This is a genomic window from Micromonospora sp. WMMA2032 (assembly GCF_002688545.1).
Taxonomy (GTDB): Bacteria; Actinomycetota; Actinomycetes; order Mycobacteriales; family Micromonosporaceae; genus Micromonospora; species Micromonospora sediminicola.
The window spans coordinates 4,106,740-4,219,660 of the sequence record NZ_CP024052.1; the positions used below are offsets into that span (position 1 = coordinate 4,106,740).

110 protein-coding genes, 2 tRNA genes, 2 pseudogenes and 1 riboswitch (2 of these 115 running past the window's edge) are annotated in these 112,921 nt (G+C 73.2%); of the genes and pseudogenes, 48 read left to right on the forward strand and 66 right to left on the reverse strand.

The features are described 5' to 3' along the window. A protein-coding gene (locus CO540_RS18945; protein WP_091565793.1) for an adenylosuccinate synthase crosses the window boundary here: on the reverse strand, positions 1–128 show its beginning. 1,162 nt of this gene lie to the left of the window's left edge; the window shows 128 of its 1,290 coding nt (coding positions 1–128); the start codon lies at positions 126–128; its stop codon lies beyond the left edge, outside the window. A 121-nt stretch (positions 129–249) separates the two neighbouring features. On the opposite strand from CO540_RS18945, the gene CO540_RS18950 reads away from it, so the two are divergent. Further along, a complete protein-coding gene (locus CO540_RS18950; protein ID WP_099163080.1) occupies positions 250–1,248 on the forward strand; it encodes a hypothetical protein in 999 nt (332 codons plus the stop codon). A 75-nt stretch (positions 1,249–1,323) separates the two neighbouring features. After that, positions 1,324–3,552 carry a chromosome partitioning protein gene (locus tag CO540_RS18955; protein WP_099163081.1) on the forward strand — a complete coding sequence of 743 codons (2,229 nt, stop codon included), beginning with the start codon at positions 1,324–1,326 and terminating at the stop codon, positions 3,550–3,552. Between the two features lie 51 nt (positions 3,553–3,603). Here CO540_RS18955 and CO540_RS18960 read toward each other — a convergent pair whose 3' ends face one another. Further along, on the reverse strand, positions 3,604–4,032 hold the full coding sequence (locus tag CO540_RS18960; RefSeq protein ID WP_091565804.1) for a DUF3151 domain-containing protein: 429 nt from the start codon (positions 4,030–4,032) through the stop codon (positions 3,604–3,606). 261 nt (positions 4,033–4,293) lie between these two features. On the opposite strand from CO540_RS18960, the gene CO540_RS18965 reads away from it, so the two are divergent. Next, entirely contained in the window at positions 4,294–5,505 is a 1,212-nt protein-coding gene (locus tag CO540_RS18965; RefSeq protein WP_099163082.1) for an LOG family protein, read from the forward strand. A gap of 99 nt (positions 5,506–5,604) precedes the next feature. Here CO540_RS18965 and fbaA read toward each other — a convergent pair whose 3' ends face one another. Both fbaA and CO540_RS18975 read right to left on the reverse strand, forming a co-directional pair. Beyond that, on the reverse strand, positions 5,605–6,627 hold the full coding sequence (gene fbaA / locus CO540_RS18970) for a class II fructose-bisphosphate aldolase (protein WP_091565811.1): 1,023 nt from the start codon (positions 6,625–6,627) through the stop codon (positions 5,605–5,607). A 162-nt stretch (positions 6,628–6,789) separates the two neighbouring features. Continuing rightward, positions 6,790–7,173 carry a phage holin family protein gene (locus tag CO540_RS18975; RefSeq protein ID WP_091565815.1) on the reverse strand — a complete coding sequence of 128 codons (384 nt, stop codon included), beginning with the start codon at positions 7,171–7,173 and terminating at the stop codon, positions 6,790–6,792. A 138-nt stretch (positions 7,174–7,311) separates the two neighbouring features. Between CO540_RS18975 and CO540_RS18980 the strand changes: the two genes are divergently transcribed. Beyond that, complete coding sequence (locus tag CO540_RS18980) at positions 7,312–7,524, forward strand: hypothetical protein (RefSeq protein ID WP_091565819.1); 213 nt, start codon at positions 7,312–7,314, stop codon at positions 7,522–7,524. On the opposite strand, the gene CO540_RS18985 is transcribed toward CO540_RS18980, so the two are convergent. Both CO540_RS18985 and CO540_RS18990 read right to left on the reverse strand, forming a co-directional pair. Beyond that, a complete protein-coding gene (locus tag CO540_RS18985; protein ID WP_099163083.1) occupies positions 7,515–8,567 on the reverse strand; it encodes an LCP family protein in 1,053 nt (350 codons plus the stop codon). The genes CO540_RS18980 and CO540_RS18985 overlap by 10 nt on opposite strands. Further along, positions 8,564–9,049, reverse strand: coding sequence for a SigE family RNA polymerase sigma factor (locus CO540_RS18990; protein WP_099163084.1), 486 nt, complete (start codon positions 9,047–9,049; stop codon positions 8,564–8,566). Before CO540_RS18990 ends, CO540_RS18985 begins: the two co-directional genes overlap by 4 nt. Positions 9,050–9,217: 168 nt before the next feature. On the opposite strand from CO540_RS18990, the gene CO540_RS18995 reads away from it, so the two are divergent. The 4 genes from CO540_RS18995 (at position 9,218) to CO540_RS19010 (ending at position 15,842) form a co-directional block, all read left to right on the forward strand. Then, the gene (locus CO540_RS18995) at positions 9,218–10,786 is read left to right on the forward strand and encodes an LPXTG cell wall anchor domain-containing protein (protein ID WP_099163085.1); all 1,569 of its coding nucleotides are present in this window, start codon (positions 9,218–9,220) and stop codon (positions 10,784–10,786) included. 226 nt (positions 10,787–11,012) lie between these two features. Further along, positions 11,013–12,464 (forward strand): 3' terminal RNA ribose 2'-O-methyltransferase Hen1, encoded by a 1,452-nt coding sequence (locus tag CO540_RS19000; RefSeq protein ID WP_099163086.1) that lies wholly within the window; start codon positions 11,013–11,015, stop codon positions 12,462–12,464. Then, the gene (locus CO540_RS19005; RefSeq protein ID WP_099163087.1) at positions 12,461–14,977 is read left to right on the forward strand and encodes a polynucleotide kinase-phosphatase; all 2,517 of its coding nucleotides are present in this window, start codon (positions 12,461–12,463) and stop codon (positions 14,975–14,977) included. The genes CO540_RS19000 and CO540_RS19005 overlap by 4 nt, the downstream gene beginning before the upstream one ends. Before the next feature lie 82 nt (positions 14,978–15,059). Next, positions 15,060–15,842, forward strand: a complete 783-nt coding sequence (locus CO540_RS19010) for a DedA family protein (protein WP_091565846.1) — start codon at positions 15,060–15,062, stop codon at positions 15,840–15,842. Positions 15,843–16,070: 228 nt separating this feature from the next. On the opposite strand, the gene CO540_RS19015 is transcribed toward CO540_RS19010, so the two are convergent. The 16 genes and pseudogenes from CO540_RS19015 to CO540_RS19090 all read right to left on the reverse strand — a co-directional run bounded on the left by CO540_RS19015 (position 16,071) and on the right by CO540_RS19090 (position 30,610). Continuing rightward, entirely contained in the window at positions 16,071–16,448 is a 378-nt protein-coding gene (locus CO540_RS19015; protein WP_007073957.1) for a helix-turn-helix transcriptional regulator, read from the reverse strand. A 57-nt stretch (positions 16,449–16,505) separates the two neighbouring features. Continuing rightward, entirely contained in the window at positions 16,506–17,045 is a 540-nt protein-coding gene (pyrE, locus tag CO540_RS19020; protein ID WP_091576739.1) for an orotate phosphoribosyltransferase, read from the reverse strand. A 155-nt stretch (positions 17,046–17,200) separates the two neighbouring features. Beyond that, positions 17,201–18,010, reverse strand: a complete 810-nt coding sequence (locus CO540_RS19025) for an SDR family oxidoreductase (protein WP_099163088.1) — start codon at positions 18,008–18,010, stop codon at positions 17,201–17,203. A 287-nt stretch (positions 18,011–18,297) separates the two neighbouring features. Beyond that, positions 18,298–18,882: pseudogene (locus tag CO540_RS19030) on the reverse strand (hypothetical protein); the annotation flags it as partial. 72 nt (positions 18,883–18,954) lie between these two features. Next, complete coding sequence (locus CO540_RS19035; RefSeq protein ID WP_099163089.1) at positions 18,955–19,722, reverse strand: hypothetical protein; 768 nt, start codon at positions 19,720–19,722, stop codon at positions 18,955–18,957. A 67-nt stretch (positions 19,723–19,789) separates the two neighbouring features. Further along, complete coding sequence (locus CO540_RS19040; RefSeq protein WP_172968042.1) at positions 19,790–20,788, reverse strand: hypothetical protein; 999 nt, start codon at positions 20,786–20,788, stop codon at positions 19,790–19,792. Between the two features lie 64 nt (positions 20,789–20,852). Next, a complete protein-coding gene (locus CO540_RS19045) occupies positions 20,853–22,421 on the reverse strand; it encodes a polyamine aminopropyltransferase (protein ID WP_099163091.1) in 1,569 nt (522 codons plus the stop codon). Continuing rightward, entirely contained in the window at positions 22,418–23,185 is a 768-nt protein-coding gene (locus tag CO540_RS19050; RefSeq protein ID WP_099163092.1) for a hypothetical protein, read from the reverse strand. The genes CO540_RS19045 and CO540_RS19050 overlap by 4 nt, the downstream gene beginning before the upstream one ends. After that, a complete protein-coding gene (locus tag CO540_RS19055) occupies positions 23,185–23,607 on the reverse strand; it encodes a DUF350 domain-containing protein (RefSeq protein ID WP_091565872.1) in 423 nt (140 codons plus the stop codon). Before CO540_RS19055 ends, CO540_RS19050 begins: the two co-directional genes overlap by 1 nt. 30 nt (positions 23,608–23,637) lie before the next feature. Next, positions 23,638–24,063, reverse strand: a complete 426-nt coding sequence (locus CO540_RS19060) for a DUF4247 domain-containing protein (protein ID WP_091565875.1) — start codon at positions 24,061–24,063, stop codon at positions 23,638–23,640. Beyond that, positions 24,060–24,554 (reverse strand): DUF2617 family protein, encoded by a 495-nt coding sequence (locus CO540_RS19065; protein ID WP_099163093.1) that lies wholly within the window; start codon positions 24,552–24,554, stop codon positions 24,060–24,062. The genes CO540_RS19060 and CO540_RS19065 overlap by 4 nt, the downstream gene beginning before the upstream one ends. Before the next feature lie 2 nt (positions 24,555–24,556). Beyond that, complete coding sequence (locus CO540_RS19070) at positions 24,557–25,192, reverse strand: DUF4178 domain-containing protein (protein WP_099163094.1); 636 nt, start codon at positions 25,190–25,192, stop codon at positions 24,557–24,559. 87 nt (positions 25,193–25,279) lie between these two features. Further along, a complete protein-coding gene (locus CO540_RS19075) occupies positions 25,280–25,636 on the reverse strand; it encodes a hypothetical protein (protein WP_099163095.1) in 357 nt (118 codons plus the stop codon). Positions 25,637–25,801: 165 nt separating this feature from the next. Then, entirely contained in the window at positions 25,802–27,019 is a 1,218-nt protein-coding gene (locus CO540_RS19080) for an MFS transporter (protein ID WP_099163096.1), read from the reverse strand. Between the two features lie 272 nt (positions 27,020–27,291). Next, positions 27,292–29,883, reverse strand: coding sequence for an ATP-dependent chaperone ClpB (gene clpB, locus CO540_RS19085; RefSeq protein ID WP_099163097.1), 2,592 nt, complete (start codon positions 29,881–29,883; stop codon positions 27,292–27,294). An 88-nt stretch (positions 29,884–29,971) separates the two neighbouring features. Next, positions 29,972–30,610 (reverse strand): TetR/AcrR family transcriptional regulator, encoded by a 639-nt coding sequence (locus tag CO540_RS19090; RefSeq protein ID WP_099163098.1) that lies wholly within the window; start codon positions 30,608–30,610, stop codon positions 29,972–29,974. 82 nt (positions 30,611–30,692) lie between these two features. Between CO540_RS19090 and CO540_RS19095 the strand changes: the two genes are divergently transcribed. Next, positions 30,693–31,829 carry an epoxide hydrolase family protein gene (locus CO540_RS19095; RefSeq protein ID WP_099163099.1) on the forward strand — a complete coding sequence of 379 codons (1,137 nt, stop codon included), beginning with the start codon at positions 30,693–30,695 and terminating at the stop codon, positions 31,827–31,829. A gap of 30 nt (positions 31,830–31,859) precedes the next feature. On the opposite strand, the gene CO540_RS19100 is transcribed toward CO540_RS19095, so the two are convergent. Together CO540_RS19100 and CO540_RS19105 are read right to left on the reverse strand one after the other, a co-directional pair. After that, on the reverse strand, positions 31,860–32,123 hold the full coding sequence (locus tag CO540_RS19100; protein WP_099163100.1) for a hypothetical protein: 264 nt from the start codon (positions 32,121–32,123) through the stop codon (positions 31,860–31,862). After that, a complete protein-coding gene (locus CO540_RS19105) occupies positions 32,120–32,437 on the reverse strand; it encodes a DivIVA domain-containing protein (RefSeq protein WP_099163101.1) in 318 nt (105 codons plus the stop codon). Before CO540_RS19105 ends, CO540_RS19100 begins: the two co-directional genes overlap by 4 nt. Before the next feature lie 206 nt (positions 32,438–32,643). Between CO540_RS19105 and CO540_RS19110 the strand changes: the two genes are divergently transcribed. The 4 genes from CO540_RS19110 to CO540_RS19125 all read left to right on the forward strand — a co-directional run bounded on the left by CO540_RS19110 (position 32,644) and on the right by CO540_RS19125 (position 35,240). Beyond that, the gene (locus tag CO540_RS19110; protein WP_099163102.1) at positions 32,644–32,862 is read left to right on the forward strand and encodes a winged helix-turn-helix domain-containing protein; all 219 of its coding nucleotides are present in this window, start codon (positions 32,644–32,646) and stop codon (positions 32,860–32,862) included. Between the two features lie 61 nt (positions 32,863–32,923). Further along, entirely contained in the window at positions 32,924–33,424 is a 501-nt protein-coding gene (locus tag CO540_RS19115; protein ID WP_091565906.1) for a cation:proton antiporter regulatory subunit, read from the forward strand. A gap of 5 nt (positions 33,425–33,429) precedes the next feature. Further along, entirely contained in the window at positions 33,430–34,641 is a 1,212-nt protein-coding gene (locus CO540_RS19120; RefSeq protein WP_099163103.1) for a cation:proton antiporter, read from the forward strand. A gap of 170 nt (positions 34,642–34,811) precedes the next feature. Beyond that, entirely contained in the window at positions 34,812–35,240 is a 429-nt protein-coding gene (locus CO540_RS19125; protein ID WP_091565913.1) for a hypothetical protein, read from the forward strand. A gap of 53 nt (positions 35,241–35,293) precedes the next feature. Here the strand turns inward: CO540_RS19125 and CO540_RS19130 are convergent, their stop codons facing one another. The 5 genes from CO540_RS19130 to dnaK all read right to left on the reverse strand — a co-directional run bounded on the left by CO540_RS19130 (position 35,294) and on the right by dnaK (position 40,060). Beyond that, positions 35,294–35,500: a hypothetical protein gene (locus tag CO540_RS19130; protein ID WP_091565916.1), complete on the reverse strand. Its 207-nt coding sequence runs from the start codon at positions 35,498–35,500 to the stop codon at positions 35,294–35,296. A gap of 170 nt (positions 35,501–35,670) precedes the next feature. Then, positions 35,671–36,111: a heat shock protein transcriptional repressor HspR gene (locus CO540_RS19135; protein WP_091565919.1), complete on the reverse strand. Its 441-nt coding sequence runs from the start codon at positions 36,109–36,111 to the stop codon at positions 35,671–35,673. Positions 36,112–36,135: 24 nt separating this feature from the next. Then, a complete protein-coding gene (gene dnaJ / locus CO540_RS19140; RefSeq protein WP_099163104.1) occupies positions 36,136–37,320 on the reverse strand; it encodes a molecular chaperone DnaJ in 1,185 nt (394 codons plus the stop codon). Positions 37,321–37,399: 79 nt separating this feature from the next. Beyond that, entirely contained in the window at positions 37,400–38,149 is a 750-nt protein-coding gene (grpE, locus tag CO540_RS19145) for a nucleotide exchange factor GrpE (protein ID WP_091565928.1), read from the reverse strand. A 48-nt stretch (positions 38,150–38,197) separates the two neighbouring features. Then, positions 38,198–40,060 carry a molecular chaperone DnaK gene (gene dnaK / locus CO540_RS19150; RefSeq protein WP_099163105.1) on the reverse strand — a complete coding sequence of 621 codons (1,863 nt, stop codon included), beginning with the start codon at positions 40,058–40,060 and terminating at the stop codon, positions 38,198–38,200. A gap of 210 nt (positions 40,061–40,270) precedes the next feature. Between dnaK and CO540_RS19155 the strand changes: the two genes are divergently transcribed. From CO540_RS19155 to CO540_RS19190, 9 genes are all read left to right on the forward strand, one after another. Beyond that, complete coding sequence (locus CO540_RS19155; protein WP_099163106.1) at positions 40,271–42,109, forward strand: GTPase domain-containing protein; 1,839 nt, start codon at positions 40,271–40,273, stop codon at positions 42,107–42,109. Positions 42,110–42,244: 135 nt separating this feature from the next. Beyond that, positions 42,245–43,903 carry a GTPase gene (locus tag CO540_RS19160; RefSeq protein WP_099163107.1) on the forward strand — a complete coding sequence of 553 codons (1,659 nt, stop codon included), beginning with the start codon at positions 42,245–42,247 and terminating at the stop codon, positions 43,901–43,903. A gap of 52 nt (positions 43,904–43,955) precedes the next feature. Next, positions 43,956–45,182, forward strand: a complete 1,227-nt coding sequence (locus CO540_RS19165; protein ID WP_099163108.1) for a hypothetical protein — start codon at positions 43,956–43,958, stop codon at positions 45,180–45,182. Positions 45,183–45,341: 159 nt separating this feature from the next. Then, positions 45,342–46,217 carry a hypothetical protein gene (locus CO540_RS19170; RefSeq protein ID WP_253866053.1) on the forward strand — a complete coding sequence of 292 codons (876 nt, stop codon included), beginning with the start codon at positions 45,342–45,344 and terminating at the stop codon, positions 46,215–46,217. Between the two features lie 613 nt (positions 46,218–46,830). Beyond that, a complete protein-coding gene (pdhA, locus tag CO540_RS19175) occupies positions 46,831–48,009 on the forward strand; it encodes a pyruvate dehydrogenase (acetyl-transferring) E1 component subunit alpha (RefSeq protein ID WP_099163109.1) in 1,179 nt (392 codons plus the stop codon). Beyond that, positions 48,009–48,998, forward strand: a complete 990-nt coding sequence (locus CO540_RS19180; RefSeq protein WP_091565947.1) for an alpha-ketoacid dehydrogenase subunit beta — start codon at positions 48,009–48,011, stop codon at positions 48,996–48,998. The genes pdhA and CO540_RS19180 overlap by 1 nt, the downstream gene beginning before the upstream one ends. A gap of 5 nt (positions 48,999–49,003) precedes the next feature. Beyond that, positions 49,004–50,452: a dihydrolipoamide acetyltransferase family protein gene (locus tag CO540_RS19185; protein WP_099164841.1), complete on the forward strand. Its 1,449-nt coding sequence runs from the start codon at positions 49,004–49,006 to the stop codon at positions 50,450–50,452. A 222-nt stretch (positions 50,453–50,674) separates the two neighbouring features. Beyond that, the gene (locus CO540_RS30415) at positions 50,675–50,812 is read left to right on the forward strand and encodes a hypothetical protein (protein WP_172967877.1); all 138 of its coding nucleotides are present in this window, start codon (positions 50,675–50,677) and stop codon (positions 50,810–50,812) included. Between the two features lie 347 nt (positions 50,813–51,159). Continuing rightward, positions 51,160–54,123, forward strand: a complete 2,964-nt coding sequence (locus CO540_RS19190; protein ID WP_099163110.1) for a hypothetical protein — start codon at positions 51,160–51,162, stop codon at positions 54,121–54,123. Positions 54,124–54,269: 146 nt separating this feature from the next. On the opposite strand, the gene CO540_RS19195 is transcribed toward CO540_RS19190, so the two are convergent. Then, on the reverse strand, positions 54,270–54,524 hold the full coding sequence (locus tag CO540_RS19195; protein ID WP_099163111.1) for a hypothetical protein: 255 nt from the start codon (positions 54,522–54,524) through the stop codon (positions 54,270–54,272). Positions 54,525–54,753: 229 nt separating this feature from the next. On the opposite strand from CO540_RS19195, the gene CO540_RS19200 reads away from it, so the two are divergent. Then, the gene (locus CO540_RS19200; protein ID WP_099163112.1) at positions 54,754–56,595 is read left to right on the forward strand and encodes an NHL domain-containing thioredoxin family protein; all 1,842 of its coding nucleotides are present in this window, start codon (positions 54,754–54,756) and stop codon (positions 56,593–56,595) included. A 62-nt stretch (positions 56,596–56,657) separates the two neighbouring features. Here CO540_RS19200 and CO540_RS19205 read toward each other — a convergent pair whose 3' ends face one another. Genes CO540_RS19205 through CO540_RS19215 form a run of 3 tightly spaced genes read right to left on the reverse strand, consistent with a single transcriptional unit; the run spans position 56,658 to position 58,982 of the window. Continuing rightward, entirely contained in the window at positions 56,658–57,407 is a 750-nt protein-coding gene (locus CO540_RS19205; RefSeq protein WP_098744178.1) for a LamB/YcsF family protein, read from the reverse strand. Continuing rightward, positions 57,391–58,371, reverse strand: coding sequence for a biotin-dependent carboxyltransferase family protein (locus tag CO540_RS19210; protein WP_253866055.1), 981 nt, complete (start codon positions 58,369–58,371; stop codon positions 57,391–57,393). Before CO540_RS19210 ends, CO540_RS19205 begins: the two co-directional genes overlap by 17 nt. Then, the gene (locus CO540_RS19215; RefSeq protein WP_099163113.1) at positions 58,368–58,982 is read right to left on the reverse strand and encodes an allophanate hydrolase subunit 1; all 615 of its coding nucleotides are present in this window, start codon (positions 58,980–58,982) and stop codon (positions 58,368–58,370) included. The genes CO540_RS19210 and CO540_RS19215 overlap by 4 nt, the downstream gene beginning before the upstream one ends. Positions 58,983–59,057: 75 nt before the next feature. Between CO540_RS19215 and CO540_RS19220 the strand changes: the two genes are divergently transcribed. Continuing rightward, a complete protein-coding gene (locus CO540_RS19220) occupies positions 59,058–59,735 on the forward strand; it encodes a hemolysin III family protein (RefSeq protein ID WP_099163114.1) in 678 nt (225 codons plus the stop codon). A 73-nt stretch (positions 59,736–59,808) separates the two neighbouring features. On the opposite strand, the gene CO540_RS19225 is transcribed toward CO540_RS19220, so the two are convergent. After that, a complete protein-coding gene (locus CO540_RS19225) occupies positions 59,809–60,099 on the reverse strand; it encodes a DUF6458 family protein (RefSeq protein ID WP_091565981.1) in 291 nt (96 codons plus the stop codon). Between the two features lie 116 nt (positions 60,100–60,215). Between CO540_RS19225 and CO540_RS19230 the strand changes: the two genes are divergently transcribed. Next, complete coding sequence (locus tag CO540_RS19230) at positions 60,216–60,746, forward strand: histidine phosphatase family protein (protein WP_099163115.1); 531 nt, start codon at positions 60,216–60,218, stop codon at positions 60,744–60,746. Between the two features lie 649 nt (positions 60,747–61,395). On the opposite strand, the gene CO540_RS19240 is transcribed toward CO540_RS19230, so the two are convergent. From CO540_RS19240 to CO540_RS19255, 4 genes are all read right to left on the reverse strand, one after another. Further along, positions 61,396–61,665: a DUF6458 family protein gene (locus tag CO540_RS19240; RefSeq protein ID WP_013283345.1), complete on the reverse strand. Its 270-nt coding sequence runs from the start codon at positions 61,663–61,665 to the stop codon at positions 61,396–61,398. 183 nt (positions 61,666–61,848) lie between these two features. After that, complete coding sequence (locus tag CO540_RS19245; RefSeq protein WP_099163116.1) at positions 61,849–63,705, reverse strand: acyl-CoA dehydrogenase; 1,857 nt, start codon at positions 63,703–63,705, stop codon at positions 61,849–61,851. 116 nt (positions 63,706–63,821) lie between these two features. Beyond that, positions 63,822–64,949 carry a PP2C family protein-serine/threonine phosphatase gene (locus CO540_RS19250; RefSeq protein WP_091565993.1) on the reverse strand — a complete coding sequence of 376 codons (1,128 nt, stop codon included), beginning with the start codon at positions 64,947–64,949 and terminating at the stop codon, positions 63,822–63,824. 68 nt (positions 64,950–65,017) lie between these two features. Beyond that, on the reverse strand, positions 65,018–65,647 hold the full coding sequence (locus CO540_RS19255; protein WP_172967878.1) for a septal ring lytic transglycosylase RlpA family protein: 630 nt from the start codon (positions 65,645–65,647) through the stop codon (positions 65,018–65,020). Between the two features lie 167 nt (positions 65,648–65,814). Here CO540_RS19255 and CO540_RS19260 point away from each other — a divergent pair, with 167 nt between their 5' ends. The 3 genes from CO540_RS19260 to CO540_RS19270 are packed head-to-tail and all read left to right on the forward strand — an operon-like array spanning position 65,815 to position 67,884. After that, positions 65,815–66,378 (forward strand): phosphoribosyltransferase family protein, encoded by a 564-nt coding sequence (locus tag CO540_RS19260; protein WP_172967879.1) that lies wholly within the window; start codon positions 65,815–65,817, stop codon positions 66,376–66,378. 33 nt (positions 66,379–66,411) lie between these two features. Next, positions 66,412–67,434, forward strand: coding sequence for a questin oxidase family protein (locus CO540_RS19265; protein WP_099163118.1), 1,023 nt, complete (start codon positions 66,412–66,414; stop codon positions 67,432–67,434). Positions 67,435–67,470: 36 nt separating this feature from the next. Continuing rightward, the gene (locus CO540_RS19270; RefSeq protein WP_099163119.1) at positions 67,471–67,884 is read left to right on the forward strand and encodes an ASCH domain-containing protein; all 414 of its coding nucleotides are present in this window, start codon (positions 67,471–67,473) and stop codon (positions 67,882–67,884) included. Between the two features lie 5 nt (positions 67,885–67,889). Here the strand turns inward: CO540_RS19270 and CO540_RS19275 are convergent, their stop codons facing one another. The 4 genes and pseudogenes from CO540_RS19275 to CO540_RS19290 all read right to left on the reverse strand — a co-directional run bounded on the left by CO540_RS19275 (position 67,890) and on the right by CO540_RS19290 (position 71,436). Next, positions 67,890–68,768: an LLM class flavin-dependent oxidoreductase gene (locus CO540_RS19275; RefSeq protein ID WP_099164844.1), complete on the reverse strand. Its 879-nt coding sequence runs from the start codon at positions 68,766–68,768 to the stop codon at positions 67,890–67,892. Positions 68,769–68,818: 50 nt separating this feature from the next. Further along, positions 68,819–69,874 (reverse strand): MerR family transcriptional regulator, encoded by a 1,056-nt coding sequence (locus CO540_RS19280; RefSeq protein ID WP_099164845.1) that lies wholly within the window; start codon positions 69,872–69,874, stop codon positions 68,819–68,821. Positions 69,875–70,057: 183 nt separating this feature from the next. After that, positions 70,058–70,510 (reverse strand): annotated as a pseudogene (locus CO540_RS19285) (NUDIX domain-containing protein); the annotation flags it as partial. 32 nt (positions 70,511–70,542) lie between these two features. Next, positions 70,543–71,436, reverse strand: coding sequence for a LysR family transcriptional regulator (locus CO540_RS19290; RefSeq protein ID WP_099163120.1), 894 nt, complete (start codon positions 71,434–71,436; stop codon positions 70,543–70,545). A gap of 115 nt (positions 71,437–71,551) precedes the next feature. On the opposite strand from CO540_RS19290, the gene CO540_RS19295 reads away from it, so the two are divergent. Together CO540_RS19295 and CO540_RS19300 are read left to right on the forward strand one after the other, a co-directional pair. After that, positions 71,552–71,944, forward strand: a complete 393-nt coding sequence (locus CO540_RS19295) for a VOC family protein (protein WP_253866062.1) — start codon at positions 71,552–71,554, stop codon at positions 71,942–71,944. A gap of 9 nt (positions 71,945–71,953) precedes the next feature. Beyond that, complete coding sequence (locus tag CO540_RS19300; RefSeq protein ID WP_099163121.1) at positions 71,954–72,451, forward strand: GNAT family N-acetyltransferase; 498 nt, start codon at positions 71,954–71,956, stop codon at positions 72,449–72,451. 25 nt (positions 72,452–72,476) lie between these two features. Here the strand turns inward: CO540_RS19300 and CO540_RS19305 are convergent, their stop codons facing one another. Both CO540_RS19305 and map read right to left on the reverse strand, forming a co-directional pair. Beyond that, positions 72,477–72,917, reverse strand: a complete 441-nt coding sequence (locus CO540_RS19305; RefSeq protein WP_099163122.1) for a DUF6228 family protein — start codon at positions 72,915–72,917, stop codon at positions 72,477–72,479. A 103-nt stretch (positions 72,918–73,020) separates the two neighbouring features. Further along, positions 73,021–73,791 carry a type I methionyl aminopeptidase gene (map, locus tag CO540_RS19310; RefSeq protein WP_099163123.1) on the reverse strand — a complete coding sequence of 257 codons (771 nt, stop codon included), beginning with the start codon at positions 73,789–73,791 and terminating at the stop codon, positions 73,021–73,023. A 77-nt stretch (positions 73,792–73,868) separates the two neighbouring features. On the opposite strand from map, the gene CO540_RS19315 reads away from it, so the two are divergent. From CO540_RS19315 to CO540_RS19325, 3 genes are all read left to right on the forward strand, one after another. Beyond that, the gene (locus CO540_RS19315; RefSeq protein WP_099163124.1) at positions 73,869–74,135 is read left to right on the forward strand and encodes a helix-turn-helix domain-containing protein; all 267 of its coding nucleotides are present in this window, start codon (positions 73,869–73,871) and stop codon (positions 74,133–74,135) included. A gap of 106 nt (positions 74,136–74,241) precedes the next feature. Then, a complete protein-coding gene (locus CO540_RS19320) occupies positions 74,242–75,207 on the forward strand; it encodes a phosphotransferase enzyme family protein (RefSeq protein ID WP_099164847.1) in 966 nt (321 codons plus the stop codon). A gap of 178 nt (positions 75,208–75,385) precedes the next feature. After that, positions 75,386–76,126: an alpha/beta hydrolase gene (locus CO540_RS19325; protein WP_099163125.1), complete on the forward strand. Its 741-nt coding sequence runs from the start codon at positions 75,386–75,388 to the stop codon at positions 76,124–76,126. A gap of 52 nt (positions 76,127–76,178) precedes the next feature. Here the strand turns inward: CO540_RS19325 and CO540_RS19330 are convergent, their stop codons facing one another. Beyond that, positions 76,179–76,688 carry a PH domain-containing protein gene (locus tag CO540_RS19330; protein ID WP_172967880.1) on the reverse strand — a complete coding sequence of 170 codons (510 nt, stop codon included), beginning with the start codon at positions 76,686–76,688 and terminating at the stop codon, positions 76,179–76,181. Positions 76,689–76,828: 140 nt separating this feature from the next. Continuing rightward, on the reverse strand, positions 76,829–77,101 hold the full coding sequence (locus tag CO540_RS19335) for an e9imm peptide (protein WP_099163127.1): 273 nt from the start codon (positions 77,099–77,101) through the stop codon (positions 76,829–76,831). A gap of 605 nt (positions 77,102–77,706) precedes the next feature. On the opposite strand from CO540_RS19335, the gene CO540_RS19340 reads away from it, so the two are divergent. After that, positions 77,707–78,246, forward strand: a complete 540-nt coding sequence (locus tag CO540_RS19340) for a hypothetical protein (protein WP_099163128.1) — start codon at positions 77,707–77,709, stop codon at positions 78,244–78,246. Between the two features lie 339 nt (positions 78,247–78,585). Here the strand turns inward: CO540_RS19340 and CO540_RS19345 are convergent. Further along, positions 78,586–78,659, reverse strand: a tRNA-Gly gene (locus CO540_RS19345). 201 nt (positions 78,660–78,860) lie between these two features. Between CO540_RS19345 and CO540_RS19350 the strand changes: the two genes are divergently transcribed. Next, positions 78,861–79,844 carry a zinc metalloprotease gene (locus CO540_RS19350; RefSeq protein WP_099163129.1) on the forward strand — a complete coding sequence of 328 codons (984 nt, stop codon included), beginning with the start codon at positions 78,861–78,863 and terminating at the stop codon, positions 79,842–79,844. Between the two features lie 74 nt (positions 79,845–79,918). On the opposite strand, the gene CO540_RS19355 is transcribed toward CO540_RS19350, so the two are convergent. After that, positions 79,919–80,464: a pyridoxamine 5'-phosphate oxidase family protein gene (locus CO540_RS19355; RefSeq protein WP_091566032.1), complete on the reverse strand. Its 546-nt coding sequence runs from the start codon at positions 80,462–80,464 to the stop codon at positions 79,919–79,921. Positions 80,465–80,542: 78 nt separating this feature from the next. On the opposite strand from CO540_RS19355, the gene dcd reads away from it, so the two are divergent. Next, on the forward strand, positions 80,543–81,121 hold the full coding sequence (dcd, locus tag CO540_RS19360) for a dCTP deaminase (RefSeq protein ID WP_091566035.1): 579 nt from the start codon (positions 80,543–80,545) through the stop codon (positions 81,119–81,121). A gap of 72 nt (positions 81,122–81,193) precedes the next feature. On the opposite strand, the gene CO540_RS19365 is transcribed toward dcd, so the two are convergent. Continuing rightward, complete coding sequence (locus tag CO540_RS19365) at positions 81,194–82,228, reverse strand: NlpC/P60 family protein (protein WP_099163130.1); 1,035 nt, start codon at positions 82,226–82,228, stop codon at positions 81,194–81,196. 13 nt (positions 82,229–82,241) lie between these two features. Continuing rightward, a riboswitch (cyclic di-AMP (ydaO/yuaA leader) is annotated at positions 82,242–82,379 on the reverse strand. A gap of 220 nt (positions 82,380–82,599) precedes the next feature. Between CO540_RS19365 and CO540_RS19370 the strand changes: the two genes are divergently transcribed. After that, complete coding sequence (locus CO540_RS19370; RefSeq protein ID WP_099163131.1) at positions 82,600–84,633, forward strand: N-acetylmuramoyl-L-alanine amidase; 2,034 nt, start codon at positions 82,600–82,602, stop codon at positions 84,631–84,633. A 66-nt stretch (positions 84,634–84,699) separates the two neighbouring features. On the opposite strand, the gene CO540_RS19375 is transcribed toward CO540_RS19370, so the two are convergent. The 3 genes from CO540_RS19375 to CO540_RS19385 all read right to left on the reverse strand — a co-directional run bounded on the left by CO540_RS19375 (position 84,700) and on the right by CO540_RS19385 (position 88,188). Beyond that, complete coding sequence (locus CO540_RS19375) at positions 84,700–85,710, reverse strand: C40 family peptidase (protein WP_099164848.1); 1,011 nt, start codon at positions 85,708–85,710, stop codon at positions 84,700–84,702. Positions 85,711–85,880: 170 nt separating this feature from the next. Then, on the reverse strand, positions 85,881–86,885 hold the full coding sequence (locus tag CO540_RS19380; RefSeq protein ID WP_099163132.1) for a hemolysin family protein: 1,005 nt from the start codon (positions 86,883–86,885) through the stop codon (positions 85,881–85,883). After that, entirely contained in the window at positions 86,878–88,188 is a 1,311-nt protein-coding gene (locus CO540_RS19385; protein ID WP_099163133.1) for a hemolysin family protein, read from the reverse strand. Before CO540_RS19385 ends, CO540_RS19380 begins: the two co-directional genes overlap by 8 nt. An 82-nt stretch (positions 88,189–88,270) precedes the next feature. Between CO540_RS19385 and CO540_RS19390 the strand changes: the two genes are divergently transcribed. After that, positions 88,271–88,942, forward strand: coding sequence for a GPP34 family phosphoprotein (locus tag CO540_RS19390; RefSeq protein ID WP_253866066.1), 672 nt, complete (start codon positions 88,271–88,273; stop codon positions 88,940–88,942). 67 nt (positions 88,943–89,009) lie between these two features. Here the strand turns inward: CO540_RS19390 and CO540_RS19395 are convergent, their stop codons facing one another. Continuing rightward, positions 89,010–91,208 (reverse strand): (Fe-S)-binding protein, encoded by a 2,199-nt coding sequence (locus CO540_RS19395; protein WP_099163135.1) that lies wholly within the window; start codon positions 91,206–91,208, stop codon positions 89,010–89,012. Positions 91,209–91,375: 167 nt separating this feature from the next. Next, positions 91,376–91,639, reverse strand: a complete 264-nt coding sequence (locus CO540_RS19400) for a cell division protein CrgA (protein ID WP_091566056.1) — start codon at positions 91,637–91,639, stop codon at positions 91,376–91,378. Between the two features lie 231 nt (positions 91,640–91,870). Between CO540_RS19400 and CO540_RS19405 the strand changes: the two genes are divergently transcribed. The 4 genes from CO540_RS19405 (at position 91,871) to CO540_RS19420 (ending at position 95,888) form a co-directional block, all read left to right on the forward strand. After that, a complete protein-coding gene (locus CO540_RS19405; protein ID WP_091566060.1) occupies positions 91,871–92,677 on the forward strand; it encodes a DUF881 domain-containing protein in 807 nt (268 codons plus the stop codon). Positions 92,678–93,960: 1,283 nt separating this feature from the next. Then, entirely contained in the window at positions 93,961–94,944 is a 984-nt protein-coding gene (locus tag CO540_RS19410; RefSeq protein WP_253866068.1) for a class E sortase, read from the forward strand. Positions 94,945–94,947: 3 nt separating this feature from the next. After that, complete coding sequence (locus tag CO540_RS19415) at positions 94,948–95,232, forward strand: hypothetical protein (RefSeq protein WP_091566062.1); 285 nt, start codon at positions 94,948–94,950, stop codon at positions 95,230–95,232. A 5-nt stretch (positions 95,233–95,237) separates the two neighbouring features. After that, positions 95,238–95,888: an aminodeoxychorismate/anthranilate synthase component II gene (locus CO540_RS19420; protein WP_099164850.1), complete on the forward strand. Its 651-nt coding sequence runs from the start codon at positions 95,238–95,240 to the stop codon at positions 95,886–95,888. Positions 95,889–96,299: 411 nt separating this feature from the next. Here the strand turns inward: CO540_RS19420 and pknB are convergent, their stop codons facing one another. The 7 genes from pknB to CO540_RS19460 are packed head-to-tail and all read right to left on the reverse strand — an operon-like array spanning position 96,300 to position 105,214. Further along, positions 96,300–98,120 carry a Stk1 family PASTA domain-containing Ser/Thr kinase gene (gene pknB, locus CO540_RS19430; RefSeq protein WP_099163136.1) on the reverse strand — a complete coding sequence of 607 codons (1,821 nt, stop codon included), beginning with the start codon at positions 98,118–98,120 and terminating at the stop codon, positions 96,300–96,302. Beyond that, a complete protein-coding gene (locus CO540_RS19435; RefSeq protein WP_099163137.1) occupies positions 98,117–99,478 on the reverse strand; it encodes a serine/threonine-protein kinase in 1,362 nt (453 codons plus the stop codon). The genes pknB and CO540_RS19435 overlap by 4 nt, the downstream gene beginning before the upstream one ends. A gap of 1 nt (position 99,479) precedes the next feature. Continuing rightward, positions 99,480–100,985 carry a penicillin-binding protein 2 gene (locus CO540_RS19440; protein WP_099163138.1) on the reverse strand — a complete coding sequence of 502 codons (1,506 nt, stop codon included), beginning with the start codon at positions 100,983–100,985 and terminating at the stop codon, positions 99,480–99,482. Continuing rightward, positions 100,982–102,472: an FtsW/RodA/SpoVE family cell cycle protein gene (locus tag CO540_RS19445; RefSeq protein ID WP_091566083.1), complete on the reverse strand. Its 1,491-nt coding sequence runs from the start codon at positions 102,470–102,472 to the stop codon at positions 100,982–100,984. Before CO540_RS19445 ends, CO540_RS19440 begins: the two co-directional genes overlap by 4 nt. Positions 102,473–102,500: 28 nt before the next feature. Continuing rightward, the gene (locus CO540_RS19450; RefSeq protein ID WP_099163139.1) at positions 102,501–103,934 is read right to left on the reverse strand and encodes a PP2C family serine/threonine-protein phosphatase; all 1,434 of its coding nucleotides are present in this window, start codon (positions 103,932–103,934) and stop codon (positions 102,501–102,503) included. Continuing rightward, positions 103,931–104,419 (reverse strand): FHA domain-containing protein, encoded by a 489-nt coding sequence (locus CO540_RS19455; RefSeq protein ID WP_099163140.1) that lies wholly within the window; start codon positions 104,417–104,419, stop codon positions 103,931–103,933. Before CO540_RS19455 ends, CO540_RS19450 begins: the two co-directional genes overlap by 4 nt. A 6-nt stretch (positions 104,420–104,425) precedes the next feature. Continuing rightward, the gene (locus CO540_RS19460; protein WP_026267912.1) at positions 104,426–105,214 is read right to left on the reverse strand and encodes a DUF3662 and FHA domain-containing protein; all 789 of its coding nucleotides are present in this window, start codon (positions 105,212–105,214) and stop codon (positions 104,426–104,428) included. Positions 105,215–105,422: 208 nt separating this feature from the next. On the opposite strand from CO540_RS19460, the gene CO540_RS19465 reads away from it, so the two are divergent. From CO540_RS19465 to CO540_RS19480, 4 genes are all read left to right on the forward strand, one after another. Next, positions 105,423–105,508 (forward strand) — tRNA-Leu (locus tag CO540_RS19465). Between the two features lie 71 nt (positions 105,509–105,579). After that, positions 105,580–106,689, forward strand: a complete 1,110-nt coding sequence (locus tag CO540_RS19470; RefSeq protein WP_172967882.1) for an NAD-dependent epimerase/dehydratase family protein — start codon at positions 105,580–105,582, stop codon at positions 106,687–106,689. After that, positions 106,686–107,492 carry a WecB/TagA/CpsF family glycosyltransferase gene (locus CO540_RS19475; protein WP_091566098.1) on the forward strand — a complete coding sequence of 269 codons (807 nt, stop codon included), beginning with the start codon at positions 106,686–106,688 and terminating at the stop codon, positions 107,490–107,492. Before CO540_RS19470 ends, CO540_RS19475 begins: the two co-directional genes overlap by 4 nt. A 254-nt stretch (positions 107,493–107,746) precedes the next feature. Continuing rightward, entirely contained in the window at positions 107,747–108,355 is a 609-nt protein-coding gene (locus CO540_RS19480) for a hypothetical protein (RefSeq protein ID WP_099163141.1), read from the forward strand. On the opposite strand, the gene CO540_RS19485 is transcribed toward CO540_RS19480, so the two are convergent. From CO540_RS19485 to CO540_RS19495, 3 genes are all read right to left on the reverse strand, one after another. Next, the gene (locus CO540_RS19485) at positions 108,323–108,715 is read right to left on the reverse strand and encodes a hypothetical protein (RefSeq protein ID WP_091566106.1); all 393 of its coding nucleotides are present in this window, start codon (positions 108,713–108,715) and stop codon (positions 108,323–108,325) included. The genes CO540_RS19480 and CO540_RS19485 overlap by 33 nt on opposite strands. Before the next feature lie 148 nt (positions 108,716–108,863). Next, complete coding sequence (locus tag CO540_RS19490; RefSeq protein ID WP_099163142.1) at positions 108,864–109,085, reverse strand: DUF397 domain-containing protein; 222 nt, start codon at positions 109,083–109,085, stop codon at positions 108,864–108,866. Beyond that, positions 109,055–109,936, reverse strand: a complete 882-nt coding sequence (locus tag CO540_RS19495; RefSeq protein WP_091576762.1) for a helix-turn-helix transcriptional regulator — start codon at positions 109,934–109,936, stop codon at positions 109,055–109,057. The genes CO540_RS19490 and CO540_RS19495 overlap by 31 nt, the downstream gene beginning before the upstream one ends. Positions 109,937–110,556: 620 nt before the next feature. On the opposite strand from CO540_RS19495, the gene CO540_RS19500 reads away from it, so the two are divergent. Both CO540_RS19500 and CO540_RS19505 read left to right on the forward strand, forming a co-directional pair. Beyond that, entirely contained in the window at positions 110,557–110,844 is a 288-nt protein-coding gene (locus CO540_RS19500) for a hypothetical protein (protein WP_091566115.1), read from the forward strand. Between the two features lie 99 nt (positions 110,845–110,943). Continuing rightward, positions 110,944–111,405, forward strand: coding sequence for a hypothetical protein (locus CO540_RS19505; RefSeq protein WP_099163143.1), 462 nt, complete (start codon positions 110,944–110,946; stop codon positions 111,403–111,405). A gap of 3 nt (positions 111,406–111,408) precedes the next feature. Here CO540_RS19505 and CO540_RS19510 read toward each other — a convergent pair whose 3' ends face one another. Both CO540_RS19510 and CO540_RS19515 read right to left on the reverse strand, forming a co-directional pair. Next, positions 111,409–112,257 (reverse strand): PASTA domain-containing protein, encoded by an 849-nt coding sequence (locus CO540_RS19510; RefSeq protein ID WP_099163144.1) that lies wholly within the window; start codon positions 112,255–112,257, stop codon positions 111,409–111,411. A gap of 112 nt (positions 112,258–112,369) precedes the next feature. Continuing rightward, a protein-coding gene (locus CO540_RS19515; RefSeq protein ID WP_253866070.1) for a PASTA domain-containing protein crosses the window boundary here: on the reverse strand, positions 112,370–112,921 show its 3' portion. The gene runs 123 nt beyond the window's last position; the window shows 552 of its 675 coding nt (coding positions 124–675); the start codon falls outside the window, past its right edge; it ends in the stop codon at positions 112,370–112,372.

The following is a 112,921-nucleotide window of genomic DNA, read 5'->3' on the forward strand; positions in this document are numbered from 1 at the left end:
ACCGTGTGGCCGGCGTTGTTGCCGCCGGAGTAGCGCACGACGTAGTCGACCCGCTCACCCAGCAGGTCGGTAACCTTGCCCTTGCCCTCGTCGCCCCACTGGGCGCCGAGGAGCACGATCGCTGGCATCTTCTCGCCTCCAGAAGGCTCGGGTGCCAGGCGGCGACCGGTCAGCGAGCCCGGGGTGTCAGGCTAACAAGTAGTGACGACGGGACCGGCAGGGGTTCGTCGAGAAGCAGGAGGCTCCTTCGTGTACGACGTGGTGCTGCTCACCCTCGGCTCGGAGCGGGACGCTCCCGGCGGAGGCTGTGGCAGTGGCGGGGCCTGCTGCGGTGGCACGGACGACGGTGTCGCCACGACCGACCCGGAACGCTGCGAGACGCCCCGCGTGCCGGTGCTGGCCTGCGCGGACGCGCTGACCGCCCGCGGTGCCCGGGTGACCACGGCGACCGCCCGCTCGGACGCCGAGATCGACGAGGTGCTGGCCCGCCTGGACGGCCCGGCCCGCCCCGACGGCCTCACCTGGCCCGACCAGGACGGCAAGACCCGGCTGGTGGTGGCCACGGCCAGTGACGCTCAGTTGCGCGCCGTGCTGCGCCGCATGGTGCGCCGGTACGCCCCGCCGCCCAGCCGCCGCCCGGCGGACCTGGCCGGGAACCGGACGCTGCCCGACCTGCCCCCGGTGGGCGTACTCCCGCTGGACCCTGCCCGGTCCGGCGCGGCGCGGGACCTGGCCGCGCAGCTCGGGCTGCCGCGCGACCCGGCGGCCGTGGCGGCGGCGGTGCTCGACGGCACGGCGCGCCGGCTGGACCTGCTGCGCAACGACGGCGGTTCGGTGACGCTGGACGGCGCGCTGCTCGGCGCCGCCGACGACGCCGGCCGACCGCTGCACTGGCGGGCCCGCGTCGAGGTCGACGGCACGGTGCTCAGCGACGGCAGCGAGCCGATCACGGCCTGCGCGATCGGGAACGCCGGCGGCTACGCGCGCCTCGGCGAGGTGGACCTGCTGGCCGACCCGGACCCGACCGACGGCCGGGTGGCGGTGGCCGTGGCCGTGCCCGTGGTGACCCGGTCCGCGTTGGGCCGGAAGAAGGTCCGGCTGGAGGTACGCCGGGCCCGGGGACGGGCGGTGGCGGTCGTGCCCCGCGACGAGAAGGTGCCCTTCCTCGACGACGGTGTCGAGGGCGAGTTGAGCCGGAAGCGGTCCTGGTGGACCGAGCCCGGCGCCTGGGCGGTCTGGGCGGGCTGACCCCGGTCGATCCTCGCCCGGGTGGCCCGGCTGACCGGACCGCCTATCCTCGGCGGGGGGGAATGGGGAGGAACCGTGGTGCACGAGAACGACGACCCGGCACACGTGCCGGGCCGACCGCAGGTGCCGGAGCGGGACGTCGAACCGCTCTGGCCGCCCGAGGAGACCGACGGCGTGGTCACCGCGCCGCCCTGGGCGGCACCGGTCCAGCCGAACATGCCCTGGCCGCTCCCGTTCGGCGAGGCTCCCCCGCCGCCGCCGCCGGTCGTCCCGGCGCCCGAGGTGACCCGCCCGGTAGAGCCGGTTCCGCCGCCGGTCGTCCCGGCACCCGAGGTGACCCGCCCGGCGGAGCCGGTGCCGCCGCCGGGCGTCCCGGTGCCCGACGCGACCCGCCCGCTGCCGGTCGACCTGGACCTCCCGTTCACGCTCGACCAGCCGGCCCCGGGCACCCCGCCGGCGCCGCGCGTCGACGCCCCGACGGCGGCGGCCACCCACGGGCCGCCGACCGTGCCCGGTTCCGGCGCGCCCACGTCCGGGGCCGACGACGCGCCGCCCGCCGCGCCCGGGACCGACGCGCCCACCTCCGGGACCGACGCGCTGCCCGGCGCGCCCGTGTCCGGGATCGACAGCGACGCGGCCGTGAACGGGCGGGCCGAGTCCCCGTGGGCGCAGCCGCCCCAGCGCGCCGCGTCCGAGACCGCCGGCCCGACGAACCCCGCCGACACCGCAACCGCCGCCGGCGGACCGGCAGCCCCGAACCCCGGGCCGGCGACCGCGGGTCCCGGACCGACAGCCATGGTCCCCGCGCATCCCGGCCCCGCGAGCCCTGACCCCGCGAACCCCGGACCCCCGGGCCCCGGACCCGCACCCGGCCCCGGCCCCGGACCCGGCCCCGGACCCGCGGGCACGGAACCGTCGACCGCCGGGCCGGTGCCCCCCGGGCCCGTCAGCGCCTGGCCGGCCACCGGTTCGGCTCCGGTCCCGTCGCCGTCGACGGACGGGCCGGGCGGGTCCGCGGAGGAGGGCGCGCCCCGACTCGGCCCGTTCCCGCCGTCGCCGGGCGTACCGATGCAGCAGCCGCCCTACGGCAACGGCGCCGCCTACCCGCCGCCGGGGTACCCGCCGCAACCCGGCCAGCCCGGCTGGTACCCGCCCGGCTGGCCGCACCAGAACCCCACGCCGCACCAGAGCCCCGGGCCACACCAGGCCGGAGCGCCGCACCAGGCCGGAGCGCCACACCAGGCCGGAGCGCCACACCAGGCCGGAGCGCCGCACCAGGCCGGACCCGTCCAGCCGCACACGCCGCCGGCTCCCGGCCCGGGCGGCGCGCCCCCGCAGCCGCCGTACCCGGAGCAGGGCTGGACGCCGCAGCAGGCGGCGCCGCCGACCGCCGAGGACTTCGCCCGCCGCCGCCAGGCCCGACCGGTCGACCCGGTGGCCACCATGGGGGTACGCGCGGTGGTGAACCGGATGGGGCTGGTCCGGCTCGCGCCCGGCCGCCACGAGCAGGAGGTGAAGCGGGACATCGAGATGGTCCGCCGCAACTTCGGCGGACTGCGCCAGGTCACCGTGGTCAACCCCAAGGGCGGCGCCGGCAAGACGGTGGCCATCCTGCTGCTCGCCATGACGTTCGGCCAGAAGCGCGGCGGGTACGTGCTGGCCTGGGACAACAACGAGACCCAGGGCACCCTCGGCATGCGGGCGCAGCAGGACTTCCACGCCCGGACGGTCCGGGACATGCTGCGTGACCTCGCCCAGTTCCAGGGTCCGCACGGTCGCGTCGGCGACCTGTCGCAGTACGTCCGCTCGCAGGGCGAGGGCATGTTCGACGTGCTCGCCTCGGACGAGTCCGCGACCGGCGGCGAGATGCTGACCGCCGCCGCGTTCGCCGAGATCCGCGAGGTGGTCAGCCGCTTCTACAAGCTGATCTTCGTGGACACCGGCAACAACGTCCGGGCGCAGAACTGGCAGGCCGCCATGGACGCCACCGACCAGCTCGTGGTCACCATGTCGGCGCGGAACGACTCGGCCGAGACCGCCGCCCGGATGCTCGACCACCTGGAGCAGAGCGGCCGGCAACGGTTGGTCCGGCAGGCGGTCACGGTGGTCTCGATGCCGCCGTCCCGCAAGGAGATCGACCTGCCGGCCATCCAGGCGCACTTCGCCGCACGTACCCGGGCGGTGCTGCTGGCGCCGTACGAGCGGCTCATCGACACCGGCGAGCCGCTGCGGTACGGCCAGCTCTCCTCCGCGACGCGGGACGCCTGGTTGAAGATCGCCGCGTCGGTGGCGGAAGGGCTGTAGGACGGGCGCGACGGCCGGTGCCCGGGTCGGGACCGGCCGTCGCGGTAGTGGTCAGGCGCTGGCCAGCGCGTCCCCGGCGGCCGGGTCGCAGTCGCGGAGGAACTGGGCGCAACGGGCGGCCTCATCCGCCTCGCCGATCTCGCCGGCGGCCCGGGAGAGCACGTAGAGGCAGCGCAGGAAGCCCTGGTTCGGAGCGTGCGACCAGGGCACCGGGCCGTGCCCCTTCCAGCCGCTGCGACGCAGCTGGTCGAGGCCCCGGTGGTAGCCGGTGCGGGCGTACGCGTACGCCGGGACGACCTGGCCCGCGGCGAGCGCGCGACCGGCCAGCGCCCCCCAGGCCGCGCTGTAGGTCGGGAAGCGGGCCGCGACCTCGGCGTACGCCTCGTCGGTGCCCTGCTCGACCGCCGTCGCCAGCGTGGCGTCGGCCTCCTCGTCGGCCGGGAGCAGGGTGGCCGGGGGCTCAGGCAACAGGTTCTGCATCGCCCCATTCAACCCGCTTCGCCCTGGGGCGCGCGAGGGGGTCGGGCGGGTCGGGTGGCTGAACGGCTGAGGGTTTCGTCACGCCTGCGGCGGGAGCGGACGTACCCGCGGCCCATGCCGCCGGCGTGGTTCTTGCACTACAACTACAGATCCGGAGCCTCCCCAGGACCCGGTTACGCAGGAGCCCGGCGGCGTGCCCGCCGGGCTCCTGTCCGTACCGCCCGGGTTTGCGACGTTGCCCGCCCGGGGCAGGATGATCGGGTGCCGACCCCACCACCCGCGGACGTCATCGAGCCGCACGCGCCTCACGTCGACGAGGTCCAGACCCGCACCGAGTTCGACCGGCGGCTGGCCGGGGGAACCCTCGCCGGCCTGACCGTGCAGGGCCTCCGCCTCGACCTGGACCCGGTCCCCGACCTGCGCGCCGTCGACGTCGCCGGCACGCTCTTCGTGGGCTGCCGGTTCGCCGACCGGGAGGTGGGCGCCGACCTGGTCCGGCGCGGCGCCAACGTGGTCCCGCCGTTCTCCGGCCTGCCCTACCCGACCCAGCCGTCCCACCTCTACACGGCCGACGAACTGGCCGCCGGCTTCGCCGAGGGCGGGTTCACCCAGATGTACGACACCCGGGTGTACGCGCACTTCCGGGCGCACGGCGGGGCCCTGCCGGACGTCCGGGAGGCGCTCGGCCAACGGCTGCACGACCACGGCGTGGACAACGCGCTCGCCGACGCCACCCGCGCCTGGCTGGCCGTGCACGGCCCGCAGTCGGTGGTGGGCGTGATGGGCGGACACGCGGTCCCGCGCGGCAGCGTCGCGTACCGGATGGCGGCGGTGCTGGGCTGGGAGCTGGCGCGGGCCGACCGGCTGGTGGTGACCGGCGGCGGTCCGGGCGTGATGGAGGCGGCGAACCTGGGCGCGTTCCTCGCCGCCTGGCCGGCGGACGAGCTGTCCGCCGCGATCGACCTGCTCGCCGTCGCGCCGGACTTCACCGACCACGACCGCTACACGGCGGCGGCGCTGGCGGTGCGCAAGCGGTACGCGGACGGCCCGTCGCTGCCCTCACCCCGACCGGCGGCGCCCGACACGGAGTGGGCCCGGTCCGGCGGGCTGGCCATCCCCACCTGGCTGTACGGCCACGAGCCGGCGAACCTGTTCGCGGGCCGGATCGCCAAGTACTTCTCCAACGCCATCCGGGAGGACACCATCCTGCGCCTGGCCCGGGGCGGGATCGTGTTCGCGCCCGGCCGGGCCGGCACGGTGCAGGAGGTGTTCCAGGCGGCCACCAAGACGTTCTACGGCACCGACGGGGCGAGCGGGGCGTACGTCTTCCTCGACCGCGCGTTCTGGACCGCCGAGCTGCCGGTCGAGTCGCTGCTGCGGCCGCTCTTCGCCGCCTCCCCGTTCGGCGACCTGTCGCACACGATCCACCTCACCGACGACGTCCGCGAAGCCGTCGCGCTGCTCGTGCGCTGACCGTGCAAGGAAGGGCCCCTTGTTAACGCCTGCGGTAGAGGAAGGGCCCCTTGTTAACAGCGAGCTGTTAAGAAGGGGCCCTTCCTTACATCAGGGGTGTCACTTCATGGTGGTGCCGGTGGAGCGCAGGTGCTCGCAGGCCTCCACCACGCGGGCGGCCATGCCGGCCTCGGCGGCCTTGCCCCAGACGCGCGGGTCGTACATCTTCTTGTTGCCGACCTCGCCGTCGACCTTCAGCACGCCGTCGTAGTTGCGGAACATGTGGTCCGCGACCGGGCGGGAGAACGTGTACTGGGTGTCGGTGTCGATGTTCATCTTCACCACGCCGTAGTCCAGCGCCTCCCGGATCTCCGACAGCAGCGAGCCGGAACCGCCGTGGAAGACCAGGCTGAGCGGCTTCTCCTTGCCGTACTTGGCACCGACCGCGTCCTGGATCTGCTTGAGCACCTCGGGGCGGAGCTTCACGTTGCCCGGCTTGTAGACGCCGTGCACGTTGCCGAAGGTCAGCGCCGCCATGTAGCGGCCCTTCTCGCCCAGGCCCAGCGCCTCGACCATGGCCAGGCCGTCCTCGACGGTGGTGTAGAGCTTGTCGTTGATGGCGTTCTCGACGCCGTCCTCCTCGCCACCGACGACGCCGACCTCGATCTCCAGGACGATCTTGCCCTTGGCGGCCTCGGCGAGGAGCTGCTCGGCGATCTCCAGGTTCTCCGCCACCGGCACGGCCGAGCCGTCCCACATGTGCGACTGGAACAGCGGCTCCTGGCCGTTCTTGACGCGCTCCTGGGAGATCGCCATCAGCGGCCGGACGAACTTGTCCAGCTTGTCCTTCGGGCAGTGGTCGGTGTGCAGCGCGATGTTCACCGGGTACTTCTTGGCCACCTCGTGCGCGTACGCGGCGAACGCGCTCGCGCCGGTCACCATGTCCTTGATCGACGGGCCGGACAGGTATTCCGCGCCGCCGGTGGAGACCTGGATGATGCCGTCGCTCTCCGCGTCGGCGAAGCCCTTGAGCGCCGCGTTCAGCGTCTGCGAGGAGGTCACGTTGATCGCGGGGTACGCGTACCGGCCGGCCTTGGCCCGGTCCAGCATCTCCGCGTAAGCCTCGGGGGAAGCGATGGGCATGTCGAACGCTCCTTACTTACCGCTCTCGGCCGTGCAGGCCGCTGTCTTCCATGGAGGCGGCCGTTCCGGCCGCTGACTTCCACGGGTACGCCGGACCGCGCTGTCCACCGCGGGCAGTATCCCGTAGGAGCGCCGGCAGGGCACAACCGACCCGGCGCCGGCTCACCGCTCCTCCAGGCGGTCCGGCACGACGACGCTGATCAGCCAGCTCACCACGGCGACCACGATGGCCCCCCAGAAGGCGGCCCAGAAGCCGTCCACGTGGAAGGGCAGCTTCAACAGGCCGGCGATCCAGTCGGTGAGCAGGAACAGCAGGGCGTTCACCACGAGCGCGAACAGACCGAGCGTGAGCAGGTAGAACACGCAGCCGAACACCTTGATGAGCGGCTTGAGCACGGCGTTGACCACGCCGAAGACGAGCGCCACCACGATCAGGGTGAACACGGTGGTGCCACCGTTGCGGCCGGTCACCTCCACCCCGGGCACGATCAGCGTGGTGACCCACAACGCGATCGCGGTGATCGCCAGTCGGATCAGGAAGCCCACGGGACCATCCTGGCAGGGGCCACGCGCCGGGGAGGGGACAATCGCCGACTCCACCGTTCCGCCCGGCGCCGAGCGGAGGCCCGGACCAGCCCGTACGGTGGTGGTGGCAGACGCCCGCACGAGACGCAGGGAGGGACGATGGGTCAGCCCGACGAGGACTTCGCCCCGAGTGACCACCTCGCTCCGGAGGAGCGGGATCTCGAGGCGGAGCCGGCCGACGCGGTCGAGCAGGCCGCCTCGGCCACCCCGGACGACACCGACGGCGAGCCGCACCGGGGCCTGGAGGTCGCCGACTGGGACGCGATGGAGCAGGCCCGGGTGGTCACCGCCGACGAGGACGACTACCGCTGACGCAGGGGCGTGACGTGGTCCGGGTGGGCGGCGGTCCAGCCGGCCACCCGGTCCGTGCGTAGCGCGTCCAGGAAGCCCGGGGCGAGCGTCGGGTCCGGCTGTTCGAAGCCGCGGTCCGTCCAGTCCTCGTAGCGGATCGGCAGGCCGAGCGCGACCGGCTCGGCGGCGGCGGCCCGCGCGACCACCGACAGCAGCAGCGGCAGGGACGTCCCACCGGTGTCGACGGTCAGCCCCGGGCCGATCTCACCGACCAACCGGCCGAGCCGCGCCGGGTCGGTCAGTGTGCCCCGCTCCCGCACCTGCCGCAGCAGGCCGGCCGCGTACCGGGTGGCGTTGCGGTCCCGGTCCAGCCCGCCCTCGCGCAGGCCGTACCGCTGGCGGAGCAGGTCCACCGCCCGGGTGCCGTCGAGCCGCTGGCAGCCGGCCGGGAACCGGCGGTCGGTGTGCACCGAGCGCACCGGCGCCGGCAGGCAGACCGGCACGCCGCCGACCTCGTCGGTCAGCTCGCGGGTCGCGGCGTAGGTCAGCACCGCGCCGGCGTCGACGCGTACCCCGGTCAGCCGGGTGACCGCCTGGCGGGTGGCCCGGTAGCCGGCGGCCAGGTCCCCCGACGCGGCGGCCCGGGAGAAGGTCGCGTTGATCTTGCCGGTGGTCCCGTCCGGCATGGGCACCAGCAGGTCGCGCGGGATGGAGACGAGGTAGATCCGGCTCCGGTCGGCCGGCACGTGCACCAGCAGGATCGAGTCGGCCCGCCGGTCCGGGCCCGCCTGGTCGACGCCGAGCAGCAGCACGTTCATCGCCCCCGTGGGGATGGACGTCGGCGCGGCGGCCGGCGGGGCGGGTGCCGGCGGCCGGGGCGCGACCACGGTGAACCCGACCAGCGCCGTCGCGGTGACCGCCAGCGCGGTGCCGGCGAGGCGCACCCGGCGACGACGGCGACGGCGACGCACCACCGCCTGGTCGATGGCGGCGCGGACCGGGCCGGTCGGCGGGGCCAGCTCCTCGTGGCGGGCGAACGCCGCCCGCAGCTCGTCCTCGGTCATGAGCAGACCTCCACGTGTTCGGCTCGGAGGGTGGCCAGGGCGCGCGAGATGCTGGACCGGACGGTGCCGACCGCGCAGCCGAGCACCTCGGCGATCTCCGCGTCGGGCAGGTCCTCGTAGTAGCGCAGCACCAGCGCCGCGCGCTGCCGGCGCGGCAGCCCGGACAGCCAGGTCCAGACCTGGTCCCGGTCCACCGCGGACTGCGCGTGGTCCGCCGGTGCCGGCACCGTCTCGTCCGGCTCGCCGCGCAGCAGCACCCGACGGGCCCACGAGCCGCGCCGCCAGTCGACGAACTGGTTGGTCAGCATCCGGCGCACGTACCGTTCCGGCACGTCGCTGCGCGCCACCCGGCGCCAGTTCAGCTGGACCCGGACCATGGTCTCCTGCACCAGGTCCTGGGCCTGGTGCGGGTCACCGGTCAGCATGACCGCATACCGCAGCAGGGCGCCCAGCCGCGCGTCGGCGAACTCCTCGTACGTCACTGCACCTCCCGGTGTCCCGATTGGTGGACGGGTACGGGCGGCCGGAACGTTGCGGCAACCGTGATCAACCGTTCGGTCAATGTTCGCCGACCGGGGCAGCGGGTCGACTTAAGGAATCTTTAAGCTCCACGGGCTCCACCTGATCACCCCCACGGGAGGACCCCCCTCATGCTCAGCAACTCCACCCGGCGCTGGCTCGCCGGGTTGGGCGTCGCAGGCGCGTTCGTCGCCGCCTCCGCCACCTCCGCCGCGGCCGCGGATCCGGCCGTTCAGCTTGCGCTCTACTTCCCGAACACCACCGTCGCCCTTGACAGTGAGGGCAAGGTCGAGACGCCCTACATCTACGCCAGTGAGCCGGTCGTGGTGAACAACCTGACCGTTCGCTACGACTACTCCGGGCTCGCCGGCAAGGCGAAGATCACCCCGGAGATCGCGGGCGACTGCACCACCCCGGAGAAGAACGTCCTGCTCTGCCAGGAGCACTTCGAGGTCGGTATCGACGAGTGGGGCATGGCCGGCCTGCTCAACATCAACATCGCGCCGGTCGACGGCGCGAAGGACGGCGACTCCGGCGACCTCAAGGTCACGGTCAGCGCCGACGGCGTGACCTCGGCCAGCCACACCGCCAAGGTGAAGGTCGGCGAGAGCGTCGACCTCGCCGGCGGCCCCGAGGTGACCCGCACCGCCGCCCCGGGTGGCTCCTTCACCGCGCCGCTCGCCCTGCGCAACGCCGGTGAGACGACCGCCAAGGGCGCCGTGGTGGTCTTCGACCAGGACTACGGCATCCGGACCAGCAAGCACTACAGCAACTGCACCTACGCCGAGGACTGGCTGCGCACCTGCACCTTCCCCGACCTCTCCGTGGCGGCCGGCGAGACCTTCGCGGCGACCGTGCCCTACACGGTGGCCAAGGACGCGTACGCCCCCGGCGCCGACTACGCGTACCACAACTGGATGACGGTCGCGGAGTTCGACGACTTCGTCGACTACCTGGACAGCCGGGACATCTCCGTCGGCGAGCCGGGCACCGACGGGCCGCTGGTGCTCACCAAGCAGTCCTCCGTGCAGGCGCGGTCCTTCCAGGCCGACCCGAACCCGGAGAACAACTGGTCCGGCATGGAGGTCAAGATCACCGGGAAGAACGGCGTCGACCTCGCCGCCATCGGTGACTCGGTGACCGGCAAGGCCGGCGACGTGGTCAAGGCGACCGTGGGCGTCCGCAACAACGGTCCCGCCACGCTCGACTTCGGCCGGAGCGGATCGTCCGTCACCAAGATCGACTTCACCGTTCCGACCGGGACCACCGCGGTCGAGGTGGCCGACAACTGTGTGCCGCTCAAGGACAACGAGGGTGACTGGGAGGAGCCGGGCACCCCGGGCGCCAAGGCCTACCGCTGCTACACGGGCATCTTCCTGAAGGCCGGCGAGGAGCAGACCGTCGAGTTGGGCCTCCGCATCGACAAGGTGATCCCGAACGCGACCGGCGCCGTGGTCATCAACGCCAAGTGCGAGTGCGACGGCTTCCAGGACGACACCAACAAGGCCAACGACGCCGCGAAGCTCGTGGTGAACGCCGCTCCGGGTGGCGACGGCGGCCAGGGTGGCGGTGACGGCGGCACGCTGCCGATCACCGGTTCCTCCACCGGCCTGATCGCCGGCATCGGCGCGCTGCTGCTCGCCGCCGGCTTCGGCGGCTACGTGGTGGCCCGCCGCCGCAAGACCCGCTTCGTCGCCTGACCAAGCACACCGAGGTGCCCCGCCGACCACCCGGTCGGCGGGGCACCGCCGTATCCAGAGCACCACGACAGAAGAACCACGAAGCAGCACGGGCGGCAAGAGCGTGACCACGTCAGGTTTCCGGGGAGCCCGACCCGCGCAGGGATCAAGCCTGACCGCCCGGAGCGGGTCGGGCTCCCCGGAAACCCCCACGACAGAGCAAAGAGATCAAGGGAGCATCAACCACGTGCTGCTGACCCTCACCACGACCCACCGTCCCGCGACCGACCTCGGCCACCTCCTCGTGAAGCACCCGGACCGCGTGCAGAGCTTCGACCTGCCCGCCGGCGTCGCGCACGTGTTCTACCCCGAGGCGGACGAGGCGCGGTGCACGGCGGCGCTGCTGGTCGAGGTCGACCCGCTGAAGCTGGGCGCCGGTCGGGGCCGCCGGCAGGCGACCGCGCCGGAGGGCTTCACCCTCGGGCAGTACGTCAACGACCGCCCGTACGCGGCGTCCAGCCTGCTCTCCTCCGCGCTGGCGAAGGTCTTCCGCTCGGCGCTGCGCGGCGAGTCGCGGGACCGCGCGGAGCTGGCCGCCACCGCGATCCCGCTGACCGTACGGGTGCCGGTGCTGCGCTGCCGGGGCGGCGCGGAGCTGGCGGTACGGGTGTTCGCCCCGCTCGGCTGGACCGTGACGGCCACGCCGATCCCGCTCGACGAGACGTACCCGGAATGGGGTGACAGCCGGTACGTCGACCTGACGCTGACCGGCACGCTGCGCCTCGCCGACGCCCTCAACCACCTGTACGTGCTGCTGCCCGTGCTGGACGACGCCAAGCACTACTGGGTCGCGCCGGACGAGGTGGACAAGCTGCTGCGGGCCGGCTCCGGCTGGCTGGCCGACCACCCGGAGCGGGGCCTGATCACCCGGCGCTACCTGGCGCACCGGCGGGCTCTGGCCGGTACGGCACTGGCCCGCCTGGCCGAGCTGCGCCTGGCCGACGAGCCCGACGCCGACGACAGCATCGACCCGACCGCCGACGACGCCGGCGCGGCCGGGGACCCGCGACGGGTCCCACTGGCCGCACAGCGGCGGGAGGCGGTGCTCGCCGCGCTGCGGGACAGCGGCGCGAGTCGGGTCGTGGACCTGGGTTGCGGTGGTGGCGCGCTGCTCACCGCGCTGGTCGCCGACCGGCGGTTCACCGAGGTGGTCGGCGTCGACGTCTCCGACCGGGCGCTCGGCCTGGCCGCCCGCCGGTTGCGGCTGGACCGGCTGCCCGAGCGGCAGCGGGACCGGATCCACCTGCGACAGTCCGCGCTGACCTACCGGGACGACCGGTTGCGCGGCTACGACGCGGCGGTGCTGATGGAGGTGGTGGAGCACCTCGACCCGCCGCGACTGCCGGCGCTGGAGGACGCGGTGTTCGGTCACGCCCGACCGGGCACCGTGGTGGTGACCACCCCGAACGTCGAGTACAACGTCCGCTACGAGGGGTTGGCGCCGGGTCGGTTCCGGCACGCCGACCACCGGTTCGAGTGGACCCGGGCGGAGTTCGCCGCCTGGGTCGAGCGGGTGGCGGCGGCGCACGGCTACACGGCCACCATCACCGGGGTGGGCGACGCCGACCCGGAGGTGGGCACCCCGACCCAGCTGGCGGTGCTGACCCGCAACGACCGGAAGGAGGAGACGACCCGATGACCGTCCTGGACATTCCCGAACTCGCCCTGGTGGCGCTGGTCGGCGTCTCCGGCTCCGGCAAGTCCACGTTCGCCCGCCGGCACTTCGCGGCCAGCCAGGTGCTCTCCTCGGACACCTTCCGTGGCCTGGTGGCGGACGACGAGAACGACCAGTCCGCGTCCGGCGACGCGTTCGACGCGCTGCACCACGTGGCCGGGATCCGGCTGCGGCGGGGCCGGCTGACCGTGGTCGACGCGACCAACCTCCAGCCGCACGCCCGGGCCGGGCTGATCCGGGTGGCCCGGGAGCACGACGTGCTGCCGGTGGCGATCGTGCTGGACGTGCCGGAGGCGGTGGCCTGGGAGCGCACCGAGGCCCGCGCCGACCGGACGCACGGCCGGCAGGTGCTCACCCGGATGCGCCGCGACCTGCGGCAGTCGTACGGGCGGCTGGCCCGCGAGGGCTTCCGCAAGGTGCACGTGCTGCGCGGGGTGGAGGAGATCGATACCGCGGAGATCCGCTTCGAGCGGCTGTTCAACGACCGGCGGGAGCTGACCGGCCCGTTCGACGTGGTCGGGGACGTGCACGGCTGCCGCGCCGAGCTGGAGACGCTGCTGTCCCGGCTCGGCTACGTGCTGCGGCACGACGACGCGGGCCGCCCGGTGGACGCGGCGCACCCGTCGGGGCGTACCGCGGTGTTCGTGGGTGACCTGGTCGACCGCGGCCCGGACTCGCCCGGCGTGCTCCGCCTGGTCATGGGCATGGTGGCGGCCGGCCACGCGATCTGCGTGCCGGGCAACCACGAGCAGAAGCTGCTGCGCAAGCTGCGCGGCCGGGACGTCCGGCTCACCCACGGCCTGGCCGAGACGATGGAGCAGCTCGCCGCCGAGACGCCGGAGTTCGTCGCCGAGGCGGAGACGTTCATCGACGGTCTGGTCAGCCACTACGTGCTGGACGGCGGGCGGCTCGTGGTGGCGCACGCCGGCCTGAAGGAGGCCTACCACGGCCGGGCGTCCGGCCGGGTGCGGTCGTTCGCGCTCTACGGCGAGACCACCGGCGAGACCGACGAGTACGGCCTGCCGGTGCGCTACCCGTGGGCCCGCGACTACCGGGGCTCGGCCATGGTCGTGTACGGGCACACCCCGACGCCCGAGCCGGAGTGGATCAACAACACCATCTGCCTGGACACCGGCTGCGTGTTCGGCGGCAAGCTGACCGCGCTGCGCTACCCGGAGAAGGAGCTGGTCGCGGTCCCGGCGGTGCAGGAGTGGTACGCCCCGGCCCGCCCGCTGGTGCCGCCCCCGCCGGCCCGCCCGGACACCGTGCTCGACCTGGCCGACGTGACCGGGCGGCGGCACCTCACCCACGCGTACGGGTCGCTGACCGTGCCGGCGGAGAACGCGGCCGCCGCGCTGGAGGTGATGAGCCGGTACGCGGTGGACCCGGGTCGGCTGGTCTGGTTGCCGCCGACCATGGCGCCCTGCTCGACGTCCACCGTCGAGGGGTTCCTGGAGCACCCGGCCGAGGCGTTCGCCGACTACCGTGCGGCCGGCGTCGACCGGGTGGTCTGCGAGGAGAAGCACATGGGCTCGCGGGCCGTGGTGCTGGTGGAACGGGAGCCGGGCCGGTTCGGCGGCGGCGCCGTGCACACCCGTACCGGTCGGCCGTTCTTCGGTCCGCCGCTCGACGACGAGCTGCTGGCCCGGGTGCGCGCGGCGGTCACCACCGCCGGCCTCTGGGCCGAGCTGGACACCGACTGGCTGCTGCTCGACGCGGAGTTGCTGCCGTGGTCGGCGAAGGCGGGCGGGCTGATCCGTGAGCAGTACGCCGGGGTGGGCGCGGCCGGCCGGGCGGCGCTGCCGGCGGTGCTCGCCACGCTGCACGCCGCCGCGGGGCGCGGCCTGCCGGTGACGGAGCTGCACGCCCGGACCGCCGAGCGGGCGGCCGAGGTGACCGCCTACTCGGCGGCGTACCGGGCGTACGTGGGTCGCACCGACGGGCTGCGCGGGGTGACGCTCGCGCCGTTCGCCGTGCTGGCCGGCGCGGGCACGAGCTACGCGGACCGGGACCACGGGTGGCACCTGGCGTTGGCCGACCGGCTCTGCGCGGCCGACCCGGAGTTCTTCACCCCGACGCGTCGGCGGGTGGTGGAGCTGGCCGACGAGGCGGCGGTGGCGGCCGCGACGGACTGGTGGCTGGCGCTGACCGGGTCCGGCGGCGAGGGCATGGTGGTCAAGCCGTACGCCGGCCCGGCCGCCCGCTCGCCGAAGGGCTCGCTGCTCCAGCCGGGGATCAAGTGCCGCGGTCGGGAGTACCTGCGGATCATCTACGGCCCCGGCTACACCGGGGCGGGTCAGCTCGCCGCGTTGCGGCGGCGCTCGCTGGGCCGCAAGCGCGGGCTGGCGCTGCGTGAGCACGGCCTGGGCCTGGCCGCCCTGGACGCGCTGGCCGAGGACGCCCCGCTCTGGCGCCGCCACGAGCTGGTCTTCGCGATCCTCGCCTGCGAGTCCGAACCCGTGGACCCGCGCCTGTAGACGACGGTGGGCCCGGTCCGGCGCGACGCCGGACCGGGCCCGGGTAACCTGTGTGGCCGTGGACACAGCTGAGAAGACCCGGATGATCTCCGAGAACGTGGCGCTGAACCCGCTCGATCCGAAGGACCTCATCCACACCTTCGGGATGATCGGCGTCTGGGCGATCCTGTTCGCCGAGACCGGCCTGCTGGTCGGGTTCTTCTTCCCGGGCGACTCGCTGCTCTTCCTGGCCGGGGTGGCCGCCTCCCCGGTGGCCGACGCGATCTTCGGCGACGGCACCCGGCTCTCGCTGGCCGGGCTGATGATCGGCGGCCCGCTCTGCGCGATCGCCGGCGCCCAGCTCGGGCACTGGCTCGGCGCACGCTACGGCCGGCGCATGTTCGACAAGCCCAACTCCCGCCTCTTCAAGCGGGAGTACGTGGAGAAGGCGGAGTACTACTTCCAGAAGTTCGGCCCGGCCAAGGCCGTGGTGCTGGCCCGCTTCATCCCGATCGTCCGGACGTTCCTCAACCCGGTGGCCGGCGTGCTCGGCATGCCGGCCCGGCAGTTCTTCGTCTGGAACGTGGTCGGCGCGATCCTCTGGGTGGACGGCATCCTGCTGATCGGCTACCTGCTGGCCCGCCAGATCTACGACGCCATCGGCGACAAGATCGACCGGTACATCCTGCCGGTGGTCGCGCTGATCATCGTGATCTCGGTGCTGCCGATCTTCTTCGAGTTCCTCCGCGACCGGAAGGCGCGCAAGCGCGGCGAGGCGGTGGCGGTGATCGCGGCGGCGACCGCGGCCGGCGCGGTGGAGGCCGCCCGGGACGCCGTCGACGGCGACGACCACCCGCACGGGCACGGCGGGCAGCACCGCCGCTGACCGCGCGGACACCGAAGGCCGGCCCCCGGACGGGAGCCGGCCTTCGCACATGCGTGACCTGTCGAACCACTGGCACGGACGGCTTCAGCCGTCGCCGTGCGACTGGTGACGCCACCCCTGGCACGCCACCGGTCACCCGCACCCGGGCGGGACGGCCTGCCGGGTTCGGCGCGCGTGCCATCGCGCCGGGGCCTCGGCCGGCCGGCCCGTCCTCGGACGGGCCGTGGTTCAGCGAGCCTTCTTGGTGGCCCGCTTCCGCGGCGGGGTGAGCAGATCCGCGATCGTGGCGATCGCGGTCGGCACCAGCCGGTAGTACGCCCAGACCCCACGCTTCTCCCGCTCCAGCAAGCCGGCCTCGGTGAGGATGCGCAGGTGGTGGCTGACCGTCGGCTGCGAGAGGCCGAGCGGCGCGGTGAGGTCACACACGCACGCCTCCCCCTCGGGAGCCGACTGGATCAGGCTGAGCAGCCGGAGCCGGGCGGGGTCGGCGAGGGCCTTGAGGACCCCCGCCAGCCGCTCGGCGTCGGCGCGTTCGATCGGCTCGCCGGCAAGCGGCGAGATCTGAGGCATGGTCATTTCAGCCAACGCAGTTCCCACGTATTCCATCCTTCCACCAGCAGCATCGATCCGCCTGCATATCAGCAGATCCGAATCGGCAAACTTTTACGCCACAAGGCCGAGGTCAGCCAACGTATAGGCCGCCCGATACGGCAATCCGGCGGCTCGCACCGCGTCGCCGGCGCCTCGATCAACAATAACCGCCACGCCCACCACGTCGGCCCCGGCCTCACGCAACGCCTCGACCGCCGTCAACACGCTGCCACCCGTGGTCGAGGTGTCCTCCACCGCCAGGACCCGGCGACCCGCGACGTCCGGCCCCTCGATCCGGCGCTGGAGACCGTGCGCCTTACCCGCCTTACGGACCACGAACGCGTCCAACGGGCGGTCGGTGCCGGCCGAGGCGTGCAGCATCGCGCCCGCCACCGGATCGGCGCCCAGGGTCAGTCCACCGACCGCGTCGTACGACCAGTCGGCGGTGAGGTCGCACATCACCCGGCCGATCAGCGGGGCGGCCCGGTGATGGAGCGTGACGCGACGCAGATCGACGTACCAGTCCGCCTCACGGCCCGATGAGAGCACCACCCGACCGTGGACCACGGCCAGGTCAGTGATGAATTTACGCAGGTCGTCGTGGTCCCCCATGGCGATAGAGCGTACTTCGCAAGTCTGGACGCCGTCCGTGGGGTCCGCCCGGATCACCCGGCGGGCAACCGATGCTTGGCAATGTCCGGCTACTCTGCGCGACCGTCCATCCAGGGCCGGCGGCGCGGCCGGGCCGGTGGCGGGACCGCCGACCGTCAGCCGCGGGCCCGGTCGACCTTTCCCCGGGTGTCCCGGACGGCGCCGCGCAGCAACCGTTTCGGCGCGTGCCGCAGCCCGGCCACAGCCAGCTTGTACTTCCAGCTCGGCACGCTGACCAACTTGCCTTTGCCCAGGTCACGCAGCCCTTCGTCGACCACGTCGTCGGCCCGCAGCCACATCCACGCGGGCGTGCGCGACATGTCGATGCCGGCGCGTTCGTGGTAGCCGGTGCGGGTGTAGCCGGGGCAGAGCGCCATCACGCGTACGCCGAGCGGGGCCACCGACTGGCCGATCGACTCGCTGAAGTTCGTCACCCACGCCTTGCTGGCCGAGTACGTCGATCCCGGCATGGGCACGCCGAAACCCGCGACCGAAGAGACATTTATCACTGCCCCCTCACCCCGCTCGATCATCGGACCGAGGGCGGCGTGGGTCAGCCGGAGCACCGCCAGCACGTTGAGCCGGACCAGCCGGGCCTCGTCCGCGACGGTCGACCGGACGAACGGCGTGTTCAGACTGATCCCCGCGTTGTTCACCAGCAGCTCCACCGGCGGGCCGGCGGTCAACCGGCGTTCGACCACCGCACAACCGTCGTCGGTGGACAGATCGGCCGGGATCGTCTTCACCTCGCCGCCGTGCCGGCCGGCCAGCTCGGTCGCCAGGGCGTCGAGCCGGGCGAAGTCGCGGGCCACGAGCACGAGGTTCCAACCGTCCGCGGCGAGCCGGCGGGCGAACGACTCGCCGATGCCCAGACTGGCGCCGGTGACGAGGGCCCAGCGCCGGGAGGGGTGGGGGTCAACGGTCACGGGCGGTCCTCCGGGGGCGGCGTCGGCCCGGACGGCGGCGTCACCGGCGGGGCGGTCGGGGGTGGCGTCGGCCCGGTGGGGGCGGACGAGGGCGGCATCGGCCCGGGCGGAGCCGACGACGGCGGCATCGGCCCGGGCGGAGCCGACGATGGCGGCATCGGCCCGGGCGGGGCGTACGGCGGCACCGACCCGGGCGGGGCCGACGACGGCGGCAGACCGGCCGGCGGGCCCCACGGCGTCGGCCCGGAGACCGGAGCGCCGGACACGGTCGCGCCGTAGCCGGTCGCCGGTCCGGAACGCGGCGCGGCCGGGCGGTGCAGGAAGGCGCTCGCCGAGGGGAGCGTGAGCAGCGCGGCGACCACCAGGTAGCCGAGGATCTGCGCCACCGACAGCGCCGCGTTCAGCGGGATCCACCACGCGGGATAGGCGTCACCGACCAGCCCCAGCAGGTCGGCGGTGACCCGGTCGTCGGCGCCGAGCCGCAGCGGCGCGGCGCGCTGCCCGACCAGCACCGCCAGACCGCAGCACCCGCAGAGCAGGCCCAGCCCGGCCACCACCCAGGTGGCCACCCGCGCCCCTGGGCGGCCGGCGAGCAGGCCCAGCGCGAGCCCGAGCAGCAGCAGCGCGGCCAGCACGCCGAGCACGGCGGCCAGCACGGTCGAGCCGCGCAGCAGGCCGGCCACCCGGTCGATGTCGCCGCCGCCCGCGCCGGTGTCCGCCGCCGCGGCCCGGAACCGGTCCACCGTGCCGCCCGCGACGGCCAGGTTCGTCACCGCGTACGCCACGGCGCCGACCGCCATCAGCAGCAGCACCGCCGCCGCGGCGACGACCGTGCCCGGTCGGCGGGGAGCTACCCGATCGGGGTTGGACACGACAGATCCCTCCGGTAGGCGTCGGCTTGCAACCTACTCGGAGGGATCGTCGGCGTCGCTGAAATCCTGCCGTCAACTTCCGGGTGGCGGCTCCGGGTCGCGGCGCTCGCCCGGCTGACCGGTCGGCCCGGCCGGCGGCTGGCCACCGGGGGCCGTCGGGGGCGTGCCGCCGGTCGGCTGCTGGCCGGGGGTCGACGGGTAGGCCGGGTCGGTCGACTGGCCCGGGGTCGACGGGTACGCCGGGTAGGCGCCACCCGGCACCGGGGGCTCCCAGGCCGCCTTCGGCTTGCGGAAGAACTCGTTCGCCTTCGGCAGCGCCAGCAGGATCAGCGCGGCCAGCAGGGCGAGCAGCGCGACGATGCCGAGCAGCAGGCTGACCGGGCCGTACCAGGACGGCAGCGCGTCCTCCAGCCGACGCTGGATCTCCTGCCCGCTGGGCAGGTCGCCGCTGGAGTTGCCGCCACCGCCCATCGTGCCGCCGGAGACGCCGTTGAGCAGGCCACCGCCGGTGCAGCAGAGCAGGATGCCGCCGAGCACCCAGGTGGTGATCCGGGAGGCGTTCTTCCCCCGGTTGTTCAGCAGCGCGAGCACGACCAGGCCGGCCGCGAGCAGCAGCGTCAGGATCGACGAGCCGATGGTGAAGGCGTACGCGATGTCGCCAGCCGACTCGGCCGAGGTGCCCGCGTACGCGTCCTTGAGGACGTCGCGGATCGTGCCGATCACGGACAGCGTCACGATCAGGTTCAGCACCTGGATGACGGCGACGAGAATGAGCAGCCAGCTGGAAAGCGTCACCACACTGGGACGCGCGCGGGGCGTGGTGCCCGGAGCATCGACCATGATTCTCCCTCCCTCGATGAGATGACCACCGTAGCGATCTCACACCAGGTGGGCACGTCGGAAAGGCTCACCGGTCCGCGGCGCGCCGCAGCCGGCGGTGCTCGGCGGTGACCACGCCGAGCAGGGCCAGGTCGAGCGCGACCGTGAAGACGGCGCCGAACTGGTTGACGGTGAAGTTGAAGACCTGCCCGAACAGCAGGTCCACCAGGAGCGCCAGCTTGAACAACCGGAACGCCTCGGTGCGATTCCGCCGCAGCAGCCAGGCCGCCCACAGGCTCAGCACGGCGGTGACCAGAGCGGTGGCGCTCACGCCGAGCACCGCGCCCCACTCGCGTTCCTGGTCCAGTTCCCCGGTGACGCCGTCGACCAGCACCGCCACGACCGTCACCAGCGGCTCCACCACCAGGTAGACCACCACCGGCCAGACCAGCCAGCGCCGGCCGGCGGCCCAGGCGCCGAGCCGGCGGGCCCGCTCCGCCCCGCGCTGCCAGAAGCGCACCGGCGGCGGTTCCCGCCGGGGCACCACGTCCAGCAGCTGCGCCAGCGCCGCCTCGGTGGCCGGCCCGGTGCCCTGCACGAGGCGCAGCACGGCCGCCCGTCGCCGGTCGGTCAGCCCGCCGGGCAGCGCGCTGAGCACCACGTCCAGCGCGTTGGCGGTGCGTTCGGCCGGGGTCAGCCGGGACCGGCCGGTGCGCCCGCGTACCGCCTGGACGAGCAGGACGAGCAGGGCGAAGGCCACGTAGATGATGGCGGCGGCCGGGGCGTAGAAGTAGTCCGTGCGGGCGGTGACGAACTTGCCCACCTCGTCGATGAAGAGCCCGAACCCGATCCCGCCGACCACCGCCCCGGCGGTGCGGGATCCGTCGCCCAGGAAGACCAGCGGGATTCCCAGCCCCACGGCGAGCAGCAGACCACCCCAGAGGACGTGCGCGATGTGCAGCCCGCCGCCGCCGAGCTGCGGGTAGTCGGCGGCCTGGAGGTAGGCGCGGACGGCCAGCACGGTGACCACGCCGGAGAGCACGAACGCCTGGAGGTGGGAGGCGGCGCCGATCGCCCGGGGCGGCAGCCGGCGGACCAGCCAGCCGAGCCCCGGCGGGTGGTGGGACGGTCCGGGTGGCATGCCCCGAAACCTAGTAGCCGCGCCACTCCTCGCGGGCGTACTCCAGCACCCTGGGCTGCAACAACGTCGAGGCCGGCACGTCCACCCGGGCCCGGTCGGCGGGGAAGGTGGCCGCCGCGGCGAGCACCGGCGGGGTGAGGAAGCGCAGCGGCGGCGCGTCGGCCGGCAGCGCCAGCTCCGGCGCGGCGTCGCCCGGCGCGGCGAGCACGAAGCCCCAGTCGCCGAAGCTCGGCACGTCGACGTGGTACGGCGTGGTGGCGAAGCCCGCCTCCCGCACCGACCGCTCGATCGACCAGTACGACCGGGGCGCGAAGTAGGGCGAGCCGGACTGGACGACGAGCCGGCCGCCCGGAGCCAGCACCGGCCGGACGAGCGCGTAGAACTCGACCGTGTAGAGCTTCGCGGTGGCCGTCTCGTCCGGATCGGGCAGGTCGGCGATCACCACGTCGAAGCGTTCCGTGGCGGTACGCAGCCAGCCGAACGCGTCCAGGTTCAACACCCGGACCCGGGGATCGGTGAGCGACCGACGGTTCAGCTCGCGCAGCTGCGGCTCGCTGCGGGCCAGCGCGACGACGGCCGGGTCGAGGTCGACGAGCGTCACCGAACGCACGTCCGGATACTTCAGGATCTCCCGCGCGGCCAGCCCGTCGCCGGCGCCGAGCACCAGCACGTCCCCGTGCGGCCCGCGCATCGCCGGGTGCACCAGCGCCTCGTGGTAGCGGTACTCGTCCACGGAGCTGAACTGGAGGTCGCCGTTGAGGAACAGCCGCAGGTCGGTGTCGGTGTGGCCGACCTCCCGCACCGAGCGGGTCAGCACGATCTCCTGGTAGCGGCTGCGCTCGGCGTGCACCACCGGATCCCGGTAGAGCTGCTGGCGGGCGGTCACCTCGAAGTCGTGGGCGGTCACCCAGGCGTACCCGAGCAGGAGGCCGACCACGACGGCGCCGGCGCCGAGCACGACCCGCGCCCGGCGGCCGAGTTCGGCGCGGAACACCGTGAAGACCAGCGCGAGGCCGGCGACGGCGTTCACCGCGCCGACCACCAGCGCGCCCTTGAGCTGGCCGAAGACCGGCATCAGCAGGAACGGGAAGGCCAGCCCGCCGAGCAGCGCGCCGACGTAGTCGGCGGCGAACAGGTCGGCCACCGCGCTGCCCGCGGACTGCTCCCGGATGCGTTGCAGCATGACCATGAGCAGCGGGATCTCCGCGCCGATCAGCAGGCCGAGCACGAACGCGGTGCCGACCAGCGCCGGCCCGTAGAGGTCGAGCCAGGCGAACGCGGCGTAGAGGCCGAGCACGGAGAGGCCGCCGAGCAGCGCCAGGGTCAGCTCGATCGCCGCGAACGCGGCCGCCGCCCGGGACTGCAACGGCTTCGCCACCAGCGCGCCGACGCCCATCGCGAAGACCATCACGCCGAGCACGATCGACGCCTGGCCGACCGCGTCGCCGATCAGGTAACTGCCCAGCGCGACCAGGGCCAGCTCGTAGACCAGGCCGCAGGCCGCGCAGACGAAGACCGCGAGCAGGACCGCCGCGCGGGCCGGGCGCCACCGCGGCCGTGCGGGCGCGTCGACGGTCACGCCTTCTCCCGGGTACGCCCGGCGACGCCCGCCCCGGCGCGCTGCGCGGGCACCGGTCCCCGGAGCTGCCGTCGTCGCTGTCGCACGCCCACGGTGACGAAGAGCGCGGCGAGCAGGAACAGCCCAGCGGTGGCGAGCAGCCAGCCCCAGCGGTCCCGCCAGAAGTCGCTGCCGGCGTCCGGCAGCGGGGCGGCCGGGGTGGCCGGTTCGGCGGTGGGGGTGGCGGCCGGGTCGGCCAGCCCCCGCTCGGTGGCGAGCAGCGGCAGCATGGTCGCGGCCCGGGTGACGGCCCAGCCCGGGTCGTCGACGAACGCGTCCTCGTCCAGCCCGAAGCGGCCCAGCCCGGATTCGATCGCGGCCAGGTCGCTGAACTCGATGTCGTCCGACCCCTTCACCCGGATGCTGGCGGAGTCGTTCGACTCGCTGCTGGACGACGTGTAGATGACGTTGGCGTAGACCTCGATCCACCGGGCGCAGCCGGGCGCGTCCGCGACCGCCGTGCCGTCGCCGAGGTTCGAGCCGACGCTCACCGGGTCGTACGTGTCGACCAGCTGCCAGCCGTAGCAGATGCCCTGGCTGTCGGCGGCGGCCTGGAGAATGGGCACGGTGCCGGAGCGCTCGTCGGCGGCCGGGGCGGGCACGTCGGTGTCCGAGTCGCCGGTGATCGCGCCGATGACGCAGGCGCCGACCGTGATGCCGATGATCACCGTCCAGATCAGCGCCTGTCGGCGCTTGTTCTGCGTCGCGGTGGCCTTTCCGGCCATCAGCTGATCGCGGCGGCGATGATCGCGCCGGTGGCGACGTGCACGGTGGCGGAGATCCAGACCGCCGGGTGCGGCTCCGGGTCGACCAGCAGCTCGCCGAGCTTGCCGGGGGTGGCCACGTCGAGCAGCACGAAGGCCGCCGCCATGATGACCAGCCCGAGGATCCCGTACGCGGCGGAACCGGCCAGCCCGAGCGCGAAGTCGTCGTCGCTGGCCACGATCGCGGCGACCACCACGGTGCCGACACCGAGCAGGTTGGAGGCGAGCAGCACCGTGGCGTTGCGGTTGCGCTCGGTCCAGATCAGCTCGTGGAGCTTGCCGGGGGTGGCCAGGTCGACCAGCGCGTAGCCGATCGCCATGAGGACGACGCCGACCACGCCGTAGGCGAGGGTGACCAGCAGATCGGTGACGAGATGCTGCACAGGGACTCCAGGGTGAGGGGGTCGGACGGGCTACTTGCCGGCGCCGGGGCCGCCGCCCCGGACGGTGCTGCCCCGGCCCCAGCCCCAGCTGTTGCCGACGACGCGGTGGTACCGGGGGTAGGCGGTGGACATCTTCTCCAGCAGGATCACCGAGCCGACGGCGAGCGGGAGGATCACCACCGAGTCGTCGTCGTAGCGCAGGTAGACGCCGCTGCCGTCGACGTACTGGTCGGCCGGCTGCCAGGCGTCGGTGATCTCCTTCGACACCTGGCTGGGCGACTGCTTCGACGTGTAGGCGACCGCCTGGGCGCCGATGTCCCGGCCCGACGCGCGGGAGAAGTGGTCCTCCACGTAGCCGCGGGGCGAGAAGTTGCCGTAGAAGATCGTGAAGGCGGCGATGAGGGCGCCGACGACGGCGACCGCCACCCCGACCACGAACCACCGTCGGTACGTCACAGCTCTTCCACCACCGTCTCGGTCAGGACCAGCTCGTTGGTCTGGGGGTAGGCGTGCCACGTGCGCCAGGCCAGCGTGCCGCCGGGCGGGTCAGGGCGGACGGCGAGCGCGGTGACCGCGTCCTCGTCGCCGGGGAAGACGCCGACCAGCGCGTACGGGTCGTCGGCCAGCTCGGCGCGGAGCGCCGCGACCCGGGTGCGGAGGCCGTCGCCGACCGGGCGGAGCACCGTGGCGGTGAACCGGTAGCCGACGGTCTCGTCGTGCAGCGTGTCCGGCAGGTGCGGCGGGCGGCCGGGCAGGCAGGCGACCGTCTCGGTCAGCCCGCCCAGCACCACCTGGTGGGAGGCGCCGAGCAGACGCAGCCGCAGCCGCGCGCCGCCCGGCAGGTCGAGGTCGCGCACGGCCAGCGCCGGCAGCTCCGGGCCGCCGAGCGTCAGGCTGAGGTCGGCGGCGCGGCTGTCGACGTACGGGGTGTGCAGGGCGACGAGCACGCCTACTTCACCTGGTCCGGGCCGCCCTGCGGGTAGATCATCACCTCGGCCCGGCGCAGTTCCTCGCCGAGGTTCACCTCCCAGCCGGCCTCGCCGTACGCCTCGAACGACAGCCGGGCCCCGCCGGGCGCCTGGTAGTCGTGGTAGCGCATCGTGCCGTGCGGGTCGAGGCCGGTGCCCTCGGTCGCGGTGTAGCGCGCCTGGCCCGACTCGTCCCAGTTGTAGCGGCGGCCGGCGATCTCCAGCGTCGGGGCGCCCGGCGTCACCGTGGCGCCCGGCTCGCTGGTCCAGAGCACCATCTCCAGGTCCGGCTCCGCCTCGACGGAGAGCCAGCGCTTCACCCCGCCCGCGTCGTCGAGCAGGTGCTCCGCCCAGCTCCAGCCGCCCTCGACCAGGTGCACCGAGCCGCGCACGGTGTAGGGGACCTGCCGGATCTCGATGATGTCGCCGGGCTTGAGCGCGCGGGGGTCACCTCGCAGCGCGTCCGTGTCCCGGTCCCGGAACGGGTCCCCGGGCGTCGCCGTCTGCGGGCGGGCCGCCGAGCGGGACCGGCGCAGCGCGATCACGGCGATCACCACGCCGGCCACCCCGACCAGGCACCCCAGCGTCGTCACCAGGTACGCCACCGAACCGTTCACGAGCGCCTCCCCCCAACATGCATCGGCGGAGACGGTAACAACCCCGTGCACCCCCGGCGAAGTGCCGTTCGTTGAGTGTGCGGTCAGCTACTCTCGGCCGCCGGTCAGCCGCTCGGCGGCGTACTCACGCAGCGTCGCGCGGCCCATCACGCATCCGCTGAACGTGGTGAACTCCCCGTCGTCGTCGCGCAGCCGTTCCCAGGCCGCCCGCCCGGCCGGCGGGTCGACCGCCTCCAGCAACGTCGCCGCGTAGGCCCTTCCGGCGGGCGAGCCCTTCCGGAGCAGCCGGTCGATCTTCTTCCGGGCCGCCTCCGGGTGTTCGCGCAGCGCCTGCTCCGCCTGCCGGTACGCCTCGGTCGCGGGCAGGACCTGCCCCGCGAACCCGACCCCGCCGAAGGCCAGGGTGTCCGCGCCCTCGAGTTCCCGCTCCCACTTCCCGCTCATGCCCCACTATGTGCCCACCCCGCCCACCCCTCACCCCTCGCAGGTAAGGAAGGGACCCCTGTTAACGCCTCCGGTAGAGGAAGGGACCCTTGTTAACGCCCACGAGCCGCAGCACCAGCGGCACGCAGGCCGCCCCATCGATCAAGGAGTGGTGGAACGGCTCGGTCAGGTCAGCCGGGTCGCCTCGCCCAGCGGGCGCCAGGCGAGTACGGCGATCGCCGCCATCGCCCCCGCGGCGACCCAGAACGGTGTGGTGATCTGCCAGGTCCCGGCCAGCAGACCGCCGAGGAGCGCACCGAGCGCGGCCCCGCCCAGATCGAGCAGCGCGTACACGCTGCCGACCCGCCCGCGAAGGTGGGCCGGCACGATTCGCTGCCGGACCGACGCGGCGGTGATGCCCCAGACCATGGCGTGGACGCTGAAGATGATCAGGACCGCGGCGGCGATCCAGGACGTCGTCGTGACCGCCAGGGTCACGTGGGTGACGACCTCGACGACCAGGCCGCCACGCAGCACCGCCCCGGCACCGAAGGTCCGGGTGAGTCTGGTCGCCACCGTCGTGCCGAACAGGCCACCGACGGCGAACGAGGTCAGCAGGAAGCCGTATCCGACGTCGGACAGGCCCAGTCGCTGGCGGCAGTAGAGCACGAACACGGCGAACGCCGCGCCGAACGCGACGTTGCCCAGGCCCATGCTCACCGCGAGCGTCCGTACCAGGCGGCGCCGCCACAGCCAGCGCACGCCCTGGCCGATCTCGCCGCGCAGCGAGCCGCGCGGACGAGGCTCCTCCGGCACGGGTACGGGGGCCGGTCGGATACCGGCGACCAGAGCCGCCGCCACCACGAAGGTCAACGCGTCGACCCCGAACGGTACGGCGGCGGAGACGACGAACAGCCACGCGCCCAGCGGCTTGGCGACGAACTGATTGCCGACGGTGAACGTCGCGTACAGCCGGGCGTTGGCGGCGGGCAGTCTCTCCGGTGCTACCACCGCCGGAAGCAGGGCGCCCATCGCGGTGTCCGCGACGGTCTCACCTGCGCCGAGCAGGAACAGCACCGCGTAGACGACGGCCACGGTCACCGTGTCGGTGGCGACGCTGAGCGTCAGACCGGCCAGTGCCGCGGCGCGCAGCAGGTTGACGACCACGACCAGCCGCCGACGGTCGAGCCGGTCGACGTAGGCGCCGCTGACCAGGGCGAACAGCAGCCAGGGCAGTTGTTGGGCGAAGACGGCACCGGCGATCAGGGCCGGGTCGTCGCTGACCGAGGCCACCAGCAGTGGGCCGGCGGCTATGGTGACACCGTCACCGATGGTGGAGACCGCGGAGGCGGTCCACAGTCTGGTGAAGTCCGCGCCGAGACGCGCGGAAACAAGGGCACGCAAGAAGAGCTCCTCGAGCCAGGAAGGGAAACGGTCATGAGGGACCGCTTCGCGGCGAGGAGCACCACGCCGCCGGGACCCGGCGGCGAAGCGTCAGCGAGCGGTGTGCTCTCGCGGCGAAGCGGGGACCGTCAGCAGGCCGAGGCGCATCTGCGGCTCCTAACTGTCGATTGACGTTCCGGGCAGGATATTCGGCCGACGCCCGCGGCGCTGTCCGTCCCACCGGATGGCGAAGGCCCGGCCTGGACGGCCGGGCCTTCGCGGGGTGCTACGGGTCAGGCGGCGGTGACCGCCAGGGACTCCTTGGTGTCGGACAGGTCGACGCGGACCGTGTCGCCGTCGCGGATCTCGCCGGCCAGCAGCGCCTTGGCGAGCTGGTCGCCGATCGCCGACTGCACCAGCCGGCGCAGCGGGCGGGCGCCGTAGATCGGGTCGTACCCGTGCTCGGCCAGCCAGGTGCGGGCCGCGTCGGTGATCTCCAGGCCCAGCCGGCGGTCGGCCAGTCGGCGGCGCATCCGGTCGAGCTGGATGTCCACGATCGCCCGCAGGTCCCCGCCCTGGAGCGCGGCGAACACCACGATGTCGTCGAGGCGGTTGAGGAACTCCGGCTTGAAGTGCGACCGGACCACCGCGAGCACGCCCTCCCGACGCTCCTCCTCGCTCAGCGTCAGGTCGCTGATGACCGAGGAACCCAGGTTCGAGGTGAGGATGAGGATGGCGTTGCGGAAGTCCACGGTGCGGCCCTGACCGTCGGTGAGCCGACCGTCGTCGAGCACCTGGAGCAGCACGTCGAAGACGTCCGGGTGGGCCTTCTCCACCTCGTCCAGCAGGATCACCGAGTACGGCCGGCGGCGCACCGCCTCGGTGAGCTGGCCGCCCTCCTCGTAGCCGACGTAGCCGGGCGGGGCGCCGACCAGGCGGGCCACGGAGTGCTTCTCGCCGTACTCGCTCATGTCGATGCGGACCATGGCCCGCTCGTCGTCGAAGAGGAACTCGGCGAGCGCCTTGGCCAGCTCGGTCTTGCCGACGCCGGTCGGGCCGAGGAAGAGGAAGCTGCCGGTCGGACGGTCCGGGTCGGCGACGCCGGCCCGGGCGCGGCGGACCGCGTCGGAGACCGCGCCCACCGCCTCGGCCTGGCCCACCACGCGGCCCCGCAGCGACTCCTCCATCCGCAGCAGCTTGGCCGTCTCGCCCTCGAGCAGCCGGCCGGCGGGGATGCCGGTCCAGGAGGCGACCACGGCGGCGATGTCGTCCGCGCCGACCTCCTCCTTGAGCATCGCGCCGTCGGCCTGGAGCCGGGCCAGTTCCTCCTCGGCCTGCTTCAGCTCGGCACGCAGCGCGGGGATCCGGCCGTACCGCAGCTCGGCGGCGCGTTCCAGCTCGCCGTCGCGCTCGGCCCGCTCGGCCTCGCCGCCGAGGCGCTCCAACTCCTCCTTGGCGGTGGAGAGCTTGGTGATGTGGCTCTTCTCGGTCTGCCACCGCTCGGAGAGGGCGGTGAGCTGCTCGCGCTTGTCGGCCAGCTCCTTGCGCAGCCGCTCCAGCCGCTCCGCGGAGGCGGCGTCCGGCTCCTTGGCCAGCGCCATCTCCTCGATCTCCAGCCGGCGTACCGCGCGCTCGATCTCGTCCACCTCGACCGGGCGCGAGTCGATCTCCATGCGCAGCCGGGACGCGGACTCGTCGACCAGGTCGATCGCCTTGTCCGGCAGGAACCGGTCGGTGATGTAGCGGTCGGACAGGGACGCGGCGGCGACCAGCGCGGCGTCGGTGATGCGTACGCCGTGGTGCACCTCGTAGCGCTCCTTGAGCCCGCGCAGGATGCCGATGGTGTCCTCGATGGTCGGCTCACCGACCAGCACCGGCTGGAAGCGGCGCTCCAGCGCCGGGTCCTTCTCGATGTGCTCGCGGTATTCGTCCAGCGTGGTCGCGCCGACCATCCGCAGCTCGCCCCGGGCCAGCATCGGCTTGAGCATGTTGCCGGCGTCCATCGAGCCCTCGCCCTTGCCGGCGCCGACCACGGTGTGCAGCTCGTCGAGGAACGTGATGACCTGGCCGTCGGAGTTCTTGATCTCCTCCAGCACGGACTTCAGCCGCTCCTCGAACTGCCCGCGGTAGGACGCGCCGGCCACCATCGCGCCGAGGTCGAGCGAGACCAGCTTCTTGTCCCGCAGCGACTCCGGCACGTCGCCGGCCACGATCCGCTGGGCCAGGCCCTCCACGATCGCGGTCTTGCCGACACCCGGCTCACCGATCAGCACCGGGTTGTTCTTGGTGCGGCGGGACAGCACCTGGATCACCCGGCGGATCTCCGAGTCCCGGCCGATCACCGGGTCGATCTTGCCGTCGCGGGCGCTGGCGGTGAGGTCGACGCCGTACTTCGCCAGGGCCTGGTAGGTCTGCTCCGGGTCGGCGGTGGTGACCCGGCGGTCCCCGCCCCGGACGGTGGGGAACGCGGCGACCAGGTTCTCCTCGGTGGCGCCGGCGTTCTTCAGGGCCACCGAGACCGCGCCGCCGACCCGGGCCAGCCCGGCCAGCAGGTGCTCGGTGGAGGTGTATTCGTCGCCCAGCGGCCGCGCGATCTGCTCGGCGGCGCCGATGGCGTTGACGAACTCGCGGGCCAGCGTGGGCTCGGCGATGCTGGACCCGCGTGCGGCCGGCAGCGCGTCGACCGAACGCTGGGCGACCCGGCGCAGCTCGGCGGGGTCGGCCCCGACGGCGCGCAGCAGGCCCGCCGCGGTCGAACCGTCGGTGTCCAGCAGTGACAGCAGCAGGTGCCAGGGCTCCACGGTGGCGTGGCCGCGCTGGTTCGCCAGCGCGACGGCACCGGTGATGCTCTCGCGGCTCTTGGTGGTGAGGCGTTCCGTGTTCATGGGCTCCCCCGGATCGGCGTGTCCACTGGGAACGACACAACCAGACTTGAGTCTATTCCGCTCAACTCCAGCGGTGTGACCCGAGTCACTACTTCGATCGCCACCGCCAGTCGAACTCCCCCGCCGCCGGCGGCGGCCCGGGCAGCGGCGGCCCGGGCACGGCCAGGCCGGCCAGCAGCACCGCGAGGTGCCGGCGGCGTAGCTGCCGGGTCCGGTCGAGATCGGGTACGCGAATCGCGGCGCACCCCTCCAGCAGCAGCCCGACGTCCTGCGTCACCACGTCCGGTCGGAGCCGCCCGGCGTCCCGCGCCCGCCCGACCAGCCCGTCGACCAGCTCGTTCGCGCGCACCGCGGCCCGGCCCATCTCCTCGGTCGGCGTGAAGGTGCCGGCGAGGTGCACGGTGAGGGAGTGCACGTCGGCGTCGACGACGCGCTCCAGGAAGCCGGCGAACGCGGCCCAGTCGTCCGGCTCGGCGGCGGCCTCCTCGGCCGCCGCGACGAACCGGAGCAAACCGTCGTGGCAGAGCGTGCGCAGCAGGTCCTCCTTGCCGGCGTACCGGCGGTAGAGGGCACTGATGCCGACGCCGGCCCGCTCGGCGACGGCGGCGATCGGCGCCTTCGGGTCGTCCAGGAAGACGCTGCGTGCCGCCGCCAGGATCGCGGCGTCGTTGCGGGCCGCCTGCGCGCGCCGACCGGCCAGCGGGAGGTCGTCGGTCGGGTTCGACATGGGTCGACGATAACAGTGGAACGGATCGTTCCGCTCTGCTACCTTAGAGCGGAACGAAACATTCCGTTCCGAGGGAGAAGTCATGTCGGCCACCGCTCTCCGTCCCTACCGCGTCGAGATCCCGCAGACCGCCCTGGACGACCTCACCGACCGGCTGCGGCGCACCATCTGGCCGGGCGAGCTGCCCGACGCCGGCACGGCGTACGGCATGCCGACCGCGCGGGTCCGCGAGCTGGCGACCTACTGGCTGGAGACGTTCGACTGGCGGGCGGTCGAGGCCCGACTGAACGCGCACCCGCAGTTCGTCACCGAGATCGACGGCGAGGAGATCCACTTCCTGCACGTCCGGTCGTCCCGGCCGGACGCCACCCCGCTGGTGCTCACCCACGGCTGGCCCGGTTCCGTGGTCGAGTACCTGGACGTGATCGCCCCACTGACCGAGCCGGCCGACCCGGCCGCGCCCGCGTTCCACCTGGTGATCCCGTCGCTGCCCGGATTCGGCTTCTCCGGCCCGACCCGCAGCTCCGGCTGGAACCGCTACCGCACCGCCCGGGCCTGGGCCGAGCTGATGGCCCGCCTCGGCTACGACAGGTACGGCGCGGTCGGCAACGACGCCGGCTCGATGATCTCGCCCGAACTCGGCCGCCTCGACCCGGACCACGTGCTCGGCGTGCACGTCACCCAGCTCTTCTCGTTCCCGTCCGGCGACCCGGCCGAGTTCGACGGGCTCTCCGACGCCGACCAGGCGGCGCTGCGCCACCTCCAGTGGTTCTACGAGAACAAGTTCTCCTTCAACCAGGTGCACAGCCAGCAGCCGCAGACGCTGGCGTTCGCGCTGGCCGACTCGCCGGTCGGCCTGCTCGCCTGGAACGGGCAGCTCCTCGACGAGAACCTCGACCCGGACTTCGTCCTGGCCAACGTCGCGGTCTACTGGTTCACCGGCACCGCCGCCTCGTCGATGCGCTTCTACTGGGAGGACGCGCACGCCGGCGAGCAGCCGACCGGGCCGACGACGGCGCCGACCGCGGTGGCGATGTTCCCCGGGGACTTCCAGTCGATCCGCCGGTTCGCCGACCGGGACCACGCCGGCATCGTCAGCTGGCACGCCTTCAACGCGGGACCCGAGCGGGGCGGGGACGTCGGCGGGCACTACGCCGCACACCAGGCCACCGACGTGCTGGTCGGCGACATTCGGCAGTTCTTCGCCGGGCTCCGCTGAGCGGACCCGATGTGCGGATGCACCCGGTCGTCAGGGACTGCGGCGGCCGGGCAGACGCGCGGTGCAGGGCGTCACATGGTCGGCGCGCAACACACAGCGCCGGCCGCCGTCGAGCTTGCGGTCGCAGAACACCCAGTGGCGTACGCACTGGTCGTCCTCGGCCGAGACGGTGATCCCGCCCAACTCGACCACCGCGAGGAACCCCAGCGCCCGGCCGGCGGTGCGCCCGAGGATCTTCGCCCGCGCCAGGTCCGCCGCCCGCACCGGCAAATGGATCACGTACCGCCCCGTCACGGCCGACCGGCCAGGTCGCGCATCGTGGGCGCCTGCCGGGACTGCCACTCCCGCAACGCGCCCTTGATCCGGGCCGTCTCGTCCCGACTGCGGGCCACCTCGGCGTACGCGGCGGCGAGATCCCCGGCGACGCGGTCGAGGAACGCGGCGACCTCGGCCGGGTCCAGCCCTCGGCGGCGCGTCCGGAAGCTGCGGCCCCGCACCTGCCAGGGTCGCAGCGGGAGGTACGACGTGGAGCGGTAGGCGCCGGGCGGCGCGACGTTGGACGGGCCGACGTCCCGCCGCCGGGGCCGGATTCGCAAGAGGTTGCGCACGACGCTTGTCCCTTCTCGCTGGGCGGGGGTCGGGACGAGCCTCGGGGACGCCCGTCCCGACCCGGGGGAAGCGCTCCAAGTGCCACCCGGGAGCGTTCACGAGCAACCTACAATTGGTACCAGTTGTAGGTCAACGATCGACCCACGATTGCTTGAGGTCGGAGGCGGAGACGTGATCGAATGGGCGTGCCACCCGGGGAGTGTGTATGCCCAAGCAGCAGTACCAGATGCTCGCAGACGAACTGAAGAGCAAGATCGATTCGGGAGAGTGGCCGCCCGGCCACAAGCTGCCGAGTCGCGCTCAACTGTGCAAGGAGTACGGCGTCTCCGACACGGTGGTCGGTAAGGCGATGATGATCCTTCGAGCGACCGGCCTCACCGAGACGCTCGAAGGCGTCGGCGTGTTCGTCGCCGAGTCCAAGTAGGCGAGCCGGCCGACGCGGCCAGCCAACCAGCACATGCCCCGGCAGGGGTAGCCTCGCCTGCGTGCGAGTACGTGTCGAACAGACCGCCTTACCCGGAATCGGCGTACGTCATGACCTCATGACGGAATCCGGCCGCCGGCTCGGCGTGGTCTCCCACCGCAATGGCCGCCGCGACCTGGTCCTCTACGACCCGGACGATCCCGACTCCTGCCAGCACGACATACCGCTGACCGACGACGAGGCCGAGGCGTTGGCCGACATCCTCGGCGCGTCGCTGATGCTGGGCCAGCTCTCCGGGCTGCGCGAGCAGGCCGCCGGGCTGCTGACCGAGCAGATCGTGATGCCGGCCGGCTCGAAGTACGTCAACCGGCGGCTGGGCGACACCAAGGCACGCACCCGGACCAGCGCCTCCATCGTGGCGGTGCTGCGTCAGGGCGAGGTGAACGTCTCGCCCGACCCCACCTTCCGGTTCGAAGCCGGCGACGTGATCGTCGTGGTCGGAACCCGTCAGGGTCTCGACGGCGTCACCGCGATCCTCGCCGAGACCGACCCGGACGGCTGACGCGTATGCACGAAACCCAAATCCTGCTCGTCGAGGTCGGCGCGCTGCTGCTCCTGCTCGGCCTGCTCGGCCGGCTCAGCCGTCGCGTCGGCGTCTCACCCATCCCGCTCTACCTGCTCGCCGGCCTCGCCTTCGGGCACGGCGGGCTGCTGCCGCTCAACGCCAGCGAGGAGTTCTTCGCCGTCGGCGCCGAGATCGGCGTGATCCTGCTGCTGGTCATGCTCGGCCTGGAATACAGCGCGAACGAGCTGGTGGGCAACCTCCGCTCGGCCGCGCCGGCCGGGCTCATCGACGCGGTGTTCAACGCGCTGCCCGGTTTCGCCTTCGCGCTGCTGCTGGGCTGGGGTTGGGTCGCCGCCGTGGTGCTCGCCGGCGTCACCTGGGTGTCGTCCTCCGGGGTCATCGCCAAGGTGCTCGGCGACCTGGGCCGGGTCGGTAACCGGGAGACTCCGGTGATCCTCTCCGTCCTGGTGATCGAGGACCTGGCCATGGCCCTCTACCTGCCGCTGGTCACCGCGCTGCTCGCCGGGGTCGGCCTGGTGAAGGGCGGCATCGCGCTCGCCGTCGCGGTGTTCACCGTGGTCGTCGTGCTGGCCGTGGCGATCCGGTACGGGCACCTGATCTCCGCCGCGCTCTCCGCCAAGGATCCGGAGGCCCTGCTGCTCGGGGTGCTCGGCCTGACCCTGCTGGTCGCCGGCATCGCGGCCAAGCTCCAGGTCTCCGCCGCGGTCGGCGCGTTCCTGGTCGGCATCGCGTTGTCCGGCCCGGTGGCCCACCACGCCACCGAGCTGCTCTCGCCGCTGCGGGACCTCTTCGCCGCGGTCTTCTTCGTGTTCTTCGGGCTGGTCACCAACCCGCTGGACATGCCGCCGGTGCTGCTGCCCGCGCTGCTGCTGGCCGTGGTCACCATGGCGACGAAGGTGGCCACCGGCTACCTGGCCGCCCGGCGGGCCGGGATCGCCGAGCCCGGTCGCTGGCGGGCCGGGCTGGCGCTCACCCCGCGCGGCGAGTTCTCCATCGTCATCGCCGGGCTGGCCGTCGCCGCCGTCTACCCGGTGGAGCCCAAGCTGGCCGCGCTCGCCACGGCGTACGTGCTGATCACGGTGGTGACCGGGCCGCTGCTCGCCCGACTGCCGGACATGCCCTGGTTCAAGCAGTGGCTGCGCCGCCGCGCCGCCGCCGGCCGGCCGCCCGCTCCGGTAAGGGTGGGCGACTGACCTCGGCCGGGTCGGATCGGCCGCACGGCGGATCCGGCCCGGCCAACGGTTGTCAAATTGATTCCGGGAAGGTCTACCACTGCTCCGCCCAACCGCGTTAACGTGTCGCCCCAGCAGCCAGGGTCCGCGGGTGGCCGGTGCCCCCGCCAGCGCAAGCGGAAGGTCGGCCGGTGAGCGTGCAGGAAGAGACGTTTCACGGCTTCGCCAACCCGGTCGACCCCTCGCCCGCCGAGCTGCGGGCCTGGGCCTACCAGCCCGACTCGGTGCCGCTGAGTTCGATGCCGCCGGACTGGGACCTCCTGGTCGCCGGTGACCACCTGGTGCAGACCCTGTTCGACCTGGCCATGGACCGCTCCTGCCCGGCCCGCCGGTTCGCGCTGCACTGCCTCTACATCTACGCCGCCGACGGCATCCGGACGAACTTCCGGGCCCACCCGAAGCGCCGCTTCCGGAAGCTGGTGGAGCAGGCCGAGCGGGCCGGCGACGACCTGATGCGCAACTGGGCGCACAACAGCCGGGTCCTGCTCGCCCGCCCGGATCTCTTCGTCTACCGCGACTGGTGCGAGGGCGGCCTGGTCCGGGAGAACCGCCGCCTCTGACGGCGAACGGGCCGGGACCCCCCGTGGGTCCCGGCCCGCACGTCGACGGATCGTCAGGTCGACCCGCCCTGCTTCCTGCGCCGCTCGTCGTCCCTCGCCCGGTCCACGCCGTGGTCCGTCTGGTCGGCGAAGCGCCCTTCCTTGACCTTGTCGCTGAAACGACCCTCGGTGACCCGGTCGAATCGCTCCCGGACGTTCTCGGCCACCTTCTCCAGCCGTTCCTCCGCCCGCTCCGCCACCTTCTTCGCCGGTTCCGCCATGGCTCCCCCCGCCAGCCCGGAGTGCGATTTAGGGGCTTTTGCCCTGCTGAGAAGCGTAGTGGACCGCGCCCCTGTCGCACCGCGCTTTCCCCAACCCCGCCGGAGGTCGGCGCGGGAACGGCGAAGGCCGGCGCGCGCCCCGGGCGGGGGCGGCGCCGGCCCTCGTGCGGTCAGCGGTCGGGGGTGCGGCGGGGTCGCCAGACGACGAGCGCGGTCGAGGTGCGGTTGGTGGGCACCAGGTCGCCACGGGGAAAGCCACCGAGCGACTCCAGTTCGGCGATCCGCCGGTACGCGGCGTCCAACTCCGCCTCCAGCCGGGCCACCCTCCGTTGCGCCTCCTCCAGCAGGCGCTCCAGCCCGATGATCCGCTTGACCCCGGCCAGGTTGATCCCGTCGTCCTGGCTGAGCCGCTGCACCTCGCGCAGCAGCACCACGTCCCGGACGCTGTAGCGGCGACCGCCACCGGCCGCCCGGCCCGGCTGGACCAGCCCCAACCGGTCGTACTGGCGCAGCGTCTGGGGGTGCATGCCCGCCATCCGCGCGGCCACCGAAATCATCAGGACCTTGGCCTCGTAGGCCGGGTCACCCGCGCCGACGTACTCCTCCGACATGCCCGCTCACCTCCGCTGCCGCCGTCAACCGAACCGACGTACCCGCGCGTCCAGATGTTCCCGCGCGGCGGGCGGGGTCTGCTCCGCGAAGGTCTCCAAGGCCGCCCGCGCCTCGTCCGACACCTTCGCCGGGACCACCACGTCGAGCGTGACCAGCAGGTCACCGGCGCGGCCGTCCTTGCGTACGACGCCCTTGCCACGGGCGCGCAGCACCCGTCCGCTGGGCGTACCCGGCGGCACCCGCAGGGTCACCGTGCCGTCCAGGGTCGGCACCCGCAGATCGGTGCCGAACACCGCCTCGGCGTACGTGATCGGGACGTTCAGGGTGAGATCGTCCCCGGTACGCCCGAACAGCTCGTCCGGGCGGACTTTGACGTGCACGAACAGGTCGCCCGCCGGACCGCCCCGCTCACCCGGCTCGCCCCGGCCGGCCAGCCGGATCCGCTGCCCGTCGGCCACCCCGGCCGGGAAGCGCACGTTCAGCGTGCGGGTCTTGGTGACCCCGCCGGTGCCGTGGCACTCCGGGCACTTCTCCTCGACGATCGTGCCCACGCCCTGGCAGTTGCGGCACGGCTCGGAGAAGCTGAACGACCCCTGGTTGCGGGTGGTCACGCCGGCGCCGTGGCAGACCGGGCACGCCACCGGCTGGGTGCCGGGCTTCGCGCCGTTGCCGTGACACGTGTCGCAGACGCCCGGCGCGCGCAACGTCAGCGGCAGGGTGACGCCGCGGACCGCGTCGGAGAAGTCCAGCGCCACCTCGGCCTCGACGTCCCGACCCCGGGCCGGACCGCGCGGACGCGCCGCACCGCCGCCACCGCCGCCGCCGGAGAAGATCGTGCTGAACAGGTCGGTGAAGCCACCGCCGCCGAAGCGGGTGTCGCCGCCGCCGCCACCGCCGAACAGGTCGGAGACGTCGAACGGCGCGCCGCCCGGCTGGCCCGCACCGCGGGCGTTGCGCCGGAAGGCGCCCGAGCCGAACAGCGACCGCATCTCGTCGTACTCGCGCCGCTTCTTCTCGTCGCCGAGCACCGCGTACGCCTCGGAGACGGTCTTGAACCGCTCCTCGGCCCTGGGGTCACCGGGGTTGTGGTCCGGGTGCGACTCCCGGGCCAACTTCCGGTACGACTTCTTGATCTCGTCCGAGGAGGCGGACTTGTCCACGCCCAACGCGGCGTAGTAGTCCTTCTCGATCCAGTCCTTGGAACTCACCGGTCCACCCCCTTCCACGGGTCCGATCCCGGTCGTCCCGCCCGCCCGACAGGGGCGGACGGGACGTCACGGGTGGGCACTACTCCGGGTCCGCGACCGCGACCAGAGCCGGCCGCAGCAGGCGCTCGCCGAGCTGGTAGCCCCGGCGCATGACCTGCACGCAGGTCGGCTCGGTGACGTCGGCGGAGGTCTGGTGCGCCACCGCCTCGTGCCGGGTCGGGTCGAACGGGTCGCCCTGCTCGCCGAACGCGGTCAGGCCGAACTTGCCGAGCGCGGCGGTGAGCTGATCGGCCACACTGCCGAACGGTCCCACCAGGTCGCCGTGCTCGCGGGCCCGGTCCAGGTCGTCCAGGATCGGCAGCAGCGCGGTGAGCACCGTGCCGGTGGCCTGCTCCTGGACCAGGCTGCGGTCCCGGTCGACCCGCTTGCGGTAGTTGGCGTACTCCGCCGAGACCCGCTGGAGGTCGCGGGTGCGCTCCTCCAGGTCCCCGCGGAGGGCCTCCAGCTCGGCGCCGAGCGGCGCCGCCTTGCCGGTCTCCCCGCTCGGCTCGGCCGGTGAGTCGACCACCGGCGGGCCGGAGACCTCGGCCTCGCCGCCGATCTCGTCGACCACGACCTCGGCCTCCTCGACCAGCCCCTCGGCGGGCGCGTCGGCGGCCGCGTCGGCCGCCGAGGCGTCGTTCGCCGGCTGCTCGGTCACCTTGCCGAGCTTGCGCTTGTCGCGGATGACGACCCGCGGCTCGTCACCGGCGTCCTTGCCGGTGCCCGCGGAGCCGCCCGGCGCCGACCCGGTGGAACCCGGGTCGGACGCCCGTGGCTTGTCCGTCATGCGGTTACCTCATCCCTCTGCCGTGCGGACCGTGCCCGGGACCGAAGGTCACTTCTTGTCCTCGTCCACGATCTCCGCGTCGACCACGTCGTCGGCGCCACCGGCCTGCGGGCCGCCGGCCGCACCCGCGCCGGCGCCCGGCCCGGCCGCGCCCGGGGCGGTCTGCTCGCCCTCCTGCTGCTGCGCGTAGAGCAGCGAGCCGGCCTGCTGGGAGACCTGGGCCAGCTTCTCGTGGGCCGACTTGATCTTGTCGATGTCCTGGCCGCCGAGAGCGCTGCGCAGCTCGCCGAGCGCCTCGTTGAGCTGGTCCCGGTTCTCGCTGGGCAGCTTGTCGCCGCTCTCGGCGAGGAACTTCTCGGTCTGCCACTGGAGCGCCTCGGCCACGTTGCGGGTCTCGGCCTCCTCACGGCGACGCTTGTCCTCGTCGGCGTGCTCCTCGGCGTCCCGGCGCATCCGCTCGATGTCGTCCTTCGGCAGCGAGGAGCCGCCGGTGATCGTCATCTTCTGCTCCTTGCCGGTGCCCAGGTCCTTGGCGTGCACGTTGACGATGCCGTTGGCGTCGATGTCGAACGTGACCTCGATCTGCGGCACGCCGCGCGGCGCCGGCGGGAGGCCGGTCAGCTCGAAGGTGCCGAGCTTCTTGTTGTAGGCCGCGATCTCCCGCTCGCCCTGGAACACCTGGATCAGCACCGACGGCTGGTTGTCGTCCGCCGTGGTGAAGACCTCGGAGCGCTTGGTCGGGATGGTGGTGTTGCGCTCGATGAGCTTGGTGAAGATGCCGCCCTTGGTCTCGATGCCCAGGCTCAGCGGGGTCACGTCGAGCAGCAGGACGTCCTTGACCTCGCCCTTGAGCACGCCGGCCTGCAGGGCGGCGCCGACGGCGACGACCTCGTCCGGGTTGACGCCCTTGTTCGGGTCACGGCCGGTGAGCTGCTTGACCAGGTCGGTCACGGCCGGCATCCGGGTGGAGCCGCCGACCAGGATCACGTGGTCGACGTCGGAGATCTTGATTCCGGCGTCCTTGACGGCCTGCTCGAACGGGCCCTTGCAGCGGTCCAGCAGGTCCTGCGTCATGCGCTGGAACTCGGCGCGGCTCAGGGTCACGTCGAGGTGCAGCGGGCCGGCCGAACCGGCGGTGATGTAGGGCAGGTTGATGTTGCTGGTGGTGGCGGCGGACAGCTCGATCTTGGCCTTCTCAGCGGCCTCCTTGAGCCGCTGCATGGCCATCTTGTCCTGCGACAGGTCGATGCCGTGCTCGCCGCGGAACGTCTTCACCAGGTGGTCGATGATGCGCTGGTCCCAGTCGTCGCCGCCCAGCTGGTTGTCACCGCTGGTGGACTTGACCTCCACCACGCCCTCGGCCAGCTCCAGCAGCGACACGTCGAAGGTGCCGCCACCGAGGTCGAAGACCAGGACGGTCTGCTCCTTGGAGCCCTTGTCCAGGCCGTACGCCAGGGCCGCCGCGGTCGGCTCGTTCACGATCCGCAGCACGTTGAAGCCGGCGATCTCGCCGGCCTCCTTGGTGGCCTGACGCTGGCCGTCGTTGAAGTAGGCCGGGACGGTGATCACGGCGTCGGTGATCTGCTCGCCCAGGTAGGCCTCGGCGTCCCGCTTGAGCTTCATCAGCGTGCGGGCCGAGATCTCCTGCGGGGTGTACTTCTTGCCGTCGATGTCGACGGTCCAGTTGGTGCCGATCTCCCGCTTGACCGAGCGGATGGTCCGGTCGGGGTTGGTCACCGCCTGGCGCTTGGCGACCTCACCGACGAGCACCTCGCCGTTGCGGGCGAACGCGACGATCGAGGGAGTCGTACGCGAGCCCTCGGCGTTGGCGATGACGGTGGGCTCACCGCCCTCGAGAACGCTGACGCAGGAGTTCGTCGTGCCGAGGTCGATGCCGACCGCACGTGCCATGTTCGCTTCCTCGCTTCGTAACGGGTGAGCAGGTCAGGTGGCCTGCCCGGCGGGTCGCCCGGAAGCGACCGCACCACAAGTTGAGTGAACTTGACTCAATAGTGCCACGCGATCGGCAATCCGCAAGTCGGGGTTGAGCCGACCCGGCGCAACCTGACCGTTATTACCGTCCGGTTGTCTTACCTTGCGTCGGTCGGGCACGCTTTAGCGGTGACGACGCATGGCGATTCCGCCACCCGTGCCGGCGCGCCCGCCGTCGCAGCCCGCACCGGACCTCCCACCGGCGAGGACCAGCCCGCCGAAGCCGCGGCGGGCCTGCCCGCCGCGCTCACCGGCCTGCGGGCCGCGATCGACGCGGCTCGCTTCCCGCTCGCGCTCGCCTCGGCCGAGCCGGCCCGGCACGCCGCCCGCAGCCTGACCGACCAGCTCGACGACTACCTGCTTCCCCGGCTGGCCCGGCTCGACGCCCCGCTGCTGGTGGTCGTCGGCGGGTCGACCGGCGCCGGCAAGTCGACGTTGGTCAACAGCCTGGTCCAGGCACGGGTCAGCGCGGCCGGCGTGCTCCGCCCGACGACCCGCTCGCCGGTGCTGGTCTGCAGCCCGAGCGACGCCGCCTGGTTCCGCCAGGGCGACCTGCTGCCCGGCCTGACCCGCACCACCGAGCCGAGCGAGCAGCCCGGCACCCTCCAGCTGGTCACCGCCCCGGCGCTCCCGCCCGGCCTGGCCTTCCTCGACGCGCCCGACATCGACTCGGTGGTCGACGCCAACCGGGCGCTGGCCGGGCAACTGCTGGCCGCCGCCGACCTGTGGCTGTTCGTCACCACCGCCGCCCGCTATGCCGACGCCGTCCCCTGGGAGTTGCTGCGCAGCGCCCGGGCCCGGGGCACCGCCGTCGCCATGGTGCTCGACCGGGTCCCGCCGGAGGCCGCCGACGAGATCGCCGCCCACCTGTCGGAGATGCTCGCATCGCAGGACCTGGGCGCCGCGCCGCTGTTCGTGCTGCCGGAGACGTGGGTGGACGGTCAGGGGCTGCTGCCCGACCGGATGACCGCCCCGCTGAGCGGCTGGTTCGCCCGGCTCGCCGCCGACGCAGACGCCCGCGCGGCGGTGGTCCGGCAGACGCTCGACGGCGCGCTCGCAGCCCTGCACCCGGTGGTGGAGGCGCTGGCCGAGGCCGCCGACGAGCAGGCGACCTCGGCCGACGCGCTGGACGAGCGGGTCCGCGCCGCCTACCGGGGCGCCGAGCGGACCGTCGACCAGGGGCTCAAGGACGGCCGGCTGCTCCGCGGCGAGGTGCTGGCCCGCTGGCAGGAGTTCGTCGGCACCGGGGAGTTCTTCCGCAGCCTGGAGGCGCGGATCGGCCGGCTGCGCGACCGGGTCGTCGCGGCGGTCACCGGGCGGCCCGCGCCGGCGGCCGAGCTGCGCACGGCGATCGAGTCCCAGCTGGTCACGCTGTTGCGCGGGGTGGCCGCCGAGGCGGCCGAGAACGCGTACACCGGGTGGAAGGCGCACCCGGCCGGCGCGGCGCTGCTGGAGCCGGACCTGGCGCACGCCTCGGCCGACCTGCCCGCTCGCGCCGAGCAACTCGTCCGCGACTGGCAGCGCGGGGTGCTGGAGCTGGTCCGGGTCGAGGGCGGGGACCGGCGGTTCGTGGCCCGCACGGCCGCGTACGCGGTCAACGCCACCGGCCTGGCCGTCATGATCGGCGTCTTCGCCTCCACCGCGTTCATCCCGACCGGGCTGGAGGTGGCCGCCGGCACCGGCACGGCGGTCGCCGGGCAGACCGTGCTCCAGGCCATCTTCGGCGACCAGGCGGTGCGCAACCTGGCCCGCACGGCGCGGGTGGACCTGCTCGACCGGGTCGGCGCGCTGCTGGCCGAGGAGGCCGGCCGCTTCCTCGCCCGCACCGAGGCGGCCCGCCCGGCCGCCGACGCCGGCGCGACGCTGCGGCGGGCCGCGACCGAGGTCGAGCGGGCCCGGCACCGCAGCGGCCTGACCCGCGCCGACCGGGCCGCGCTGCCCACCACCGAGCAGGACGGTCGCCCGTGAGCGCGAGGAGTGAGCCGGGTTTGCGAGCCCCGCAGTCGCGAGCAAGGACGGCACCGTGAGCGCGAGGAGTGAGCCGGGTTTGCGAGCCCCGCAGTCGCGAGCAAGGACGGCACAGTGAGCAACATCGTGGGGCGGATGCGCGAGGCGTTCCGGGGTGACCAGCGGGTCGACCCGGACGTCCTGATCGCGCGCCTCCAGGCGGTCCAGCGCTTCCTCGGCGCGGTCGACGGCCAGGTGCCCGACGCCCAGCTCGTCGCCGCGCACACCGTGGTCGAGCGGGCCGGTGACCGGCTCGCCCTCTCCGGCCGCCACACCGTGGTCGCCCTCGCCGGCGCCACCGGCAGCGGCAAGTCCAGCCTGTTCAACGCGCTGGCCCGGATGGACCTCTCCCCGGTCGGCGTCCGCCGCCCGACCACCGGCGTGACCCACGCCTGCGTCTGGGGCCCGCTCGACGGCGCGGTCCGGCTGCTCGACTGGGTCGGGGTGCTCCCCCGGCACCGGTTCGTCCGGGAGAGCCCGCTCGACGGCGACGACGAGTCCACCCTGCACGGGCTGGTCCTGCTGGACCTGCCCGACTTCGACTCGGTCCAGCACACCCACCGGCTGGAGGTCGACCGGCTGCTCGGCCTGGTCGACCTCGTGGTCTGGGTGGTCGACCCGCAGAAGTACGCCGACCGCGTGATCCACACCAGCTACCTGCGCGAGTTCCACCGGCACAAGGACGTCACCGTCGTGGTGCTCAACCAGGCCGACCGGTTGCCTCCGACCGAGCTGCCCCGGGTCCTCGACGACCTGCGCCGGCTGCTCGACGCCGACGGGCTGGGCGGCGTGCCGCTGTTGCCCACCGTGGCGGTGGATCCGGCCGGGCTGGACGGGCTGCGGGGTGAGCTGGAGCGTACGGTCGCCGAACGGCAGGCCGCCCTGCGCCGGCTCTCCGGCGACGTGGACGCCGTGGTGGCCGACCTCGAACCGCTGGTCGGGCCGGAGCCACCGGCCACCCGGCCCGGTGACGCCTCGGCCCAGGAACTCACCCGGGCGCTGGCCGGCGCGGCCGGCGTGGCGACCGTCGCCCACGCGGTCGAGGGGGCCTACCGGCACCGGGCCGTCGCCAGCACCGGCTGGCCGCTGGTGCGGGGGTGGCGGAAGCTGCGGCCGGACCCGTTGCGCCGGCTGCACCTGCCCGGGCGGGACCCGGACGCGCCGGCGGAGAGCCTGGTCGCGGCCACCTCCGTACCCGATCCGACGGCCGCGCAGCGGTCGGCGCTGAACCTGGCCATCCGGGCGGTGGCCGACCGGTCCAGCGCCGAGCTGCCGGCGCCGTGGCCGACCGCGGTGACCAGCGCGGCCCGGTCCCGCCTGGGCGAGCTGCCGGGCGCGCTCGACCACGCGGTGGCCGCCACCGACCTCGGCATGGACCGCCGCCCGGGCTGGTGGCGGGTGGTCGGCGGGCTCCAGTGGCTGGTCACCCTCGCGGCGCTGGGCGGGCTGGTCTGGCTGGTCCTCGGGTACGCGCTGCGCCTGCTCGGCCTGCCGCCGCTGGAGCACCCGAAGCTCGGCGAGGTGCCCTGGCCCACAGTGCTGCTGCTCGGCGGGCTGCTGGCCGGGCTGCTGGTCGCGGCCCTGACCCGCCCGGTGGTCGGCTGGGCGGCCCGGCGGGCCCGGCGTCGGGCCGAGCAGCGCCTGCTCACCTCGGTCGGCAGCGTCGGCGAGAAGTACGTGCTGGACCCGGTCTGGGCGGTGCTGGCGCGCTACGGCACGGCCCGCGACGCGGTGCGGGACGCCGGGCGACGCTGAACCCGGCGCGCTGGCCGATGTGGTGGCCGGCAGCGCGGCGTAGGGTCGACGCATGGCCACGCCACAGACCCCCTACGACGCGGTGCTGCACGCCGCGCGCGACGTGACGAGGCTCGACTCCGCCCTGGACGCGGAGATGCTCGGCGCCGCGTTGCTGGGCAGCGTCTACGCCGTCGCGGAGCACGACCGCGAGCACGCCGTCCGCGAGTTCGTGGCCGGCTTCCTCGCCGCCACGTCCCGCCGGCGCAGCGCCGCCGCCACCACCATTCGCGCCGTCTTCGCCACCCTGGTGCCCGACGCCGAGGGCGCCGCCCGGGTCCGGCCCGGCGCGCACGCCCCGGCATGGGCCGGCCAGCTCGGCCGGGTGCGCGTCACCGGCACCTGGGCGTACGGCGACGTGTACGGCGACCAGACCTCCTACCTCGCCACGTTCGCGTACGACGACGAGGAGCAGGGCGGCCCGGAGCACGCCCTGGTGGCGCTCGTCGACCACAACATCGGCATCACCAAGGACGTGTTCGTCGGCGGCCCGGCGGCCCGGATCGTCGAGCAGGCCCGGGAGATCTGCACCGAGGACGAGTTCACCTGGTTCCGCACCGAGGACCCGGCCCGGATGCACGCGGAGGTGAGCCGTCACCTGGCGGTCACCGACGACCTCGCCGAGCTGCCCACCCAGGGTTCGCTCGCCACCGACCGGGCCCTGGTGGGCGCCCGGCTGGCCGTGCTGCCCGGGCAGGCCCCGCCGGCCGGACCGGCCGTCGTGCTCCCGCCCACCGACGAGGAACGGACCCGCCTGGTACGCGCCTTCCTCGACTCGCCCGAGGCCGCCCGGTTCGGCCTGCCCCAGGTCGCCGACGGCGAGCTGGCCTCCCTGCACTTCTGCCTCGGCCTGCTGCTCGACCACGCGGCGAGCTTCCCGGACGCGGACCCGATGCGGTGGAGCCCGATGGTGGCCGAGCTGTTCCTGCTCGACTGGGTGCACCGTCGGGCCGTGCTGGACATGGACGACGCGGCGATGCTGCCCCGGGTGCTCCGCGCCTGGGCGGCGTACGCGGCCCGGCAGCGGGGGCTGTCGCAGCCGGCGGCCGACCGGACGGACGAGACGATCACCGAGATGGTGCCCGAGTTCGCCCGGCTCTACAGCACCGGTGAACGGCGCAGCCCGGCCACCGCGGCGGTGGCCCAGCTGATGGCGGACGGCGTGGACCCGGACGACCCGGAGGCGCTGAACGCCTGGATCGAGGCCAACCGGCACCGCCTCACCGACGACCCCGCCTGACCGGACCGTGTGCCGGTGCCTGCGTGCCGGCTGCAAATGATCAACACCGGTTCGTCCGGATGTGCCTCTCGCGTGACCCTGCGTGACGCGAGAGGCGAAGCCTCGGGAAGAAAGCGATATACCGGAGAGTCATAAATATGACTCCTGGTCATATCGCTCGTGACCGGTCGGTCCATCCGGCTGGCGGGCCGGCCGGACAACCAGGCGCTCGCAGGCCAGGCCCGGCCGGATCGACCGAAGCCGCCCAGGCCGCAGCCGACCGAGCGCGCCAGGCAGTGCGGGTGGACGGGCTACGCGGTGGCCGGAGCCGGCACCGTCGGTGACGCGAACCACCCCGGCGCGGGCTGGCCGAGCGAGAACGGGCTCGGCGCGGACCGGCTGGACGCGACCGTCGCGCTCGGGAGCGGCGTATCGTCCGGCTCTCCGCTCGGCGCGGGGCCGCCACTCGGCGCGGGGCCGCCACTCGGCGCGGGGCCGCCACTCGGCGCGGGGCCGCCACTCGGCGCGGGGCCGCCACTCGGCGCGGGCTCCTCGCTCGGCTCGGAGGTCGGCTCCGCCGAACCGCCCGTCGGACCGGGCGTCGGTTCGGCGGACGAGCCGGACGGCTCAGGACTTGGGCTCGGCCCGGGTGTGCCGGGGTCGCTGGGCGAGGGCGACGGGGAGGGCACCGGCGACGGGCGCGGCGGCCGGACCGGCGTGGGCCGGGTCGGGGTGGCCGGCGGCGTCGGCGCGGTGGCCGGCCGGGACCGACGCTCGCGGACGAGGTCGCTGTCGTCGGCCGGGACCGGGGCGGCCGGCAGCACCGGTCGCGGGGGCACGGTGGTGGCGCCGGCCACGGGCGTGGGTGCGGGGAGCACCGGGGCCTGGGTGGTCTGCGGCAGCGGGACGACCACCGGGCCGACCGAGGGCGTGGGGAGGAACGGGGTGCTGGTGTCCGGGAGGGCGCTGTTCCCCACGGTCGCCGAGCCGGCGCTGATCGCGGCCAGGATCGGCATCGACGCGGTGCCGGCGAGCAGCGCCACGGTCAGCAGGTAGCCGCGGCTCGGTCCGCCGGCTCCGGGAGCCCGGTGCGCGCCGACCACGCGGCGGTAGCGGGCGGCGGGCAGGGCCCGGTGCCGGCCGAGGAAGGGAGCACCGGGAGGACCCTCTGGCTCGGACACCGGGCACACTCCTCGTACGCGTCGACATGGACCGGAGAGCACGCGCGCATATTCGGACAAATGCCGCGCGAAGGCTCACCGTCAGCTTGGACCAGTGACGCTCAGTTCACCAGTCGCCACCGCGTGTCGACACACAATTTGTCCGTCGGCCCGACCTGACACATCGGGCAAAAACGTCTATGCGTCGCGAACCCGATCGAACGTCACCGGCGGGGGAGGCCATACTGTGGGCCCGCTCACCTCCTCTGCAATCATTCAGGCACGACGGCAACGCAGCCGCCACCTCCGCGCACCCCGCGGCTGGTGCGGTACGGCGCCGGCGCTCCCGGGCCTGGGTCCCCCGACGGACCCCGGCTCACGCCGCGCGGCAACCCTCACCGGGGCTAGGCGCGGTCGCCAGGGACCGACCCGGCAGCAGCCGGGCGGGCGCACGAGGTGCGCGGCTCGGGTCACCCCCGGCGCCGGCGCAGACAGACAGGGAGAGACGGATGGCAAAGGGCGACCCCGGGGCCGCCACCCGCAGCAAGCGGGCCGCACCCCGTACCAGGCGCACCGCCGCGACCGGCGAACCGGAACTCGTACAGCTGCTCACCCCCGAGGGTGAGCGGATCGAGACCGCGCTCGGCCCGGACGGGACCGAGTACCGCGTCGACTTCACCGACGACGAGTACCGCGGGCTCTACCGCGACCTCGTCCTGGTCCGCAAGCTCGACGCCGAGGCCACCGCCCTGCAGCGCCAGGGCGAGCTGGGCCTGTGGGCCAGCCTGCTGGGCCAGGAGGCCGCCCAGGTCGGCTCCGGCCGGGCGCTGCGCGCGCAGGACATGGCGTTCCCCACCTACCGGGAGCACGGCGTCCTCTACTGCCGCGGCATCGACCCGATCATGCCGCTGGGCCTGTTCCGCGGCGTGGACCAGGGCGGCTGGGACCCGAACGAGTTCAAGTTCAACATGTACACGATCGTGATCGGGGCGCAGACCCTGCACGCGACCGGGTACGCCATGGGTGTCGCCATGGACGGCAAGACCGGCGGCGAGGACGGCGAGGCGGTGATCGCCTACTTCGGCGACGGCGCCACCAGCCAGGGCGACGTCAACGAGTCGTTCGTCTGGGCCAGCGTCTTCAACGCCCCGCTGGTGTTCTTCTGCCAGAACAACCAGTACGCCATCTCCGAGCCGCTGGAGCGGCAGACCCGGGTCCCGCTCTACCGGCGGGCCGGCGGGTTCGGCTTCCCCGGCGTCCGGGTGGACGGCAACGACGTGCTCGCGTCGTACGCGGTGACCCGGCACGCGCTGGACAACGCGCGCAACGGCCAGGGGCCGAGCCTGATCGAGGCGTACACCTACCGGATGGGCGCGCACACCACCTCCGACGACCCGACGCGCTACCGGATCGCCAGCGAGGTCGAGGCGTGGCAGGCCAAGGACCCGATCGCCCGGATGAAGGCGTTCCTGCTCAAGCAGCAGATCGCCGACGAGTCGTTCTTCACCGAGGTCGACGAGCAGGCCCGCACCGAGTCGGTGCACCTGCGCGAGCGGGTGCTCACCATGCCCGACCCGCAGCCGGTCAGCATGTTCGACCACGTCTACCCGCACGGGTCGCCCGAGCTGGACGAGCAGCGGGCCCGGTTCTCGCAGTACATGGAGTCGTTCGAGGGGAGCGCCCACTGATGGCCACGGAGACGCTCACCCTCGGCAAGGCGCTCAACACCGGCCTGCGGCGGGCCCTGGAGAACGACCCCAAGGTCGTCATCATGGGCGAGGACGTCGGCAAGCTCGGCGGCGTGTTCCGCATCACCGACGGCCTGCAGAAGGACTTCGGCGACCAGCGGGTGATCGACACCCCGCTGGCCGAGTCCGGCATCATCGGCACCGCGGTCGGCCTGGCCATCCGCGGCTACCGGCCGGTCTGTGAGATCCAGTTCGACGGCTTCGTCTACCCCGCGTACGACCAGATCGTGTCGCAGGTGGCGAAGATGCACTACCGCTCGCAGGGCAAGGTGCGGATCCCGATGGTCATCCGGATCCCCTACGGCGGCGGCATCGGCGCGGTGGAGCACCACTCCGAGTCGCCCGAGGCCTACTTCGCGCACACCGCGGGCCTCAAGGTGGTGACCTGCGCGAACCCGCAGGACGCGTACGTGATGATCCAGCAGGCCATCGCCTCGGACGACCCGATCGTGTTCCTGGAGCCGAAGCGGCGCTACTGGGAGAAGGGTCCGGTCGACCTGGACGCGCCGCTCGCCGACGCGTACCCGCTGCACTCGGCCCGGGTCGCGCGGCCCGGCACGGACGCCACCGTGCTGGCCTACGGGCCGATGGTGCGCACCGCGCTGGACGCGGCCACCGCCGCGGCCGAGGACGGCCGGGAGCTGGAGGTCGTCGACCTGCGCACGCTGTCCCCGCTGGACCTGACCGCCGCGTACGAGTCGGTGCGGCGCACCGGCCGCTGCGTGGTCGTGCACGAGGCCCCGGGCAACCTGGGCCTCGGGTCGGAGATCGCGGCCCGGGTCACCGAGGAGTGCTTCTACTCCCTGGAGTCCCCGGTGCTGCGGGTGACCGGCTTCGACACCCCCTACCCGGCCTCCCGGGTGGAGGAGGAGTACCTGCCCGACCTCGACCGGGTGCTCGACGCCGTCGACCGCACCTTCGGCTGGTGAGCGACATGTCCCGGATCAAGACGTTCAACCTGCCCGACCTGGGCGAGGGCCTGACCGAGGGCGAAATCCTCGCCTGGCTGGTCAAGGTGGGCGACGACATCGAGCTGAACCAGCCGATCGTCGAGGTGGAGACCGCGAAGGCGGCGGTCGAGATCCCGGCGAAGTGGGCCGGCCGGGTGCAGGCGATCTTCCACCCGGAGGGTTCGACGGTCGAGGTCGGCGTACCGATCATCGCGATCGACACCGACCCGGGCGCCGGGCCGGTGGAGGAGTCGACGACCGGTGCCCCGGCGTCGGCGCTGCCGACCCCGTCGGCCGCCTCGCTGGCCGCGGTCGAGGTCGCGCCCGCCGAGGGCATGGTCGAGCCGGGCCTGATCGGCGGCGCGGCCCCGGGCGGGCGGACCGCCGTGCTGGTCGGCTACGGCCCGCGCAACGCTCCGGCCAAGCGCCGGGCGCGCAAGGGCGACGTGCCGGCCCAGGCCGCCGCCCCGGCGCCGGTCGCGCCGGTGCCGGCCCCCGTCGCGCCCGCTCCGGCGGTGAACGGCAACGGCCGGGCCTCCGGTCCGGTGCTGGCCAAGCCGCCGGTCCGCAAGCTCGCCAAGGACCTCGGGGTCGACCTGGCCACGCTGACCGGTTCCGGTCCGCTGGGCTCGATCACCCGGGAGGACGTACAGCGGGCGGCGAGCGGGACCCCGGCGGCGGCCGAGCCGCTGACGGTCACCGCGCCGGCGACGTCGGTCGCGAGCTTCGGCGCGGACCGCGAGCAGCGCATCCCGGTCAAGGGGGTACGCAAGCTGACCGCGGAGAACATGGCCCGCTCGGCGTTCACCGCCCCGCACGTGACGGAGTTCCTCACCGTCGACGTGACCCGGGCGATGAAGGCGCTGGACCGGCTCCGCGACCGGCGGGAGTGGCGCGACGTGCGGGTCTCGCCGCTGCTGCTGGTCGCCAAGGCGGTGCTGCTGGCGGTCAAGCGCCACCCGATGGTCAACTCGACCTGGGCCGGCGACGAGATCGTGGTGAAGGAGTACGTGAACCTGGGCATCGCGGCGGCCACCGAGCGGGGCCTGATCGTGCCGAACATCAAGGACGCCGGCCGGCTCTCGCTGCGCGAGCTGGCGGACGCGATGACCGGCCTGGTGCAGACCGCGAAGTCGGGGAAGACCTCCCCGGCGGACATGTCCGGCGGCACGCTCACCATCACCAACGTCGGCGTCTTCGGCGTCGACACCGGTACGCCGATCCTGCCCCCGGGCGAGTCGGCGATCCTCGCCTTCGGCGCGGTCCGGGAGCAGCCCTGGGTGCACAAGGGCAAGGTGAAGCCGCGCCTGGTCACCACGCTGGGGCTCTCCTTCGACCACCGGATCATCGACGGTGAGCTGGGCTCGAAGTTCCTCCGCGACATCGGGGACTTCCTGGCCGACCCGGAGGCGGCGCTGCTCGCCTGGACCTGACCTACCACCGCTCCGGTCGACGGCCGGTGTGCCACGGGTGAACGCCCGGCACACCGGCCGTTGCCGTTGGGAGGCGAAATCATCGGCCCATGAGGGCATCTGACCTACGATCCTTAGGTACGTGGTTCAGCTCACCTAATAATCGATGGCGCTCGGCGGCCTCATGCGCTTCAATAGAGACATCAAGGGGCTGACAACCGAATAGCCAGGAGGAGACCCAAGATGAGCATGATCGAGCGAATCCGCACCCGCCGCGACGCCAACCGCCGGGCCCGTGCCATCGAGCACGCCCTGCGTTCCGCCAACTCGCCCGCGGTCCGGAACGAGCTTCTCGCCATCGCCCAGCGTCACATGAGCTGACGCCACCGACCTTTCTCACCTCCTCCAGTTCGAAGACCCGCCCGGCACGCCGGGCGGGTCTTCGGCGTATCCGGGTCGGTCGGCACCGGGATTCCACCCCGCCGCACCGCCCGGTACGGTTGGCACGGTCGCCAACCGACTGCCTCCGGACCGACGCGGGAAGCGAAACCCATCGACGTCGCCCGGTGACTCTCGGTGGCGGCTGAGGCTCCCCCGAGCGCCTTCGGGCGACCACCGGATACGGTGCGGGGAGCCCGCACGGCCGGTACCCGCCGGCGACGCCGGTGGCCATGCCGACGGTTCCCGACCGGCATCGGCGGCCGACCTGTGATGGAGGAGGCGCACCCATGACGTCCGAGGCTCCGCACCGCCCCGGCCAGGAGCCGGGCGAGGTGTCGCCGGGCACCGGCGGACCGGTGCCGTACGGCGATCAGCCGGCGCAGCAGGACAACGGGTACAACGGGTCGTCCGACCTCGGCTGGGCCCCGCCCCCGCCGGCCGGTCGGCCCACCCAGCCGGCCCCCGCCTGGGCCGCGCCCGACGACCAGCCACCCGCCTGGGGCCCGCCCCCGGGCCAGCCGGTCAGCGGCCGGGCCAGCGCCCAGGTTCCGCCGCCCGCCGACCAGGGCGGCCGGGGCCAGCAGCCCGCCTGGGGGGCCCCCGAGCAGGGCGTGCCGGCCTGGGCCGCGTCCGGCCCGGGCAACCCGACGTGGGCCACGCCCGAGCAGCCCGGCCCGGAGCGGTCCACCGAACCGGCGCCGCCGGCATGGGCCGCCGCGCCACCGAGCGGTCCCGCCGAGCCGGCGCCCCCGGCCTGGGCCACCGAGCAGAACAGTCCCACGTGGAACGCCGGCGGATCCTCCGGCGAGCAGCCGGCGTGGGCCCAGTCCGGCGACGCGGGTGCCCGCGGCACCGGCTACGTCCCGGCCCCGGCCACCGTGCCGAACGAGTCCTGGGCCACCCCGGCCGGCGCTGACGACCCGCACCGCTCCGGCGGGTTCACCCCGGGCGTCGGGCAGCAGGACGACGACCCGGGCCGCTCCGGCGGCTGGGCCGTCGGCGCCGCCGCCCAGCCGGACGACCCGAACCGCTCGGGCGGCTGGACGCCGCGCGACGAGCAGCCCGCCGGCGACGACCCGCACCGCTCCGGCGGTTGGACGCCCCGCGACAGCCAGCCGGCCTGGACCCCGCCGGGCCCGCAGACCGGCGCGACCTGGCCGCCCGCAGAGCCGCCCGCCCGTGCCGCCGCCAAGGTCTCCGTGCCCGGCACCGCCCGGCCCGACGCCTGGTCCAACCAGGAGCAGTCCGACCAGGACAACCGCCCGACCGGCGCCGAGGACGACCCGCACCGCTCCGGTGGATGGCCCGCTCCGCAGGCCGAGAGCCGGTCCGGTGGCTGGGACGAGTCCACCCGCGACGACGACCCGGACCGCTCCGGCGGCTGGGCCGCCGGCGGCCGGGCCGAAGCACCGCAGCCGGGGGCCTGGGGTGGTCCGGAGCAGCAGTCCCGCTCCGCCGGCGGGTGGAGCGGCGCCTCCGCCGTGCCGCAGCAGCGTGAGCCCGAGCGGCCGACCGACGAGCCGGCGCAGCCGGCCTGGGGAGCCGCCGCCGAGTCGTCGGCCCGGGCCAGCGTGTCCGTACCGGAGCCGGACGGCCGGCGCGGCCACCAGGACGAGCGCGGCGCCGAGCGCCCGGCCGTGCCGGACGCTGAGCCGTGGTCGCCGGACGAGGCCTGGGGACGGGCCGACGAGAGCGGTCAGGCGGCGTCGCCGGGCTGGCAGCCCGAGAGCGCGCCGGTCTACCAGCCGGCGCCCGCGCCGGGCATCTCCGCCGGCAACGCGGTGCCGCTGCCCGCCCAGGAGCAGCGGCGGGTGCCGGGCGCGGCTTTGGCAGCCTCGCCGCCCGCCGACCACCCGGCCGCGCCCTACGCACCGGCCGAGCGCGAACCCCAGGCGTACGAGCCGGAGCACGGTGACGCCGGCTGGGGCGCGGCCCGCCCCGGGCACGAGGAGCCGCAGTCGCCCGCCGGCCCGGCCGTGCCGGGCCCGCGTACGTCGCCCGAGTCCGGCCCGGTCTCGGCCAGCGCGTCGGTGCCGATGACCAGCCGGGTCACCCCGCCGTCCGACCAGCCCCTGCACCCGACCGGCGCACCGGCGCCGCAGCCCCGGGTGTACGGCCGGCCGGCCCGACCGGAGCCCGACGAGACTCCCGAGGCGGACGAGGCACCCGCCTTCGGCGGCCCGCAGTCCCGCCCGGACGACGCGCGCGGCTTCGCCGGGCCCGACGACCGTCCCGGTTTCCCGGGGCAGGACGACCGTCCCGGGTTCGCCGGGCAGGACGACCGCTCCGGGTTCGCCGGACACGACGACCGCTCCGGGTTCCCCGGGCACGACGACCGTCCCGGGTTCCCGCGGCAGGACGACCGGTCCGGCTACCCCGGGCCGGACGGCCCGCGGCAGGACGGTCCGTCCGGGTTCGCCGGGCCGCAGTCGCGGCCGGACGACGACGGGCCGCACGGATACGCCGACGCGCCGCAATCGTCACCGGCCGCCCCGCCGCCCTTCCCGATGGGCGTACCGTCCTTCGTCGACCCACCCGGCAACGACCGTCCCGCCAACGGCGTCCACCCGCACGGCGAGCAGCCCGGCGGCCCGCGCGACCCGTTCGGCGGCACCGGCGGTCCGCAGAACCCGTACGGCAACCAGGACCTGTACGGCGGTCCCGGAGGCCAGCAGGATCCGTTCGGCGGCCCCGGTGGGCGTCCCGACCCGTTCGGCGGGCCGCAGGACGGCTACGGGCCGCCGGCCGGTGGACGCGCCTCGGTCGCGGTGCCCGGTCAGGGCGGCGAGCCGGGCGGCTTCCCGCCCGCGTTCCCGCCGCCGCCGCAGCAGGCCCCGCCGGCCTGGTCCCCCGACGGTCCGTCCGGAGATCAGGACCAGGGCCGGTTCGACGCGTTCAAGCCGGAGGCCGAGCCGAAGACCGAGGCGCCCACGCCGAAGGTGCGCAACGGCCGGGTGCTGGCCGCCGTGCTGGTCGCGGCCGTGCTCATCCTCGCCGTGCCGCTCGGCCTGCTCACCCTGCTCGGCAAGGTGGGTGACGACAAGCCGGCGGGCTTCGACCCGGCGGTCGGCTCCTGCATCAAGCAGTCGGGGCAGAGCGCGGTGGCCGCGGACTGCGGCGAGCAGGGCGCGTTCACCGTGGTGTCGAAGGTGGACAACAAGGACAAGTGCGCGGACCTGTCCCAGCCCACTGTCGACCTCCAGGGCGGCGGCACCAACCGGGTGCTCTGCCTGAAGCCGGCCGGTCAGTAACCCGTACTCCCGGAGCGCCCGTCCCCAGCCGGGGCGGGCGCTCCGCGTTGCCCGGTGTGCGTCCGTTCACTGGGGCGTCCCTGTCCGCCTCGGGCGGCAGCGGGGAACTCCGCCAGCGGTAACCCCGAGCTGAACGCGATGCCCGGTCACCTGAGTGGCCGGGCATCGTCCGGTAGCACCGCCTCACCCATCGCCAGCCGCAAGCGGTGGTTGAGCCTTTCGAGCCCTTGAATGACGCGAGCGGAGTCCGGCGCTACCGAAGACAGCTCTTCGAAGTCGCCGAAGGCGTCGGCCATCTTCCGCACCGCCTTGTCGCCGAGCCGGTTCAGCATCACCTCGGCCTGAATCGGCATGACAACGCGCAGGAGGGCAAGCAGTTCGTCCCGGGTCAGCTCGCTCACACCGCCAGCATGGCACCCGACCCGGGCAGGTCTTTTGCGTCCTGGGCAGGGGGAGCGCCGCGAAGGGCAGAGCGAGTTACGGAAGGCGTCACGAGTGACGTTCCGGGGCCTCTTCTCATAGTCCTGTAGGTGTCTCGGGCCGTGACACCGCCTGATCCGCTGCCGTTCGCCGCATCACGTTGACCGATCCCCCGCGCCTCCCTCGGCAACGCCGTGGGAGGGTTGGCACATGGCTACCTCGCCCCGCGTACGAGCGCCCGAACTTCGCGGCCGAGCCTGGCTCAACACAGGCGGACGAAATCTGACATTGCGGGACCTTCGAGGTCGTATAGTCGTCCTCGATTTTTGGACCTTCTGCTGCATCAACTGCCTGCACGTGCTCGACGAGCTGCGCCCGCTCGAGGAGAAGTACGGCGACGTGCTGGTCGTGATCGGGGTGCACTCGCCGAAGTTCGAGCACGAGAAGGACCCGGACGCGCTGGCCGCGGCCGTCGAGCGGTACGGCGTGCACCACCCCGTGCTCGACGACCCCGAGATGGACATGTGGCAGCAGTACGCCGCCAAGGCGTGGCCGACGTTGTCGGTGGTCGACCCCGAGGGCTACGTGGTCGCCACGATGGCCGGTGAGGGGCACGCCGAGGGCCTGGCCCGGCTGGTCGACGACCTGATCGCCACGCACGAGGCGAAGGGCACGCTGCACCGGGGCGAGGGCCCGTACGTACCGCCGGCCGAGCCGGAGACGGCGCTGCGCTTCCCCGGCAAGGCTGTGCCGCTCGACGGCGGCAACCTGCTGGTCTCGGACTCCGCCCGACACTCGGTGGTCGAGCTGGCCCCGGACGCGGAGACGGTGGTCCGCCGGATCGGCACCGGCACCCGTGGCCGCACCGACGGCCCGGCGGAGGGCGCGACGTTCGCCGAGCCGCAGGGCCTGTGCCTGCTGCCGCCGCACGTGGCCGAGGTCGCCGGCTACGACCTGGTCGTCGCGGACACGGTCAACCACCTGTTGCGCGGCGTACGGCTGGAGACCGGCGAGGTGGTCACCGTGGCCGGCACCGGGCGGCAGTGGCGCTCGACGGTCGACGACCACGCCCACGACGCGCGCTCGGTCGACCTCTCCTCCCCCTGGGACGTGGCCTGGTACGACGACCGGGTGGTCGTGGCGATGGCCGGCATCCACCAGCTCTGGTGGTTCGACCCGATCAAGCGGACCGCCGGCATGTACGCCGGTACCACGGTCGAGGCGCTGCGGGACGGGCCGCTGCCGGACGTCTGGATGGCGCAGCCGTCCGGGCTCGCCGTCTCGGCCGACGGCGCCCGGCTCTGGATCGCCGACAGCGAGACCAGCGCGATCCGCTGGGTCGAGGCCGGCGAGATGCACACCGCCGTGGGCCAGGGCCTGTTCGACTTCGGGCACGTCGACGGCCCGGCCGACCAGGCGCTGCTCCAACATCCGCTGGGGGTGTGCGCGCTGCCCGACGGTTCGGTCCTGATCGCGGACACGTACAACGGCGCGGTGCGTCGCTTCGACCCGGAGACCGGGCAGGTGGGCACCGTGGCCGACGGGCTGGCCGAGCCGAGCGACCTGGTGCTCACCGCCGACGGCGAGGTGCTGGTGGTCGAGTCGGCCGCGCACCGGCTGACCCGGCTGGCGCCGGGCGCGTTGACCGCGGCGGGCGCGAACACGGTACAGGGCCCGCGCCACCGGCTGGAGCGCAGACCCACGGACGTGACCGCGGGCGAGCTGACGCTCGACGTGATCTTCACGCCGTCGCCGGGGCAGAAGCTCGACGAGACGTACGGGCCGTCGACCCGCCTGGTGGTGTCGGCGTCCCCGCCGGAACTGCTGGTGGAGGGTGCGGGCACGACCACCGACCTGTCCCGCCGGCTGGTGGTCAGCGGGGACGTGGCGCAGGGCGTGTTGCAGGTGACCGCCCAGGCGGCGACGTGCGACGCCGACGTCGAGCACGCCGCCTGCCACCTGACCCGGCAGGACTGGGGCGTACCGGTGCGGGTGGTGGCCGGTGGCGCCGCCCGTCTCCCGCTGGTGCTGCGCGGCCTGGACGAGTCCTGACCTGACGAGTGTTGGGAGGGGCCCCTTGTTATGCAGAATGCGTTAACAGGGGACCCCTCCTTTCACGCGAACGGAGTGAGCGTGACCCCCGCGTCGATGAGCGCGGCGCGCACCAGCTCCGCGCACCGCACCGCCCCCGGCGTGTCCCCGTGCAGGCAGATCGACTCGACCGGGCAGGGGACCACGCTGCCGTCGACGGCGACCACGGTCCGCTCGACCGCCATCCGCACCGCCCGGACGGCGACCTGGTCCGGGTCGGTCACCAACGCGTTCGGGGCGCTGCGGGGCACCAGCGTCCCGTTCGGCAGATAGTTGCGGTCGGCGAAGCCCTCGGCCACCACCCGCAGGCCGGCGCCGGCCGCGAGCTGGGCGAGCACCGTGCCGGGTTGGCAGAGCACGGGCAGCTCGTGGTCGTACCCGCTGATCGCCGCCACCAGCGCGGCGGCCTGCGCCTCGTCGCACGCCGCCGCGTGGTAGAGCGCGCCGTGCGGTTTCAGGTAGCGCACCCGGGTGCGGTACAGCCGGCAGAACGCGTCCAGCGCGCCGAGCTGGTAGATCGTCTCGTCGCGCAGCTCGGCGAAGTCGTAGGCGATGTGCCGCCGGCCGAAGCCGGCGAGGTCCCGGTAGCCGACCTGCGCGCCGACCGCGACACCACGTTCGGCGGCGGCGGCGCAGACCCGGTGCATGGTGGCCGCGTCGCCGGCATGGAAGCCGCAGGCCACGTTGGCGGAGCTGATCAGGCCGAGCAGCGCCTCGTCGTCGCCGAGCCGCCAGCTGCCGAATCCCTCACCCAGGTCAGCGTTGAGGTCCATGGAACCTCACCGTAGTCCCTGGGCGGGCCTGGGCGAGCGCTGTCACGTCGTCCACCACCCCGATGACCGGGTAGCCGCCGGTGGTGGGGTGGTCGGCGAGGAAGACCAGCGGCTGGCCGTCCGGCGGCACCTGCACCGCGCCGAGCACCAGGCCCTCGCTGGGCAGTTCGCCGGCCACCGCGCGGGGCAGGGCCGCGCCGGCCAGCCGCGCGCCGACCCGGTTGCTGTCCGGACCCACCGTGTACGCGTCGCGGCACAGCAGGTCGAACGCGGCCGGGGTGAACCAGTCCTGCCGGGGGCCGGGGCGCACGGCCAGCCGCACCTCGGCCGGCACCGGCCGGTTGACGGCGACGTCGACCGGGGCCGGCGGTCCGGCCGGCGTGCCCAGCGGCAGCCGGTCGCCGTCGCGCAGCGGCGGCGGTCCGAGCCCGGAGAGCGTGTCGGTGGCCCGGCTGCCGAGCACCGGCTCGACCGCGATCCCGCCGCTGACCGCGAGCCAGGTCCGCACCCCGGCGCGAGCCGGGCCGACGTGCAGCACCGCCCCGGCGGGCAGTGCCAGAGGCCGACCCACGTCACCGGGCCGTCGCGTACCCGCCGTCATGTGAGCGGGCCGTCGCGTACCCGCCGTCACCTGGGCTCGGGCCTCGACGGTCCCGCGGCCGGTGCGGCGGTCGGCGGCCATCGGCCCGGGCACGGTGGCCGGGCCGGTCGGCGGCCACTCGACCAGAACGTCGGCGGGAGCGCCGGTGAGCGCGACGGCGACCGCCCGGGTGACGCGCAGCACGCAGCCGGTCAGGGTGATCTCCAGGCCGGCGGCGTGCTCGGGGTTGCCGACGAGCCGGTTGGCCAGGCGCAGCGCGTCCGGGTCGAGCGCGCCGGACCGGGGCACGCCGAGGTGGGCCCAGCCGGGTCGGCCCTGGTCCTGCACGGTGGTGAGCGGGCCGGCCCGCAGCACCTCGATCATGAGGTCTCGACCAGCCGGACCCGGGTGCCGGGGGTGAGCCGGGCCGGCGGGTCGGCGTGCACGTCGAACAGCGGCAGGTCGGTCCGCCCGACCAGCAGCCAGCCGCCGGGCGACGCGGTGGGATAGATCCCCGCGTACGGGCCGGCGAGCGCGACCGAGCCGGCCGGCACCCGGGTACGCGGGGTGGCGAGCCGGGGCACGGCCAGCTCCGGGGGCAGCCCGGTGAGGTAGGCGAACCCCGGCGCGAAACCGCAGAACGCGACCCGGAACTCGGTACGCCGCAGCCGCGCCACCACGGCGGGCACGTCGACGCCCCAGTGGTCGGCGACGGCGGGCAGGTCCGCCCCGTCGTACACGGTGGGCACCCGGACCTCGACGGAGTCGGCGCCGCCGACGGTGTTCCGTGGCCGCCACCCGGCGATCCGCGCGGCCGTGCTCGCCGGGTCCGGCACGCCGTCGAGCAGAACGGTGACGGCCGCCGGGACGATTTCCCGGGCGGTCAGCTCGCCGGCGTCCCGCCGATGCCACAGCTCGGCCCGCCAGGCTTCGACCTGGTCGGCGTCGTCGCAGTCGAGCAGCAGGGCGTGCGCCCCGACGGGCCGGATCCGCATCTGGCCATCCTCGCGTCAGCCGACGTGACGGTCCACACTACTTGCAAGTAACCTACGGTGTCGTAACCTGATGAGGTGACCACCTCCGCACCGCTCCGGCTCCGGCCGGTCGACATCGGAAAGCCGCGCATGCGCGGCTGGCTGCACGCCTACGCGTTCTTCGCCGCGCTCGTCTGCGGCATCGTGCTCTGCTCGATCGCGGCCACCCGCCCCGGCTGGGCGCCGCTGGTCAGCTGCCTGATCTACAGCCTCACCGTCTGTGGGCTCTTCGGCACCAGCGCGCTCTACCACCGGCGGGTCTGGTCCGAGCGCGGGTACCAGATCATGCGCCGGATGGACCATTCGATGATCTTCGTGTTCATCGCCGGCACGTACACGCCCTTCTGCGCCCTGCTGCTGGACCCCCGGCACGCCACGATCATGCTGGCCCTGGTCTGGGGCGGCGCGCTGGCCGGCGTCGCGGTCAAGCTGATCTGGCCGCACGCGCCGCGCTGGGTCTCCGCCCCGCTCTACCTGGCACTGGGCTGGGTGGCCGTGACCATGCTGCCGCAGATCCTGCACGGCGGCGGGGTGACCGCGCTGGTGCTGCTGAGCGTGGGCGGCGCGATCTACAGCGTGGGCGCGGTGTTCTACGCGCTGCGCCGGCCGAACCCCTGGCCCACCGTCTTCGGCCACCACGAGTTCTTCCACGCCTGCACGCTGGTCGCGGCGATCTGCCACCACATCGCGATCTACTTCGCGCTCTTCGCCTGAGCCGGTCCGGCAACCGCGCCCCGGACACGCACGAGGGCCCCGCGCCGTTGCGGGACCCTCGGGTCTGTGCGGGTCAGGCCGGGTAGCCCGAGCCCGGGCGGCGCACCTCGCGGTACTCCTCGCGCACGACCCGGTCGCCCTGCACCGGCACGACCGGCTCGGCGACGACCTGCTCGCGCACCGGCGCGGCCACCACCCGGCGGCGGCTGTTCCAGAAGTAGAGCGTGGTCAGCAGCCCGGCCAGACCGGCGAGCATGAGCACCCAGCCCACCACGTTGAGGTTCAGCCATCCCAGGTTGGCGTCGATGGCGAACGCGAAGATCGCGCCGAGCGCGATGAGGAAGATGCTGGCACCGATGCCCATGACGTCGCCTCCTTGGCGTCCTGCTGGCGTTTCCTGCCCGCCGCGGCCATGGATGAGGTAGCGGCACACATCGACATACCCAGGCGCTCTGATCGCCAATCAGGCAAGCTGGGCGCATGACGGACGGCAGGAACGGGGAGCGGACGCTGGTGTTGCTGCGGCACGCCAAGGCCGAGCAGGAGCGGGACGCCCCGGACGCGGAGCGGTCGCTCACCGCGCGTGGGCACGCCGACGCGGCGGCCGCCGGCGCCTGGCTGGCCCGGCACGAACTGCTCCCCGACGTGGTCCTCTGCTCCCCGGCCCGGCGCACCCGCCAGACCTGGCACGGCGTGGCGATGGGCATGACGGGTTCCCCGCCCGAGGGCGGGCCGGCCGGGTCCACGCCCGCGGTGCGCTATGAACCGACGGCGTACGAGGCGCACCCGGACGAACTGCTGGACCTGGTGCGGGCGGTCGACCCGGCGGCGGGCACGGTGCTGCTCGTCGCGCACAATCCGGGTATCTCACTGCTCTCCGCGCTGCTCGACCCGGAACGGGCGGATCCGGACGGCCTGCGCACCACCGACCTGGTGGTGCACCGCCACACCACCCGCTGGGCCGACCTGACCCGCGCGCCCCTCACCGCCCGCCACACCGCTCGCGGCTGAGCGGCGCAGGTTCCGGTCCGCTCACCGCAGCCAGCGACGCCGGCCCCGGTCGCCGCTGCCGCTACCTGCCCGCCACGCGGCCTCGTCGACTCGGACCGCGGGTCCCCAGCCCGCAGCCACCGCGGCACCGCGGAGCCGACCGCGCTCGCCGCCGACCTTCGCCGCTTGGCTGGCCTCGCTTGGCTGCCTCGCTTGGCTGGGTCGGCAGGTCGGCAGGTCGGCAGGTCGGCAGGTCGGCAGGTCGGCAGGTCGGCAGGTCGGCAGGTCGGCAGGTCGGCAGGTCGGCAGGTCGGCAGGTCGGCAGGTCGGCAGGTCGGCAGGTCGGCAGGTCGGCAGGTCGGCAGGTGAATTTAGACCGATATACCGCTGAGTCATAATTATGACTCAGCGGTATATCGCTTATTTAGCGGCGCATCCTCCGTGCTGGTTACGGACAGTCACCGGGCTCCCAGCGCGAGGAAGCCAGCCGAACCAGCGCGAGCACGTCGCGGCCCAGCCCCGACGGCGCAGCCCGGGCGCGGAGAGCCGGCGTGGACAGCGCGTCCCGGCAGGACAAGACGGCCCGACGCGGTCCGGCGCGAGGAAGCGCACCCCAGCGCGAGACGGCGCACGCCAGACGGCGCAGCCCGACGCCAGACGGCGCAGCCCGTCAGGACGGCGGGGCCGTCGGCGGGGGCGGGTCGGGCGGCGGCGGCATCATCGCGGTCGGGTGGGAGAGGCGGTTCTCCTCCACGATGAGGGTGCGGGCGCGCTTGCGTCGGTCCTGCCAGAACCACAGCGTGGTCAGCAGGACGCCCAGCCCGGCGAGGATGAAGACCCAGCCGACCGCGCGCAGGTCGATCCACCAGACGTTGGCCCGGATGGCGAAGGTCATGATCGCGCCGAGCGCGATGAGAAAGATGGCGCTACCAATGCCCATGTGCGCTGCACTCCCCCGTGCGATGGCCCTTGGGCGTGCTCCGGTCGTGGTCCGCGACGGTTACCCGCCCTCCGGCCGCCTATCCACCCTGGGCCGGCAACGCCGACGGCCGGCGGGCTGTCGCCCGCCGGCCGTCGGTGAGGGGAAGAGTGACGCTTCAGGGGATGAGGACCCCGGAAAGGCTTAGAACGCCTCCTCCGGGAGGTCCATGATCTCCAGGTCGACGCCCTCGATGATCCGCCGGTCGGCGCCGATGCGGGGGAGCACCTCGCGGGCGAAGAACCGGGCGGCAGCCACCTTGCCGGTGTAGAACGCCTTGTCCGAGGCGGAGACCTCGCCGGCGAGCGCCTTCAGCGCGACGTCCGCCTGCTTCTGCAGCAGCCAGCCGACCACCAGGTCGCCGATCGCCAGCAGGAACCGGCGGCTGCTCAGGCCGACCTTGTAGAGCGCGCGGGTGTCGCCACCCTGCGCCTCACCCAGCCAGCCGGTCATCACACCGAGGATGTTCTGGATCTCGGCGAGCGCCTTGCCCAGCGCCTGCCGCTCCTCCTTGAGCTGGCCGTTGCCGGCTTCGGAGGTGATGTGTTCCTGGACCTCGCCGGCGACCGCCATCAGGGCCTTGCCGTTGTCCCGGACGATCTTCCGGAAGATCAGGTCGAGGCTCTGGATGGCCGTGGTGCCCTCGTACAGGGTGTCGATCTTGGCGTCGCGGACGTACTGCTCCAGGGGGTAGTCCTGGAGGAAGCCGGAGCCGCCGAACGTCTGCAGCGACTCGTGGCCGAGCAGCTCGTACGCCCGTTCCGAGCCGACGCCCTTGACCAGCGGCAGCAGCAGGTCGTTGACCCGCTTGGCCAGCTTGGTGGCCTTCTCGTCACCGGCCGCCTCGGCGAGCGCGACCTTGTCCTGCCAGCTGGCGGTGTAGCAGACCAGCGCGCGCAGGCCCTCGGCGTACGACTTCTGCATCAGCAGCGAGCGACGCACGTCCGGGTGGTGGGTGATGGTGACCCGGGGAGCGGTCTTGTCGGCCTGCTGGATCAGGTCGGCGCCCTGCACCCGGTTCTTCGCGTACTCCAGGGCGTTCAGGTAGCCGGTGGAGAGCGTGGCGATCGCCTTGGTGCCGACCATCATCCGGGCGTACTCGATGATCATGAACATCTGCCGGATGCCGTCGTGCTTCTCGCCCAGCAGCCAGCCCTTGGCCGGTACGCCGTGCTCGCCGAAGGTCACCTCGCAGGTGTTGGAGACCTTCAGGCCCATCTTGTGCTCGACGTTGGTGGCGAAGACGCCGTTGCGCTCGCCCAGCTCGCCGGTCTCGGCGTCGAAGTGGAACTTCGGCACCACGAACAGGGACAGGCCCTTGGTGCCCGGGCCGCCGACGCCCTCGACGCCGACCGGGCGGGCCAGCACGTAGTGGACGATGTTGTCGCTCAGGTCGTGCTCACCGGAGGTGATGAAGCGCTTGACGCCCTCGATGTGCCACGAGCCGTCCGGCTGCTGGATCGCGCGGGTACGGCCGGCGCCCACGTCGGAGCCGGCGTCCGGCTCGGTGAGGACCATGGTCGAGCCCCACTGCTTCTCGATGAAGAGGCGGGCCCACGTCTTCTGCTCCTCGGTGCCCTCGACGTGCAGCACGTGCGCGAAGGACGGGCCGGAGGCGTACATCCAGACCGGGGCGTTGGCGCCGAGCACCAGCTCGGCCAGGGACCACCAGAGGGCGCGCGGGGCGTTCGTGCCGCCGAGGGCCTCCGGCAGGTCGAGACGCCAGAACTCCGAGTCCATGAACGCCTGGTACGACTTCTTGAACGACTCCGGCAGCGGCGCGGTGTGCGTGGCCGGGTCGAAGACCGGCGGGTTGCGGTCGCTGTCCGCGTAGCTGGCGGCCAGGTCCTCGCGGGCCAGGCGGTCGACCTCCGAGAGGAAACTGCGGGCGGTGTCGACGTCCAGGTCCGTGTACGGCGCCTGGCCGAACGTCCGGTCCGCCCCGAACACCTCGAACAGGTTGAACTCGAGGTCCCGAAGGTTGCTCTTGTAGTGGGTCATGCTCGCTGGCCCCGCTTCCGGACAGGTGTTACCGATCAGTAACTCCAGACTGTATTACTCACCGGTAGCCATCGACAAGCCGATCTCGGAAGTGACAGCGATTACACACCTCCGGTTCACCCGTCGGCGGCGCCGACCTCCCAGCTCGGCACCGGAGCGGCGGTGGCGCTGCGCGGGCCCGCGTACTCCATCAGGACCAGCGCGATGTCGTCGTCGAGTCGGCCGTGCACCCACTCGACCAGGGCGGTCTCCAGCGAGGCGAGCCCGTCGCCGACCGTGCCGTGGCCGAGCAGCCGCCACGCCCGGTCGGCGGTGGGGAAGAACTCCCCGTCCCGCCGCGCCTCGCCCAACCCGTCGGTGAACAGCAGCAGCCGGTCACCCGGTTCCAGCCGCTCGACCCGGGGCCGGACCACCGGCATGAAGCCGAGCGGCGGTGCGGGCGCCGGCGGCTCCAGCGGGATCACCGCACCCCGGCGCAGCAGCAGCGGTGGCGGGTGCCCGCAGTTGACGATGGTGAGGGTGCCGCCACGCTCCTCGACCAGCGCGGCGGTGACGAAGTCCTCGTCGCCGACGTTGCGGGCCACCGCCCGGTCCAGGTCGGCCACCACCGCGCGCAGGTCCGCCCGCTCGTACGCCACGTGACGGTAGGAGCCGAGCACGATGCTGGCGAGCCGGACCGCGTCCAACCCCTTCCCGCGTACGTCGCCGATGATCATGCGGACGCCGTACGGGGTGTCCATCACCTCGTACAGGTCGCCGCCGATCTCGGCGGTCGCGGTGGAGGAGATGTAGCGCGCCGCCACCGCCAGCGTGCCGACCTGCGGGCCGAGCGGGCGCAGCACCGCCTGCTGGGCGACCGCGGCGAGCCGGGACAGTTCGTTGATCCGTTCCGCCTGGCGCTGCCGGACCGCGGCCGTCGCGGCCGCGATCACGGTGACCAGCGCGACGGTGGCCACGTTGACCGCGGTCACCAGCGAGGCGCCGCGTTCGGCCACCGCGAAGGCGACACCGGCGGCGGTGGCCAGCGCGCCCACGGCGAGCACCACCCGCCAGGACGTCAGCGCTCCGGCGAGGACGGGTGCGGCGGCCATCAGGGCGAGATAGTGCGCCGGGCGGCCGTCGGCCAGCTCCGCGGCCGAGACGATCGCGAGCAGCGCGAGGGCCGCGCCGAGGCCGGCGCGGGATCCGGGGCTCAGCGGGCCGTGGCCCGGCTGGAAGGGTTGCGTGCGTACATCGGACAGCATGCCTGATGGACGTGAAGCGGTGAATGAACCTGGCCCGTCCGTCGCGGAAGTTCTGTCTGACAGGTCGGTCAGCCCAGCACCTCGTAGCGGACGTCCACCTCACCGAGGTCGGTCGAGGCGATGGCCGCGAACGCGGCGCGGGACAGGTCGATGCACCGACCGTCGATGTACGGGCCACGGTCGTTGATCCGGACCACGACCGACTTGCCGTTGGCCGGGTTGGTGACCCGGACCCTCGTGTCGAACGGCAGCGTCTTGTGCGCCGCGGTCAGCGCGTTCGGGTTGAACGTCTCGCCGTTCGCGGTCATCTGCCCCTCGTCGTAGAACGAGGCGCCGCAGGATCCGCTGTCCACCACCTTGGGGGTGGTGGTGGTCTTCTTCGTCGCCGTGGGCTTCGGCGCGGTCCGGGTCTTGCCCCGGGACGCCGCCTGCGTACGGCTCGCCGTCGGGCTCGGGGTGACCTTCGGCGACGGGCTGAGGCTCGGCGAGGCCGACGCGCTCGGCGACGGGCTGGCCGAGGTGGGAGCGGGCGTGCTCGGCACGGCCTCGACCGCGACCGGCTCGGCCGGGGGCTCGGCGGAGGTGAGCTGCACGGCGCCGACGGTGCCGCCGACCGCGAGCACCACGCCGACCGCCGCGGTGGCGGCGATGCCGGCGGGCGAGGAGAACTTGCGGGTACGAAGGTGCCTAGCAGCCACCGGCCCGGTCCTTTCGTCAACTGAACAAACCGGCCCGGACCGTAACGAGAGAAGCACTTCCGAAGTCAACGTGATCATGGTGCTATGCCCGCATTTACCCGGGTACGTGTAGCCGATCAAGCCATCCGCACTCGGCCGAACGGCGGAAGGTGCGCTGGTCGGCCTCCATGCCGCAGGATGGTGCCGTGCTGAGCCGTCGCCTGGTCGAGCTGTTCCGGTGGATCGACCCCGGGCCGGACAGCACCCACCTCGTCAGCGACCTCTCCGGCTGGTGGCGCGACCCGGCCGTGCTCGCCGAGGTCGGCCCGGCCCTGGCCGCCCTCGTCCCCGACGCGCGGCCGACCGTGGTGGTCGCGCCCGAGGTGACCGGGCTGCTGCTCGGCCCGCTGGTCGCGGTCGCCGCCGGCGCCGGGTTCGTGCCCGCGTACAAGGACGGTGGGGAGCGGCACCGGGTCGGGGCGATGCGGTGGGCCGAGACGCCACCGGACCACCGCGGCCGGCGGCTGCGCGTCGGCGTGGACGACCGGCGGCTGGAGCCGGGCGACCGGGTGCTGCTGGTCGACGACTGGGTCGACACCGGGGCGCAGTTGGACGCGCTGCACCGGGTGGTCCGCGACGCCGGCGCCGTGGTCGTCGGCACCGCCGCGCTGGTGGCGACGTGCCCGCCCGAGGTCGCCGCGCGGTTGCGGCTGCGCGCCCTGCTCGACGGGGACCGGTTGCCCGAGGGTTGACCTCAAGCGAGGTTCAACCCGGACGATCGCCGGATGGACGACGGCATCCTCGACGAGGCGTACCACCGACTGCACCGCACCGGCCCCGAGTTCGAGGGCTGGCTCTCCAACCACGGACCGATGGCCGCCGAGGCGCTGGTCCGGCACGGGCAGGGCGCACGCGTGCACCGCTGGCTCGACGGCTACCTGCGCCGGCTGGACGAGCTGCCGCGCGGGCTGCGGCCGATCGACGACTGGCGGGCCGCGCTCGGCGACCCGAAACGGGCCGGCGACTGGCTGATCCACTTCGACCGCGAGCTGCGGGAACGGCAGTGGACGGAGGTGCTCGGCGAGTGGTGGCCCCGACTGCTGCCCGGGATCGCCGCCGGCGCCACCCACGGTGTGATCCGGGTCGGGCACGCCGTGCGGGTGCTGCGTACGGACGGGGAGACGCCGGAGCGCCGGGCCGAGCTGGGGCAGGCACTCGGCTACTGGGCGGCCCGATGGCAGCCGGTGCCCGGGGCCGGGCCGCTCACCGGGCGCTCCGACGCCGCCTCGGCCCTGGCCGCGGTGCCCCGGATCCCGGACCAGACGGGCGGCATCCGGGAACGGCTGGGGCGGCTCACCGACGTGCCCGGATGGTCCGGCGCGGTGACCGGGCTGCGCCCGCCGGCCGACCCGGGCGGGGCCGCCCGCACGCTCGTCCAGGTGGTGCGCCGGGCCGCGCTGGACTACCTGCGGTTCGGGCACGGCGCACCGGTGATGCTGGTGCACGCGGTCACCGCGCCCACCGCGGTGCTGCGTACCCTGCCGGCTCTCGACCCGGCGCTGCGGGCGCCGAGCGTCGCCGCGGCCTGGGCCGCGACGGCGGCAGTGACCTCGGTGTACGCCTCACCCACGCCGGCCGCCGCGCCGCCGGTCGGCGGAGCCGCCGACCCGGCGGAGGTGTTCGCCCGGGCGGCCCGGCACGGCGACGAGCACGTGGTGAAGCTGGCCGACGCGGTGTTGGAGGCGCACCAGGCGACCGGCGACGAGCGGGTGCTGGTCGCACCCGGCTACGCCGGCCACCTGATCTGAGCCGGACGCGGGCGGACGTGCCGTAGCCTCGGCAGGATGTGGCCCCGGATCGGCGGACTGCGCGCGCTCGCCCTCGGCACCCCCGGCGAGCTGCGCGCCGACCTCAACACCCTCGTGCTCTCCGGTGTGAAGACCGCCACCGCCGGCCGGCTCGGCGAGTACGCCGAGGAGAACGAGGAGCTGGAACACGTCGGTGAACGGCTCGCCCTGGTCGACGACCAAGACGCGCTGGTCGGCGTCGTGGAGGTGACCGGCGTCGAGGTGGTGCGCTTCGCCGACGTGCCGTGGGACTTCGCCCGCTCCGAGGGCGAGGGCGACCGGTCGATCGAGGAGTGGCGGGCCGGCCACGGCGCCTACTGGGCCCGGCTGGGGACGCCGGTCACCGACGACAGCCAGATCGTCTGCCTGCGGTTCCGCCTGGTCTCCACCGAGGGCAGCGTCGGCACCTGAGGTCTCTAGACGCGGCGCAGCTCCGGCAGCATCGCCGCCGCCTCGACCAGCACGGCCTCGTCGCCGGCATACCAACTGCTCTCGCGCGGCCAGTGCGTCACCACGTCGGTGAAGCCCAGCCGGGCCGCCCGGGCGACCTGCTCGGCGAGGAAGTCGGCGCTGCTCAGCGAGAAGACCGGAGCCGAGTCGAGGGAGAGGTAGCGGTCCAGCGTCGCCGGGTCACGGCCGGCCTGTTCCAGCGTCCGCGTCATCCGGTCGGACAGCTCCGTCACCGTGCCCCACCAGGCCTCCAGGTCGTCACCGTCGAGCCCGGTGGTGACCCAGCCCTGCCCGAACCGGGCGACCAGCCGCATCGAGCGGGGCCCGTTGGCGGCGACCACGAACGGCACCCGGGGCCGCTGGACGCAGCCGGGGTTGTTGCGGGCGTCGACCGCGGTGAACCACTCGCCGCGCCAGGTGGTGCCGTCCTCCCGCAGGACCAGGTCGAGCAGCTCGGTGAACTCGGCGAACCGGTCGACCCGTTGCCGGGGTGGCAGCGTCTCGCCGCCGAGCACCGCCGAGTCGAAGCCGATGCCGCCGGCGCCCAGCCCGAGCAGCACCCGGCCGCCGGAGACGTCGTCCAGCGCGGTCACCTGGCGGGCGAACGCCGCCGGGTGGCGGAAGTTCGGCGAGGCGACCAGCGTGCCCAGCCGGACCCGGGAGGTCACCGTGGCCGCCGCGGTCAGCGTCGTCCACGAGTCGAACCAGGGCCCGTCTACCAGGTCACGCCAGCCCAGGTGGTCGTAGGTCCAGGCGTGGTCGAAGCCCCACTCGTCGGCCTGCGCCCACCGCCGGCGCGCCTCGGACCAGCGCTGGTCCGGCAGGATCACGATGCCAATTCGCATGAGCGCCAGGGTACGACCCGGGTCGGACACCCCGACCCGGGTCGGACCGGCTACGCGGCCACCAGGTCGGCCACCACGCAGGCGATGTTGTCCGGCGCGCCCGCCGCGTACGCCAGGTCGACCAGGCGCCCGACGGCGCTCTCCGGGTCGTCCGCCCCGGCCAGCGCGGCGTGCACCGCCCCGGGGTCGACCACCGCCGACAGGCCGTCCGAGCAGAGCAGGTAGCGGTCGCCGGGCAGCGCGGTGCGCACCGCCAGGTCCGCCTCGACCTCGCCGCCCGCGCCGAGCGCCCGGGCCAGCAGTGCCCGCCGCGGGTGCGCGCCGGCCTCGGCCGGCGTGAGCCGACCCTGGTCGACGAGCGTCTGCACGTACGTGTGGTCCTGGGTGAGCCGGGACAGCTCACCGCCGCGCAACAGGTAGGCCCGGCTGTCCCCGACGTGCGCCAGCACGAGCCGGGTGCCGCGCCGCACGAGCGCGGTGAGCGTGCTGGCCGGCCGGTCGTCGCCGGAGGCGTGGCCGCGTACCGCCCGGTCGGCGTGGGTCACCGCCCCGGCCAGGGCGGCGAGCAGGTCGGCCGCCGACGCGTCGGCCGGCTCCAGCGACCGCAGCGCGTCCACCGCGGCGGCGCTCGCGGCGGCCCCGGCCGGACCGCGTACGCCGTCGGCGACCGCGAGCAGCGTGTCGTCGGCGTACGCGGTGTCCTCGTTGGAGTCCCGGACCGTGCCGGTCTCGCACCGCACGGCGTACCGGAATCGGGTGTCGGACATGGTGGTGCCCCTCTCGGTGAGCTGGTCGACGAGGAGCGCGACCGCCCGGCCGCGGGTCGCGGTGTCCGCGCTGACCCGCCGCCACCAGGCGTCCAACGCCTCGGCGGCGGCACCCGGCGGCAGGTCGCAGACGGTCGCGATCTCGGCCAACGGCATGCCGGCCCGCCGCAGCGCGGCGATCATCCGCGCACGGCCGAGCTGCTCCGGCGCGTAGTAGCGGTAGCCCGAGTGCGGGTCCACCGCCGCCGGCGGCAGCAGGCCGGAGTCGTCGTAGAGCCGCAGCGCCTTGGGCGACAGCCGGGCCGCACGGGCGAACGCCCCGATGGTCATCAGCCGCACGGCGCCCTCCTCCTCGTGCCGGCCCCGGTGGCCGGCACGGACCACGCTGGGCCCTGCCGCAGGGGACGGGTCAAGCCGCGACGGCCGCAGCTTGGCCAGCATCCGGCCGAGGTGCGGCTCGACCGTGCCGGCCGGCGCGTCGGTCACCTCGGCCGGGGTCCACCAGCGGACCCCCCGGAACTCGACCGGGTCGGGGGTGAACCGCTGGTCGCGGTGCGCGGTCAGCACGTACCAGAGGCTGACGTCGGTGTGCCGCTGCTCCGGCGGGCCGACGGTCTCGGTGACGGTGAGGAACGCCGGCCGCTCGCCGAACGGCGGCGCGAAGACGGCCGGCACGCCCAACTCCTCGCACAGCTCGCGGCGCACCGTCTCGGCCGGGTGCTCGCCCGGCTCGACGTGGCCCCCGCTGGGCAGCCACATCCCGGCGAGGCGGTGGTCGACCAGCAGCACCGCGCCGTCGGACGGGTCGCGGAGCAGGAAGTAGGCGACCAGGTGCGGCGACGGGGTGCGCGGCTTGGCCCGGCGGAAGATGTCCTCCGTGCCGGCCAGCCAGGCCAGCGCCGCCTCCCGGTGCCGCGCCTCCAACTCGTCGCCCGGCGGCAGTTCCTCGACCACGGCCCTGATCTCGTCCCGCATCCCGCCGATGGTGCCAGCCGGGTACGACGGTGTCAGGCCGCCGGGAGCGGGTTGGCGTCGACCGCGGCGCGGACGAACTCGCGTACCCGGGTGGTGGTGTTGCTGGCCAGCCAGACGGGACCTCGGCGGATCGGCGGCGCGTCGTGGATCGGCACGTACGCCAGGTCGGGCCGGGCGTGGTAGTGCCGGGTCTGCTCGCCGACCGGCAGGACCCCGCGGCCCAGCGCCACCAGCGCCAGCATCTCGGAGAACGTGCCGCCGGCCGGGCCCTTCGGCACCGGCCGGCCCGCCGGGGTCCGGTCCGGCGTGCGGTCCTGCTTGAACGCGGCCGACGTGACCGCCGGGTACTGCACCACCGGATGGTCGCCGAGCACCTCCAGCGACACCGACTCCGCGCGGGCCAGCGGGTGGTCCGCGGCCACCGCGAGCATCCGGCGCTCGTGCAGCAGCGCCGGGCCGTTCGCCATCCCGTCGAACGGGTACGCGGCGATCAGCACGTCGATCGTGCCGTCCACCAGGCTCGACCGGGTGGTGGCCAGCGGGGCCTCGTGCACGTGCACCGCGCAGTCCGGGTGCCGTTCGGTGAACCGGGACACGGCGCGGAGCAGCACCGGGGCGGCGGACTCGCCCACGTACGCCACGCGCAGCTCGCCGGTGAGCCCGCGACCGGCGTCGACGGCCCGCTGGACGGCGTCCTCGATGCCGGCCACCAGCGGGCGCATCTCGTCGGCCAGGCGGGCGCCGATCGGGGTGAGCCGGACGACCCGGCTGGTGCGCTCGAACAGCGGCGCGCCGATCCGCCGTTCCAGCCGGCGCACCACGTGACTGATCCGCCCGGTGGTCACGCCCAGCCGCTCGGCGGTGCGCCCGAAGTGCAGCTCGGAGGCCAGGGTCAGGAACGCCTCGATCTCGTACCGCTCCAGCACCCGGCGCTCCCGTCGTTGACTCCCGGTCAACGATGGTAGTGCGATCGGGGCTTGGTCCCGCGCCCGCCTCCGACCAGGCTCGACGGTGTTCCCACACACGATCCAGGAGGATCTGATGACGATGCGGGTGACCGGGTTCGACCACCTGGTGCTCACGGTGAGCGACGTCGAACGCTCCCTCGACTTCTACTGCGGCACGCTCGGGCTGGCCCCGGTGCGCGTCGACCGGTGGCGCGCCGGGGAGGTGCCCTTCCCGTCGGTACGCGTCGACGCCGGCACCATCATCGACCTGGTCCGGGGCGATCCGGGCGGCTCCACCATGGACCACTTCTGCCTGGTGGTGGAGCCGATCGACTGGCAGCCGGTGGTCGAGTCGGGCGTGTTCACCGTGCTGACCGGGCCGGTGCCGCGCTTCGGGGCCCTGGGCACCGGCACCTCGATCTACGTCCGCGATCCCGACGGCAACACCGTCGAACTGCGCACCTACCCGTCGGGCGAGGTTGGCTAGCCTGGCGCGGTGCCGCAGCTCGAACGCCTCGCCGCCCGCCACGCGTATCTCGTCTACCGGTTCGAGTGGCAGAACCGGGCCTACTTCGCCCGGTACGTGCCCGACCGGGGCGACGACTACTTCGACGAGTTCGCCGACCGGCAGGTGGCGTTGCTCCTGGAGCAGGACCGGGGCACGTGCCACTTCCACGTGCTGGTGGACGACGACGGCTGGGTGATCGGACGGTTCAACCTCGTGGACGTGGCCGACGGAAGCGCCGAGCTGGGCTACCGGGTGGCCGAACGCGCCGCCGGGCGCGGCGTCGCCCAGGAGGGCGTCCGGCGCGTCTGCGAGCTGGCCCGCGACGAGTACGGCCTACGCCGCCTGGTCGCGTCGGCGGCGCTGGCGAACCCGGCCTCGCTGGCCGTGCTCCGGCGTACCGGGTTCGTGCCGGACGGCGAAGTGGACCTGGGCGGCGAGCCGGGGCTACGCCACGTCCGCGACCTGACCCGGGAATCTCCGGTCTGACCGGGGCGGCCGTGCGCCGCTCCGGTCACGCTTCGAGCAGGGCGCCGAGGTCGCGGGCGAACCGGCTGGTCTCCTCGCCCGCCTCCAGCACGAAGACGCACCGGGCCGACCAGGCCGTGCCGTCGATGTCGTGACCGGGCCGGCGCAGGGTCACGCCCAGCGTCACGTGTCCACGTCCGTCGTGCCGCGCGTCGAGGGCGAGCTGCCCACCCAGCGAGCGCCACGTCCGGGCCCCCGGCCACCCGGTCCAGCCGGCCGCCAGCCCGTCGAGGAAGGCCGGCAGCGTCGTCACCTGCGGCCCCGCCATGGGTACGCCGTCCAGCTCCGCCACGGTCGACGCGGTCAGCCCGTCCTCCCGCAACTCCATCACGGCGGTGTGGACGTAGCCGTCCCCGTACGGATCGACGGGCGGGTGCACGGTCCACCGGGGGCCCGCACCGCGACCCAGGACGTACGGTTCCTTCATGGCCCTATGATCCACACCAGACCGCCGAGGTGGCGGCATCCAACGGGCCGCGACCCCGCCACCTCCCCGAGCTGGAGTCGATCGAACGCGCCGGTGGATGCCGTCAGGCGGGGCGGCGGGTCAGGACGCGGGGTCCGGCCTCGGTGATCGCGACCGTGTGCTCGGAGTGGGCGGTGCGGGAGCCGTCGGCCGAGCGGATCGTCCAGCCGTCCTCGTCGAATTTGATCTTGTCGGTGGTGCGGCAGAACCAGGGCTCGATGGCGATGGTGAGGCCGGGGTCGAGCCGCAGGCCACGGCGGGGACGGCCACTGTTGGCCACGTGCGGGGCCTCGTGCATGGTGCGACCGATCCCGTGGCCGCCGAACTCGCCGTTGACGCCGTAGCCGTAGGAGCCGGCGACCTCGCCGATGGCGGCGGAGACGTCACCGAGGCGGGCGCCAGGCCGGGCGGCGGCGATGGCGGCCTCCAGGGCGACCTCGGTGGCCTCGATCAGGGTGAGGTCGGCCGGGTCGGGGGTGCCGACGACGACGGAGAGCGCGGAGTCGGCGACCCAGCCGTCGATGCCGACGGCCATGTCGATGCTGAGCAGGTCGCCGTCGCGCAGGACGTAGTCGTGCGGGAGGCCGTGCAGCACCGCGTCGTTGACCGACAGGCACAGCACGTTGCGGAACGGCCCACGGCCGAACGACGGGGCGTAGTCCCAGTAGCAGGATTCGGCGCCGCGTTCCTTGATCCGCCGCCGGGCGTGGTGTTCGAGGTCCATCAGGTTCACGCCGACGTCGGCGACGGCGCCCAGCTCGGCGAGCAGTTCGCCGACGAACTGGCCGGTCACCGCCATCCGGTCGATCTCCTCGACGGACTTCAGCTCGATCACGACAGCCTCCCTCTCCGATGCGGTATTTTTATACCACGCCGGTCCGGCGCCGCCTCCCGGAGGGATATCCTGCTCGCATGGTTCGCCAACCGCTCACCGCCGAACAGATCGCCGCGGGCCAACGCCTCGGGGTCGCGCTCCGGACCGCGCGCGCCGGGCGCAGCCTGGGCGAGGTGGCACTGGCGGCCGGCATCTCCCCCGAGACGCTGCGCAAGATCGAGGCGGGTCGTCTCCCCGCGCCGGCGTTCGGCACCGTGGTCTGCCTCAGCCGGGCCCTCGGCGTCCCGCTCGCCGAGTTGGCCGACGTCTGGCTGGCCGACATGCGCGTCCGCCAGGCATCCTGACGCCCGACCGGTCAGCGCCGGCCAGGTGGGCGGCGCGGACGTCGACGTCGGTGGGTTCCGCGAAAATCGCGTTGTCGGCCTCGGCGTGGGCTGCGACGCTCTGGTGGTGATCGACAAGCCCGACGTCGACGAGCGGGCGCTGGCCGCCACGGTGAGTGCCGCGTGGGCCGTGGACGTCGCCGAGCTTGCATTCCTGCCGGTCGGGCTCGACGGGCGCGCCTGGGCCTACCGGGTCGACACCGCCCACGGCCAGCGCTACTTCCTGAAACTGCGGCACGGCGCGTTCACCCGGGCGGCCGTCCTGCTGCCGGGCTTCCTCCGCGCGCACGGCCTCCGACAGGTCGTCGCGCCGATCGACCCGCCCGACGGTGGGGGCGGACGCGAGTTCGGGGACCACCAGCTGCTGCTCTACCCGTTCCACGACGGCGGCAGCCTCTGGAGTCGAGGGCTCACCGACCGGCAGTGGACCGAGTACGGGGAGTTCCTGGGTCGGCTGCACGCGATCACGCTGAGCGCCGAGGTCGCCGCGGCGCTGCCCGCGGAGACGTACCGGTCGAGCGCGGGCGAGCGGCTGCGGGCCCTCGGCGGGCAGGCCGCGGCGAGCCCCGACCTGGGCGGGTTCTGGGACCGGTACGGCGACGCGCTGCACCGGCTGTCGGCACTGGTCGACGACCTCGCCGCCCGGGTCCCCCGGGGTCGACACGTCATCTGCCACGCCGACATCCACCCCGGCAACCTGATCGCCGACGGCGCCGGTCCCCTGCACGTCGTGGACTGGGACGCGCCGATCCTCGCGCCGCGCGAGCGCGACCTGATGTTCGTCCTCAGCCGGGACTTCGGTGACCATCCGGTCGACGCGCGCCGCGCCGACCTCTTCCGTCGCGGCTACGGTCCCTACGAGCCCGACCCGACGACGCTGAGCTACTACCGCGCCGAGCGGCACCTCGACGACGTCGCCGCGTTCCTCGACAGCATCCTCCACTCCGGGGCCGGCCCGGAATCCCGCGCCAACGACCTCCACTGGCTGACCCGCGTCGCGGAGACCGTCGCCCACCCCGACTACGCGCCCTGACCCGCGCGGAAAACCGTTGGCGGCCCCTCGGCGGCCACTGCTACCGTGCCGGAGGCCGTGCAGCTGACGAGGAGGTGGTACCCGTGAACGTATCGACGTGGGTGCTCCCCTCCGGGGTCACGGTCGGGCGATAGGTCGTCCGGGAGCGCCGTTCAGCGCACTCCCGAAGGGCACGACCGTGCGATTCATCTCCGAACGACGCCTCGACGACGGCGTACGCGAGCGCGAGTTCATCCTCGACGAGATCCCCGGCATCCTGTGGACGCCGCCGTCGGCATCCGGGCCGACGCCGCTGATCCTGCAGGGCCACCCCGGCGACCTGCGCCGGATGTATCCGCGCCTGGCGGCCCGGGCCCGGCACGCCGCGGCGGCGGGCTACGCCTCGGCCACCCTCGAACTGCCCGGCGCCGGCGCCCGGCCCCGCTCCGCCGCCGCCGATCAGGCCCGCGCCGACCTGCGCCGCGCGATCCAGGCCGGCGAACCGGTCGCCGACGAGATCGTCGAACGGCTCGTCCTCCCCCTGGTCGACCAGGCGGTCCCCGAGTGGCGCGCCGCCCTGGATGCGCTCCTCGCGCTGCCCGAGATCGACGGCCCGGTCGGGTACGCGGGCGGCGTGATCGCCATCGGCGTCCGGCTGGCCGTGGTCGAGCCGCGCATCTCGGCCGCCGCGCTGTTCGCCGGGAGCTACGTGCCCCGGGTCATGTTCGAGGAGGCGCGGCAGGTCACCATCCCGCTGCTGGTCCTGCTGCAGTGGGACGACGAGGGGAACGACCGGCAGTTGGCGCTGGACCTGTTCGACGCGTTCGGCTCCCGGGCGAAGACGCTGCACGCCAACATGGGCGGGCACACCGGCATCCCGGCACACGAGGGCGACGACGGGAACCGGTTCTTCGCCCGACACCTGAGGGCCGTCCGGTGAGGTGAGCGGAACATCGAAGGCCCTGGCCGGGAGGCGAGTCCCGGCCGGGGCCCTACCTGTCCTCAGCCAGGTCGTCACCCACCCGGTACGCCGGTTGCTTCGCCTCCCGTCGGTGCTCACGAGCACGCCGTTCGAGGTAGTCGGCGACGTCGTCCGCTCGGGTTCCACGTCCGAGCCAGCGGCTCAGGTTCGACTTCTGCGGCGCGGGAGCCATCACCCAACTGCCGTCGGCGCAGGTGATGGCGATTCCGAAATAGCCCGGATCACACCGAACCACGGCTGGCCATGGAACACGCGTCGTACGCCACGGGCCGCGCAGGGTCAGTCCTTCGGCATCCACGGACAGCCGAGGATGGAATATCTGCCGCCACACCAGAAATCCCAGCAAGCCGTACGGCACCGCGATGGCGAGCGCCGGCCGCAGGTCGCCGTCGGGCGTGGAAGCCTGGTAGGCGAAGACCGCTACCGCCACAATGGTCATGACGCCCAACAGCAGGCCGGCGAAGACCCTCGTTATGCGGCCCAGTCGCCACACGCGCACCTCGTTCATGTCGATCGGCACTTCCGACCTCCATTCATGTGACGCGACAACGCCGAGCGCCGTAGGCCCCATGAGCACCCGCAACGACATCATCGACGATCCGCGCACCAGGCCCAGCCCCGGCCGGGAGGCGTCGTCGTCGCCCGAAACGGGATCTCCGGTCAACGTTCATGGTCACGGCACTGGCTGACCGGTGGCTCGGACCACGGCACGGCACGCATTCCGATCGGCCGGTAAGCCAGAGCACGGTCGACAACCTCAGTGGCCGTCAACTCTGGGGTGATCATGAAGATCAGCTCGGAGACGGCGGGATAGACGAGGTCCCGATCGAGTCTGTCCAGCCAGTTGTTCAGTTCGGTTTCGTCGGCATAGTCGAGCCGCATGATCCGCTCAACAAGGGCGACGGCCTCGTCCCGGGTCAGCTTTGTAGGCATGGCGGCCTCCTCCGAGCAGAGCTAATGGCGCGCCATCGGCACTTGGGAATCTCACAAGATCGGCTGCGCAGGCGGCCCTACGCCCGTCCGGCGCGCTCTCACGTGGACTGGTTTGGCCCTTGGCGACAACCACCTTGTGGCCCATGGATGGCCCGGCCGGCTCCTTCACCCGCGCATCCAAGGAAGCAGTCCTGTCCTCGGGAACATCGACCACCAGAGGAGGCACACAGGCGGCCAGTAGGTCACGGCGGCGACGGCGAAGTACCACGGGCGCCATCCATCGAGCAAGCCGCGGTAGCCGTGGGCATCGGCCCAGTCGTGCACGGCCCAGCCCCATAGCGCGTAGCCAGCAAGGAAGGCGAGGGACCACCCAACTCGTGCTGCCTTTCCGGGTGTACGCCCGCACCAGCGGTCCAGTGCCTTCCGCGCATTCCACGCCACGCGTACATCATGACCCTGCCTTGCAAAGGTCAGAACTGCTGTCAGCCGGTGTGGGACCTGCCGCTAGCCTGGGGCACCGACGCAGACCGGAGCCCTCGGTGCAGTTGGTGACCTTGACCGTATCAGCGTGGGACGGTCAGCTGGCCTGATGGGGAGTTGAGGCCATGATCCGGCGGAATGACCCGCTCGCCCTATTGGCGATCGCCATGTTAACGGCGGCCGGCATTTTCGTCTTCGTGGCGCCCTCCCGCATCCCCTACACCCCACAGACACTACTGCTGTTGTTTCTTACGCCGATCGGCACGCTTGTGCTGCTCATGTACCTTGCGGGGCCGGCTGCCTTCGTGGCGGTGACCCGCACGCATGTCGTCGTGGGCAATCCGCTCGTCAGATACGGCGTTCCGCGGTCACTGGTTGAGGGAGTCCGCATCGATGGGTTCAGCATCGAGCTGCAGGTCTCCGGACACTCGCCCATTCCGATTGCCGCCCTGACCCCGGGCGTAGGCGGCCACAACCGGGTGCGTCCGGGCGGGTACCAAACGCGCTTGAACAAGATCGCGGCGCTCTTGGACCACACGCCGGCGACACTCGCAGCCGGCACGATGGTGCGCCGGTACCGGTATGCACACCTCGTCCTCTTGACGGTGGATGTGCTGGCTCTGGTCGGGATGGTGCTCCACATCAGCACCGACCCCCTCACGTAGGAGCGAAGCGGCGGGCACGGGAGGGCACATCCGGAAACATCAGCCCTGGACAGGCTGCTGAGGCGGCGCTGTACCGGTGGCTGCCTCGGCAGGGGCATCACCCCGTATCTGGGCGTGGTGGAGCTGAGCCGCTTGGATACGCCGATGATCCGCGAGTGGCGGGCGAGGCTGCTCGGCAACGGCGTCTCGGAGACGACGGCCGCGAGGGCGTACTGACTGCTGCGGGCCGTGCTGATGACGGCGGTGGCCAGTGGCCCGTGGCGGCCGGACGGGCGCTGATGGCCGGTGGAACGTCGAAGACCCTGGCCGGGAGGCGAGTCCTGGCCAGGGCCTTCGTGCTGGAGCGGGTGACGGGAATCGAACCCGCACTGTCAGCTTGGGAAGCTGATGTTCTGCCATTGAACTACACCCGCAGGCGGCACCACTGTACCTGAGGTCACCACTCCCGTGCACCCAGGCACCCCGCCCCGCCACCGCGCCGGAGTGGATCAAGGATGTTGCGTGCCGGCAACATATGGGCGTTCTCAAATCCGTCGATGGGATGTAACGTCTGCTCCACGTTTCCGACCCGGCGTGACACACCCCCTGCCACGCCGTCAGAAAGAGGTGGGCCCATGGGACCCCGTCCCAACCTGCTGACCCGGCGTACCGCCGGTGTCGCGACGTCGACCCTCGCGCTGCTGCTCAGCACCGCCGCCGTCGGCGTCGTCCCCGCTGCCTCGGCCTTCTCGGCCGCCCCGGCCGGCGTCTGCGCCGAGCCGGCCGACACCCACGCCGACGCCCGCGTCGCCAAGGGCGGCCATGCCAAGCTCGACCCGAACCACCTGACCGCCAAGCAGGTGCGCGAGCGCGAGGCCGACCTCGCCGCCGCGCAGCGCGAGCGGGCCAACTTCCGGACCGGCCCGACCGTCGCCCCGCTGGCCTCCGTCACCATCCCGGTCGTGGTGCACGTGATCCAGGAGAACAGCACCCGGGCCGGCGGCAACATCCCGGACTCGCTGATCAACCAGCAGATCACCGTGCTCAACCAGTCGTACGCGGGCTCGACCGGTGGCGCCGCAACCGCCTTCGCGTTCCAGCTCACGAAGATCAACCGGGTGACGAACCCGTCGTGGTACCCGATCGTGCAGGGCTCCTCGGCCGAGCGCTCGATGAAGACCTCGCTGCGCACGGGCGGCAAGAACACGCTCAACATCTACCTCGGCGAGCTGAGCGACGGCCTGCTCGGCTGGGCGACCTTCCCGAAGCGGAAGCTGGACAGCATGGACGGCGTGGTCGTGCTCAGCGAGTCGCTGCCCGGCGGCACGGCGACCAACTACAACCAGGGCGACACCGGTACGCACGAGGTCGGCCACTGGCTGAACCTCTACCACACCTTCCAGGGCGGCTGCTCCGGCTCGGGTGACAGCGTCTCCGACACCCCGGCCGAGGCGTCGCCGGCGTACCAGTGCCCGACGGGCCGGGACACCTGCTCCACCGCCGGCAAGGACCCGATCACCAACTTCATGGACTACACCTACGACTCCTGCATGTACCAGTTCACCGCCGGCCAGGCGAGCCGCATGCTCACCGCGTGGAACGCCTACCGCGCTGCCTGACCTCACCCGCACCACACGACAGGTGCCGGTCCCGTTCTCGGACGGGGCCGGCACCTGTCGTTTCGGCAGGCGGCTCAGGCAGCCGGGCGGCGGGTGTCGAAGCCGTGCCGGCCGCGCCGGCCGTCCGCGGCGAGCGGGTCACGGCGTGCCGGCGTGGCGCCCCGCGGGTCGAGCCAGACCCGCATCTGCGGCCGGCCGGCGCCCGGCTGGGCCACCGGGTCGCGCCGGGTCAGCATCGCCACGTCGACGGTGAACTCGAACAGCCGCCAGTCACCCTGCGGCGCCGCCCGGGCGACCCGGGCCAGTCGGGCCACCGTGGCCGGATCGGTCACCGGACGGGCCCGGCCCGCCACGTAGGCCTCGTCGTCGCTCTCCTCCGGCGGGAAGGAGTGCAGCGCGTAGCGGCCGTCCCGCTCGAGGTCGCGGCGCTTCGGGGAGTCGATGACGAAGCACCAGAGCCCGTCGGCGGTGATCACCGGGGAGACCGGGTGCACCCGGGGGCCGCCGTCGGCGCGGACCGTGGCGAGGTAGCCGAAGCCCGGCCCGTACTGCTGCATCAGAAGGCGGATCTCGTCGGCGAGGCGGGGCTCGTCGGCGGCGAATTCGGACCAGGAAGCCATGCGGACATTCTATCGAACACGTGTACGAAGAAGTAGTGCGACACGCAGGTCACCCGTACCGGTCGCTATGGTGTTCCGATGCTGCTCTCCGACCGCGACCTGGTCTCCGAGATCAAGTCGGGCACGCTCGCGCTGGAGCCCTTCGAGCCCACGCTGGTGCAGCCGTCCAGCATCGACGTACGCCTGGACCGGTTGTTCCGGGTCTTCAACAACCATCTCTACACCCACATCGACCCGTCGGTGCAGCAGGACGACCTGACGTCGATGGTGGAGGTGCCGGAGGGCCAGCCCTTCGTGCTGCACCCGGGCGAGTTCGTGCTCGCCTCCACGCTGGAGGTCATCTCGCTGGGCGACCAGCTCGCCGGGCGGCTGGAGGGCAAGTCCAGTCTGGGCCGACTCGGCCTGCTGACCCACTCCACCGCCGGCTTCATCGACCCGGGCTTCTCCGGCCACGTCACGCTGGAGCTGTCCAACGTGGCGAACCTGCCGATCACGCTCTGGCCGGGGATGAAGATCGGTCAGCTCTGCATCTTCCGGCTCTCCTCGCCGGCCGAGCACCCGTACGGCTCGGCCGTCTACGGATCGCGTTACCAGGGCCAGCGCGGCCCGACGCCGAGCCGGTCCTGGCAGAGCTGGCGCACCTGGCCGACCCGCTGACGCCGAGCGCCGCTTGTTAAGAGGGGCCCCCTCCTATGCAGAATGCGTTAAGAGGGGGCCCTTCCTTACACCTCAGGCGGGGCGGCCGTAGCTGTTGATGTCGCCGTCGTCGACGCGCTTCATGGTGATCGGCTTGCCGGACTGGGAGGCGTGCACCACCCAGCCGTCGCCCACGTACATCCCCACGTGGTGCAGGTCGCCGTAGTAGAAGACCAGGTCACCGGCGCGCAGCTCGGACCGGCTGACCCGCTTCGTCACGTCGTGCTGCTGCCGGGCGTTGTGCGGCAGCGAGACCCCGGCCTTGGCCCAGGCGGCCATGGTCAGGCCGGAGCAGTCGAAGTGGTCCGGGCCGGCGGCCCCCCAGACGTAGATCTTGCCGATCTGGGCGCAGGCGAACTTGACCGCGACCCCGGCCGCGCCGCCGGGGTAGCCGGACGGGCAGGGCGCCGGGCGCAGCGGGCCGCCGCCGCCGTTGCCGTAGACCTTTAGACGTAGCTTCTGCAGTCGGGCGATCTCGCCGTCGATCTGCTTCTTCTTCGTCGCGAGCTGCGCCTCGGTGCGGCTCAGGTCGGCGACCATCTGGTCCAGCGGCCGCTTCTTGGCGGCCAGCTCGTCGCGCAGTTCGGCGACGGCACGCACCTGCTCCTGCTGGTGGTGCGCGAAGCGGTCGAGCAGCTCCAGGCCGCTGACCAGGTCGCCCGGCGAGCGGCTGCCCAGCAGGGCGTTGACGGTGGAGAGGTTGTCGCCCTTGTACGCGTCGGCGGCGAGCCCGCCGACCTGGCCGAGCGCCGCGTCCACCCGGGCCTGCAGCGGGGCGATCTGCCGGCCGAGCGCGTCGGCCTGCTTGCGCCGCACCGCGAGCTGCTCGCGTACGGCGTTGACCTGTTCGATGACCGGTTCGAGCTTGTTCCAGTCGCGGTCGATCTGGGCCTCGATCTCGGCGACCGAGGGTTCGGCGTGGGCCGCCGTGGCGCCGCCGGTCAGGACGACGGCGGTGCCGACCAGGGCGGCGAGGGCGGTGGTGAAGCGGGACCAGCGGGAACGCGGCGCGACGACGTGCCGGTCGATCGACCGGCTCGACGACGGCCGCGGGGCATGGAGTGCCACCGGGCGTCCGTACTCCTTCTTCCTGACCGCCTACCGGGTTAGCTGACGGATTCGGACGGGAAGGGAGCCGCCCTACCGCAGCTCCGCTGCGGATTCACCCCAGGTACCTGGTTCCCCGGCTCGCCCGTGGGCGACTCGGCGGTGTCGGACCGTCACCGACCGGGTTGGACGGTGAGACTGGCGGCCGACGATTCACCAGAGTAGGAGCCGTCGTTATCGATCCGCAACTCGGGACGCCGTGACACTCCGTACCGACACCTGGGTGAAGTTTTCTTTCATTAAGGATTACCTGCTGGAAAGGTATTGACCCTCGCGGGTCTGCGGAGTGAGGGTGGGGACGCAGTGACCCCCATCCCTGTCCAGGAGGTTCGATGCACCTCTCCACCCCGCCGTCGGGCGGACGGATACTGCTGGCCGCCGCCGTGGCGACCGCCACCGCGCTGGCCGTCACCGGCCCGGTGACCGCCGCGCCGGAGACGGCCGGACCCGCCACCGACCGGCAGCAGCAGTACGCCGCCGCGGCCACCGAGTACGGCGTGCCGCAGAACGTGCTGCTCGGCGTCTCCTATCTGGAGTCCCGCTGGGACACCCACCCGGGCCAGCCCAGCACCAGCGGCGGCTACGGCCCGATGCACCTGACCGACGCGGCGCACGTCCTCGCCACCCCGGGCAGCGCCCACGTCGACGAGGACGAGGACCCGCGCGGCGACGACTCCCGCCCGCTCACCCTCGACCCGGCCACCGCCGCCGCGCCGGCACGGGAGACCCCGCTGCCCCGCGCCTCGCTGCAGACGATCGACACCGCCGCGACGCTCACCGGGCTCGACGCGCAGACGCTGCGCACCGACCCGGCGGCGAACATCCGCGGTGGCGCGGCGCTGCTCGCGTCCTACCAGAAGGCACTGGGCGGGCCGGTCGGCGCCGGCACCGACGCGGCGGCCTGGTACGGCGCGGTGGCCCGCTACTCCGGCGCGGACACCGCCGACGCGGCGGCGGCCTTCGCCGACGAGGTCTACGACCAGCTCGGCCAGGGCGCGACCCGGACCACCGACGACGGGCAGCGGGTCACGCTGGCCGCCACCACCGCCCGGCCGGACCGGTCCCGGCTGGCCCGGCTCGGCCTGCGCCACGCGCAGCGGCCGGACGGCCTGGAGTGCCCGGTCCGGTTGGCCTGTGAGTGGATCCCCGCGCCGTACGAGCAGCTCAGCGCCGACCCGGGCGACTACGGCAACCACGACCTGGGCAACCGGCCGAAGCAGCAGAAGATCGAATACATCGTCATCCACGACACCGAGGGCTACTTCGGCCCCAGCGTCGACCTGGTCAAGCGGGCCGACTACCTGGGCTGGCACTACACGCTGCGCTCGGTGGACGGCTACGTCGCCCAGCACATCAAGGCCAAGGACGTCGGCTGGCACGCCGGCAACTGGTACGTCAACGCCAAGTCCATCGGCCTGGAGCACGAGGGCTTCGCCGGTCAGGGCACCTGGTACACCGAGGCGATGTACCGGGCCTCGGCCAAGCTGGTCCGCCACCTCGCGCTGAAGTTCGGCATCCCGCTCAACCGGCAGCACATCATCGGGCACGACAACGTGCCGGGCACCACCGCCGGCACGGTGAAGGGCATGCACTGGGACCCGGGCCCCTACTGGGACTGGTCGCACTACTTCGACCTGATGAAGGCGCCGTTCCGGAGCACCGGCACGGCCCGCACCGGGCTGGTCACCATCGACCCGGACTTCGCCACCAACCGGCCGGCGTTCGTCGGCTGCAACCAGCAGCCGCCGGGCGTCCCGACGCCCACCCCGCCGGCCGAGACCTGCCCGTCGCGCGGCTCCTCCGCGGTGGTCCTGCGGACCGCGCCGAGCGCGGACGCCCCGCTGGTCAACGACCTCGGGCTCCGCCCGGACGGCACGCCGGACACGATGTACATCTCCGACCACGGCGCCCGCGCCTCCGCCGGCCAGACGTACGCGGTGGCCGGGCGGCAGGGCGACTGGACGGCGATCTGGTACCTCGGCCAGAAGGCGTGGTTCCTCAACCCGGCGTCGGCGCCGACCGCGAAGTGGGCCACCGGCTTCGTGGTGACCCCGCGGCCCGGCAGGGCCACGATCCCGGTGTACGGCCGCGCCTACCCGGAGCAGGCCGCCTACCCGGACACCATCCCCTACCAGACCATCTCGCCGTTGCAGTACACGCTCGCGGCGGGCCAGCGGTACGCGGTCGGCGGGGTGCTGCCCGGCGAGTACTACCGCGCGGTCTCGTTCGACGGCTCGGCGCCGGGTGACCGGACCGTGGTGCGCGGCGAGAACCGCTACGTGCAGGTCCAGTTCGGTCACCGGATCATGTACGTGAACCTCGACGACGTGCTGGTCCTGCCATCGCCGATCGGCGCGCCACGGTAACGGCCCACCGACACGAGAAGGCCCCCGGTCCAGCTGGACCGGGGGCCTTTCCGTGGCGCGGACGGGTCAGCTGACCCGGACGAAGCCGGCGAGCGGTTGGGTGCTGATGCTCGACACCTGGACCGGTTTGCCGGTCCGGGGCGCGTGGACCATCACCCCGTTGCCGAGATAGAGCCCGACGTGGTGCAGGTCGCTGCCGAAGAAGACCAGGTCACCGGGTCTGGCCTCGGACCGGGAGACCCGACGGCCCTCGTTCCACTGGGCGCCGGTGAAGTGGGTCAGCGAGATGCCCGCCGCCTTGTAGGCGTACTGGGTCAGGCCGGAGCAGTCGAACGAGTTCGGGCCGGTGGCGCCCCACACGTACGGGTCGCCCACCTGGGCGCACGCCGTCTTGATCGCGGTACGCGCGGCGCTGCTCACCACGCCGTCGATGGCCGGGCAGCCCGCCGGACGGATCGAGGTCACCGGCAGCATCGCGGTCAGCCGCTTGATTTCCGCGTCGATCTGCTTCTTCTGCGTGGCCAGCTGGGCTTCCTGCTTCAGCTCGGTCTCGATCAGCTGGTCGAGCTTGCGCTTCTCCCGGTTGAACTTGTCGCGGGCCGCAAGCACACCGGCGATCTGCCTGCGCTGGTCGTCGGCGATCCGGTCGAGCATGACGAGCTGCTCGGCCAGCGTGCCCGGCTTGGTGCTCACCAGCAGCGCGCCCATCTCCTGCGACGGGCCCCGCATGTAGTAGCGGGCGGCGATGTCGCCGACCTTGTTCATGGCCAGCGTCGAGGCCAGCTCCAGCGGCACCATCTTGTTCCGCAGGTCGTCGGACTTCTTCTTGTTGACCTTGAGCAGGGAGCGGACCTTGTTGTACTGCTCGATCGTGGGCTCGAGCTTCTCCCACTGCTTGTCGATCTGGGCGTCGATCTCGTCCACCGAGGGCGCCGCGTGCGCCGGGGCCGCCAGCATCCCGGCGCCGACCGCGGCGGCCGCGACCAGGGTGAGGAGACGGCGTACCACCCGGTGGAACCCGGCCGGACGGCCGGGTCGAGCGCTCGGGGCGTGACGTCGAGGGGGCATGGTTGCCACCGGCACGGACTCCTTTGCAACCGACCGCCGGGCGCCTCGCGAGAGGGAAGGTCGAGGCAGACGACCCACAGCGGTCGGTGCCCCACATTAGGGAAAGCACCCGGGTGGAATCAAGGCGACCTTTTGTTCAATCACGTATCCGCAATCGGTTGCACACCAAGGGTGTTCATTCACTTGCCCACGATGGCCGTCAATACGTCGTCGAGCGTCACCACGCCGAGGGGCCGACGACCGTCGCTGACCAGCACCATGTGCCGGCGCTCGCGGCGCATCGCGAGCAGCAGATCGGCGAGCGTACGGTCCGGCGGCACCACGGCCAGCGGCCGGTAGATGTCGGCCGGCACCGGGGCCCGACGGCTCGCCCCGGCGTACCCGAGCACGTCCTTGACGTGCACGAAACCGAGCACCCGGCGGGTGGCCCGCTGCACCACCGGGAAACGTGACCGGCCGGTGCGGGTCGCCAGCACCTCCAGCGAGGCCGGTGAGACGTCCTCGGCCACCGTGGTCACCGTCGACCAGGGTTGCAGGGCGTCGGCCGCGGTACGGCTGTGCAGGGCGAGCGCGCCGGTGATCCGGGCGTGCTCCTCGGCGTCCAGCAACCCCTCGGTCCGCGCCTGGGAAACCAGGCCGGCCAACTCCTCGGCGGTGAACACCGTCTTGACCGCGTCCGTCGCCTCCACCCGCCACCACCGCAGCACCTGCCGCGCCGACCACTTCATCGCCACCAGCAGTGGCTTCGTGGCCAGGCAGAACGCGAGCATGGCCGGGCCGAGCCACAACGCCGAGGGCTCCGGCCCGGCCAGCGTGATGTTCTTCGGCACCATCTCGCCGACCACGGTGTGCAGGAACACCACCACGGCCAGCGCGATCACGAACGCCACCGGGTGCACCGCCGACGCCGGCAGTCCGAGCGCCTCGAAGGGCACCTCCAGCAGGTGGGCCAGCGCCGGCTCGGCGATCGCGCCCAGGCCGAGCGAGCAGACCGTGATGCCGAGCTGCGCGCCGGCGATCATCAGCGGGATCTGGTTCATCGCGGCCAGCGCCCAGCGCGCCCGCTTCGACGTCACCGCGAGCGGTTCGATCACGGTGCGCCGGGACGCGATCAACGCGAATTCGCTGCCCACGAAGAACGCGTTGCCGAGCAGCAGCACCAGGGCGACCAGCAGTTCAGGCACCGTCGTCGGGCTCCTCGGGACGGACCACCCGGACCTGCTCGATCCGATGCCGGTCGACCTCCACCACGGTGAACTCGTAGCCGGACTCGTCGACCGTCTCACCGGCGACCGGGATGTGGCCGAACCGGGCCATCAGGAACCCGCCCAACGTCTCGTACGGCCCCTCGGGCAGCCGGAAGCCGGTCTGCTCGACCAGCTCGTCGGCCCGCAGCACGCCGTCGACCAGGACGGTCCGCTCGCCACCGGGCACGGTCAGCTCCGCCGGCCCGAAGCCGCCGCCCACCGCGTCCGGGTCGAACTCGTCGGCGATCTCCCCGACCAGCTCCTCGACCAGGTCCTCCACGGTCACCACGCCGTCCGTGCCGCCGTACTCGTCGACCACGATGGCCAGGTCCGCGCCGGCGTCCTTCAGCGCGGCCAGCACCCCGTCGAGGTCCAGGCTCTCCGGCACGTACACCGGCTCCCGGGCGACCGAGGCGACGGTGGTGCCGGCCCGACGGGCCAGCGGCACGCCGAGCGCGTCCGGCACCCCGGCGACACCGGTGACCAGGTCGAGCGTCTCCTCGTACACCGGGAACCGGGTCCGGCCGGTCCGCCGGGACGCCTCCAGCAGCTCGGCGACGGAGGCGGTGGCCCGCAACGCGATCACGTCCACCCGGGGGGTCATCGCCTCGGCGGCGCGCTTGTCGCCGAAGCGGATGGTGCGGCGCAGCAGCATCGCGGTGTCCGGCGGCAGCGCGCCGGCCCGCGCCGAGATGGCGGCCAGCAGTCCCAGCTCCTCCGGGGAACGGGCGCTGGCGAGTTCCTCCTGCGGCTCCACGCCGAGGCGGCGCACCAGCCGGTTGGCCGAGTTGTTGAGCAGCCGGATCAGCCAGCCGAAGGCGCGGGAGAACCCCCGCATCGGCGCGGCCGTGGCCAGGGCCGCCGGCATCGGGCGGGCCAGCGCCAGGTTCTTCGGCACCAGCTCGCCGAAGAGCATCGAGACGAGCGTGGCCAGCGCCAGGGCGAGCAGCCCGGAGAAGCGGTCCGCCCCGCCGAAGGGGTGCAGGGCCGGCGCGACGAGCCGGGCCAGGGCGGGCTCGGCCAGATAGCCGGTGAGCAGCGCGGTGATGGTGATGCCGAGCTGCGCGCCGGAGAGCTGGAAGGACAGGTCCCGCAGCGCCCGACGCACCGTGGCGGCCCGTCCGTCGCCCTCGTCGGCCCGCCGGTCGATCTCCGCGCGGTCGACCGTGACCAGGGCGAACTCGGCCGCGACGAAGAAGGCGTTGCCCGCGGTCAGCAGCACGAAGCCGACCAGGGGCAACAGCGTCAGAACCAACAGGCCGTCGATGGGCGTGATTGTGGCACGTGGGCGCCGGTGGTGCGGCACCCGTAGCGTGGCGGGTATGGACGGCCTGCTGCTCACCGACGAACTGGTCCTGCTCGCCTACGACGACGCCGGCACGAACCGGCTCGGCCGCCCCCATCTGGACTACGGCCTCGCCGGGGCGGTGCTGCTGGAACTGGCCCTCGCCCGCCGGGTGGAGGTGGTGGACAAGCGGCTGGTGGTGACCGACCCCGCCCCCACCGGCGTGCCCCTGCTCGACGAGGCGCTGGCCACCGTCGGGGCCGGGCGGCCCCGCAAGCCGAAGGACTGGATCGGCAAGCTCGCCAAGGGACTGCCGGACCGGGTGCTCGACGGTCTGGTCGGCTCCGGGGTGCTGCGCCGCGACTCCGACCGGGTGCTGCTGGTCTTCCCGCGTACCCGCTATCCCTCGCCGACCGGCGCGGAGCCGGCGGTGGAGACGGCGGCCCGGCGGCGGATGGTGGACGCGCTGGTCGGCGACGGCCCGGTCGACGCCCGGACCGCCGCGCTGCTCACCCTGACCCGGGCGGTCGGCCTGGATCGCAAGCTCTTCCGCGAGCTGCCGAAGGACCGGGTCAAGGCCCGGATGACCGAGATCGCCGCCGGTGACTGGGCCTCCGCCGCGGTGAAGAAGGCGATCGAGGAGATGCAGGCCGCGGTGATCGTCGCGACCACCGCCACCGCCGCCATCAGCGTCACCACGACCAGCTGAGACGACGGCGGCGGCACCCGCGTGGGTGCCGCCGCCGTCGTGGTCCGGCTTCCCGCCGGGGTACGCCTCAGCCGGCCGCCGGAGCGGTCTCCTTCTCGCCGGCCGGCGCGTCCGGCTTGACCGAGCGCAGCAGCACGCTGGCCACGTCGACCACCTCGACGTCCTCGCCGGCGCCCTTGCCGTTCACCCCGTCGTTGAGCATCGTCGAGCAGAACGGGCAGCCGACCGCGATGGTCTTCGCGCCGGTGGACATGGCCTCCTCGACCCGGTCCACGTTGATCCGCTTACCGATCTTCTCCTCCATCCACATCCGGGCGCCGCCGGCGCCGCAGCAGAAGGAGCGCTCGCTGTTGCGCGGCATCTCGGTCAGCTCGCCCTGGATGGAGTCGCCGAGCACCTCACGCGGAGCGGCGAAGACCCGGTTGTGCCGGCCCAGGTAGCAGGGGTCGTGGTAGGTCACGCCACCGTCGACCGGCTGCACCGGGGTGAGCTTGCCGGCGCTGACCAGGTGGGCCAGCAGCTGGGTGTGGTGCACCACCTCGAACTCGCCGCCGAGCTGGCCGTACTCGTTGCCCAGCGTGTTGAAGCAGTGCGGGCAGGTCGCGACGATCTTCCGCTTGCTCTTCTCCCGGCCCTCGAACGCCTCGTTCAGCGTCTCGACGTTCTGCTGGGCGAGCATCTGGAAGACGAACTCGTTGCCGATGCGCCGGGCCGGGTCACCGGAGCAGGTCTCGCCCTCACCCAGGATGGCGAAGGAGACGCCCGCCTCGTGGAGCAGCGTGGCGACCGCGCGGGTGGTCTTCTTGGCCCGGTCCTCGAACGCGCCGGCGCAGCCGACCCAGAACAGGTACTCGAAGTCGTCGACCTCGCCGACCCGGGGCACCTCGAAGCCGAGGCCCTTGGTCCAGTCCTCACGGGTGTTCTGCGGGGCGCCCCACGGGTTGCCCTTGTTCTCCAGGTTGCGCAGCATGACGCCGGCCTCGGAGGGGAAGCTCGACTCGATCAGCACCTGGTAGCGGCGCATGTCGACGATGTGGTCCACGTGCTCGATGTCCACCGGGCACTGCTCGACGCAGGCGCCGCAGGTGGTGCAGGACCAGAGCACGTCCGGGTCGATGACGCCGCCCTCCTCGGCGGTGCCGATCAGCGGGCGGTCGGCCTCGGCCAGGGCCAGCACGTCCATGTGGGCGAGCTGCGCCTCGGTGGCCTTCTCCTCGCCGGTCAGGTCCTTGCCGCCGCCGGCCAGCAGGTACGGCGCCTTGGCGTACGCGTGGTCGCGCAGGCTGAGCACGAGCAGCTTCGGCGACAGCGGCTTGCCGGTGTTCCAGGCCGGGCACTGCGACTGGCACCGGCCGCACTCGGTGCAGGTGCTGAAGTCGAGCAGGCCCTTCCAGCTGAACTGCTCGACCTGGGCGACACCGAACTGGTCCTTCTCCGGGTCGGCCTCCTCGAAGTCGAGCGGCTTGCCCTCGCTCGTCATCGGGCGCAGCGGGCCCAGGCCGGAACCGGCGGGCTTCTCCGGGTCGCGCTTGAAGAAGATGTTCGGGAAGGCCAGGAACCGGTGCCAGGCGACACCCATCGTGACGTTCAGCGAGATCACGATGAGCCAGGTCATCGAGATGACGATCTTGATGAGCGCGGCGATGCTCGCGCCGTTCTCCCAGCCCGGCAGCGCGGCGCCGACGGCGTGGCTGAGCGGGGTGGCCCAGACCGGGTACTCGAAGTGGTCGGTGGCGACCTTGAAGCCCCGGATGACGAAGCCGAAGATCAGGACCAGCAGCACGATCCACTCGACGAAGTAGCCCTGCCACATGGTCGAGCCGGTGAAGCGGGAGCGGTTCTCGGCGCGACCGGGCCGGTTGCGCAGCCGGATCGCCATCAGCACCACGATGCCGATCAGGCCGAGGATGCCGATCCACTCGGTGACCAGACCGAAGATCGTCCAGGACCCGATGATCGGCAACCCACCGGTCGGGGTGACGACCTCGAAGTAGGCCTCCAGCACCAGCAGCGACAGCACGACGAAGCCGACCATGACGGTCCAGTGCGCGGCGCCGACCACGCTCCACTTCAGCATGCGGGTGTGACCGACGGTCTCCACCAGCATCTTCTTCGTGCGGGCGCCCTTGTCGGCGAACCGCTCCGGCGCGGGTTGCCCCAGCCGGATGACGGCCGTCATCTTCATGACCGCGCGCACCGCAAGCCACACCGCAACGGCGGTGATGGCGGCCGCGAGGATCGTGGTGACGATCTGGACGCTGCCCATCGAGTTGGCCTCCCGGTCTGCTGCTTGTCAGTGCAGCCTACGCGGAAGGTTACCCAGCAGTAACGTGAGTCTTCTCGCACCGGCCACGCCGCCCTGCGGACACCTTAGGTGCAGCGGAGTCCGGGTGCCGGACAGGGGCGGCGTGGCGTGACGTGCGACCGGGCGACTCAGCGCCAGCGGGAGAGCAGGATCAGCGAGGAGACCATCGCGCCGAAGCCCACCGCGAGGTTCCAGTAACCCCACGAGGCGACCGGGTAGGCCTGCTCGGAGAGGTAGTAGATCACCAGCCAGCCGATGCCCACCGCGATCAGCGCGACGGCGGTGATCGGCAGCCAGACCGGGCTAGGCTTGCGCGTCGCCGCCGTCGCCGTCGGGCGGACGTCCGTCGGCGGGGTGTACACCTTCTTCTTGCGGACCTGAGACTTGGGCACGACGCTCTCCAGAGGGGGGTACGACCTCGTCCGGCCTGACAACCGGGCGCGGGGGCGACGGTCCATGGCCAATAATGTTCGACAGCTAGCGTAGTCCCGACGGACCGTCCAGGCCACGAATGGGGTCAGGCCGGTGCACGGAGTGACCGAAAAGAGCGGGACTTTTCGGGTCGAGCAGGTCGGTTCGCATCGGCGCGGGCCGGAACGAGACGACGGGAAAGGGAACGCCCGGTGGAGTACACGTCCGGCGCCGCCTCCTGGCAGAAGGTCCTCCGCCGCGCGGTTGCCGGTCTGCTGCCCCGACGAGCGCGTCAGCGCCGCCCGGGTTGGTCGATCGGCGTGCCCCTGATCGCCGCCGCGGCGGGGCTGCTCTTCACCACCACCGCGACCACCGCCGGCGGCACCTCGCTGCGCGAGGACCGGCGGCCACAGCTCACCCAGCTCATCGAGGACCGGCGCGAGCAGGTCGCGGCCAGCGAGGCGAAGGCGGCGCGGCTGCGCGACGAGGTCGAGCAGCAGACCGAGGCGCTGGCCGGCACCGACGGGCCGGTCAAGCTCCAGCGGGACCGGGCCGCCGCCAGCCGGCAGGCCGCCGGATTCACCGCGCTCACCGGCACCGGGATCACCATCGAGTTGAACGACGCCGACTGGGGTCCCGGCCAGCCGTTGCCCAAGGGCGCCAGCAACGACGACCTGGTCGTGCACCAGGGCGACGTGCAGGCGGTCGTGAATGCGCTCTGGGCCGGCGGCGCGGAGGCCATGTCAATCATGAACGTCCGCGTCCTCAGCACCAGCGCGGTACGCTGCGTCGGTAACACCCTGCTGCTGCACGGCCGGGTTTACTCCCCTCCTTTCAAGATCGTGGCCATCGGCGATCCCGCGGAGTTCCAGCGGGCGCTCGCCGCCTCTGAGGGAGTCCGGGTGTTCAAGGAAGTGGCCGACCACTACCAGCTCGGCTACGTCGAGCGGGTCTCCACCGTCACCGTGCCGGCGTTCGAGGACTCCACCGCGCTGCAATCGGCGACGGTGCCCAGGTGACCGGCGACCGCCCCGCGGAACGCCACGGTCGCGCCGACGACCCGCACGAGGAGCCGACCGCGTTCCTCCCCACCGTCGACCGTCCGGCGCCCGCACCGGCGCGGCCCCCGCTCGACCTGCCCTGGCCGGACGCCGGCCCGACCCACTCGTCCCCGGCCCGTCGCGGCCTCGGCGGCCGTGACCCGGGCGCCCGTGGCCCGGGCCGTGCCCCTGACGCCGGTGACCTGAGTCGTGACCTCCGTGCCCGTGGGCTGGGCCGTGAACTCGACGTCCGTGGCGTGGGCCGTGACCCTGGCGCCGGTGACCCGAGCCGTGGGCTACCCGACCGGTGGGATCCCCGTGGCCAGGGGCCGGACCGAGGCGACCCCGCCGGCCGGGACGTCGGCCGCCGTGCACCCGACGGCCGGGACGTCGGCGACCGCGCACCCGACGGCCGTGGCGTCGGCGACCGCACACCCACCCGCCGCGAACCCGCCCGCCGGGAGACCGGCGGCCGGGAGACCGGCGGCCGGGAGACCGGCGGCCGGGAGCCGGAACGCCGCAACCACGGCCACGGCCACGGCGACGCGGGCGGCCGGCCCAGCGCCCCGCCCCCGCCCGCCTGGCCGGGCAACCAGGCCCGTCCGTCGAGCACCGCGGCACGAGCCGAGCCGCACGGGCCGGCGCGCGCCGAGGGCTACCCACCGACGCCCCACACCGAGACCAGCCCCCCGTCGTACCGGTCGTCGCCCCGCCCGGAGACCCGTCAGCCGGCACGCGCCGAGCCGTACCCGCCCTCGTCCCACCCCGAGACCCGTCAGCCGGCACGCGCCGAGGGGTATCCGCCGTCGCCCCACGCCGGGACCCGGTCCGCGCCGCGCGTCGAGGCGTACCCGCCTCCGCCCCACGAGGACGCCCCGCGGTCGGCGCGCGGCCTCGGCCGCCCGCCCACCGGTCCGGACGGCCGGCACCCGGACGGCCCCGGGACGGCGGGTGGGCGAGCGATCGAGAACCGGCCGTCCGGGCCCGCGGATGCCCGGCCCGCCGACCCGTACCGCTCCGACAGCCGCAGCGGAGTCGGCGGCCCGGCCACCCCCGAGGACCGGCGTTTCTCGGGGCCGTCCGGCCGCCGGTTCGATCCGACGGCCCGCGCCGACCAACCCCCGCCGGGCCCCGTCGGCCCCTCCGAGCACCGCGCCGACCCGGATCGCGCGCCGGCGACTCCGTCCGGCGCTCGCGGTGGTGCCCCCGGCCCGATCCGACCGGCCGCCCCCGCCGACGGGCCGACCGACTTTTTGCCGCCGGTGGGAGAGCGGGCCGGCGCGTCCGAGCCGCGTGCCCGCGCGTCGCAACGGCACGGCGCCGGCCCCGAGCAGCCCGGCGACCCGGGTGCGACGGCGGTGCTGCGCCCGGTCAGCCGCCCGCCCGCCGATCCGCGGTTGGACTCCACAGCGCTGATGGGCGCCGTACCCCCGGTGCAGGACACCGGCGACGGCGGCGACGAGCCACCGGCGGAGCCGCCGCGCCCACGGCGCGGCGAGCGGGTGGTGCAGCTCCGGCCGGAACAGACCGGCGAGGGCTACCGCAGCGTCTACTCCGAACTGACCCGCCCGACCACGGGCTCCCGGCTGCGCTCGGTGATTCGCGGCACCGGCGAGGTACTGATCACCTTCGGCCTGGTGGTGCTGCTCTTCGCCGGCTACGAGATCTGGGGCAAGTCGGTCATCGTCGACGCCCACCAGAGCGACCTGAGCGGTCAGCTCGCCCGGGAGTGGGAGACGGACCCGACCGTCGGCCCGACCACCGGGCCGAGCGTGAAGCCGAAGCCGCCGGCCGAGGGGAAGCCCGTCGCCGGCCTCTACATCCCCAAGTTCGACAAGCACTGGGTGGTGGTGGAGGGCGTCAGCCCGGACGACATCCGGTACGCCCCGGGCCACTACCCGGACAGCGCCATGCCGGGCGAGGTGGGCAACTTCTCCGTCGCCGGTCACCGCATCCGCTCCACCTTCTGGCGGCTGGACGAGTTGAAGGCCGACGACGTCATCGTGGTCGAGACCAAGACCGACTGGCTCGTCTACCGGGTCTACCAGCAGCGGATCGTCAAGCCCTCCCAGGTGGAGGTGGTCGCGCCGGTGCCGGGCAAACCGGACCGGAAGGCGACCGAGAAGCTGCTCACGCTGACCACCTGCAACCCCAAGTTCGACAACTACCAGCGGCTCATCGTCCACGCCCGGCTGGACCACGCCCAGGCGAAGTCGGCGGGCCGCCCGGCCGAACTGGAGGCCTGACCCGTGTACTCGTGGATCTGGCGGAAGCTGCCGTTCGGCCTGCCCGGGAAGCTGATCGGCTCGGTGCTGCTGGCCACCGCCACGGTCGCCCTGCTCTGGCTCGTGGTCTTCCCCTGGGCCGAGCCGCTGCTGCCCTTCGACGACGTGCAGGTCACGCAGGACTCCGGCGTACCGGGCGACGCCCCCGGGGGAGGGCTCACCGACCCGACCGGGCTGCCGGGCGAGGAGGAGGAACTCCCCTACAGCACCGAGACCAACAACGCCCCGCCCTCCACCCCGAACAGGTGACCCCGATGCGCGTCCTGGTGATCGACAACTACGACTCGTTCGTCTTCAACCTCGTGCAGTACCTCGGCCAGCTCGGCGTGGACTGCGAGGTACGGCGCAACGACGAGATCGACGTCGCCGAGGTGGGCCGCGTCGGCGCGGACGGCGTGCTGCTCTCGCCCGGACCGGGCAGCCCCGACCGGGCCGGCATCTGCCTGGACGTCATCCGCGAGTACGCGGGCAGGCTCCCCCTCTTCGGCGTCTGCCTCGGCCACCAGGCCATCGGTGAGGCGTTCGGGGCCACCGTGACCCGGGCCCCGGAGCTGCTGCACGGCAAGACCTCCGAGGTGCACCACCACGGCGTCGGCGTGCTCGCCGGCCTGCCCGACCCGTTCACCGCCACCCGCTACCACTCGCTCGCGGTGCTGCCCGAGACGCTCCCGGACGAGCTGGAGGTCACCGGCCGTACCGCCTCCGGGGTGGTGATGGCGATGCGGCACCGCACGCTGCCGATCGAGGGCGTGCAGTTCCACCCCGAGTCGGTGCTGACCGAGGGCGGTCACGTCATGCTGGCGAACTGGCTGGCCACGTGCGGCTTCCCGGAGGCGCTGGAGCGCGCCCCGGAGCTGGCCGCCGAGGTCGACGCCCGCCGCCGAGCAGCCTTCGCCGCAGCCTGACGCGCCCCGCGCCCCGCGCCCCGCGCCCCGCGCCCCGCGCCCCGCGCCCCGCGCCCCGCGCCCCGCGCCCCGCGCCCCGCGCCCCGCGCCCCGCGCCCCGCGCCCCGCGCCCCGCGCCCCGCGCCCCGGCGATCATGAAGTTGGCGGCAGGTCTCGCCCGATTTGTCGCCGCCAACTTCATGGTCAACAGCGGACGGGCTCGGGAGGGGACGACACGTAGTCGAGATCTTGGTACGGGGCCGCCCTCAGGGGGGCGGGGCCGTACCAAGATCTCGACGGGGGACGGAACGGGTGGAACGTGGTGGGTGTTTCCCGCGGCGGGATGCGCCCGTTCCACGCCGACTCAAGCGTCCGGAGAGGCAGCGTGGCGGTGTCCCGGTCGTCCGGGGCACCGCCACGTGCTCGACAGCGTCAGCCGTTGCTTCGCGTCGGCGGGACGGTCGGGAACGGAAAGCCGCCACCGCCGCCACCCGGCGTGCTGGGCGAACCGCTGGGAGTCGGGCTCGGCGGGGTCGGGCTCTCGCTCTGCTCCTCGATCGGCACGTCGACCTCGATGGTCACGGTCTCACCGCGAGGCAGCTTGGTGCCGGCGGACGGCGACTGGCTGCTAACCTTCCCCGCCTGGGACGGCTCGACCTCGTTGCCCTCCCGGGTCCTGACGTCATAGCCGGCTTCCTTCAACCGCTGCTTCGCCTGGTCCTCGGTGTAGCCACGCACGTTCGGCACCTCACCGACGTTGCCCTTGGAGACCGAGAGCGTCACCTTGCTGCCCTCGGCCACCGGACTGCCCTCGGCGGGCGAGACCTCGACGACCTGGCCCTCGGGCGCGCTGTTGGTCACGTCCTTGCGCACCGCGACCAGGCTCCGCTCGTCCAGGCGTGCCTTCGCGGCGTCGAAGGTGCTGCCCTTCAGGCCGGTGGGGATGGTGACCTCGCCGGGGCCGGTGCAGATCTGGACCGACACTGCGGTGTTCTTCTCCACCCGCAGACCCGGGCCCGGGCTCTGGTTGACGACGGTGCCCGGCTTGCACTCCGTGTTCTGCACCGGGTCTCCGTTGACGTAGCGCAGCCCGGCCTGGGTGAGCGCCGCCTGCGCCTCGGCCTGCGTGCCGTCCACCAGCTTCGGCACGGAGACCTTCTCGGCCCCGGTCTGGTTGAGCCAGAGCGCGGTGCCCAGCGCGATCACCGCGAGCACACCGAGCGCGGCGAACGTGGCGATGACCCAGGAGGAGGACTTGCGCTTGCGCGGGTCCCCGACCCGGGCGGGCGCCTGCTGGCGCGTCTGCGGGCCCATCATCTGGGTCTGCTGCGCCTGGTGGTAGCCGCCTCCGGCGGCCGCCATCGGCATGGTCTCCTCGGACGGCATCACCGGGGTCGCCAGCACCGGCCGGCCGGCGGCGGCGCGGAGCAGGTCCGCCCGCATCTCGCCGGCGCTCTGGTAGCGGTTGAGCGGGTTCTTGGAGAGCGCCTTGAGCACGATGGCGTCGACCGCGGGGTTGACGTCCGGGTTGATCGTGCTGGGCGTCGGCGGCTGCTCCCGTACGTGCTGGTAGGCCACGCTGACCGGGCTGTCGCCGACGAACGGCGGGTGCCCGCAGAGCAGCTCGAACAGCACGCACCCGGCGGCGTAGACGTCGGAGCGGGCGTCGACCGCCTCGCCGCGCGCCTGCTCGGGGGACAGGTACTGCGCGGTGCCGATGACCGCGCTGGTCTGCGTCATCGTGGTTGCGCCGCTGGCCAGCGCGCGGGCGATGCCGAAGTCCATCACCTTGACCTGGCCGGTCTGGGTGAGCATCACGTTGCCGGGCTTGATGTCCCGGTGGATGATGCCGTGCCGGTGGCTGAACTCCAGGGCGGCGCACATGTCGGCGCAGATCTCCAGCGCCCGGCGCGGCTGGAGCCGCCCCTCGACGCCGAGGACCTCCTTGAGGGTCCGTCCGTTGACGAACTCCATCACGATGAACGGCAGCGTCTCGCCGGTCGGTGCGGTTTCCTCGCCGGTGTCGTAGACGGCGACGATGGCCGGGTGGTTGAGCGAGGCGGCGTTCTGCGCCTCCCGGCGGAACCGCATCTGGAACGTGGCATCGCGGGCCAGGTCGGCACGAAGCATCTTGATCGCGACGTCCCGCCCGAGCCGGAGATCGCGACCGCGGTGCACCTCCGCCATGCCGCCGTAGCCCAGCAGCTCGCCGACCTGGTACCTGCCACCGAGCAGGCGGGCCTGCGCTGTCATCGCGTCTCTCGTCCTTCGCTCGTCGTCGAACCGCCGCCGGCCGGCTGGAGGCGTACCTCACGACGGTACGACGTGCGGACCGGATAGTCGCCCCCGTACGCCCGCACCGCGCCGGACGTCACGCTCACACTCGCCGGTACGGGCGGACCGGCGGCACCGGCCACGTATTTCCGGTACCAGAAAGAAATCACGCCCGAACAGAGGATGACCAGCACGGCCACCACGATCGCCGTGGTCCAGAGCCCGGAACGGGAACGGCGCTGGGGCGGCGGCGCGGCGGGCGGGCGGGCGTACCCCTGGGGGTGGTGTTGCGGTCGGGGCTGTGGGACGGGGGCCGCCCCGCGCGGCGCCACCGGTGGGCGGGCCTGCGGGGCGGGGTGCGCGACCATGGTCGGACGCGGCGCCACCGGTGGGCGGGCCGGGGCCACGGGCGGGCGGGGCTGCGGGCGCGGGGCGGCGGTCGGCACCTGGGCCCGCGCGACGGGCGCGGCGGGTGAGGCCGGCGCGCCGGAGATCGGGTGCCCGGCGCGCGCCTGCTGGGAGAGCGCGAGCTTGGCCTGTCGGGCGACGCTCGCCAGCGCGGCGGCGCTGGGCCAGCGGGCCGCCGGATCCTTGGCCATGGACCGCTCGACGATCGCGCGTACCTGGGGCGGGATGTCGGCGGGGAGCGGCCGGGGCGCGTCGCGTACGTGCTTCATGGCGATCTCGAGCGGATTGTCCCCCTCGAAGGGGCGCCGCCCGGCCAGGCACTGGTAGGCCACCACGCCGAGCGCGTAGACGTCGGAGGCGGGGGTGGCGACCGCGCCGGTGGCCTGCTCCGGCGAGATGTACGAGGCGGTGCCGAGCACCGAGCCGGCGGCGGTGAGCTGCCCGACCAGGTCGGAGCGGGCGATGCCGAAGTCGGTGAGCACCAGCGTGCCGTTCGGCCGCACCAGCAGGTTGCCGGGCTTCACGTCCCGGTGCACGATGCCCTTCTCGTGCGCCGCGTGCAGCGCGTCGGCGGCCTGGGCCAGCAACGCCATGGTGCGGGCCGGGGTGAGCCGGCCGACCCGGCTGAGCGTGGCGGAGAGCGCGTCGCCCTCCACGTACTCCATCACCAGGAAGGCGATCTGCTGGTCGCTGCCGAAGTCGTAGACGTCGACCACGCCGGGGTGGTTGATGGTGGCCATGGTCCGCGCCTCGCCACGGAACCGCTCGGCGAAGCCCGGCTCGTCGAGCAGCGCGGGGAGCAGGCTCTTGACCGCGACCGTACGGCCCAGCACCTGGTCGGTGCCGCGCCAGACGTCGCCCATGCCACCGCTGGCGATCCGCTCGTCCAGGCGGTAGCGGTTGCCGAGCTGCACACCCGGGCTGAGCACGTCAGCGCCTCCCGGAGTCGGCGATCGCCGCCGCCATGATCCGGCCGGCGATCCGGGCCGCCTCGGCGCTGCCGCCGCTGCCGGCCTGCTCCAGCTCGACGCAGACCGCGGAGAGCGGGGTGCCGTCCTTGGCCAGCGCGAAGCCGATGAACCAGCCGTGGTCCGGCGTGTCCGGGCCGGACTGGGCGGTGCCGGTCTTGCCGCCGACCACGTAGCCGTCGATGGCGGCCCGCTGGCCGGTGCCCTCCTTCACCACGTTCTGCATCATCGACCGCAGGTCGGCAGACACCTGGCTGCTGACCGGGCGGCGCAGCTCGCGCGGCTTGGCGGCGTCGTAGACGGTGGTGCGGTCCGGGCCGAGCAGCTGCTTGACCAGGTACGGGCGCATCTGGCTGCCGTCGTTGGCCACCGCGGCGGCGATCAGGGCGCCCTGCAACGGCGTCATCCGCACGTTGTTCTGGCCGATCGACGACTGGGCCAGCGCGGCCGGGTCGGTGCTGCCGTCCGGGTTCTGCATGTCGCCGGTGCGGCTGGCCGCGACCGGGAGGCCGCCGTCACCGTCCTGCCCGACCGTCAGGTCCTCCTGCTCGAAGCCGAACTGCTTCGCTTTCTCCTTGACCTTGTCCGCGCCGAGCCGCACACCGAGCTGGGCGAAGCCGGTGTTGCAGGATTCGGTCACCGCCTCCCGCAGGGTTACCTGCGCTTCGGGACAGATGGAGTCGGCGGCGTTGCGAATCGGCTTCCCGGCGCCCGGCGCGGTGTAGCTCGACCCGGCCGGGATCTGGGTCTGCTGGCCGATGCCGTTCTCCAGCGCCGCCGCGGCCATGACGATCTTGAAGGTGGAGCCCGGCGGCAGAACCTCGGACAGCGCCCGGTTGGCCAGCGGCCGGTCCTTGTCCTTCTCCAGCGCGTTGTAGGCCCGGTCGGCCTCCGTGCTGTCGTGGCTGGCCAGCGGGTTCGGGTCGAAGCTGGGCATGGAGACCAGCGCCTGCACCGCCCCGGTACGCGGGTCGATCGCGATCGCCGCGCCCTTGGTGGCGCCCACCTGGTTGTCGTTGAGCTGCTTGTACGCCGTCTCCTGGGCCCGCTTGGAGAGCGTCAGCAGCACGTTGCCGCCACCGGTCTCGTCACCGGTGAACATGTCCTTGATCCGGTTGGCGATGAGCGCGTCGCTGGTGCCGGCGAGGAAGTCGTTCTCCACCCGCTCGATGCCGCTGGCGCCGCCGTTGACCGGCTTCCAGCCGAGCACGTGCGCGTACGTCTTCCCACCCGGATAGGTGCGCTGGAACTTCAGCTCACCGCCGGTCTCCTTGCTGACCGCGTACGCGGTGCCGCCGACCTCGATGTTGCCGCGCTTGCGGTCGTACTCGGCGACCTGGACCCGACCGTTGTAGTCGCTGGTGCGGTATTCGTCGGCCTTGTAGGCCTGGATCCAGTTCAGGTTCGCGAAGAGCAGCCCGAACAGGACCATCACGACCACACCGACGCGGCGCAGGGGTGCGTTCACGGCCGGATCACCTCCGTCGGGGCGCCGTGCAGCTGCTCCGGCGGACCGCCGGCGGGCCGGGCCGCCGGGCCACCCCCGCCGGTGACCGGCCGTCGGGCGCCGTCGGACACCCGCAGCAGCACCGCGATCAGCAGCCAGTTCGCCATCAGCGAGGAGCCACCGGCGGACAGGAACGGGGTGGTCTGGCCGGTCAGCGGGATGAGCTTGCTGATCCCGCCGACGATCACGAAGACCTGGAGGCCCAGGGTGAACGCCAGGCCGCCGGCGAGCAGCTTGCCGAACGAGTCCCGCACCGCCAGCGCGGCGCGCAGGCCCCGCTCGACGATCAGCAGGTAGACCACCAGCAGCGCGGAGAGGCCGAACAGGCCGATCTCCTCACCGATGCCGGCGAAGATGAAGTCGGTCTGCACCTCGGGCAACAGCGTCGGCTGGCCTCCACCCGGACCGGCGCCGAACAGGCCACCGGTGCCGAGCGTGAGCAGGCCCTGGACCAGCTGGTAGCCCCGGTCGTACGGCTCGGCGAACGGGTCCAGCCAGATCTGCGCCCGGTCGTAGAAGTTGGCGAACGGCCCACCCACCGTGCTGCCCAGCACGTATGCCAGGTAGGCGCCGCCGAAGAACAGGATCAGACCGATGAGCAGCCAACTGACCCGCTCGGTGGCGATGTAGAGCGTCACCACGAACATGCCGAAGTAGAGCAGCGACGTGCCCAGGTCCTTCTCGAAGACCAGCACCAGGATGCTGACCAGCCAGACCACCAGCACCGGGCCGAGGTCGCGCCCGCGCGGGAAGTCGATGCCGAGCACCCGCCGGCTGGCCAGCGAGAGCACCTCGCGCTTGCGCACCAGGTAGTAGGCGAAGAACGTGAGCAGGGCCAGCTTGGCGAACTCACCCGGCTGGATCTGGAACCCGCCGACCCGGATCCACAGCTTCGCGCCGTTGATCTCGGAGAACCGCCCCGGCAGCACCGCCGGGATCATCACCAGCACGATGCCGGCCAGGCCCAGGGTGTACGCGTAGCGCGAGAGCGAGCGATGGTCGCGCAGGATCGCCAGCAGAGCGGCGGCGAGCACCACCGCGGCGAGCGTCCAGGCGAGCTGGCGGCCGCCGGTGCCGGCGAAGATGGCCAGGTCCGCCCGCTCCGCCGGGGCGGCCTGCGCCAGGTCGTACCGGCGCAGGAAACCGACGCCGATGCCGTTGAGCAGCGCCACCGCCGGCAGCAGGGCCGGATCGGCGAACGGCGCCAGCCAGCGGATCACCAGGTGCAGCCCCAGGAAGACCAGTCCCAGCGCGGCGGCCGGGATCCAGAAGTCCGGGGTGACCGTGTCCAGCGCCTTGGCCTCGATCATCGCCGCGTACGCCGCCACCAGCACCATGGCGAGCAGGAGCAGGGACAGCTCGGCGTTACGCCGGGACCGGGCCAGGCGTACGCCGGACTGCTCGCCCGTCGAGGCGGGCGAGGCTGCCGGTACGGCGGCTGCGGTCACGGATGCGTCCTCAGGATCGAGCCGACACTCACTCCGGCGACCGGCAGCCGGCGGGGTCGGCCGGCGCGACGGTGTCGGAGGGTACGGCGTCGGGCGTGGTGGTCGACGTCGGCGTGGGCGTCGGCGTGCCGGCCGCCGGGGTCGGCGGGACGGCGCTGCCGGTGATGACCGGGGTCAGCGCTCCGGCCGTCGTCACCGGGGTCGGGCTGACCGAACCGGCCGTCGGAGCGGGCGGGCAGAGCGGCTTGAGGTTCGGGTTGGCCGGGTCGTCGCTGGTCAGCTCGGCCAGCCGGCGCTCGGCGTCCGGCTCGCTCTTGGCCTGGATGCCCTGCTTCACCCGCTCCTGCGCGGCCAACGTCAGGTCGTCGAGCCGCGCCGGGCTGCGCTCGTGCACGTTCGACAGGTCGAGCCCGGCGACCTGCCCGGGCACGCCGCGGAAGACCGCGAGCTGACCGTCGTCGGTGGCGCCGACGTAGAACTGCCGCTGGGTGTAGCTCCAGCCGCCGAAGACGCCGCCGGCGACGATGACCGCCAGCGCGAGCGCCATCGCGGCGGTGCGCAGCGGGTGCCGCCGGCGTCGCTCGGGCTCGTCGTCGCGGGTGTCGACCGGCTCCTCCGGAGCGGGCGGCCGGGGCGCGGACAACACCGACGCGCGGGCCGCCGGGGTGGAGTCGTCGGCGGAGGTCGCCATGCCCCGGTCCCGGGCGGCGGCGCCGCCGACGATCGGGGACGCCTCGACGATGTCGCGGTCGGTGGCGTCGGCGATGATCACCGTGATGTTGTCCGGACCGCCGCCGCGCAGCGCGAGCTGCACCAGGCGTTCCACGCACTGCTGCGGGTCGGTGTACTCCCGCAGCGTGTCGCCGATGGTGTCCGCGCTGACCACGCCGGAGAGCCCGTCGGAGCAGATCAGGTAGCGGTCGCCGGGCAGCACCTGGCGGACGCTGTACTCCGGGTCGATGTCGCGGCCGTCCAGCGCGCGGGTGAGCAGCGAGCGCTGGGGGTGGCTGCTCGCCTCCTCGGCGCTGATCCGGCCCTCGTCGACGAGCATCTGGACGTAGGTGTCGTCCTTGGTGATCTGCGCGAACTCACCGTTGCGCAGAAGGTAGGCCCGCGAGTCACCGATGTGGACCATGCCGAGCTTGCTGCCGGAGAAGAGGGTCGCGGTGAGCGTCGTGCCCATCCCCTCCAGCTGCGGGTTGGCGTCCACGGTGTCGCGGAGCTGCTGGTTGGCGGTGCCCACGGCGGAGCGGAGCGCGTCGACCAGGGCGTCACCGGGGACGTCCTCGTCGAGCGGCGCCATGGCACCGATGACGATGTTGCTGGCGACGTCACCGGCGGCCATGCCGCCCATGCCGTCGGCAACGGCGAGCAGCCGCGGTCCGGCGTAGACGGAATCCTGGTTGCCGTCTCGGATCAGACCGCGGTCGCTGTGGGCCGCGTAGCGCAGGGTCAGAGTCATGGCCGTAATTCGAGGGAAGTGCGGCCGATCCGGATCGGCACGCCGAGGGGGACGGGGGTTGGTCCGGTGACCTTAGCGCGATCCAGGTAGGTGCCGTTAGTCGATCCGAGGTCCTCGACGTACCACTGCCCGTCACGCGGCACGAGCCGGGCGTGTCGCGCCGAGGCGTAGTCGTCGGTGATCACCAGGGTGGAGTCCTCCGCCCGTCCGATGGTGATCTGGGCCTCGCCCAGGGTGATCCGGGTGCCGGCCAGCTGACCGGCGGTGACCACCAGCTGGTGGGCGGCCCGACCCCGCTTGGCCTTCGCCGGCTTCCCCGCCGGCGCTCCGGTGGAGGCGCCGACCCCGCGCGGCGCGGCCACCAGTCGACCCGACCGGGCCCCCGCGAAGAGGTCCCGACGGATCACGCCGACCACCGTGAACACGAAGATCCACAGCAGGATGAGGAACCCGAACCGGGCGACGGTGATGACGAGCTCCGGCAACGGGGATCAGCCGTCCACGCGGAAGGTCAGCGTCGTCGTGCCGAGCTGGATCATGTCGCCCGGGTTGAGGGCGACCGCCGAGACGCGCTGGCCGTTGACCATGGTGCCGTTGGTGGAGCCCAGGTCGGTCAGCACGACCTGGCCGCCGTCGAAGTCGAGCCGGGCGTGGCGTCGGGAGATGCCGACGTCGGGCAGGCGCAGGTTGGCCTGGTCGCCCCGGCCGATCACGGTCGAGCCCATCTGCAACGGGTAGGTGCGGCCGTCGCCGGAGACCAGGCGGACGTTGCGGCCGCCGCCGTGGCCGGGCGGGGGACCGTAGCCGCCGCCCTGGTCGTAGGCCGGGTAGGCCGGGCCGGCGTCGTAGCCGCCGGGGGCCGAGACCGGGGCGACGTCGCCGCCGGTGTAGACCTCGGCGGTGACCCGGAACATGCCGGTGTCCAGCCCTTCACCACGTTCGACCTCGACGATCACGTCGCCGTAGACCGTCCAGGCCTGCTCGCCGATGAACTCCGCCTGCGACTGGGCCAGCTCCTGGGCCAACGCGGCGGCGTACGGCGCCAGGCGACTGTGGTCGTAGGGCGAGAGATCGATCACGTAGCGGTTGGGCACCAACGTGCGCCCACCGGCCAGGATCGCCTTGTGCGCCTCGGCCTCCCGCTGCATGGCGTTGAGGATCTCCACGGGGTGGACCACCCCTTTGAAGACCTTGGCGAAGGCCCCCTCGACCAGGCCTTCCAGACGCTTCTCGAAGCGTTGCAGCACGCTCACCGGCTCCTCCTCGGGTCCCGAGGCAATGATGGTATCCGGACACCGCCTCCGCAGCTCACACGCCGCTCGGCCGGCTGCCGTCGGCCCGTTCGTGACCAGGCCCGCGAGCGTGCTACAGTTTCGCCCGCCACGAACGGTGATCGTTCGTGGCGTGACCAGTGGACAGCGTAATATGTCCCGGCACCCGCCGCAGATGGCGGGCGCGGGATGCGATATGGTGTTCCGGTCGTGCCACGGGGATGTGGCGGAATGGCAGACGCGCACGGTTCAGGTCCGTGTGTCCGAAAGGACGTGGGGGTTCAACTCCCCCCATCCCCACCAGAACGAGGGCTCCGCAGGCTGCGGGGCCCTCGCGCCGTATCGGGGCGTACCGGACGTCACGCTATGCTCCGATGGTTTCCCTGCCTCCTATGGACCAGGAGTGGCGTGTGAGTGTCGCGTTGGTGACCGGTTCCGGCGGTCTGATCGGCTCCGAGGCGGCCCGGCACTTCGCCGGGCTGGGTCTCGACGTGGTCGGCATCGACAACGACATGCGGCGGTACTTCTTCGGTGAGGACGGCTCGACCGCCTGGAGCCTCGACCGCCTCGCCGCCGACCTCGGCACCGCGTACACCCACCACGCGGTGGACATCCGCGACCGGGACGGCCTGGAGCAGGTCTTCAAGCGGTACGGCCGGGACATCGCCGTGGTGATCCACAGCGCCGCCCAGCCGAGCCACGACTGGGCCGCCAAGGAGCCGTACACCGACTTCGACGTGAACGCCGGCGGCACGCTCAACGTGCTGGAGAACACCCGGCGGCACGCGATCGACGCGCCGTTCATCCACTGTTCCACGAACAAGGTCTACGGCGACCGGCCGAACTCGCTCCCGCTGGTCGAGCTGGAGACCCGCTACGAGCTGCCCGAGGACCACCACTGGTACGACGGCATCACCGAGGACATGTCGATCGACGAGTCGCTGCACTCGATCTTCGGCGCCTCGAAGGTGGCGGCGGACGTGATGGTCCAGGAGTACGGCCGGTACTTCGACATGAAGACCGCCTGCTTCCGGGGCGGGACGCTGACCGGGCCGGCGCACTCCGCGGCCGAGCTGCACGGCTTCCTGGCGTACCTGATGCGGTGCGTGATGGAGGGCCGGACGTACAACCTCTTCGGCTACAAGGGGAAGATGGTCCGGGACGCGATCCACTCCCGGGACGTGCTCACCGCGTTCGAGGCGTTCTTCCGCGAGCCGCGCTCCGCCCAGGTCTACAACCTCGGCGGCGGCCGGCACTCGAACACCTCGCACATCGAGGCGTTCCGGATCGCCCAGGAGATCACCGGCCGCGAGGCGCAGATCAACTACGTCGAGCAGGCCCGCACCGGCGACCACCAGTGGTACGTCAGCAGCATGGCCCGCTTCGAGGAGCACTACCCGGCCTGGAAGATCACCTACGACGTGCCGATGATCCTCCGGGAGATCTACGAGGCGAACGTCGACAAGTGGGTGCCGAAGCCATGACCGGCGACACGAAGCGCAACGTGCTCGGCGTCGGGGTCGACGCGACCGACTACGACCGGGCCACCGAGGCGGTGGTCGCGGCCGCGCACGAACGCCGCCCGATGGCGCTGACCGCGCTGGCCGTGCACGGCGTGATGACCGGGGTGCTCGACCCGGCGCACAACGCCCGGCTCAACTCGTTCGACGTGGTGACCCCCGACGGGCAGCCGGTGCGCTGGGCGCTCAACCTGCTGCACGGCGCCGGCCTCACCGACCGCGTCTACGGCCCGGAGCTGACGCTGCGCGTGCTGTCCCGGTTCGCCGACGAGGGGTTGCCGGTCTACCTCTACGGCTCCACCGAGGAGACGCTGGCCCGTCTGGTCCCGGCACTGGAGCGCCGGTTCCCGGCGCTGAAGATCGCCGGCGTCGAGCCGTCCAAGTTCCGCGCGGTCGCGCCGGGCGAGGACGCCGAGATCGCCGACCGGATCCGGGCCAGCGGCGCCCGCCTCGTCCTGGTCGGGCTCGGCTGCCCCCGGCAGGAGGTCTTCGCGTACGCGATGCGGCCGCTGCTGGACATGCCGCTGATGGCGGTCGGCGCGGCGTTCGACTACCACGCCGGCCTGCTGCGCAATCCGCCCCCGTGGATGCAGCGCGCCGGGCTGGAGTGGTTCTGGCGGCTCGGCCTGGAGCCGAAGCGGCTGTGGCGCCGCTACGTCATCCTCAACCCGGCCTACCTGGCCCGGTTGGCGGCGCAGAAGACCGGCCTGTGGAAGGCCACCCCGCCGGCGCCGGCCACCGGCCGCCCCGCCACCTTCGACGTCTGACCCGACGACGTCCGGCGGCCACCCGTGAGGGGGACCGCCGGACGCCGGTGGGAGAGGTTGGCTGCGGTGGTGACGGTCGCCCGGGTGAGGCTCCGGGAGACCGGTCGACCCGATGCTAGGTCGCCGACACGACCACTGTGAACATTCCGGAACCGCCATAACGCCGGCGCGATGACCCCTACGGGAACGCGTACCGGGGGAACCGGGGGGCCGTCCCCGATTCGGCGGGCGTCGAACTGGGCAAGGCTGGGGCCATGGATGACCGTCTCGCCGTGCTGCTTCCCGTCGCCGCCGTCTGGCTGGCCGCCGGCCTGGTCGCCGAGGGCCTGCCCGGGCTCGACCGGGCCCGGGCGCTGCGTCGGCGTACCGGATGGTTGTCCGCCCTGGTGCTGACCGGCCTCGCGCTCACCACGGCGGTCCTGGCCGCGGGCCTGCAGAGCGCCGGCGACACGGCGGTGGACCGGGCCGCCGCCGGTCTCGCCGTCGCGGCCGTCCCGGCGGCGGTCGTCGCGGCCTGCACGGTACGCCGGGTCCGGCGGGTACGGGCCGGCGCGGGCGCCTTCGCGGCGGCGCCCGGGATCCCGGCCCCGCACGGTCTGCGGGCCGCCGCCGCGCACCCGCTGATCGCGCTGCCGTTGCAGGCGACCGCGCTCGCGGTGCTCGTCGCCGTGTTCCCGGCCGTCGGGGTCGACCTCTTCGCCGCACCGGGCCTCGCCGGCCCGGCGATCACGGTCGCGGTGCTCGCGGTGTCGGCGATCGGGGTACGGCACGCGTTGCGACACAACCGGCTCGCCGAGCGGGCGTTGCCGCCCGCGCGGGCGACGGCGGTGTCAGCGCGTCCGGCCGGTGCCCTGCACGTATAGCAGCTCCAGGATCGCCCGGGTCGCCTCGAACCAGCGGTCCAGCCAGCCGGGCGGGGGGACGCTGCCCTTCGGGGGCAGCTCCATCAGCAGGCCGCGCAGGAGCGGGTGGTCCACCAGGGACTCCTGCTGCTCCATCGGCCAACCGCTGGGCGGGAAGGACGGCTCGGTGAGCGGGTTGGGGTCGAGCGACGGCAGGGAGAGCGGCCCGGCGGACTGCTCCGGCGCGGCGGCCATCTCCTCGCCGTCGGTGGAGACCACCTCGGTGAGGACGGTGTCCCGGCGCGCCCCGCGGTACTTGCCACCGAACCGCTCGGGCTTACCCGGGCCGCTGGTGAGGTTCTCTGAACCGATCGTCGTCATCCGTCTCGCCTGCCTCGTTCGGTTGCCGATCCGTGCGGTTCAACGAGGCGGAACGAAACTGGCGACGGGTGGCCGGCGTCGGCCGGCACCCGAACGAAATGGTCCCGCCCGGCGACGCTGCCGGGCGGGACCACGCTTTCGGTGGCGATCAGCTCCGGCCGAACGCACCGCCCCTGGCGCGGGCGACGAAGGCGTGCCAGTCGCCCGGGGCGAAGACCAGGGCCGGGCCCGCCTTGTCCTTCGAGTCCCGGACTCCGACCGCCCCGGTCACGTACGCGACCTCGACACAGTTGTCGCAGTTCGGCCCGCTCTTCGAGCTCTTGAACCACGTCGCCTGCGTCAGGTCCACGGGGAACTCCTTGGTCGCCATTTCCACAGTGGCTCCTCTGCCAGTTTCGCGATGTGTGCGATGGATTCCTCCGGGCGTATGGCCGCTGCTCGAATGTGATCGAAGATGAAGCTGTACTTCTGCAGTTCGTCGCTCTTCTCCAGGAAGAGCCCACCCGTGGCGTTCTCCGCGTACACGACATCGGGATCACTCGGTTCGGGGAAGCTGAGGATGGTGAAGGTCCCGTCCATGCCGGCGTGCGCGCCCACCTCGAAGGGCAGGACCTGCACCGTCACGTTCGGCAGTTCGGCCACCTCCACCAGCCGCTTGAGCTGGCCACGCATCACCGCGTCGCCGCCCACCGGCCGGCTCAGCACCGCCTCATCGAGCACCACCCACAGATCGACCGGATCGTCCTGGGTCAACAACGACTGACGGCCCAGTCGGACACGCACCCGTTGTTCGACCTGTTCGGCCGTGAAGTCCGGCCGGGCGGCGCGGATCATCGCCCCGGCGTACTCCTCGGTCTCCAGCAGCCCGGGCACGACCTGCTGCTCGTATGCGCGGATCGAGCTGGCCGCGGCCTCCAGGCCGACGTACGCCCCGACCAGCACCGTGCTGTAGGGATGCCACCAGCCCTTCTGCCGGGCCTCGCGGGCGATCTGCACCAGCTCGTCGCTCTCCGCGCCGACCACCCCGTAGATCCGGAGCATGTCCCGTACGTCGCGGGGAGTCGCGGTGGTGTGGCCGGTCTCGATCCGGGAGATCTTGGACGCCGAACACTCCAGTTGCTCGGCGACCACCTCGATGGTGATGCCGGCGGCCTCCCGCTGCCGGCGGAGTTCCGCACCCAGCCGGCGCCGGCGGATGGTCGGGCTGCGCCGTTCACTCATGACGCCGCCCACCGGCTCGCGGGACCAGGACTCACAGACACCCGGCTACCTCCGGTCGGTCGCGCCCCGGTTCGGCACCCGCCGTGGGCGCGACCCGGGGGCGGCGGGCGAGCGTTCGCGGCAGGGGTGGTGCCGGTCGTCGACCGGCCGCGACGGGCGAAACCGGCGTCCAGTGTGCCGTTTGGGTACCTGAGGGTTCAAGCGCCCCGTTCACGTGTCCCACTCACCTATCGGCAAAAGTCGACGTGCAACTTGCATCCGGCAGGTCGCTGATGCACTCTGTCGGTATGGCACGGGTTACTCACCGTCTTCGCATGATCTCCGGGCGTGGTGACACCACGGTCCGTGGGACGGCCGGAGGGGAGCCGTCCCGCGCCGCGAGACCTGCCCCGGGGTGAAGACCCCGCCGCTGCACGCCGGCTCGGCTGCGGCGGCGGGAGCGGTAACCGGGAGCAGCCGGGTGATGGTCGGGTGGCGGTCCGCCACCGTGGGTACGGCCCGACCAGCACCGACCCACCGACCGCCGGTCCACCGAGGTAGACCCCCCGTCACCGGACCGCACCGACCCCCGTTCCGTCTCGCCGGCCCGAACCGCCGGCCGAACCTTCCCAGGAGCCCATGTGCTTCCCCGCTCCGGTGACGTACTGCACGTGACTCGCGCGGCGAGTGTCCAGTTCTTCCGACCGATCATGTTCCGGGTGATCCGGGTGCTCGACTGGCCGACCTACGACGGTTGGCTCTGGCTCGACGGCTACGAGTTGAACGCGGCGGGGGACGCGGTCAACCGGCGGTCGATCTTCGTACTTCAGGAGGGGTTGCGGCAGGTCCAGGCCGCACCGGCCCCTCGTCAGCACACCGTACGGACGGCCCGACGTCCGGTGGTCCGGACTCCGGTCCGGGTGGGCTGACCTCACGATTCCCGGTCGGGAGGGCGTGCCGCCGCCATAGAATCGGTACGCCCACCCCGGCACCGTTCCACCCCGCGCGCCACGGACCCTGAACCTGGGATGGTCATGGTCAATCTGCCCGCCGCGCGGCGGCACCACCGGTCCCGTGTCGGCTATGCCCTCGGGCTCTTCCTCTTCCTCGGCCTCGCCACCGTGCTCGCGCTCGTGGTCCGCCATCCGGCCTTCTCCGCCACCCAGCAACTGGCCGAGCCCGTGCCCGCCCCGGAGATCACCGTGGCCGGCGAGGGCGCGCGGTCGGCCGGCGAGCCGGCGGAGGCCCAGCCGTACGGGGACGAAACCGACGAGGACGAGCGGGACGGGGCCGGGTCGGCGACGGCGGACGACATCGACGAGGAGTCCGACGACGATCAGGCGGGCTCCGGGGCCGGGGAGGGCGCGCTCGCGGACCGCCCCACGGACTCGACCGACCTCGGCCGGTCACTGTTCTATTCCGGCCTGCTCGGGCTCGCCATCTCGCTCGCCGGGCTCGGCCTGGTGGGCACCCGACGCCGGCAGTGGTGACCGTCAGGGCGTGGTGGTGGTCGCCGGCGCGGAACTCGGCGTGGTCGCGCCGGTGGTGGGCGGGGCCGCTGCGGCCACCACGAGCGTGACCCGGTCGCCGTCACCGACGGAGTAACCGGCCTCCGGGTCGGTGGCGATCACCGTGCCGGCCGGCCGGTCCGACGGCCGACGGTGCACCCGGTAGTCGACACCCAACCGGTCCAGCGCCGCCCGGGCGGCGGACTCGGGCAGCCCGACCAGCGGCGGCATCGGCACCTCGGCGGGCGGCGTCGTGGTCGGGGGCGTGCTCGACGGCGAACTGCTCGGCGACGCGCTGGTCGGCGCGGCGCTGGTCCGCGCCGAGGTGCTGGGCACCGCCGACGGCGTCGGGCCCGGACCGTCGTTCCGCTCGGCGGCACGCAGCGCCAGCCACACGCCGGCCGCGATCAGACCGAGCAGGACCAGCGCCAGGATGCCCAGCAGGATCGGCATCCACCAGCGGCGTCCGGCCTGTTCGTCGCCGTACCACTCGGCGCCCGGCTCGGGGTAGCCGGCCGGTCGCGGCGGCGGCACGCCGGCACGCCCGGACCAGGCCGCGCCGCCGACCGGCTCCTGGCGGGTGGTGGCGTCCAGCGGCCGGCGTCCCTCGCCGGGCAGCGGTCGGGTGGCGTCACCGTCCGCCCCGCCGGGCACCGCCCGCGTCGCGTCGGGGTCGTCGCCGGGGTTGCGGGGCATCGCGCGGGTGGCGTCGGCGTCCTCGCCGCCCGCTCCCCGCGGCATGGCGCGGGTGGCGTCGGCGTCGTCCCCGTGCGGGGGCAGCGCCCGGGTGGCGTCCGCGTCACCGGCGGGTGGATCCTGACGGTCGTCGCTCATGGCACACGTCCTTTCCCCACCGGGACGGGGGCACACGGCCCTCGATCGTCCACGGTAGCGGTCCGTGGCCACGCCGGCCGGCATCAGCGCGCCGTCCTGCCCGGGCCGGCCGTCAGGGAGTGGGCGACGGACTCGTGGTCGGCGCGTCCCCGCAGGTGAGCGCGATCTGGTCGTTCCACCGGGCGGCGCTGCCCGCGGCCGGTTCCTGCCCGGTGACCGGCCCCTGCCGGCCGCTGCGGTAACGCGGGTAGAGCCCCGCCTCCACCAGGTCGTCCGCCGCGTCGGCGCAGGACAGGGCGCCGACGTCGGGCACGGTGACGGCCGGGGCCGGCCCGGCCACCCAGACGGTGACCGTGACGCCGCGCTTGACCGGCTCGCCGGCGCCCGGCGAGGTCCGCTCGACGGTGCGCCCGGAGCCGGCGCCGAACACCAGCCGCCAGCCGAGCCGGCGGTCGCGCAACTCCTGCCGGGCCCGCGCGAAGTCGGCGCCGACCAGATCCGGCACGGTGAGGCCGGACGGGGTACGCGACCGTGGACCGCTGGGACGGTCGTCGGCGGGCCGGGTGGACGGTGCGCTGGGCGTGGCCGGCGGACCGGAGGTCGCCGCGCCACCGCTCGGCACGACCCCGGAGGAGGCGGCGGGCGGGTCCGGCTCACCGGCGAG

Bases quoted from the DNA above. Each gene is read 5' to 3' on its own strand.
- CO540_RS19015 (WP_007073957.1), bottom strand. From the start codon at position 16,448: ATGGAATACGTGGGAACTGCGTTGGCTGAAATGACCATGCCTCAGATC.
- CO540_RS19470 (WP_172967882.1), top strand. From the start codon at position 105,580: ATGGTTTCCCTGCCTCCTATGGACCAGGAGTGGCGTGTGAGTGTCGCG.
- CO540_RS18960 (WP_091565804.1), bottom strand. From the start codon at position 4,032: ATGCAGAACCTGTTGCCTGAGCCCCCGGCCACCCTGCTCCCGGCCGAC.
- CO540_RS19250 (WP_091565993.1), bottom strand. From the start codon at position 64,949: ATGCTGTCCGATGTACGCACGCAACCCTTCCAGCCGGGCCACGGCCCG.
- CO540_RS19315 (WP_099163124.1), top strand. From the start codon at position 73,869: ATGGTTCGCCAACCGCTCACCGCCGAACAGATCGCCGCGGGCCAACGC.
- CO540_RS19480 (WP_099163141.1), top strand. From the start codon at position 107,747: ATGGATGACCGTCTCGCCGTGCTGCTTCCCGTCGCCGCCGTCTGGCTG.
- CO540_RS19420 (WP_099164850.1), top strand. From the start codon at position 95,238: ATGCGCGTCCTGGTGATCGACAACTACGACTCGTTCGTCTTCAACCTC.
- CO540_RS19160 (WP_099163107.1), top strand. From the start codon at position 42,245: ATGCGCGAGGCGTTCCGGGGTGACCAGCGGGTCGACCCGGACGTCCTG.
- CO540_RS18985 (WP_099163083.1), bottom strand. From the start codon at position 8,567: ATGACCGAGGACGAGCTGCGGGCGGCGTTCGCCCGCCACGAGGAGCTG.
- CO540_RS19110 (WP_099163102.1), top strand. From the start codon at position 32,644: ATGCCCAAGCAGCAGTACCAGATGCTCGCAGACGAACTGAAGAGCAAG.
- CO540_RS19035 (WP_099163089.1), bottom strand. From the start codon at position 19,722: ATGGTCGATGCTCCGGGCACCACGCCCCGCGCGCGTCCCAGTGTGGTG.
- CO540_RS19490 (WP_099163142.1), bottom strand. From the start codon at position 109,085: ATGGCGACCAAGGAGTTCCCCGTGGACCTGACGCAGGCGACGTGGTTC.
- CO540_RS19165 (WP_099163108.1), top strand. From the start codon at position 43,956: ATGGCCACGCCACAGACCCCCTACGACGCGGTGCTGCACGCCGCGCGC.
- CO540_RS19240 (WP_013283345.1), bottom strand. From the start codon at position 61,665: ATGGGCATTGGTAGCGCCATCTTTCTCATCGCGCTCGGCGCGATCATG.
- CO540_RS19510 (WP_099163144.1), bottom strand. From the start codon at position 112,257: ATGAGCGACGACCGTCAGGATCCACCCGCCGGTGACGCGGACGCCACC.
- CO540_RS19010 (WP_091565846.1), top strand. From the start codon at position 15,060: ATGATCTCCGAGAACGTGGCGCTGAACCCGCTCGATCCGAAGGACCTC.
- CO540_RS18995 (WP_099163085.1), top strand. From the start codon at position 9,218: ATGCTCAGCAACTCCACCCGGCGCTGGCTCGCCGGGTTGGGCGTCGCA.
- dnaK (WP_099163105.1), bottom strand. From the start codon at position 40,060: ATGGCACGTGCGGTCGGCATCGACCTCGGCACGACGAACTCCTGCGTC.
- fbaA (WP_091565811.1), bottom strand. From the start codon at position 6,627: ATGCCCATCGCTTCCCCCGAGGCTTACGCGGAGATGCTGGACCGGGCC.
- CO540_RS19450 (WP_099163139.1), bottom strand. From the start codon at position 103,934: ATGACTCTGACCCTGCGCTACGCGGCCCACAGCGACCGCGGTCTGATC.
- CO540_RS19095 (WP_099163099.1), top strand. From the start codon at position 30,693: ATGTCGGCCACCGCTCTCCGTCCCTACCGCGTCGAGATCCCGCAGACC.
- CO540_RS19185 (WP_099164841.1), top strand. From the start codon at position 49,004: ATGTCCCGGATCAAGACGTTCAACCTGCCCGACCTGGGCGAGGGCCTG.
- CO540_RS19075 (WP_099163095.1), bottom strand. From the start codon at position 25,636: ATGAGCGGGAAGTGGGAGCGGGAACTCGAGGGCGCGGACACCCTGGCC.
- CO540_RS19260 (WP_172967879.1), top strand. From the start codon at position 65,815: ATGCCGCAGGATGGTGCCGTGCTGAGCCGTCGCCTGGTCGAGCTGTTC.
- CO540_RS19135 (WP_091565919.1), bottom strand. From the start codon at position 36,111: ATGTCGGAGGAGTACGTCGGCGCGGGTGACCCGGCCTACGAGGCCAAG.
- CO540_RS19265 (WP_099163118.1), top strand. From the start codon at position 66,412: ATGGACGACGGCATCCTCGACGAGGCGTACCACCGACTGCACCGCACC.
- CO540_RS19340 (WP_099163128.1), top strand. From the start codon at position 77,707: ATGATCCGGCGGAATGACCCGCTCGCCCTATTGGCGATCGCCATGTTA.
- CO540_RS19335 (WP_099163127.1), bottom strand. From the start codon at position 77,101: ATGCCTACAAAGCTGACCCGGGACGAGGCCGTCGCCCTTGTTGAGCGG.
- CO540_RS18980 (WP_091565819.1), top strand. From the start codon at position 7,312: ATGGGTCAGCCCGACGAGGACTTCGCCCCGAGTGACCACCTCGCTCCG.
- CO540_RS19275 (WP_099164844.1), bottom strand. From the start codon at position 68,768: ATGCGAATTGGCATCGTGATCCTGCCGGACCAGCGCTGGTCCGAGGCG.
- CO540_RS19390 (WP_253866066.1), top strand. From the start codon at position 88,271: ATGGACGGCCTGCTGCTCACCGACGAACTGGTCCTGCTCGCCTACGAC.
- CO540_RS19495 (WP_091576762.1), bottom strand. From the start codon at position 109,936: ATGAGTGAACGGCGCAGCCCGACCATCCGCCGGCGCCGGCTGGGTGCG.
- CO540_RS19395 (WP_099163135.1), bottom strand. From the start codon at position 91,208: ATGGGCAGCGTCCAGATCGTCACCACGATCCTCGCGGCCGCCATCACC.
- CO540_RS19215 (WP_099163113.1), bottom strand. From the start codon at position 58,982: ATGCGGATCCGGCCCGTCGGGGCGCACGCCCTGCTGCTCGACTGCGAC.
- CO540_RS19225 (WP_091565981.1), bottom strand. From the start codon at position 60,099: ATGGGCATCGGTGCCAGCATCTTCCTCATCGCGCTCGGCGCGATCTTC.
- CO540_RS19505 (WP_099163143.1), top strand. From the start codon at position 110,944: ATGGTCATGGTCAATCTGCCCGCCGCGCGGCGGCACCACCGGTCCCGT.
- dcd (WP_091566035.1), top strand. From the start codon at position 80,543: ATGCTGCTCTCCGACCGCGACCTGGTCTCCGAGATCAAGTCGGGCACG.
- CO540_RS19485 (WP_091566106.1), bottom strand. From the start codon at position 108,715: ATGACGACGATCGGTTCAGAGAACCTCACCAGCGGCCCGGGTAAGCCC.
- CO540_RS19205 (WP_098744178.1), bottom strand. From the start codon at position 57,407: ATGGACCTCAACGCTGACCTGGGTGAGGGATTCGGCAGCTGGCGGCTC.
- CO540_RS19295 (WP_253866062.1), top strand. From the start codon at position 71,552: ATGACGATGCGGGTGACCGGGTTCGACCACCTGGTGCTCACGGTGAGC.
- CO540_RS19305 (WP_099163122.1), bottom strand. From the start codon at position 72,917: ATGAAGGAACCGTACGTCCTGGGTCGCGGTGCGGGCCCCCGGTGGACC.
- pknB (WP_099163136.1), bottom strand. From the start codon at position 98,120: ATGACAGCGCAGGCCCGCCTGCTCGGTGGCAGGTACCAGGTCGGCGAG.
- CO540_RS19355 (WP_091566032.1), bottom strand. From the start codon at position 80,464: ATGGCTTCCTGGTCCGAATTCGCCGCCGACGAGCCCCGCCTCGCCGAC.
- CO540_RS19120 (WP_099163103.1), top strand. From the start codon at position 33,430: ATGCACGAAACCCAAATCCTGCTCGTCGAGGTCGGCGCGCTGCTGCTC.
- CO540_RS19005 (WP_099163087.1), top strand. From the start codon at position 12,461: ATGACCGTCCTGGACATTCCCGAACTCGCCCTGGTGGCGCTGGTCGGC.
- CO540_RS19130 (WP_091565916.1), bottom strand. From the start codon at position 35,500: ATGGCGGAACCGGCGAAGAAGGTGGCGGAGCGGGCGGAGGAACGGCTG.
- CO540_RS19270 (WP_099163119.1), top strand. From the start codon at position 67,471: ATGTGGCCCCGGATCGGCGGACTGCGCGCGCTCGCCCTCGGCACCCCC.
- clpB (WP_099163097.1), bottom strand. From the start codon at position 29,883: ATGAACACGGAACGCCTCACCACCAAGAGCCGCGAGAGCATCACCGGT.
- CO540_RS19370 (WP_099163131.1), top strand. From the start codon at position 82,600: ATGCACCTCTCCACCCCGCCGTCGGGCGGACGGATACTGCTGGCCGCC.
- CO540_RS19050 (WP_099163092.1), bottom strand. From the start codon at position 23,185: ATGGCCGGAAAGGCCACCGCGACGCAGAACAAGCGCCGACAGGCGCTG.
- CO540_RS19475 (WP_091566098.1), top strand. From the start codon at position 106,686: ATGACCGGCGACACGAAGCGCAACGTGCTCGGCGTCGGGGTCGACGCG.
- CO540_RS19230 (WP_099163115.1), top strand. From the start codon at position 60,216: ATGACGGACGGCAGGAACGGGGAGCGGACGCTGGTGTTGCTGCGGCAC.
- CO540_RS19200 (WP_099163112.1), top strand. From the start codon at position 54,754: ATGGCTACCTCGCCCCGCGTACGAGCGCCCGAACTTCGCGGCCGAGCC.
- CO540_RS19210 (WP_253866055.1), bottom strand. From the start codon at position 58,371: ATGATCGAGGTGCTGCGGGCCGGCCCGCTCACCACCGTGCAGGACCAG.
- CO540_RS19350 (WP_099163129.1), top strand. From the start codon at position 78,861: ATGGGACCCCGTCCCAACCTGCTGACCCGGCGTACCGCCGGTGTCGCG.
- CO540_RS19180 (WP_091565947.1), top strand. From the start codon at position 48,009: ATGGCCACGGAGACGCTCACCCTCGGCAAGGCGCTCAACACCGGCCTG.
- CO540_RS19190 (WP_099163110.1), top strand. From the start codon at position 51,160: ATGACGTCCGAGGCTCCGCACCGCCCCGGCCAGGAGCCGGGCGAGGTG.
- CO540_RS19245 (WP_099163116.1), bottom strand. From the start codon at position 63,705: ATGACCCACTACAAGAGCAACCTTCGGGACCTCGAGTTCAACCTGTTC.
- grpE (WP_091565928.1), bottom strand. From the start codon at position 38,149: ATGACGGACAAGCCACGGGCGTCCGACCCGGGTTCCACCGGGTCGGCG.
- CO540_RS30415 (WP_172967877.1), top strand. From the start codon at position 50,675: ATGAGCATGATCGAGCGAATCCGCACCCGCCGCGACGCCAACCGCCGG.
- pyrE (WP_091576739.1), bottom strand. From the start codon at position 17,045: ATGGGGGACCACGACGACCTGCGTAAATTCATCACTGACCTGGCCGTG.
- pdhA (WP_099163109.1), top strand. From the start codon at position 46,831: ATGGCAAAGGGCGACCCCGGGGCCGCCACCCGCAGCAAGCGGGCCGCA.
- CO540_RS19090 (WP_099163098.1), bottom strand. From the start codon at position 30,610: ATGTCGAACCCGACCGACGACCTCCCGCTGGCCGGTCGGCGCGCGCAG.